This is a genomic window from Lysobacter sp. CC-YZS074, assembly GCF_056739745.1.
Genome location: NZ_CP200301.1, coordinates 2400568 through 2512524, shown reverse-complemented (window position 1 = coordinate 2512524; position 111957 = coordinate 2400568). Strand labels below are relative to the sequence as shown.

Genomic DNA, 111957 nt, shown 5'->3' with positions numbered 1-111957 from the left:
CAGCCGCTTCATGTGGGTGATGTAGCGCGGGCCCTTGACCGCGAACACGAAGCCGTCGGGCGTGGCGTCGTGCCAGGCCGAGTAGCTGTCGGGCGTCTGCAGCGAATAGAAGGACCCGTTGAGCTCGACCGTCGGAAAGCATCCGGCGGCGTATTCCAGCTCGCGCCGCTGAACGAGGTCCGGCGGATAGAACACGCCGCGCCACGGCGCATAACGCCAGCCGGAGATACCGATGCGGAGGGTCATGCTCCGAGCGTCGCCGCCGGCTCGTGCAAACCCCGTGTAGGAGCGACGTCAGTCGCGACCTGTACATGGCCACCCGAAGCCTGCATGGCGAACAACCGGAGTGCGCGATGACTACCCAACGCTCTTGGCGTGCCGATGGCTGCACGCTTCGGCCGGGTTCGGCCGGTCGCGACTTACGTCGCTCCTACGGGCACCGCTGAGGATTCCCGCGCCCACGGCGCCCCGGCCGCCATCGCCCGGGCGAACACCGGACAGTCCTCCCGGTGCGCACCGGGCAGGTAGCCCAAGCTCATCAGGAACTCGCCGGTGATCTCGCCGCCGGTGAACCGGAAAGTGCGTTTGAACAGCTTCACCCAGCCGGCCTTGTCGCGCCGCACCTCGCCGTCCATCACGTGCGCGTCCAGCCAGGCCGCGAAGCCGCCGTGCGAATCGCGCAGTCCCTGGATCACCTGCGCGTTGTGGATCGCCGCGTCCACCTTGAGCCGGTTGCGGATGATCCCGGCGTCGGCCAGCAGCCGCGCCCGGTCGGCCTCGCCGTATGCCGCCACCGTGTCGACATCGAAGCCGTCATAGGCGCGACGGAACCCCTCGCGCTTGCGCAGCATGGTCTCCCAACTCAGCCCGGCCTGGTTGATCTCCAACAGCAGCCGCTCGAACAACACCGGTTCGTCGCGCTGCAGGAAGCCGTACTCCCCGTCGTGGTACGGCCCGTGCAGTGGATGGCCGGGTGCGGAATCGCAGTACCCCGACATCCGCTACTTCCCGGCGTACTGCGACAGCCCGAGCACGTCGAGTCCCTGTTCGAAGCGCACGTCGATCGGAATGCCCGCGGCTTCCAGCTTCTCCAGGTCGGCCGCCAGCTCCGGCTTCACCACGCCCATGGTGTCGGTCATGCGCTTGGCCTCGGCGTAGTCGCCGTCGCCCTGCACCGTCAGCAGCTTGGCGCTGAGGTCGTTCATTGCCGCGCGCATCTTCTCGAAGTCGACCCGGTACTTGCCGGTCGATTCGTCACGGGCGAACGCGCCGGCGTCGGCGAAATAGTTGAAACGCAGCATGTTGGCCTTGCCGTGGGCGTCGCTCGCACCGAAGCGCACCGAGCGCAGGATGCCGGCCAGGAAGGTCACGTAGCTGTCCATCAGCCGGTCTTCGGAGGCCGAGGCCACGTCCGGCTCGCCCGGCACGCCGCCGTCCAGTTCGCCTTCCCGCGCGAGCGCGTCGACCATGTAGAGCCCGAGGATGTCGGCCTTGCCTTCCTCGAAGCTGGACGCGTACTCCTTCAGCGCCTCGTCGACGGTGCCCTCGCCATCGAGCGTGTTCTTGATGCCCAGGCCGTGGGCGACCTCGTGGAACATGGTGTTGCCGAAGAACGCATCGAAGGTGACGTGTTCGAGTTGGTCGTCGGCGATCAGGACCTTGGCGATCGGCACCAGGATGCGGTCGAACTTGGCCTGCATGACGTTTTCCAGCTGCAGCCGGCGGGTGCCCTTGGCCAGCTGCACCACCTCGTCATTGGGCAGGTTGATGGCGATGGTCTTGGCGCCGACGTTGGCGTTGCCGCCGTAGTACACCGCCTGGTACGCGCCGAGGTCGGCGTCCGAACCCGGCACCTCCGCCTTGTACTCGGCGTCCACCGGCAGGCCCTGCTGCAGCGTCGGGAGGAACTGCGCGAACCGGGCCAGCCGCTCGCTCCACGCCCGGTCCTTGATCAGCACCAGCCCTTCGTAGGCCGCCTTGTAGCCGAACAACTGGTCCTCGTAGGTCTCGATGGGACCGATGACGATGTCGACCGGGTTGGTCTTCATCTCCATCCACGCCATGTCGCTGGCGCGGAAGTCGTCGTCGAGCAGGGCGTCGGCGCGCATGGCCAGGTACTCGGCGAAGGCGTCGTCGTCGCTCAGTGCGGATGCCTCGCGCAGCAGCGTTGCCGCGCGCTCCAGGTCGGCGCGGTAGGCCTCGTGGTAGGGCACCGTCACCAGCTGGCCGTCCTGGCGGCGCAGCAGGGTGTAGTTGGAGGTCTTGTCCGGCAGATCGGCGGACTCGAACGCCGCCTTGCTCATGTCCACCGGATAGAACGTGCCGCCTGGCGGCCGCGGCTCCACGCCCTCGATGAACGGCGTGTCCTCGTTGAGGCGGTCCCACGGCCCGTAGTTGATCCGCACCAGCTCGCGGGTGGCCTCGTCGGGGGCGCGGGCGAGCAGGGCGTCGCGGTCGCCGGACCACGACTGCTGCCACCACAGGTCATCCATCACCTGCGAGGCTTCGACGAGTCTGGCGATCATTTGCCGGCCACGGGCATCGAACGCCGAGAGGTCCGCCTGCAGCGGTACCACCGCGTAGTCGTTGGCATGGACGCGCGCGTACTCGCCCGGATCAGTGGCGGGCTCCGCGGGCGCGGCGGCGGCGGGGGCGGCCGGGGGCGCGGGCTGGGGCTGGCAGGCGGCCAGCATCGCGGCGGCGCAGGCGAGCAGAAGGGCGCGAACGCGCGGACGGGCGTGCAGGCGGATCAGAGACATCGGGATTCCTGGCTGGCGATGTGGGGCGGAGGCCATCGTACGCCAGCCGGGAAGCTCAGGCCGGGCAGGGCGGAGCGGCCGGCTGCAGGCATTCGCGCACCGCCTGCGGCATCCGCGCGAGCTCGTCCTTGCACACGTAACCGTCCGCACCGGCACCGAGCGCGGCCTCGGCGGCCAGCGACCCCACCGGCGCCCCGGAGCAGAACACGAACGGCACACCGGGCAGCGCCGCGCGCACCAGGCGCAGCGCCTCGACCCCGTCGAAACCCGGCAGGCTCAGGTCGGACACCACAAGGTCGTGGCCGCCCGCCGCGAGTGCGCTGCGCAGCGTGCTCTCGCGGTCCACCCGCACCCAGGTCGTGTCGATGCCGGCCTCGGCCAGTTCGATCGCGAGCAGCTCGGCGTCGTCGGCCGAGTCCTCGATGAGCAGGATGTTCAGCGCGGGCATGCCGGGCTCCCGGTCACTCCGACGGGACTTCGTTGAACACCGCCCAGAACTGGCCCAGCGTCTTCACCGCCGCGAAGAACTGGTCGACGTCCACCGGCTTGACCACGTAGGCATTGACGCCCAGGTCCCAGCTGCGGGCGAGGTCGCTTTCCTCGTTGGAGGAGGTGAGCATCACCACCGGGACGCGCTTGAGCGACTCGTCCTCGCGCATGCGCTGCAGCACTTCCAGGCCGTCCATGCGCGGCATCTTGATGTCCAGCAGCAGCACCGCCGGGTTGCCTTCCGGGCGATCGGCCCAGCTGCCGCGGCGCATCAGGTAGTCGATCGCCTCGACGCCGTCCTCGACGTGGACCACGGGGTTGACCAGGTGCGCCTCGCGCAGCGCGTCCAGCGCCATCTCGGCGTCGGCGGGGCTGTCTTCGGCCAGGAGGATGGTACGGATGCCGGTGTTCATGCAGAGGGGCCTTGTGTCGGGTGATGGTGGTCGAGATCGGGAGGCAGGGTGAAGTGGAACGTCGCGCCGGCATCGGGCTCGGCGTCCGCCCGGATGCGGCCGCCATGGCGGAGCAGCACGCGGCGGACGCTGGCCAGTCCGATGCCGGTGCCCGGGTATTCCGACGCCTTGTGCATGCGCTGGAACACACCGAACAGCTTGCCGGCGTATTGCATGTCGAAGCCCGCGCCGTTGTCGCGGACGCTGAACTCGTGGCTGCCGTCGTCGAGGCGCCGGTGGCCGATTTCGATGACCGCCGGTTCGCGTCGCGCGCTGTACTTGACCGCGTTGCCGAGCAGGTTGAGCCAGACCTGGCGCAGCATGTTCTCGTCGCCGACCACGATCGGCAGCGGCGCGATTCGCCACTCGACCCGGTGCCCGGGGTGCTCGGCTTCGCTGTTGGCATCCAGGATGGCACGGGTCTCGGCCACCAGCGACTGCATGTCGGTCGCCTGCAGGCGCATGGCGCTGCGGCCCAGGCGCGAGTACACCAGCAGGTCGTCGATCAGGGTGGACATCCGCCGCGCCGAGCTTCCGATCACCTCCAGGTAGTGGCGCGTAGTGCCGTCGACGCCGTCGCCGAGGTGGCGGCCGAGCTTGTCGGCGAACCCGGCGACGTGGCGCAGCGGCGCGCGCAGGTCGTGCGACACCGAGTAGCTGAACGCCTCGAGCTCGCGGTTGACCTCCGACACCTGCTCGACCTTGCCTTCCAGCTGCTGGTTGAGTTCGCGGATGCGGGTTTCGGTCGCCTTCTGGGTGGTGACGTCGCTGACCGTGACCAGAACGACGCGGTCGTCGCTGTCGGGCAGCGGCATGCGGCGCGCGTTGATCAGCATCACCCGGTCGCTGCCGTCGCGGGTGGTCTGGTGGTGCTCGTAGTCCCACAGTTCGCGGCCGCGGGTCAGCACGTCGTTGAGCCGCTGCAACACCGCGGGGTCGCGCCAGGCGCCGTCGCCGACCTCCTGCAGCGGCCGGTCCTCGAGGACGTCGGCTTCGGCCGCGACGTCCTCGCCCGCGTACAGCTCGGCAAACGCCGGGTTGTGCATGACCACGCACTGGCGATCGTCGACCAGCGCGATCGGCTCGCGCACCGTCTGCATCACCGAGCGTGCGCGGGCGCTGGCGCGGCGGGTCTCGCGTTCGCTTTCCAGCCGTTGCCGCAGGTGGCGCTGGGACAGCCAGGTGACCAGGCCGAACAGCAGCAGCTGCGCGGCCATCGTCACCCATACCAGCAGCTCGGCCTGGCGGCGCAGGCGGTCCGCACGCTCGCTGCGGGCGGCCAGCAGGGCGGCTTCCTCGGCGAGGATCTGATCGGCCACGCCGCGCACGGGATAGCGCACCACGATTTCGCCGGCGCCTTCCGGCGCCGCGCCGCGCGGACTGGCGAGGATCTCCCGGGTGAACGCGGCCCGGCGATCCAGCAAGGCCTTGAGCTCGCCGATCCGGCGCTGCTGGTTGGGGTTGTCGCGGGTCAGTTCGGCGAGCGCTTCGAACTCCTGCGGGATCCGTGCGTCGCTCTCGGTCAAGCGGGAGCGGACCACCGGGTTGTCCAGCCCGGCGACGGTCGCCAGCACGGCCGCTTCGTTGTCACGGATGGCGTAGAGCAGGGCGTGGGTGGCGCGTTCCACCAGGCGGGTGTGCTCGACCAGTTGCGCGGCGTCGCGGCTCTCGCGCATCTCGTCGGCGAGGTAGACAAACGGCAGCACCACGATGACCAGGATCGCGACGCCGAGCGCCGGCAGGTGCCACCGGCGCCACTTGTCGACCTCGTTTGCCTGCATCTGCCAGCCCCCTCCGGACCAGGGCCGCCAGCACGGTGCCCGACCGTGGATGATCGCCGGTCGACCGGTACCCCGCAACTTGGCGGCTCACGGCCCGCTCGCGGGGCGCCGGGCTAGAATTGACGCATGACCCAGAACGCCACGCTCCTGACCAACCAGCTGCTGATCGCGCTGCCGTCACTGGCCGAGACCAATTTCTCCCGCAGCGTCGCCCTGGTCTGCCAGCACGACGAGGACGGCGCGATGGGCATCGTCGTCAACCAGCGCTCGGAGTACACGCTGGGCGAGGTGCTCGGCCAGATGGGTGTGGACGGCGGCAGCGACACGATGAAGGCGCAGGCGGTGCTCGCCGGCGGCCCGGTGCATCCCGAGCGCGGCTTTGTCCTGCACGACGGCGGGATGCAGTGGGACTCGACCCTGGCGATCACCGATTCGCTGTTCCTGACCACCTCGCGCGAGATCCTCGAAGCGATGGTGGCCGGCGAAGGCCCCGCCCACGCCATTGTCGCGCTGGGTTGCGCCGGCTGGGGCTCGGGCCAGCTGGAGCAGGAGCTGACCGAAAACGACTGGTTGACCGCGCCGGCCGACCCGGAGCTGCTGTTCGACCTGCCGCTGGAAGCGCGTTGGCAGGCGGCGGCCGGGCGCATCGGCGTCGACTTCGCTTACCTGGCCGACTACTCCGGCCACGCATGAGCCGCGACGAAGCCAGCGGCGGAGCCGGCGCGACCGCCACGGGCGGGAGCATCCGCCGCGACGGCACCGTGCTCGGTTTCGACGTCGGTTCGCGCCGCATCGGGGTGGCGGTCGGCAGCGCCTTCGGCCACGGCGCACGCGCGCTGGCGGTGGTCGACGTGCATGGCCACGGCCCCGACTGGACCGCGCTGGACCGCCTGCACCGGGAGTGGCGCCCGGACGGCCTGATCGTCGGCGACCCGCTCACCCTCGATGACGGCAGCCAGCCCGCGCGCGAGCGTGCCCACGCCTTTGCCCGCACCCTGCACGAGCGCTACCGCCTGCCGGTGGTCCTGGTCGACGAGCGCTCCAGCTCGATCGAGGCGGCGCAGCGTTTCGCGGTCGACCGTGCCGAAGGCCGCAAGCGCCGCCGCGACGCCGATGCGCTCGACGCCGTTGCCGCCGCCGTCATCGTGGAGCGCTGGCTTGCCGCCCCCGAACAGGCGGTCGACCTTCACCTGCTTGCCCCGGCCGCGCCGGCCCCCTGACCCGAACCGCCGCCCCGCATGACCGACTCCGCTGCTGCCCGCCCGCTGCAACACCTGCTCACCCTCGAGAACCTGCCGCGAGCCTCGCTCGTCGCCCTGCTGGAGCGCGCCGAGCGCTATGCCGATGGCCGCGACCACCGCGAAGCGCTGGCCGGCATCGCCATCTGCACCCTGTTCTTCGAACCCTCGACCCGGACCCGCCTGAGCTTCCAGCTGGCCGCGCAGCGGCTCGGCGCCGACGTGCTCAACTTCGACGTGTCCACCTCCTCCACCAGCAAGGGCGAGACCGCGCGCGATACCCTGAAGACCATCGAGGCGATGGGCGTGCGTGGCTTCGTCATCCGCCACCGGCAGGACGGCGCGGTGGCCGCCCTGGCCGAGGCCGCCGAGGCGGGCACCGCGCTGGTCAACGCCGGCGATGGCCGCAGCGCCCACCCGACCCAGGGCCTGCTCGACATGCTGACCCTGCGCCAGGCCAAGGGCGCCGACTTCAGTGCGCTCAAGGTGTTGATCGTCGGGGACGTGAAGCACTCGCGCGTCGCCCGCTCCGACTTGCACGCCCTGCGGACCCTCGGTGCCGGCGAGATCCGCGTCTGCGGCCCCCAGGCGTTGCTGCCGGAAGACGCGACCCTCGACGGCTGCACCGTCGGCAACGACCTCGACGCGGCGCTCGAAGGGGTCGACGCCATCATGATGCTGCGGCTGCAACGCGAACGCATGGAGGAGGGGCTGGTCGCGTCGCTGGACGACTACCATCGCCGCTACGGCCTCGACGCCACCCGGCTGCGGCGTGCCGCACCCGATGCGGTGGTGATGCACCCCGGGCCGATCAACCGCGGCATCGAAATCACCGACGAGGTGGCGGACGGCCCGCAGTCGCTGGTGCTGCGCCAGGTGCGCAACGGCGTGGCGGCGCGCATGGCGGTGCTCGAAACGCTGTTGGGCACCCGCTGAGCAGCCAGCCGGACAGTCATTCCGGATCGGGCGGCGGCAGCTCGTGCCGCACCCGCAGGAACCGCGCGAACCGCGGCACCCCGTTCGACGTCAGGCCGTTGTAGCGGTAGGTCACCCAGGCGCCCAGCGGTGGCGGATCGGCCCGTTCGGCATCGGTGAAGCCGCTGCCCAGCCGGAACCGCAAGCCGTCCGCACGTTCCACCACCAGCGCGCCGAGCATGCCCTCGTACTTTCCGGTGCCGGCGGTGTGGCCGACCACCCGCGCCTCCGCGTCGTCGTAGGGCTTGTACTTGAGCAGTGACTCGCTGCGCCCGACGCCATAGAAGGCATCGCGATGGTGCAGCATCAGCCCCTCGCCGCCGCCGGCCACCACCGCCTCCAGCCGCGCGTCGAGCGATGCGGCGTCCCCGCCGCGTGACTGCGTCACCGGTCGCAGCCAAGGCACGTCGGACGCATCGAGCAGCGACCGCATCGCCCCGACCCGTGCCTCGAACCGTCCCCCGTGCCGCGGCAGGTCGAACACCATGAACGCCGCCTCGCGCCATAGCGGGTCGTCCGGCGCCGCGGTGCGTACCAGCACGCTGGCCTCGTCGAACCGGCCGCGGCCCAGCCACAGCTCTCCGTCCATGGGTACCGGCGGCCAATGCTCGGTGAACCACGCCGGCGCATCGATCCGATGCCCGCCGCGCGTCCACAATCCGCGCCCGTCCCAGCGGCCGCGCACGCCGTCGAGCTTCTCGCTCACCCAGTACTCGCTGACATCCAGCCCCGCTTCGTAGGTCGTGGCGAGCATCAGTTGCGGTGGCGCCGGCTCCCGCGCCGGCAGTGCGGGGCATCCCAGGCAGAAAAGCAGCAGCAAACATGCGCGAAGCGTCATCGTCTCGTCCTTGAGTCTGGAGGTGCAGCACCGTGGCTGCGCGCGGCCTTCCTGGCGGCGCGGAAACTAGGCTAGCAGAACGCCCCGCCGGGTTCGGCTGCGCTCGGCTCACCCGCCCGCATCACAGCGAGCCCGCACCGAGGGCGGCCAGGCACGCAAGCCCGGCAAGAAACGAAAGGATGCGCCGCGGTGTCCTTGCGGCCTGGTTCGTGGCGAGCACATATCCGGACACAAGTACGAGCACCAGCAGAAGGGCCAACGCCGCCACCAGTGTCCATGAGGCGATGTTCCAGACGAGCGGGTCCGTCGGGAACGTGAGGAGGACTCCGACGGCGGCAGCGGAGATGGCAATTGCGACTACGATCAGGGAGCTCGTGGACACCGCCCATTCCTGTTTGGGTGATTGCGGCTCATCGCCGCTCATGTGAGGCCCACTGCCAGAAGATGCATCTCCAATCACTTCTTGTTCCGCATGGCGCGAGTGTGTGCGATGGATGGCTCGCTGACCAGCTTCTGATACTCGGGTGTGCCGACCGATACCAATGCCACATGTCCTGCTTCGTTGAAATGCAGGCCCCAGCCATATGTCTTCGCGAGCGGCGAGGTGCGCATGCACGCCATGGCTCTTTCAAAGAACGTTCTGCGCAGGTGCGCACCGTTTGATTGCAAATGTTGGGACGACAGGCCCTTACGCATCGCGTGGACGTGAAACTGCACATCCTCCTGGGTATGCGAGTAGGGCCGTTTCGAAACGAACTCGAACTCAAGTTCCGCAACGGTCGGATTGCCCAGGCGCGACTTTGGCGTTGTGCCTTCTGTGGCCCTGCAATCTTCGGCGACCTCAATGAAGGTATTGATGTAGTTCACAGGAATGTCCGTCTAAAGCACCTAACGCCAGAGTTAACGAATTGTTAGGCGCGCGCGCCCGACCGTTGGGGACACATTGTAAAGGCCATGGATCCGCTCCCAGTCCGCTTGCTCGTCGAGGATGGAGTGGAAATTCTTTCATAGCGATAGCCCAAGGCTGCATGTCCAGCTCTACATGCCAAGCAGTCTTTCCTTGCTTTCCGTGCAGGTGATAGCTTCCACTCCAGTACCCTATTTTCTTCTTGGCTTTCCTAAGGTTCGCGGTGGCCCAGCCAAGCTCAACCTTTGTGGCATGAACGATCCTGTTGCAGCTCTCACGAACAGTAAGGTTGAAGGAGCCGCTATGTACGGCGCCAATCTCGAACCCATCTCTAGCTTCAGAGTCGGCGTTAGCCATGTCTATTTCGGTGCTGCTAGCGGCGCACTCAGTAGCCTAGGAACTGATTAGCTCTTGCAGCTGATACGAGTAGTCGCTCCGCTCGCCCTCACCATGCCGGCCGACGGTGCGCTCTATGTCTCTTTCCTCGCAGTAAGCACGCCTGCCAAGGACGACTTTCTGGATCAGGAACAGCCGCTCTTCGATTCCCTTGAAGTCGATGCTATGGGTCATAGCGCACCTAACGCCCGAATTTAGCGGCGCGCGTGGCGCGTCCGCTGGAATGAGTAGTTAGGCGACGGTGCCCACACGTTGCACACGCCGTTGAACGAAGCGGTGCCGCCCACGCCGTAAATGTAGCAAACGCGACGCGCCTGGCGCTGGCCGTGGGAGTGGAGGCAGGCGGTCGGCTGGAGTGCCGTGTCAGGACATCAACTCATTCCCCTTTTACGTAACCCATCGCCTCGACAATGCGCCCGCCACGGACCCGCATCAAATTGATGCCACGGATCGAGCTGGCGTCATCCGTGCCCCAGCAGTAACGCCACCTGACGACCGCCCGTTCGTCGATGACGAATACCTCTTCGCGCACGAACCGGGCGCTCGTCGAACCGGCGATGCCTTGCCAATTCGCCAGGCACGCAGCCTTTCCGACGAGGCGGGCACCGTTGGGGGCGGGGTTGGTATTCTCGATGACGCAATTATCGGCCACGAGATCTTCCATGGCTTGTGGATCGTGACGCTCGAACGCCTCGTGAAATTTGCGGATGACGTCCCTTGTCTCGCTCGCGGCGTTATCCGCGGGCCCCAGGATCGTGATCTGATCCGGGGCGAGAGATGGATGCTTCATGATCTTCTCCTTAGAACGGGAATGGCGATACCTGCCCCTGAATCCAGCCGCCATGCGAAACGGGCCCGGCCCGAGTTGCCAGACATCGTCCCGCACCATTGGCTCATGTTGAACCTGCCCGGTTATCCGGCCTTCAACGGCCCGACGACCTTGTAAGTACTGAGGATGACGCCGGAAGGCAGTGCTTTCGTGCCGAGGAGCTCGAACGAGCATGCCGGTGTTCCTTCCGCAAAGAGGCGCTTCCCCGTGCCCAGCAGAACCGGATAGACGATCAGCAGGGCCTCGTCCGCAAGCCCGTGTTCGAGCACCGGCGACGTGAGCGTGGAGCTGCCCCAAAGGATCAGGTCCGGGCCGTCCTGCAGCTTGATGCGGCGGACACTTTCGACAGGGTCCGGTCCCAGACTCTCGAACGGACCCCAGGCAAGGCTCTCCGGACGATGGGTGACGACATATTTTGTTGCCGCATTGAGGCCGTCGGCCATCGGGCTGGCCGGTGCCTTTGGCCAATAGTCCGACCAGATATCGTAGGTGCGGCGACCCAGCAGCAGATCGAAGCGCTCGCCCAGCGCGGACGTGAGCATGTCCAGGCCGGCGGGAGTTCGATAGGGCGTGGTCCAGTTGCTGTAAGGAAACCCGCCCTCATCGGCGGAGTGCTGGATCACGCCGTCCAGCGAGATGTGTTCGATGATTCTGAGCTTTCTCATATGGCCCTCCGGGTTCACGGTTCTGCGGCGCCGACGTAAGTAAAGACGCGGCTTGCTGCCATACGACGAACAATGGTCGTGGCTTTCGACAGTTCGAGGTGCTGGCCAGCCCGGATAGCCGGGAGCAGGGGGCGGACGGCCTGTGCGACGCCTAACGCCTTATGTCTTCCTTTTCCCCTAGCCTGAGCGTCGAGAGCCCGGGGTGCGCGCCCGATAACGCCTCGGTGTCAGCACCACCGTAGCTCAGCAGGGGCCGCACGCCGGATCTCGCGCCCTGCCGCCCGAACAGTTGATCGAGGTCTCCCTCGAACCGATAAGCGTGGGCCTCGGGCGCGATGCTCTCGACGGACCAACTCTAGCGGAGCTCGGTCATGACGGCAGCGGGAATCGACGTGGGCAAGTCCAGCCTGGACTTGGCCGTAGAAGGGCAGGCGGGCGTCGTTCGGTTCGCCAACAATCGCGCAGGGATCGTCAAGCTGGTCAAGCATCTGCGGATGCTTGGTACGCAGCGGATCGTCGTGGAGGCCACCGGCGGCTATGAGGAGCCGCTGCTTGAAGCCTGCTGCGATGCCGGCCTGTGGATCGCCCGGGTCAATCCGCGGCAGGCACGGGACTTTGCGCGCGCCACCGGTGAGCTGGCCAAGACCGATGCCATCGATGCGGGGTTGTTGGCGCTCATGGCCCGGATATTCGACGGCCGGCTGCGCCCGCACGTCGCGCCGCTCCCATGGCAGCGCGAACTGCGGGACTGGCTGCGTCGACGCAGCCAGGTGATGGTGGCGCTGCAGGCGCGAAAACAGCAAGCCGCGATGGCGCCGCCGGCGGTCCGCAAGCTCTCGGCCCACACCATCGCGGCCCTGCGCCGTGAGCTGGTGGCGATAGAGCGCACCATGAAAACGCTCATCGCGCAGCACGCTACACCCGCGTTGAGCTCGGGCAAGGGGCTGGGGCCGGTGTTCCAGGCGACCGTGCTGGCGCAGTTGCCTGAGCTGGGACACCTTGATCGCCGGCAGATCGCCAAGCTTATCGGCGTGGCACCGATGAACCGCGACAGCGGACAAGGGCACGGTAAGCGCCGCATCCGCGGCGGGCGCGCACCGGTCCGCGTCGCGCTGTACATGGCCACACTCTCGGCCGTGCGCTGGGATCCGCTGATGAAAGCCCACTACCAGCAGCTGCGAGCACGCGGGAAGCTGGGGAAAGTGGCGCTCGTCGCCTGCATGCGAAAGCTGCTGGGAATTGTCAATGCGCGGCGTCGGGACGAGCTTCGCGCCGAGGGCTTGGCACTGGCTTGAGCGGTACGTTTCAAGACAGTTGCTGAGTTAAGCCGAACCGCGTAGTGGAGGCAAAGGCATGGCAAGCTTTTCCTGCCATGCCTTTGCCGTAACGAAGCGGTTTCGGCTTGAACGAATTGTTAGGCGGCACTTGCGCACTACTTGAGCTTTGATTGCAGGCGCTCGGCCCGCTTATCCAATGATTCCACCACGGACTTGCTTGGCTGAACTGGGTCGAACGTTGTCCGCCAATCTTGAATCAGAGAAAGCGCGTCTGCATAAGCTTTCCGGCACTCAAGCAAAAGACTCAAGCGATCTACAGGGGCGTGCAGCCGGCGGTGTGCTGATGCGTATGGATTCGTCGTTGTGAAAGAACGAATTTCTGCAATGGCTTGAGTCAAAGCTGGAATTGCGGCGTCAGTGTCTCCGTCCTGCTCAAGTTTAAGCGCAGCAGCTACCTGCTCATCTACTTTTTTGGCGCAATCTTCAAGTTGCGCGCGTCTGCCCCAATCAGGGTCGCCCTTGGTAATGCGGAGAACGACACCAACAGATTTTTTACCAAGAAGCCGCTTGAGCCAGCTTGTACCGCCGCGCACCGCATGAACTGCGGCCTCGATGGGCTCGCCCTTGAGCAATGCATCTGCATCCCGAGCATCCGAAGGAAGCCAGCCTATTTGCTCCCCAGATTGCGTAAGGACTTTGACTGCCCATCTGTCGTGTTGATTTGTCGGGTCAGCTTTGAGTTGAACCGGCTCGTTGGCTCGCATGCGACGAATGATGTCTTGGCGCGATGCACCGTCATCGTTGTTGTGGCTCTCGCCGCGCACGCTAACAAGAAAGGTTCGGCTCATGGTTCGGTTCCCAAGATTGCTCGGTTGTGCCGCCTAACACTTGAGTTAAGCCGCGCCGCGAAGCGGCGTCGGCTTGGACGAATTGTTAGGCGGCACCGAGGAGCTGTTGGCCCGCCACAGCGCCCAGCCCACCAGCGCAACCCACAGGAAGAAGCACAAGAAGGTGATGCGCTGACCGATGCTGGCCATGCCAGCGAAGCGCAGAAACCCAGTAGCGATTGACGCGATTACGAGGGCGAGCGACGGCGTTGCTGCCCAATGCCATGAGTTGACCTTCCGGAACAGTGAAGGCAGCCAGAAGCCTGCTACTAAGAACGCGATGTAGCAGCCAAAGCTGCCTACCGAGTGCAGGAGCGTCGTAGTGGATTTGAAGTCCGTCATGTTGGCGGGAAACGCGCCGGACAGTGCCATCAGGAGGCCTGCGGCCACCAATGCCATTGCTGGAGCAGTGGCCGGAAGCCCGCGGCCTACGAACTCGCGCCGGAGCCCGATGCCCAAGAGTGCTATAGCGAGGCCGGGCAGGATGTAACCGAGAACGTTCCAAGCCCAGAGGTTGGGTGCATCCAAGCTGCCCAGCTCACTAATAGCCTGGTCGGTGTGTACGTAGTCCGGCCGCATAGCCGACATTACTAAATAGACGGTCAAGAACCATGCCGGAGTGGCTATTGCGACAAGGCCAATCTTCTTTTGAGACATCATGTGTGGTGCGGTCCCTGTGCCGCCTAACGCCTTATGTCTTTCGTTTCCCCTAGCCTAAGCGTCGAGAGCCCGGCGTGCGCGCCCGATAACGCCTCGGTGTCAGCACCACCGTAATTCAGCAGGGGCCGCACGCCGGATCTCGGCGCCCTGCGCCCGAACAGTTGATCGAGGGTTCCCTCGAACTGATAAGCGTGGGCCTCGGGCGCGATGCTCTCGACTAACCGACTGTAACGGAGAACGGGCATGCGGGTAGCGGGTATCGACGTGGGCAAGGCCAATCTGGACCTGGCCATCGATGGGCAGTCGGGCGGGGCGCGGTTTCCCAACAACCATGCCGGGATCTGCAAGCTGATCAAACGCTTGCGGGCAGAGGGCGTGGAGCGGATCGTGGTGGAGGCCACGGGTGGTTATGAAGAGCCGCTGCTGGACGCGTGTTGCGATGCCGGGCTCTGGATTGCCCGCGTCAATCCGCGCCAGGCCCGGGACTTTGCCCGGGCGACCGGCGAGCTGGCCAAGACCGACGCCATCGATGCTCGCCTGCTGGCGCTCATGGCCGGCATGTTCGGCGATCGCCTGCGGCGTCACGTCGCGCCACTCCCGTGGCAGCGCGAGCTTCGTGATTGGCTCAGACGGCGCGGCCAGGTGGTCGTTCTGCTGCAGGCGCAGAAGCAACAGGCGGCGATGGCCCCGCCTTCAGTACGCAAGCTGGTTGACCGCACCATCGCGGCCCTGCGCCGTGAACTGGTGGCGATAGAGCGCACCATGAGAGCGCTCATCGCGCAGCACGCTACACCCGCGTTGAGCTCGGGCAAGGGGCTGGGGCCGGTGTTCCAGGCGACCGTGCTGGCGCAGTTGCCTGAGCTGGGACACCTTGATCGCCGGCAGATCGCCAAGCTTATCGGCGTGGCACCGATGAACCGCGACAGCGGACAAGGGCACGGTAAGCGCCGCATCCGCGGCGGGCGCGCACCGGTTCGCGTCGCGCTGTACATGGCCACACTCTCGGCCGTGCGCTGGGATCCGCTGATGAAAGCCCACTACCAGCAGCTGCGAGCACGAGGGAAGCTGGGGAAAGTGGCGCTCGTCGCCTGCATGCGAAAGCTGCTGGGAATTGTCAATGCGCGGCGTCGGGACGAGCTTCGCGCCGAGGGCTTGGCACTGGCTTGAGCGGTACGTTTCAAGACAGTTGCTGAGTTAAGCCGACTTGCGTAGTGGAGCCAAAGCCATGGCAAGCTTTTCCTGCCATGGCTTTGGTGTAACGAAGCAAGTTCGGCTTGAACGAATTGTTAGGCGGCAACTCACTTGACGTCCCATGCGATCAGGATGATTGCGGTGACGATGCTGCCCAAGATGGTGAAAATCATTGCTGATGTGTGATTGACGAGCCATTGCCGGAAGGCACTTGGTTCTTTGCCAGGCGGTGAAGCGAGCCAAGAGACGCCTTTGATGGTGAGGCCGCCATCAATTGCTACCGAGACAATGCTGTTGTAGGTCTCACGACGCTTACTGACCATGAAATGCGCTTGCTCGATGAGCCCTTGATCTAGTGCGGTCTTGAGGTGGCGGGCAGTCGGTTGAAAATGAGCAACTGCCTCTGGTGATGGCAGGGCTGGCGCAAAGTTGCGGTCGCCAGCCTGAACTCGCAGAAGGATATCTTTCAATTCGCCGTGATCTGCCATTGCCGCCTAACACCCGAATTAAGCCGTGCCGCGAAGCGGCATCGGCTTGAATGACTTGTTAGGGCTCATTTTCGCGAGGCCCTCCCCGGTTGCATGAACTCGCGCCCGGTCATCTCTGCGGAGATCTCGTCAATGAATTGAAGCGGGGCGGAGTCAATGAACTCAGAAAGCAGCCAGTTGTGTTGCGCCTCGAAATGCTTGGCTAGCCGGTCTGGTGTATAGCGGGATAGTTCACTCAGCTTATGCATCGCGGCGAACGTCAGCGTTAGCGATGATCGAGAGATGGCGCAAGGGATGTTGCCGCCGCGTTTGAGGTACCAAAGCCGCTGGGGGCCACAAATGTAGAAGAGGTGCTTTCGCAGACTCTGGTGGTACGTTCTGTACCGCCCCATGCTGGAAGTCAGGCGTCGTGGCTGCCAGGTGAATCGTGCTTTGCGTCGGATAATGACTTTCTTTTGGTCAGGGCCACCAATCTCGCGCTCGAACTCATTTGGCAGCTTGGCAAGCGTGTTCCCGTCTGCGTACTTTCCTGTCAGTTCTGCAATGAACCACGCCTCATGCGTGCGATCTGAACGCACTATGGTGGGCGAGCTGATCGGGATATAAAGCTCTTTAGAGCTCTTATAGGTCAGGTCGTAAGCCCGATGGATGAAGGGAAGGTTGTAGAGAACGTCGGATAATGGATAGTTCGTGGGTCCTGACGGCTCTCCGAGATGCGTACAGAGTGCTGCAAGGATGCCCCCACTCTTAAACTTGACGATCTCTTTAGAAAGAGAGGTCTTTCCGGGGAGAGTCTGGCCCGAAACTCCATGCTGATCCCCGAATGCTGCGCCCTTTGCGAGAAGCAGGGCCTTAGTCGCGTTCAGAAAGCAATAGTATGCGGGTAATGGCGAAGCAGTCTTTGGAAGCAGTTTTGTTGCTTCATAAAAGCTATGTGCTTGTTGCCAGTAAAATCTTGCCTTGTCCTTCTTTGACCTTCTGAGCCACAAATCCACGTAGTCCCACGTATCCGTGACGAGGACGGTCTTTTCTTCGAAATGGGGATGAGTTACCGCTTTATGAATCGTCAGCGGCTTTCCCTTGTAGCTAACGTCGACGAATCCCATGTGAGCCCTAACGCCTTATGTCTTTCGTTTCCCCTAGCCTAAGCGTCGAGAGCCCGGCGTGCGCGCCCGATAACGCCTCGGTGTCAGCACCACCGTAATTCAGCAGGGGCCGCACGCCGGATCTCGCGCCCTGCGCCCGAACAGTTGATCGAGGGTTCCCTCGAACTGATAAGCGTGGGCCTCGGGCGCGATGCTCTCGACTAACCGACTGTAACGGAGAACGGGCATGCGGGTAGCGGGTATCGACGTGGGCAAGGCCAATCTGGACCTGGCCATCGATGGGCAGTCGGGCGGGGCGCGGTTTCCCAACAACCATGCCGGGATCTGCAAGCTGATCAAACGCTTGCGGGCAGAGGGCGTGGAGCGGATCGTGGTGGAGGCCACGGGTGGTTATGAAGAGCCGCTGCTGGACGCGTGTTGCGATGCCGGGCTCTGGATTGCCCGCGTCAATCCGCGCCAGGCCCGGGACTTTGCCCGGGCGACCGGCGAGCTGGCCAAGACCGACGCCATCGATGCTCGCCTGCTGGCGCTCATGGCCGGCATGTTCGGCGATCGCCTGCGGCGTCACGTCGCGCCACTCCCGTGGCAGCGCGAGCTTCGTGATTGGCTCAGACGGCGCGGCCAGGTGGTCGTTCTGCTGCAGGCGCAGAAGCAACAGGCGGCGATGGCCCCGCCTTCAGTACGCAAGCTGGTTGACCGCACCATCGCGGCCCTGCGCCGTGAACTGGTGGCGATAGAGCGCACCATGAGAGCGCTCATCGCGCAGCACGCTACACCCGCGTTGAGCTCGGGCAAGGGGCTGGGGCCGGTGTTCCAGGCGACCGTGCTGGCGCAGTTGCCTGAGCTGGGACACCTTGATCGCCGGCAGATCGCCAAGCTTATCGGCGTGGCACCGATGAACCGCGACAGCGGACAAGGGCACGGTAAGCGCCGCATCCGCGGCGGGCGCGCACCGGTTCGCGTCGCGCTGTACATGGCCACACCCTCGGCCGTGCGCTGGGATCCGCTGATGAAAGCCCACTACCAGCAGCTGCGAGCACGAGGGAAGCTGGGGAAAGTGGCGCTCGTCGCCTGCATGCGAAAGCTGCTGGGAATTGTCAATGCGCGGCGTCGGGACGAGCTTCGCGCCGAGGGCTTGGCACTGGCTTGAGCGGTACGTTTCAAGACAGTTGCTGAATTAAGCTGAGCCGCGAAGCGGCTTCGGCTTGAATGAATTGTTAGGCACCACTCTAGCGCAACCTGGGTGGGTGCTGCTGTGCTGATACTAGTGCTAGCGGGAACGCCACCAATGGCTTACCGCCGTGGCACTTGCAAGCATGATAAATACAGCGCCGCCGAGCATGAGGCCCTTGGCAAGGCCATAGCCAAACCAGAAGATGGCGAACGCCGCGAGCGCAATGAAGGCATTCGCCTTGAGGCCGTTTCTTAGCTGGATATCCATAGTGGTTGGGGTGGGGCCTAACACCTTATGTCTTTCGTTTCCCCTAGCCTAAGCGTCGAGAGCCCGGCGTGCGCGCCCGATAACGCCTCGGTGTCAGCACCACCGTAATTCAGCAGGGGCCGCACGCCGGATCTCGCGCCCTGCGCCCGAACAGTTGATCGAGGGTTCCCTCGAACTGATAAGCGTGGGCCTCGGGCGCGATGCTCTCGACCAACCGACTGTAACGGAGAACGGGCATGCGGGCAGCGGGTATCGACGTGGGCAAGGCCAATCTGGACCTGGCCATCGATGGGCAGTCGGGCGGGGCGCGATTTCCCAACAACCGTGCCGGAATCTGCAAGCTGATCAAACGCTTGCGGGCAGAGGGCGTGGAGCGGATCGTGGTGGAGGCCACGGGTGGTTATGAAGAGCCGCTGCTGGACGCGTGTTGCGATGCCGGGCTCTGGATTGCCCGCGTCAATCCGCGCCAGGCCCGGGACTTTGCCCGGGCGACCGGCGAGCTGGCCCAGACCGACGCCATCGATGCTCGCCTGCTGGCGCTCATGGCCGGCATGTTCGGCGATCGCCTGCGGCGTCACGTCGCGCCACTCCCGTGGCAGCGCGAGCTTCGTGATTGGCTCAGACGGCGCGGCCAGGTGGTCGTTCTGCTGCAGGCGCAGAAGCAACAGGCGGCGATGGCCCCGCCTTCAGTACGCAAGCTGGTTGACCGCACCATCGCGGCCCTGCGCCGTGAGCTGGTGGCGATAGAGCGCACCATGAGAGCGCTCATCGCGCAGCACGCTACACCCGCGTTGAGCTCGGGCAAGGGGCTGGGGCCGGTGTTCCAGGCGACCGTGCTGGCGCAGTTGCCTGAGCTGGGACACCTTGATCGCCGGCAGATCGCCAAGCTTATCGGCGTGGCACCGATGAACCGCGACAGCGGACAAGGGCACGGTAAGCGCCGCATCCGCGGCGGGCGCGCACCGGTTCGCGTCGCGCTGTACATGGCCACACTCTCGGCCGTGCGCTGGGATCCGCTGATGAAAGCCCACTACCAGCAGCTGCGAGCACGCGGGAAGCTGGGGAAAGTGGCGCTCGTCGCCTGCATGCGAAAGCTGCTGGGAATTGTCAATGCGCGGCGTCGGGACGAGCTTCGCGCCGAGGGCTTGGCACTGGCTTGAGCGGTACGTTTCAAGACAGTTGCTGAATTAAGCCGACCCGCGAAGCGGGTTCGGCTTGAATGAACTGTTAGGCCTCACTGCGATTAGAGGCATGCACAAGCTGCGCTGCTTCCAAGAAGAGCTCACGGGCAATGCCTTGCGCCTCAGCCAAGCTGTGAACAGACCGTCCATAGGTTTGATGAACATGGGACGCAATTCCTTGGGGCAGCCTCTTAGTGAGAGGCCAATTGTCACAGATGTACCTAGCTATGGCTTGTTTGTCAGGTGAGAGCAAATGGGCATGCTCTCTAAGCAATTCGATTGACCGATCTGCTGGCATGTGAGGCCTAACACCTGAGTTAAGCCGCGCCGCGAAGCGGCGTCGGCTTGAACGAATAGTTAGACCGCAGCCTATTGGAGTTGATGCTTAACTGCTAGAACTGTGGCCAGACACAGAGCCACGTAGCCAACATTTGCTGAGGCCCTCGCCCACCAAGAACGGCCCGTGAAGCTGATTGAGAATTCCCTGCCAAGGACTACGCATATCCCCATGAGCGTGAACCATGGAATGAACAAGAACGCGGCTCCCCCACGAGCCGCCATTGTCACAAGGTCATGGATCGCGCCACTCACAGTGAAGGTGAGCACCAGCGCCAGCCCCTTCGGCAGCACGCGACGTAAAGGACTGTAGACATAGCGCCCGAGCCCGTAGCCAAAGACAGGATTCCAGTGCTGCCAGAACCCTGCAAAGGTGGGCGACCCCAAAGACCTTTGCAGCATGTTGCGGAGACTCCCGCGCGCACCAGGTGGCAGACCATTTCGATGAACGATGTACTGCGACATAGACAACACGTGTTTCGCCATCTTTTGCTTCAACCACCTCACCGCTTCTGACGCGGTCTAACCCCTGAATTAAGCCGAGCCGGGAAGCGGCTTCGGCTTGAATGAATTGTTAGAGCGCATCCTTGTTGAAGGCCTTCTGTGAAATCAGGCTCAAATGATCTCGATCTAGGACCTTCTTTCTAGGCATGTTGTCGAGAAGCGAAAACTCGACAACCAAGGGTGTAAAGTTCCCGCCGTTATCTGAGATGCAGTTGTAGAAGAGAAGAAGAAGCTCTTGATCGGAGAGTTGTGCCCTGATTAGCCGAATGTAGGGACCGCTTTCTTGTCCTTCATCTTTGATGAAGCGGACGATGTTGTACAGATAGCGATAATAGTGTCCCAGCTCACTCTGGTGCACGTTCCAGAACTCCGAGTACGCCGCCGAGAGCGGCTCACTCGCAAGGCGATTCTTGTAGTAGCGCTCTTCCCGCGCACGAAAGATCTTGTTGAGCCTTGTGTAGAAGACACTAAAGCAGTCTCTCCCTTGAGTTCTGGCACCCTTGTCGTTGATCAGGTCGATGGAGTTGACGATTGAGTTATGGATAGAAAGCATCTGGAAGAACGTAGACTCGAAGTTTTGCTTCCTTCTACTTTCGTTCTGTGCAGAAAGGGCATCGGCCGATCGCTTTAGCTCCTTACGTGTTTCTCTCAACTCGGTTTGCTGCAGGATGATGGTGATAAGCAGCCCGGTGAACGTGAGAAACGTCAAAAGGGGATTGGCAACGCCCCCGAAGTAGTCTCCCCATTCGTTCGGCGTAAGGTCGCGAATTCTGAAAAGGCCGAATCCCAGGACGGCTAAAAGAACTGCAAGGGCTGAGCAGAACAAGTAGAACAGATGTCGATAAGAGCCTTGTCGTCGCGGTGAGAGTAGGGACACGAAGGACTTGTATGCGGTCGCGGCAATCTTCATATGCGCTCTAACACCTGAGTTAAGCCGACTTGCGTAGCGTAGCCGACAACGTGGCAAGCTTTACCTGCCACGTTGTTGGTGTAGCGAAGCAAGTTCGGCTTAAACGAATTGTTAGGCCTCATTCGGCCGAATGTACTGGCCAAAGTTCCTGATGTAGTCATCTAGGTTTTCTTCCAGCATGGCGCGATACTGCTTGACGAAGTAGCCAACCGTCTCTTCCTTTGCGGCGGCCATTTCTGCCGCGGACTCATAGCCCGTAGCGTTTACCCAAGCATTGAAACGTGCGGTGGCATACATGCATGAAGCGCTGACCTTGCCGCGCGTTACCTCACCGATCTGCTCGTTTGCAAGGTGGATGACCGCATCGGCACGATTGTAGAAGTCACTGTCTGTTTCAGCTGCCACGTGGTTTGTCCTTGAGGCTTAACACCTGAGTTAAGCCGACTTGCGTAGCGGAGCCAACAACGTGGCAAGCTCTTTCTGCCGCGTTGTTGGTGTAGCGAAGCAAGCTCGGCTTGAACGAATTGTTAGGGCGCTATAAGTTGAACCGCCCCGACCACCAGCAACAGAACTGCCCCAATTGCCAGGACCCACTTAGAAACCCGTTTGATGGTGCGATATGTGTCCTCGCCGCGTTTTACTCTGATCCATTCACCCTTGAGGATTCTCTGAATTGCCTTTGAGAAGGACTCAATCTCGGCCTTTCTTTGAGCGTGCGTTAGCCCGGTCAGCGATTCTCCTTGCGCGAGAAACCCGAGGCTCTCAATCACCTCGGCGTGCTCACCCGGGTTTAGGCGCAGCTCAATTCTGGCCTGAAGGATCTCTAGCTCCATGAATTGATCCTTCATGCTACGCCAGAAATCTCTTGTGGAAAATTCCTCCGAAGGGACGAGTTCCAGCTCCGCTGCGACGTAGTACCAAATGCCTATGAACCTAGCCGTATCTTCCCGGAGCCCTTCGATCCAGTTCTGCCGGAAGTCGGAAACCTTATTCTCCTTGGTAAAGACAGCGACAAGAAATGTAATGCCGCCGCCGACCAAGGCCGCGACAATGGTTGCAATGGCACCTGCGAGCGTCGAGAAATTTTCCATAGCGCCCTAACACCTGAGTTAAGCCGACCCGCGTAGCGTAGCCGACAACATGGCAAGCTTTACCTGCCATGTTGTTGGTGGAGCGAAGCGGGTTCGGCTTGAACGAATTGTTAGGGCCCACCCAGCGACCCTGTAGCTACAAGTATCTCGTGATAGCGATGATTGTCTATGCCCGCGGATTGCTCCGCAGCAAGGCAGTGGTGGCCAGCTTCCACTGCAACCGTAGGCCGGCTGGTGCTGCTTTGGAATTGCACCCTCACGGGTAGGCCAACGGTTGGAGGGTAGCCCGGAAAAACATTGGCGATGGTGCCCGATACCGGAGGCTCAGCACTCCCATCTTTGTCGTAGATCTCAACGTAGCGGTAGAAGTCAGTCTCCGCCACCTCAACCCATGTGCCCCAGCCGTAGTAGCCAGGCTGATCTTTGAACGGGAGCTTGAGAACACAGCGGATGAAATGGCGCTCACCGAACTGGCACAAGTCGCTGTTGAACTTGGCTTCGTTCGATCGCTTCGCCTCTGGAATAGCCCACACATCGTCAGGAAGTTTCCAGCCGTGATCCGTAGGCAAGCCCTCGTGTGTTTCGCCGCAAGTTGAACAAATGAACGATGAACTCACATGTGGGCCCTAACGCCGGAATTAAGCCGAGCCACGAAGTGGCTTCGGCTTGAATGACTTGTTAGGCCGCACTGTGCCCCGATGAAGGGCCGAGCGCGACGAAGCCTTTGCGCGAACCTGCGGTGACAACCGTGCTGCGCGCCGAGAACCTGCACCGCCAGGAACCGCACGATGCGATGAACTGTCCGAGCGAGAACCCGCCCGCGCAGGCCGCCGCGAACTGCCATGGCAACTTGCCGAAGGGCGAGAGCGCTGCAAAAGCGATACGCCAAAAGAACCGGCAGCGCGATGAACTGCAAGCCGCCGCTGCCCGAACAAAAGAACGCTACTGCTTGTGCGGCCTATTGTTAGGCCTCAGTGGTTGTGCTTTGACTGCTCTTGCTTGGAGTCAAATTCGCGGTCACTTATCCGGATGTGGCGCGCCCACAGAGCGCTGCCTACACCAGTGAGAAGTGGACCAAAAACCGCCCAAAGCTTTAAATAGTCATCCGCTTCCATGAGTCTCCTCTGAGGCCTAACGCTTGAGTTAAGCCGACTTGCGTAGTGGAGGCAAAGCCATGGCAAGCTTTTCTGCCATGGCTTTGGTGTAACGAAGCAAGTTCGGCTTGAACGAATTGTTAGGCCTTGGCTGCGCACACTATACCCCTGCAACAATAGCCATTGTGGCCAGCAACACCATGGCTGAGCCTAGCACTAGGCAGTGCCTGCACGAACTCCTCTCTCCGTACAGGACGCTCAAGCCCTTGCCCGCAAAAACGAGCGCAAGCACCGTCCAAGCGAGAACGACCGTGGCAGCGGCCGACCAGAGCCAGACCGCAACGCCACACAGGACCATTGCCGAGAGGGAGGCGTAAGCGTGAGCGACCCGAAGCGGCCCAAGCCACGGTGGCCCAGAGCCTAAGAACATGTCTCGGCGATTGTCGGGATAAGAAAGCACCAGCAGCCCGAACAGTCCGAAAAGGATGTACGTGACGGCAACTATACGGGCGAGGGTATTGAGTGATTCCAAGGCCTAACGCCGGAATTAAGCCGAGCCGCGAAGCGGCTTCGGCTTGAATGAATTGTTAGGCGCTAACCCGGGAAGAGGCGAACACCCAGCTTACATGGCAAAAGCAAGATGAGCTATTTGCTCCGCCCACTGTTTCGGCCAAATAGAACGGTCAGAAATGTGATAAGCCCGGCAACTGAAGCGAATAGGCCGTAGAGGATTGCGCCGGTAGCTGTGACACTTCCAAACGGGAGTGCTGGGCAGTCATATCCGCACCCAATCCAGACGTAGAAGCCACGGAAACCTAGGGCAATCCCGGCAATGAACAATGCCGTTGCTACGCATCTAGCCATTAGCGCCTAACACTTGAATTAAGCCGACCCGCGAAGCGGGTTCGGCTTGAATGAATTGTTAGGTGCTTACTCGGAAGAGTGAATCTCTTCCTCAAGCACCTGCCGGATTCCCTGTTCTGTGATTTCGGTGATGACTCGGCGATTGATGATGATGCGCTCTACCGGCCGATCCTTGACCTTGTCGTAGAGCCACGCGCTGAAAAGGCCGATCTCAACGTTTACGGAAGCGTCAACAATGAACTGAAGTATCTCCGGGATGCCGAAGGACTTGCGGACGATTGCACCTTGAAACACAACTTTTGCGCCGCCTGGAACATCCACTGCTGTGCCAGCGGAAAGACTGTTGCCTACTCCAGCAATGTCGAAGCCTAGGCGCCGATCATGGGTTTCAATGTCCAGCTGAACTCTCATAAGCACCTAACGCCTGAGTTAAGCCGACCCGCGTAGCGGAGCCAGCAACATGGCAAGCTTTACCTGCCATGTTGCTGGTGTAGCGAAGCGGGTTCGGCTTGAACGAATTGTTAGGCGGCTAGCCCGCCCGGCCTGATAGCGATGGTGTAGCGCCTGACGCAGTATGGACCCGCAACCACGAAGCCTACGCCAAGAGCGAGAACCGTGGACGGAAGATATGGTTGAAGCATGGGCAAGAACGGCTCCAACCAGAAGCCCTTGATGCGGTTGTACTCAGGAGGCGTGACCCATCCGTACTTGGAGTTGAAGTATGCAAAGAACGCTCCACACCCCATGATCAGAAAATAAGCTCCGCGGAGTGCCCACTTGCTTTTATCCGTCTGCAACGTCATTTCCCCTGCCGCCTAACACTTAGTCGACCCCAAAATTGAGGCGGTATCGGATCGTCGCTGCTGGACCGCTTATCGTCAATCGGAGAAATCCTACAACGGATCAAAGGCTTACCCGCTGTGCGCCGCAGCCTTGTTGGGAGATGGTTCCGGGATATGCGGCAACTTTGGGGCGGTATGTCATATCACGGCGACGACGCGGCGGTATCCGACAGGCAAGGCGGTGGCGAGCGGGCCGGGCGGCCACGCGAAGACGGTAAAACGGCTGCCGCTCGACCCCCGCGGCTGCTTGAGCAGGTCAGGGCACGCTGCCGGCTCAGGCATTACAGCATCCGCACCGAGCGCGCCTACGTGGGCTGGATACGGCGCTTCATCCTCGCCAATGGCAAGCGGCATCCCAGGGACATGGGCGCGGCGGAGGTCGAGGCATTCCTGTCGACGCTGGCCACGCGGGACGATGTCGCGGCGAGCACGCAGAACCAGGCGCTGTCGGCGTTGCTGTTCCTGTATCGGGAGGTGCTCGGGGTCGAACTCCTGTGGATGGAGTCGGTGGTCAGGGCCAAGCGCCCGCAGAAGATCCCGGCGGTGCTTTCGCGCGACGAGGTCGCGCGGATGCTGGCGATGCTGGACGGGCAGCTTTGGCTGATGGGCGCGCTGTTGTACGGCACCGGCATGCGCTTGATGGAATGCGTGCGGCTCCGGATACAGGATGTCGACTTCGGGCGTCGCGAGATCGTGGTGCGCAACGGGAAAGGCGGGAAGGATCGACGAGTCCCGCTGCCTCGGCGCTTGCACGAGCGGCTGAACGAGCACGTCGAGCGCGTGAGGGTGCAGCATCATGCGGACCTGCTGGCAGGCCATGGGGAGGTGTACCTGCCGCATGCGCTCGCGCGCAAGTATCCGAACGCCGGGCGCGAATTCGGGTGGCAGTACGTGTTTCCGTCGCCGCGCCACTCGCGCGACCCGCGAAGTGGCGTCGTGCGTCGGCACCACGTGGATGAAGGCACGTTGCAGCGGGCCGTCAAGGCCGCGCGCCAGGCGGCGGGGATCCGGAAAGCCGCCACCTGCCACACGCTCCGGCACTCCTTCGCCACCCATCTGCTGGAAGCCGGGCACGACATCCGCACCGTGCAGGAACTGCTCGGCCACAAGGACGTGGCCACCACCCAGATCTACACCCATGTGCTCGGCCGCGGCGCGGGCGGGGTGTTGAGCCCGCTGGATCGCGATTGATCCGCGGGCCCCCGCTCAGCCCAGCAGCACCAGCGTGGCCAGCCCGAGGAAGCTCAGGAAACCGATCACGTCGGTGACCGTGGTCAACACGACGCCGCCGGCGAGTGCCGGGTCGATGTTCATCCGGCGCAGGCTCAGCGGCACCAGGACGCCGGCCAGCGCGGCCACCACCAGGTTGATCATCATCGCGCCGCCGATCACCAGCCCGAGTGGCGCGTCCCGGAACCACGCCGCGGCGACGACGCCCACCACGATCGCCCAGGCAAGGCCGTTGAGCAGGCCGACCGAGGCCTCCTTGGCCAGCAGCGCACGCAGGTTGCCGCTGCCGACCTGCCCCATCGCCAGCCCACGCACCATCAGGGTCAACGTCTGCGTGCCGGCGACGCCGCCCATGCTGGCGACGATCGGCATCAGCACCGCCAGGGCGACGATCTGCTCCAGCGTGCCTTCGAAGCGGCCGATCACCCAGGACGCCAGGAACGCGGTGGCGAGGTTGATCCCGAGCCAGATCGCACGCCGGCGCGCGGCGCGGCGGACCGGGCTGAACAGGTCTTCGTCCTCGTCCAGGCCGGCGGCGCCGAGCGCCTGGTGCTCGGCGCGGTCGCGGATGATGTCGACCACGTCGTCGATGGTGATGCGGCCCAGCAGCACGTGGTTGTCGTCCACCACCGGCGCGCTCAGCCAGTCGTGGTCGGAGAATTGCCGCGCGACTTCGTTGGCGGATTCGTCCACGTCGAACGCGGGCTGCTCGCCGTCGATCAGCTGGTTGATCGGGGTGCCGGCCTCGTGGGTCAGCAATTGCGCCAGGCTGATCCGGCCCAGGTACTGGTGGCGCCGGCTGACCACGTACAGGTGGTCGGTGTGCTCGGGCAGTTCGCCGCGCAGGCGCAGGTAGCGCAGCACCACGTCGACGGTGGTGTCGGCGCGCACCGTCACCACGTCGGGGTTCATCAGGCGCCCGGCGGTGTCTTCCGGGTAGGACAGCACCTGCTCCAGCCGCTCGCGGTTGTCGCGGTCCATCGACTTGAGCACTTCGTCGATGACGGTGTCGGGCAGGTCCTCCACCAGGTCGGCGAGGTCGTCGATGTCGAGGTCTTCGACCGCGGCGACGATCTCGTCCGGGTCCATGTCGGCCAGCAGGCTTTCGCGCACTTCGTCGCCGACGTGGACCAGCACCTCGCCGTCGTCCTCCGGGTCGACCAGACCCCATACCACCACGCGCTTGCCCGGCGGCAGCGATTCGAGCAGGTTGCCGATCTCGGCTGGCGAGAGCGTGTTGACCAGCCGCTTGACCGGCCCGAGGCGGCCGCTGTCGAGCGCGTCGGAGAGCAGTCGCAGCTGGCGCGCGGTCTTGTCGTGGCGGACGGCCTCGGCCATGCGGACTCCGTGGGTCGGGCGGGGGAGCCGCAGCCGTTCCGGCGTGCCAGACGGATGCGACGGCATCAGGTGTTCATCGCCGCATTATCGCTGCTGCGCCCGGTGCTGCCCAGCCGTGGCGTGGCTTGAAGCCGCCGCGCGGCTTTTTTGTCGAGCGTGAAAAAAGGGGCGGCTCCTACAACAGCCCGTCGTTACGCGGTGGACGTTGGCTGTACCGCGACCGCCTAGTGCCCGCACTGCGCCTCGATCCAGCGCTCGATCTCGACCCGCTCGCGGGCGCGCATCAGCGCCGGGGCCTGCGCACGCAGGCGGTCGAGGTCGCAATTGCGGATGGTCCGGCGCACTTCCAGCAACGTGGTCGGGTGCAGGCTGAACTGCTCCAGCCCGAGCGCCAGCAGCATCGGCGCGAACCGGGCGTCGCCGGCGATCTCTCCGCACACCGCGATCGGCTTGTTGCGGGCCTTGGCCTGGCGGATCAGGTCGCGCAACAGGCGGATCACCGCCGGGTGCAGGGCGGTGTACAGCTCGCCGAGCGCCTCGTTGTTGCGGTCGGCGGCGAGCAGGTACTGGATGAGGTCGTTGGTGCCGATCGAAAGGAAGTCCACCCCGCCGATGAAGCTCGGCAGGGCGAGGGCGGCGGCCGGGATCTCGATCATCGCGCCGAGCGCGATGAAGTCGGCGATCTCGTGGCCCTCGCTGCGCAGGTCGCGGGCGAGGCGCATCATCTCCACGCGGACGGTGCGGACTTCCTCGCGGCTGCTGATCATCGGCAGCAGGATCCGCAGCGGCCCGTAACCCGACGCGCGCAGCAGGGCGCGCAACTGGGTCTGCAGCAGCCCGGGCCGGGCCAGCGACAGGCGCACGCCGCGCAGGCCGAGCGCCGGATTTGGCTCGTCGCGCAGGGCCAGGCCGGTGCGGTCGGCCTTGTCGGCGCCGAGGTCGAGCGTGCGGATCGTGACCGGGCGGCCGCTCATGCCGAGGATGACGTCGCGGTAGGCGCGGAACTGCTCTTCCTCGTCGGGCAGCTCCTGCCGCTGCAGGAACAGGAACTCGGTGCGGTACAGGCCGATACCGGTGGCGCCCAGCGCATGCGCCTCGGCCACGTCCTCGCGCGACTCGGCGTTGGCGTACAGCTGGATGTCGGTGCCGTCGCGGGTGCGGTTCGGCTCGCGCCGCAGGCGGTTGAGTTCGCGCAGCTCGCGCGCGTAGCCGCGCTCGCGCTCGCGGTGGCGGCGCAGGTCGTCGGGCGCCGGTTCCAGCACCACCTGGCCGGTGCCGCCGTCGACCACCAGCGCGTCGCCGTCGTTGACGCGTTGCAGGATCCCGGCCGCGCCGACCACCAGCGGCAGGTGCAGGCTGCGCGCCAGGATGGCGCTGTGCGAGAGCGCGCTGCCCGCGCTGGTGACGATCGCGACCACGCCCTGCGCCTGCAACTGGGCAAGCTCGGCGGGGGCGACGTTGTCGGTGACCAGGATCTCGCCGGCGGCGCCCGCGAGGTCGCACTCGCGCCGGTGCAGCGCGGCATGGACGCGGCCGATCACCTGGTCGACATCCTCGACCCGGCTCTGGAAGTAGGGGTCGTCCATCGCCGCGAACACCGAGGCGATCCGGTCGCGCTGCAGCCGCAGGGCGTAGTCGGCGCTGTAGCGGCCGACCCTGACCAGTTCATCCAGGCCCTGCAGCAGTTCGGGGTCGTCCAGCAGCAGCGCGTGCAGGTCGAGGAACTCGCCGACCTCCTGCATCAGCGCACCGTGCAGGCGCTCGCGAAGGGTGTGCATCTCGCTGCGGACCTTGGCGATGGCGTCGTGCAGGCGGGCGAGTTCGGTGTGGACGGCCTCGGCGGGGATGCGCTCCTCGACCACGTCGAGGACGTGCGGCAGGCGCACCCGGGCACGGCCCAGCGCGCTGCCGCGCGAGGCTCCGTGTCCGGTGAATTCCTGCCGCACCGCGCCGCGTCCTACTGGTCTTCGTCGAAGCGGCGTTCGAACAGGGCGGTCACCGCGTCGGCGGCCGCCGCTTCGTCCTCGCCCTCGACCCGCAGCTTGACCGGCGTGCCCTGGCCGGCGGCCAGCAGCATCACGCCCATGATGCTCTTGGCGTTGACCTCGCGGCCCTTGGCGGTGAGCGTGACGTTGCAGCGGTAGGCCGACAGCAGCTGCACCAGCTTGGCGGTGGCGCGTGCATGCAGGCCGAGGCGGTTGGAGACGGTCAGTTCGCGTTCGATCATGGCGTTGTTCCTTGTGGCCGCCAACGGCGGCTGTCGAAGACCGGATCCCGGACCCGGCCCGGCAAAACGCCGTGTGCGCAGGCGCGCCCTCTCAGGCGTCGTCCATCAGCACGCCGTTGCGTGCGCCGGCCGCGGCAACCGCCGAAAGCTCCTCCAGGGTGAGCTCGGCGTAGTTCATCACCCGCAGCAGCATCGGCAGACTCACCGCCGACACCCGCCGCACCGGCGTGCCCAGCCGGGCGACCTTTGCGGCCAGGTTGCTCGGGCTCGCGCCGTACAGGTCGGTCAGCACCAGCACGCCGTCGCCGCCGTCGACCCGCCGCAGCGCCGCACTGGCCTGTGGCAACAGCGTATCGGGGTCGTCATCGAAGCCGACTTCCAGCGCCTCGGCCTTCAGCGGCAGGGCGCGCAGCAGCCGGGTCGACACCGCCACGATCGAACTGCCGATGCCCGGGTGGGTGATGAGGAGGACGCCGACGGCCATCGCCCAACGTTAGCAGACCGGTACGCAACCCGGAAAGACAGTGGCGCGCGCTCAGTCCAGTTCGCGGTGGTGGACGGCGACCTCGTCCCAGCCCTGTTCGCGGGCGTGGGCGGCCATGCGTTCGGCCAGGTACACCGAGCGGTGCCGCCCACCGGTGCAGCCGAACGCGACGGTGATGTAGCTGCGGCTGGAATCGGCATGCATGCGCGGCAGCCAGGTATCCAGCAACTGCGCGATCTGGGTGGCGAACGCGCCGACGTCGGGCTGTGCGTCCAGGTGTTCGGCGACCGCCGCATCGCGCCCGGACAGCGGCCGCAGCACCGGGTCCCAGTGCGGGTTGGGCAGGCAGCGGGCGTCGAACACGAAGTCGGCGTCGGGCGGGACGCCGCGGCGGTAGGCGAACGATTCGAACAGCAGCGAGACCGAGCTGCTTTCGCTCAGCCCGAACTCGGTGATCACCCGCCGGCGCATCTGGTGGACGTTGAGGTCGCTGGTGTCGAGCACGATGTCCGCGAGCTGCCGCAGCGGCTTGAGCACCTGCCGCTCCAGCGCGATCGCATCGGCCAGCGACAGCCCGAGGTGGCTCAGCGGGTGGCGGCGCCGGGTGTCGGCGTAGCGCTTGAGCAGGACTTCGTCGCGGCTTTCGAAATAGATCAGCCTGGGGTCGAACCCGAGCCCGCCGACCGCCGACAGCCACGCCGGCAGGCTGCTGAGGTCGCTGTGGCTGTTGCGCACGTCGATGCCGACCGCGAGCTTGGCGCCGCCGGTGCGTTCCTCGCCGGTGGCGCTGCGCACGAACTGCGGCAGCAGTTCGGCCGGCAGGTTGTCGACGCAGTAATAGCCCAGGTCCTCGAAGGTCTTGAGCGCGACCGACTTGCCGGAGCCGGACATGCCGCTGACGATCACCACGCTGGCATCGGGAACGGTATTCATCTAGTGGTCGCCGCGTTCGAGGAAGTTGCTGTGGCGCGCGATGAACGCCGCCGCCGGATCCAGGCCCTTCACCCGCAGACTGTGCAGGCGCGTGGCGGCCTCGGCCAGCACCGCCAGGTTGCGGCCGGGCATCACCGGCAGGGTGGTCATCGGCACGTCGAGGTCGAGCACCCGGCGCGCGCTGTTCTCGCCGGTCAGGCGCTCCAGCCCGGTCGCCGTGGCGGATTCGGCGCGCTCGTCCTGCGGCCGGGTCAGGTGGATGATCAGGCGCAGGTACTTGTTGGCCTTCACCGCGGTGTCGCCGAACATCTCGCGGATGTTCAGCACGCCCAGGCCGCGGACTTCCAGCAGGTCCTGCAGCAGCTCGGGGCAGGTGCCGTCGAGCACGTCGGGTGCGATCTGGGTGAACTCGGGGGCGTCGTCGGCCACCAGCCGGTGGCCGCGGCTGATCAGCTCCAGTGCCAGCTCGCTCTTGCCGGCGCCGGAGTCACCGGTGATCAGTACGCCGATCGAGTAGATCTCCATGAACACGCCATGCAGGGTCACTCGCGGCGCCAGCGTGCGGGCGAGGTGGTACTGCAGGTAGTTGAGCAGTTCATGGCCGCGCCGGGTCGAGCCCCACAACGGCGTGCGCGATTCCTCGGCCGCCTCCACCAGGTCCGCCGGGGCGTCCTGCCCCTTGCTGATGACCAGCGCCAGCGGTCGGAACTGGATGATTTTCTCGATCGTCTCCCAGCGATGGCGCGAGTCGAGTGAATCGAGCCAGGCCAGCTCCTCGGTCCCGAGGATCTGCACCTTGTTCGGATAGATCGCGTTGAGGTAGCCGGCCAGCGAAGGCCGCCGGGCGACGGTTTCCACCGCCTCCAGGAAGCGGCCCGCGCCGTCCTGCCCCGCGTACCAGCGCAGGTCCAGGCGTTCGCGTTGTTGTTCGAACAGCTCGCCGGCACTGATGCGGGCGCTCGACATCGGCATATCAGCGTGACCTTGCCTGGGGTGTCTGGATGGCCGCCGGCGCGCCCAGCAGGCGGCGCCGCAGCGCTTCGGTGTTCTCGGCCTGGCGCAGCTCGCGGCGGAAGCCGGGATCGCCGAACCGCTCGGCCAGTTCGGCCAGTTGCTGGAGGTGCTCCTGCAGCGCGTGCTCGGGGACCGCCATCGCCAGCACCAGGTCGACCGGCTCGCCGTCGACCGCGCCGAAGTCGACCGGCTCCGCCAGCCGCAGGAATGCGCCGCGGGTGTGTTCCAGCGAGGCCACCCGCCCGTGCGGGAACGCCACGCCGTGGCCGATGCCGGTGCTGGCCAGCTGCTCGCGGGCGTGCAGGCTGTGGCCGATCGCCCCGTCGTCGCCGGCCGGGTCGGCCAGCAGCCGGGCCACGGCGTCGATCACCGCATCACGATCGCCCGGCGCGTCGAGGATCCCGATGCGTCCGGGATCGAGCCACTCGTGCAACGGCATCGTGTCAGCCGAACTCGCCGCTGCGGGCGAGGCTTTCACCCCGGTGGTGGTCGACCTGCTTCTCCTTGTGCTTCATCAGCAGGCGGTCGAGCTTGTCGGCGAGCAGGTCGATCGCGGCGTACATGTCGATCGCGGCGGCGTCGGCGTGCAGGGTGCGGCCGGCCACGTTGACGGTGGCCTCGGCGCGGTGGTCGGGCTTGTCCAGCGTCAGCAGGGTACGGACGTCGAAGGGCTGGTCGAAATGCCGCGCGAGCCGCGCCAGCCGGGTTTCGACATAGTCGCGCAGGGCGGCAGTGACTTCGATCTGCTGGCCGTGGGTTTCGATACGCATCGGAAAGCTCCTCCTACGTCGCGACTCGGGCCTACAGCATAGCCCAGCGCGCCGGACTGGACGGCCGGCGGCGACGCCATCTTTGGCCGCCGATCAGGTCCAGACGGTGCGCGGCAAAAGCCGCCTTCAGCCGATGCGCACGCGGTCCTGCGAGGAGGGGATGCTCATCGCCTCGCGGTACTTGGCGACGGTGCGGCGCGCGACCGGGACGCCGGTGGCCTTGAGGGTTTCGGCCAGACGCGCGTCGGACAGCGGCTTGCGCGGATTCTCGGCTTCGATCAGCCGGCGGATCATGGCCTGGATGGCGGTGCTGGACGCCTCGCCGCCGCCGCCAGTCTCGATGCCCGAAGCGAAGAACGCACGCAGCGGGATGGTGCCGCGTGGGGTGCGCGCGTACTTGCGGGCGATCGCGCGCGACACGGTCGACTCGTGCAGGCCGATCTCGGCGGCGACTTCGCGCAGGGTGAGTGGCCGCAGCGCGCTGTCGCCGAACTCGAGGAAGCCGGCCTGCTGGTGGAGCAGGCAGCGGGTCACCTTGAGCAGGGTCTCGCCGCGCGCCTCCAGGCTCTTGAGCAGCCAGCGCGCTTCCTGCAGGTGGCCCTTCAGGTAACTGGCATCGGCCGCGCTGGCGTGCTGGATCATGTTCTCGTAGCCGCGGTGGATGCTGACCCGCGGCCGCATGCTTTCCGACAGCGCGACCCGCCATACGCCGTGCTGGCGCCAGATCACCACGTCGGGGGTCACGTAGGTGTCGGTGGCGATCGCGCCGATCTGCGCGCCGGGGCGCGGGTCGAGCGAGCGCAACAGCTGCACGGCGGCTTCCACCTCGCCGACCGCGAGCTTCATTTCCGCCGCCAAGCCGGCCGCGCCCACCCTGGGCAGGCGTTCCAGCGCGCCGCGGGTGAGGTCCATCGCCAGTTGCCGCGCCGGCGTGTCTTCGGCGAGCGTCTGCAACTGCAGGCGCAGGCACTCGCCGAGGTCTCGTGCGCCGACGCCGACCGGGTCGAACCGCTGGATCTGGCACAGCGCGGTCTGGATCTCCTCGCAGCTGGCGTGCAGATCGTCGTCGAGCGTGGCGGCGATGGCGTCGAGCGGTTCACGCAGATAGCCGTCGTCGTCGATCGATTCAATCAACGCGACCGCGATCTGGCGGTCGCGCGGCGACAGGGGACTGAGGTGGAGCTGCCACAGCAGGTGGTCGTGCAGGCTTTCGGACTCGGCGACCTGTTCGGCCTGCAGGCCGTCGTCATCGGGATCGGCCGGGCCGCTGCGCTGGTACCAGGTGTCGCCGTCGCCGCCGCCGGTCCACTCCGCCTCGGCCGGGGCCGGCGTGTCGAGCGGGGGGGCCTCGGGTTCGCCTTGGCTGTCGCCATTGGACGGTGCGCCGGCCTCGGGCGCCGTGCCAGTGACCTCGGTCCAGTCGAGCAGCGGGTTGCTCTCCACCGCGGTCGCCAGCTCGGCGTCCAGTTCCACCGCCGACAGCTGCAACAGGCGGATCGCCTGCCGCAGTTGCGGCGTCATCACCAGGTGCTGTCCGAGGGAGGCTTGTAGGCGGGGCTTCATGATGGGGAACAAACGCGACCGAAAGGGAGCGACGGCCGCTGCGATGCATCATGCCGGTGCGGGCACCGGATCAGCCGTGAAGGCTACAGGCGGAAGGTTTCGCCCAGATAGACGCGACGGACGTCGGGGTTGGCCAGCAGCGCGTCCGGAGCCCCCTGCGCGAGCACGCCGCCTTCGTTGAGGATATACGCGCGGTCGCAGATCCCCAAGGTTTCGCGCACGTTGTGGTCGGTGATCAGCACGCCGATCCCACGATTCTTGAGGTGGCTCACGATCCGTTGGATCTCGCCGACCGAAATCGGGTCGACGCCGGCGAACGGCTCGTCGAGCAGCATCAGCCGTGGCTTGCCTGCCAGCGCCCGCGCGATTTCGACCCGGCGCCGTTCGCCGCCCGACAGGCTGGCGCCGAGCTGGTCGGCGACGTGGGTCACCTGCAGCTCGTCCATCAGCGAGGCGAGTTCGCGTTCGCGGCCGGCCTTGTCGAGGTCCTCGCGCAGCTCGAGCACCATCATGATGTTGTCGGCGACGCTGAGCTTGCGGAACACCGACGGCTCCTGCGGCAGGTAGCCGACGCCGTACTTGGAGCGCACGTACATCGGGTCGCCGGTGATGTCCTTGCCGTCGAGCAGGATCTGCCCGGCGTCGGCCGGGACCAGGCCGACGATCATGTAGAAGCAGGTGGTCTTGCCGGCGCCGTTGGGGCCGAGCAGGCCGACGACTTCGCCGGCGTCCAGGGTCAGGCCGAAATCGCGCACGACCTCGCGCGAGCGGTAGGCCTTGCGCAGGCCCTCGGCGACCAGCATCAGCCGCCCTCCGCCGGGTTGGCGGCAGGCTCGTCGGCGCCCGTTCCGGGCGGCGGGTCTTCGTTCCGGCTGCCCGACGGCGATGGCGTCGCGGAGCTGCCGCCACCGTTCTTGGGCAGGATCCGCATGCGCACGCGGCCGGCGCCTTCGCCGCCGCTGGTCACCTGGCCGGAGGCCATGTTGTAGACCACGCGTTCGCCGCTCAGGCTGCCGCGCGGCTGCTTGATGGTGACGTTGCCGGTGAACACCACCATCTCGGTGTTGGGGTTGTAGTCGACCTTGTCGGCGACCGCGCTCATCGGCGAGCCGTCATCCAGTTCCTGGTTGAGCCGTGCCGGACCGCCGCTGAGCACGACCCGGGCGATCTCGCCGCCGCGGGTGCTGATCTCGGCCCGCGAGGCTTCGGCGTGCAGGGTGCCCTGGTCGATGGTGACGCCGCCCGAAAGCACGGTCGGGGTGTCGTCACCCAGGCCGCCTTCCTGCTTGCCGGCGGTGACGTCCATCGCCTGGTTGCGGTCGGACTTCCTGGCCTCGGCCAGCGGGCTCGCGGCGATGGCGGCGGCGACGAGCAGCCACGTGAGGGCGTGCCTGGGGGCGGCGTTATGGGGCATAGCGGGAGCGGACCTCGGATTGGAGCGTGTACTGCTTGGTGGCCAGGTTCACCTCGAGGCCAATGCCGCGCAGTATAGAACCGGGCCTGTTAATGGTTACCGCCACCGGCGAGGCCACCCGGTCGGCTTCGGGGTAAACGTTCAGCCGTTCGGTGGTGATCGTCACCGGGGCGTCGTTGCGGCCGTCGCTCTCGGCCTTCACCTCGCCGCTCAGGCGCAGTTCGTCGCCTTCGGCACTGACCCAGCCGCGGTTGGCCCGCACTTCCCACGCATCGCCGCCGCCGTCGGCTGCTCGCGGCGGGATCAGGAACAGCGGCGTGGCGATCTCCATCGTCTTGGTGCCGGGGTCGCGTGCCAGTTCCGGCGCTCGAAGCGTGAACGATTCGCGGCCTTCGGCGTCCAGCGCCACCAGCTCGAAATCGTGCAGCAGGTAGTCGGGCCGGCCGCCCTCGGCCACCGCCGCTTCGGCCGGCGCCTCGCGTTTGGACCACAGGGACCAGCCGCTGACCGCGGCGACCACCAGCAGTACGAGGGTGACGCCGGTGCGCCAGTTGATGAGGGCGTTCATGCCGGCCCCTCCACCCGCGTGCCTTCGACGCGGGTGACCTCGTCGATCAACGCCGCCACCCGCCCGTGCGCATGCAGCAGCAGGTCGCAGAACTCGCGCGCCGCGCCGCGGCCGGCCAGTGCCGATGCGCGCCAGTCGACGCGTTCGGCCACCCACGGATGGGCATTGGCCGGGGCGGCGGAAAGGCCGATCTGCGACATCACCCGCAGGTCCGGCAGGTCGTCGCCCATGAAGGCGACTTCGTCCAGCGCCAGGCCGAGCCGCGCGGCGATCTCGCCGACACGGGCCAGTTTGTCCTTGACGGCCGTGTGCACCTCGGTGATGCCCAGCTCGGCCGCGCGCTGCTCGGCGATGGTGCTCACCCGTGCGGTGATGAAGGCCACCTCGATGCCGCTCTTGCGCAGCAGCACCAGGCCGAGCCCGTCGTGCACGTGGAACGCCTTGAGCTCGCGGCCTTCGCTATCGAACAGCAGCCGGCCGTCGGTGAGGGTGCCGTCGACGTCGAAGCACGCCAGACGGACGCGCGCGGCGCGTTCGCGCAGTGGCGCGGCAAGGTCGCTGTGACGGTCGGCGGGGCGATCGGCGGGCACGGGAATCCTGGAAAAGTGCTGCGGCGCGGACATGCGGAGGAGAGCGGCGCGAGGCCGCCGTTAAACCACCCGCGCGCGCAACAGGTCGTGAATGTTGAGGGCACCGACCACGCGCTGGTCGCCATCGACCACCAGCAGGCCGCTGATCTTGTGCGCTTCCATCAGCTGCGCCGCTTCCACCGCGAGCGCGTCCTGGCCGATCGTCCTGGGCGAGCGGGTCATGACCTCGGCAATGCGGGTGGCGCGCAGGTCCACGCTGCGGTCGTCCAGGCTGCGGCGCAGGTCGCCGTCGGTGTACAGGCCGAGCAGGCGGCCGGCGTCGTCGACGATGGCGGTCATGCCAAGCCGCTTGCGGCTCATCTCCACCAGCGCTTCGCTGACGGTGGCGTCGGCGCCGACCCGCGGCACGTCCTCGCCGCCGTGCATGATGTCGGCGATGTGCAACAGCAGCCGGCGCCCGAGCGCGCCCGCCGGGTGCGAGCGCGCGAAGTCGTCGGCGGTGAAGCCGCGGGCTTCCATCAGGGCCACCGCCAGCGCGTCACCCATCGCCAGCGAGGCCGTGGTGCTGGACGTCGGCGCCAGGTCGATCGGGCAAGCCTCGGCGGGCACGCTCACGTCCAGGTGGACATCCGCTTCCCGCGCGAGGCTGGAGCCGGGCCGGCCGGTCATGGTGATGAGCCTGTTGCCCTGGCGCTTGAGCACCGGCAGCAGCATCAGCACCTCGTCGCTCTCGCCGGAGTACGACAGGGCGAGCACCACGTCGGCGTCGGTGATCATGCCCAGGTCGCCGTGGCCCGCCTCGCCCGGATGGACGTAGAACGCGGGGGTGCCGGTCGAAGCGAAGGTCGCCGCGATCTTTCGCGCGACGTGGCCCGACTTGCCCATGCCGGTGCAGACCACGCGGCCGGAGGCTTCGAGCATGAGCCGGCAGGCCGCGCTGAAGTCGCCGTCGAGCCGGGCGCCGACGGCGGCGAGCGCCTCGGCCTCGAGCTGGAACACGCGCCGGCCGCTGACGGCGAAGCCCTGCGCGGAAGGATCGGAAGGAACGGGGGATGCCATTTCGGGATGGGCCATTTTCGGACCGGGGGCTTTCCGTTAGGCTGACTGCCTAGTGTAAGCGCAATCGCGCGCACCCCAGTCCCGGACAGCGAACCGACCGTGAATCCCCAGACCATCCAGTCCCTGATCGAACAAGGCCTGCCCGGCGCCAGCGCCGACGTGCGCGGTGATGACGGCGTCCATTTCGAGGCGACGGTGGTGTGCGAGGCGTTCGCCGGCAAGTTGCCGCTGGCGCGCCACCGGATGGTCTACGCCACCCTGGGCGAGCGCATGGGCGGCGAGATCCACGCGCTGGCGCTGAAGACATTGACCCCCGCCGAGGCCGGCCAGGGCTGAGCGCGTGCCTGCGCGGCCGCACCGCGTACGGCGTTTTCCTCCCGCATGACCGGCGTCCAGCCGGTGTTTCCGCAGCGTGGTGCCCATGCAGAAGATCGTGGTTGAAGGTGGTGTCGCCCTCGGTGGCGAGGTGCAGATTTCCGGTGCCAAGAACGCGGTGCTGCCGATCCTGTGCGCGACCCTGCTGGCCGACGGGCCGGTGGAGATCAGCAACGTGCCGCACCTGCACGACGTGGTCACCACCGCCAAGCTGCTGGCCGAGATCGGCGCCGGCATCAGCATCGACGAACCGGCTTTCGATGGGTACGGGGGCATCACCGTCGACCCGACCACGGTGCACAGCCAGGTTGCACCGTACGAACTGGTCCGGACCATGCGCGCGTCGGTGCTCGTGCTCGGTCCGCTGCTGGCCCGCTACGGCCACGCCGAGGTCTCGCTGCCGGGCGGTTGCGCGATCGGCTCGCGCCCGGTCGACCTGCACATCAAGGGCCTGCAGACGCTTGGCGCGCAGGTCACCGTCGAAAACGGATTCATCAAGGCGCGCGCCGAGCGCCTGCGTGGCGCACGGCATGTGTTCGAGATGGTCAGTGTCGGCGCGACCGAGAACGTGCTGATGGCCGCCACCCTCGCCGAAGGCACCACCGTGCTCGAGAACGCGGCGATGGAGCCCGAGATCGTCGACCTCGCCGACTGCCTGACCGCACTCGGCGCCCGCATCCAGGGCGCCGGTACCGGTCGGATCGTGGTCGAGGGCGTCGAGCGACTGCACGGCGGCGCCCACTCGGTGGTGCCCGACCGGATCGAAGCGGGGACGTTCCTGGTGGCCGCGGCGATGACCGGTGGGCGGATCACCGCACGGCGGACACGGCCGGAGACCATGAAGGCGGTGCTCGACAAACTCGCCGAGGCCGGCGCCTGGCTCGACTGCGACGGCGATCGCATCACCCTGGACATGCAGGGGCGGCGGCCAAAGGCGGTGAACATCACCACCGCCCCGCACCCGGCTTTCCCGACCGACATGCAGGCGCAGTTCATGGCAATGAACTGCATCGCCGAGGGCGTCGGCGTGATCAACGAGACGATCTTCGAAAACCGCTTCATGCACGTCAACGAGTTGCTGCGGCTGGGGGCCGACATCCGGGTCGACGGGCATACGGCGGTCGTTCGCGGCGTGACCCAGCTCAGCGGCGCGCCGGTGATGGCGACCGACCTGCGTGCGTCGGCCTCGCTGATCCTGGCGGGGCTGGTGGCGCAGGGGGAGACCACCATCGACCGCATCTACCACCTGGATCGCGGCTACGAGAACATCGAGGAGAAGCTCTCCGGGCTGGGGGCGAAGATCCGGCGCGTGGGTTGAATGCAACGAACGCGGGTGGATGTGGTGCCTTTGTAGGAGCGGCTTCAGCCGCGATCGGAAGTGGGTCGCCCGGCCATCATCCGAGCGCGGCTGAAGCCGCTCCTGCAGAAGCCCGGGACAAAGAAGCCGGTTGAAACAAAAAGCCCCGCAATCGCGGGGCTTTTTTGCTTCACCACCAAGCACGTGCTCAATGCACCGCCTGCACCCGCAGGTCGATCGTGTCCTCGCCGTCCTCGCGCTGGAGGATGCGCGCCGGGACGGGCATGTCGTCGACCACCCAGGCGATCGTCTGCTTGTCGCCATCGGTGCTGACCACCTTGGTGGCGTCCTTCTGTTCGCCGCCAACACTGATCTGCTCCTGCCCGGCGACGCGGTAGTTCATCTGCTTGACCCGGCCGTTGTCGACCATGCGGTAATTCAGCGGCCTGCCGGCTTCCACGTCGCGCACCAGCGCCAGGTTGATCAGCAGCGCATCCATGTCGCCCGGCTGCAGCTTGATCGGACCGGCGCGGTCCTCTTTCACGTCGCCGCTCCAGCTCGCCACACCGCGCGACCAGTCGTACTCGGCGTTCTTGTCGGACTTCTTGACCAGCACGTTGGAGGAATCCTTGCTGCTGATCGGGCGCCAGTGGCCGTCGTGCTCCTCGAACACGGTGGCCTGGCTGAGCGAGGCCAGCGAGTTGCTGATGTCCAGGCTGTAGCGCCAGCGGTCTTCGCCGGCCGGGGCGAGGCTCATCTTGCCGTTGGCCTTCATGCCCATGTAGGTGGCCTGGTAGTCGGCGGTGAACGGCTCGACCGCCAGTGCGGGCGCGCTCGCCGCCAGCAGCAGGGCGGCGCCGGCCAACGCGCCGGACAGGTGGCGGCGCAGGGCGGTGGCGGGCTGTTTCGTCATCGACATCTATTCGGCTCCTTTGTATTCGACCAGGCGCAGGTCGTAGGTGTCTTCACCATCTTCGCGCTGGAGGATGCGGATCGGGGTGGGTACGTTCCTGGCCACCCAGATCACCGTTTCCTCGTTTTCGTCCTTGGCCCGGGTGGCTTTCATCGCCTTGTAGCCCAGGCCGCCGACGTTGATGCTCTCAAGCTCCTCGGCGACGACGTACACGTGGCTGCGCGTGCGGCCGTCATCGACGAAGCGGTACTCCAGGGTTGTGCCCGGCTCGGCATCGCGGATCACCGCCAGGTTGATCAGCAGGCCGGTCATGTCGCCATCCTGCAGTGCGATCGGCCCGCGGCGGTGTTCCTTGGTTTCGCCGCTCCAGCGCGCTTCACGGGACGACCAATCGTAGACACCCACGGTTTGCTTGCGGGTGAACACGGTTTTATTGACGGTCGCCTGGCTCAGCGGGCGGTAAGTTTCGCCGGCTTCGTAGAACACGGTGCTCTGTTCGGCATTGATCCCGGCCAGGCCGAACAGGCCGCGGGTGCCCTGCATCACCAGGTCGACCCGCCAGCGCGGGGGCTGCTGCCGGACGAGTTGCATGGTGGCTTCACCGAGCTGCTTGCCGCCCTTGTAGACCAGGTAGCTGGCCAGGAAAGGCTGCAGGGCCGCGGCCTCCACCGGCGCTTCCTCCGTGGCGGGGGCGGGCGCGGGCTGCGCCTGCTGCGCGGGGGCGGCGAAGGAAATGAGGAACGACGCGAGGGCGAGGGCAGGCAGGTGAAGGCGCATGGGAGTCAGGGTGGGGTGGCGGAGGGGGGAGGTGTTGCGGGTTGCAGGGTGCGGTCGTCGTCGGCGAGGTACAGCGGCGCGGCCAGCGGCCGGTTGTCGAGCAGCACCCGTGCCTCGGATGCGCCGCCCAGCGCCACTCGCCCGGCGGCGAGCAGTTGCAGGGTCGCCAGCAGCAGCGGGTGTTCGCGGCCGAGGACGCGCTGCGCCAGCTGTGCGGCGTCGTCGCCGGCGTTCACCGGCACGCGCGCCTGGGCGATGACCGGGCCGCCGTCGAGTTCGGGCGACACGAAATGCACGCTTGCGCCGTGCTCGGCGACCCCGGCGTCCAGCGCCTGCTGGTGTGTATGCAGACCCTTGAACGCCGGCAGCAGTGACGGATGGATGTTGATCATCCGGCCCAGCCGCGCCGTGACCGCGAACTCGCTGACCAGGCGCATGTATCCGGCACAGACGATGAGATCGGGATGAACGGCGTCGACCTGGCTGAACAGGTGTTCATCGAACTCGAGCCGGGTGGCGAAGTCCCTGGGGCGGATGGCGGTCGCAGGCAGGCCGGCCCGTCGTGCCCGTTCCAGGGCGAACGCGGTTGGCCGGTCGGAAAACACACCGGCCACGCTCGCTGCGAGGTGCCCGGCGGCGATGGCGTCGAGGATCGCCTGCAGGTTGCTGCCGCCACCCGAAGCGAGCACGGCAATGCGGAGCGGTGCGGACACGGCGTCCCCCGGCACGGGCGGGCGTGGCGGGGCGGTCAACCGATCCGCACGCGCTCGTCGCCGGCGTGGGCGACCACCTCACCGATGCGGCGGTGCGACAGCGCCAGGCGATCGAGTTCGGACTCGATCGCCGCAACGCTGGCTTGCGGCACCACCAGCACGAAGCCGATGCCGCAGTTGAACGTGCGCCACATCTCGGCGTCGGCGACCCCGCCCTCGCGCTGCAGCCAGTCGAACACCGGCGGCAGGACGATCGCCGAAGCCTCCACGCGGAGTCCAAGCCCGTCCGGGACGACCCGGATGATGTTCTCCGACAGGCCGCCGCCGGTGATGTGCGCCATCGCGTGGATCGCGTCGCCGTGCGCGCCGCGCAGCAGCTCCAGCACCGGCTTCACGTACAGCGCGGTCGGCGCCATCAGCGCATCGATCAGGCGGACGCCGCCGACCTCGGTGTCGGCGGGGCGGCCGGCGCGGTCGAAGATCCGCCGGATCAGCGAATAACCGTTGGAATGCGGACCCGACGAGGCGAGGCCGATCAACACGTCGCCCGCCTGCACCCGTGCGCCGTCACGCAGTTGCGCCTTCTCCACCGCGCCGACGGTGAAGCCGGCCAGGTCGTACTCGCCGGGGCCGTACATGTCCGGCATCTCGGCGGTCTCGCCGCCGATCAGCGCGCAACCGGCTTCCTCGCAGCCGCGCGCGATGCCGCCGACGACGGCCACCGTGGTGTCCAGCTCGAGCTTGCCGGTGGCGAAGTAATCCAGGAAGAACAGCGGCTCGGCGCCCTGCACCAGCACGTCGTTGACGCACATCGCCACCAGGTCGATGCCGATGGTGTCGTGGCGGTTCAGCTGCTGGGCGAGCTTGAGCTTGGTCCCGACGCCATCCGTGCCGGACACCAGCACCGGCTCGCGGTACTTGCCCGAGAGGTCGAACAGCGCGCCGAAGCCGCCCAGCCCGCCCATCACTTCGGGACGGAAGCTGCGCTTGACCAGCGGCTTGATCCGCTCGACCAGCTCGTTGCCCGCGTCGATGTCGACGCCGGCATCGCGATAGGTCAGGGGCGTGGGGCTGGACGGGGTCGAAGTCACGGCGGGCTCGATGGTGCGGGGAGGGCGCGATTCTAGCAGTGGCACCTTGGCGCGGGCCGCCGCCGGACCACCGACCGTGCAGGCCGCGAGCCTGCATCCGGCCTTCAATGGACGCGCCGACGCCCGTGCGGCACCATTTCGCCATTCCCCCAGTGGCAGGACAGCGATGGCGCACGCGAACGGTGTGGCACTCCACCCGGCAGGCGAACGGGCGACCGGAACGGCGGCAACCGCCGCGTGGCGCGCAGTGTCGAGGCGTTTGCCGTGGCTGCTCGCGGTCGCATTGTTGCTGGCGAGCTCCGTCGCCTCCGCCCAGCGCGTGGAGGGCGACCGCGCCGCGGCGCAGGGCGTCTATTCGGCCGAGGTGGAGGTCAACGGGCAGGGTGGGGGCGAGCGCGACGCGGCCTTCGCCCGGGCGCTGGCGCAGGTGCTGGGCAAGCTGTCCGGCGACCGCGGTGCCGCCTCCACGCCGGGGATCGGCCGCGAGCTGCGCCGTGCCGGTGAATACGTCGACAGCTACGACTACCGGCAGGACGAGGGCGTGTCCGCCAGCGGCGCACCGAGCTTCAAGACGACCCTCGTGGTCCGCTTCGACCGCGAGCAAGTCGACTCGCTGGTGGCCGCGCTGGGCCTGCCGGTCTGGCCGCAGCCGCGACCCAAACCGGTGCTGTGGCTGGCGATCGACGACGGCAGCGGCCCGCGCCTGGTCGGTCTGCCGAAAGCCGCGGCGGCGCGCTCCACGCTGAACCGCGCCGAGCAGCGCGGTTTCCGCCTCGGCCTGCCCAACGGCAGCGCTGCCGAGCAGGCGCTGGTCGGCGCGATCTGGCGCGGCGACGCGGCCGCGGTGGCCCGGGCGTCGCGGCGCTACAGCCCGCCGATGCAGCTGATCGGCAAACTGTACCGGCACGACGGCGGCTGGAAGGCGGACTGGACCTTCGTCGACGACGGCCAGGTGCTCTCGCGCTGGTCGGAGACCGGCGGCAATGCCCTGCAGGTGATGGCGACCGGTGCCGACGGCGCCGCCGACGCACTGATGAAGCGCTACGCGAAGGCGCCCGAGACCGGCCCGGCCGGCACCTACCGCGTCGCGTTCACCGGGCTGGACAGCGCCGACGACTACGTGCGCCTGTCCGGTTACCTGCAGGGCCTGGCGGTGGTGCGCGGCCTCACCCCGCTGCGGGCGACCGCGCAGGGGATCGAGTTCGACCTCGAACTGGTTTCCGGACTGTCCGGTTTCGGTCGCCTGGTCGACGGCGGCGACGTGCTCGTCGACGGCACCATTGAAGGGGGAGAGCCGGTTTACCGGTTGCGCTGATGGACCACACCGACCCGCTCCACGACATCGCCCGGTTCCTGCGGCGGTTGCAATGGGCCGCGCTCGCGTTGTTCGCGTGCTGGCTGTTGTGGCTGCTCGCACCGATCCTGACCCCGTTCGTGCTGGCCGCGATGCTCGGCTGGCTGGGCGACCCGCTGGTGGACCGGCTCGAACGCGCCGGGCGGCGCCGCAACGTCGCGGTCACCCTCGTGTTCACGGCGATGGCACTGGCGGTACTGCTCGGCCTGGTGCTGCTGGTGCCGACGATCGAAAGCCAGATCGCGACGCTGGTGGCGTCGCTGCCGAGCTATCGGCTGTGGTTCATCGACACCGCGCTGCCCTGGCTGGAGATGCGGACCGGGTTCGACATCACCAGCTGGCTCGACTTCAACTACCTGATCGAGCTGGTGCGCAGCAACTGGGAGCGCGCCGGCGGTTTCGCGACCACGCTGCTGGGCTACATGTCGCGCTCGGGCTTCGCGCTGCTGGCGTTCGTCGCCAACGTCGCGCTGCTGCCGGTGATCACGTTCTTCTTCCTGCGCGACTGGGACGTCATGGTGGCGCGGGTCGCCGCGCTGGTGCCGCGCGACCACATCGGCACGGTCAGCCGGCTGGCGCGCGAGTCGAGCGACGTACTCGGCGGCTTCCTGCGCGGCCAGTTCATGGTGATGCTGATCCTCGGGGTGATGTACGGCATCGGCCTGTGGGCGGTCGGCCTCGACCTGGGCATCCTGATCGGGGTGATCGCCGGCCTGCTGACCTTCGTTCCCTACGTCGGGCCGGCCAGCGGCATCATCCTGGGCTGCATCGCCGCGCTGGTGCAGTACGGCGACTGGCAGCACGTCGCCGGTGTGCTGGTGGTGTTCGGCCTGGGCCAGGTGATCGAGAGCTACTGGTTGACCCCCAAGCTGGTCGGCGACCGCATCGGGCTGCATCCGGTGGCGGTGATCTTCGCCGTGCTCGCGGGCGGGCAGCTGTTCGGCTTCCTCGGCATGTTGCTTGCGCTGCCGGTGGCCGCAGTGGCCAACGTGCTGCTGCGGTATGCGCAGGAGCGCTACACCCACAGCCGCCTGTATGCCGGCGAACACCCGGCGATCGTGGTCGGCGACGGCCCTTCCGCCGTCGCGCACGTGTACCCGCGGGAGCCGGAGGCCGAGTGAAACCGCCCAGTGCGGGTGGCGGGCCAGCGGCCCCGTCGCCGGTGCCGCAGTTGCCGCTCGCCCTGCGGTATCCGCCGGACCAGCGGCTGGACACTTTCATCGGCGCGCCGGACGGTGCCCTGGAGCAACTGGCGGCACTGGCCCGAGGTGACAGCGCGGACTGGCTGGTGATCGCCGGGCCCGCCGGCGCCGGCAAGACCCACCTGCTGCTGGGCGCGTGCGCCGCGGCCGATGCCGCCGGGCGCCGCGCGGCCTATCTGCCGCTCGCGGCCGCCGCCGGTCGACTGGCCGATGCACTGGACGCGCTGGAAGGCAACGACCTCGTGGCGCTGGACGGCCTGGAGGCGATCGCCGGGAACCGCGATGACGAGGTGGCCCTGTTCCACGCCCACAACCGCGCGCGTGCGGCCGGAGCCTGCCTCGTCTACGCCGCGCGCGCCCACCCGGATGCATTGGCGATCGGCCTGCCGGACCTGCGTTCGCGACTTTCGCAGTGCAGCCGCATCGCCCTGCAGCCCCTTGACGAGGGCGGGCGTCGCGAAGTGTTGCGCCAGCGTGCCCACCGGCGTGGCTGGGTGTTCGAGGACGCGGCGCTGGACTGGCTGCTCAGGCGCGTCGACCGCGACCTGGCGGGGCTGACGGCCCTGCTGGACCGTCTCGACCGCGCGTCGCTGGCGGCGCAGCGGCGGATCACCGTGCCGTTCCTGCGGCAGGTGCTGGGCGGGTGACCGGTCAAGCCCGGGGCGCGTGATGCGCCGAGAACATGTGTAGGAGCGGCTTCAGCCGCGATCGGATGCACGGGCTTGCAACCGGTCCACGATCGCGGCTGAAGCCGCTCCTACAGAAGCCCGGATATTCCGGGTTTCCGATGCTGGAATGAGCGGAAAAGCCGTGCGCGAACCGTAGAGCCTGCGAGGCGTCGACTGGGCGCGATTGTCGTCGCGCCTACAGGACTTCGGGGCCGTCGCGCAGCGATCGGTCCAGTTCGGCCAGGCGCTGCGGGGTGCCGACATCGGTCCAGCGGCCGCGGTGCTGCTCGCCGGTGACCCGCTCGCGCTCCATCGCCGCGCGCAGCAGCGGTGCGAGCTTGAAGCGCGGCGGGTTCCGTTCGGCGCCTTCGGTCGTGCCGATCACGTCGCGCCAGTCATCGAACAGCGACGCCCGGTAGACCCCGATGCCGGAGAACGTGAGCCGGGCGGCGCCGCTCCAGGCCAGCCGCGCGTCGGCGCCGAGGGCGAAGTCGCCTTCCGGGTGGTGCGCCGGGTTGTCGACCAGCACCAGGTGCGCGTCGCCGGCGGGTTGGGTCGGCAGGCGGGCGTAGTCGACGTCGCTCCAGATATCACCATTGACCGCGATGAACGCGGCGTCCCGGCCGAGCAGGTCGAGCGCGTGCCACATGCCGCCGCCGGTCTCGAGCGGGTCCGGGCCCTCGTAGGAATACCGGATGTCCAGACCCCAGCGGGCGCCGTCGCCGAGTGCCTGCGGGAACTGGTCGGCGAGCCAGCTGGTGTTGATCACGACTTCGCGCACGCCGCACGCGCCGAGCTTTTCGAGATGCCAGGCAATCAGCGATCGACCGCCGGCCTTGAGCAGCGGCTTGGGCGTGCGCTCGGTCAGCGGCCGCATGCGCTCGCCCAGGCCGGCGGCGAGGATCAGTGCCTTCATTGCCGTGCCCTCATCGGCTGGCGGTGAGGGCCGGCCGCACGTACCGGTCGATGATCGCCACCAGCGGTGCGAACTCGGGATACCGCGGCAGCACTTCGTCGAGGTAGCCGAAAAAGCGCGGCACGTCGGCCAGGTATTTGGACTTGCCGTCGCGGTGGTGCAGGCGCGCGAAGATGCCGATGACCTTGAGGTGGCGCTGCACGCCGATCAGGTCGGCGTCGCGCCGGAAGCGCGCCAGCGGCGGCACCGGCAGGCCGACGGCACTGGCGCGGGCGTGGTACTGGGCCAGCCAGTCGCCGACCCGCGCCTCGGGCCAGCTCAGGAAGGCATCCTTGAACAGGCTCAGCGCGTCGTAGGCGATCGGCCCGCGGACCGCGTCCTGGAAGTCGAGGACGGCCGGTCCATCGCCGGCCGGCATCAGGTTGCGCGGCATGAAGTCGCGATGCACCAGCACCTGTGGCTGCGCGAGCGCGGCGTCGATCAGCAGGCGGTAGGCGGCGTCGAGCTGTTCCAGTTCGCCGCAATCCGGGGCGACGCCCAGGTGCCGGCCCAGGTACCACTCGTCGAACAGGCGCAGTTCGCGCGCGAGCAGGGCTTCGTCGTAGGCGGGCAGGTCGGGCGGGCACGCGATCGCCTGCAGCTTCAGCAACTGCTCGATCGCGGCGTCGAACAGCCCGTCGGCGTTCTCGGCGTGGATCACGTGCAGGTAGGTGTCGGCGCCGAGGTCCTCCAGCAGCAGGAAGCCGGCATCGACATCGCGGGCGAGCACCCGCGGCACTCTCACCCCGCCGCTATCGAGCAGTTCGCGCATGCGCAGCCAAGGCCGCACGTCCTCCTTGTCGGGCGGCGAGTCCATCACGATCACGCTCGACGCATCCCCGCCCGCGTGGGCGGTGGCGGCACGCCAGTAGCTGCGGAAGCCGGCGTCGGTCGAGGCGCGGGCGAGCTCGAGGTGGGCGTCGCCGATGGCGGCGCGCGCCCAGGCCAGGCGCGCGGCGGCGCGGTCGGGGCAGTCAGCGGCAGGCAGGGTCATGCAGGCTCCGGGCGGCGTCGGCCGCAGGTGCACAGGGTACTGACCCGCCGCGCGCCGCGAAACGCCGGCCGCACGTTATGTCGCGCCGCCGGCGGCGGTGTTCAGGCGGCGACCGCTTCGCGCTCCAGTTCCGCCAGCCACTCGTCGTCCGAACCCTCGGCAACACCTTCGAACAGGAACGTCGACAGGTAGCGCTCGCCGGTGTCCGGCAGCATCGCCAGCAGGGTGCTGCCGGCCGGTGCCTGCCGGGCGACCTGCAACGCGGCGGCGACGGTGGCTCCGGCCGAGAGGCCGACGAACAGGCCTTCGCGCGTCGCCAGCAGGCGTGCGGTGTCGCGGGCGACCACGTCGTCGATCGCCAGCACCTCGTCGGCCACCGAACGGTCGAGTACCGACGGCACGAAGTCCGGTGTCCAGCCCTGGATCCTGTGGGGCTGCCACGGATGGCCGGCCAGTATCGCCGCGGCGGCGGGTTCGGCGGCCGCGATGCGCAGGTCGGGCCGTGCCGACTTGAGCACCTGGCCGGTGCCGGTGAGCGTGCCGCCCGTTCCCCAGCCACTGACGAACCAGTCGAGACGCCGTCCGGCGAAGTCGCGCAGGATCTCCGGCGCGGTGGTCTGGCGGTGCCAGGCGGGGTTGGCCGGATTGTCGAACTGGCGCGCGAGGAACCAGCCGTGCCGTTCGGCCAGTTCCGCCGCCTTGCGCACCATGCCGGTGCCGCGCTCGGCCGCGGCGGTCAGGATCACCTTCGCACCGTACGCGCGCATGAGTTTGCGGCGCTCGACCGAGAACGTCTCGGTCATCACCGCCACGAACGGATAGCCGCGCGCCGCGCAGACCATCGCCAGCGCGACCCCGGTGTTGCCCGAGGTCGCCTCCACCACGGTCTGCCCAGGCTTGAGCGCGCCGCTGCGCTCGGCGTCGAGGATGATCGCCAGCGCCAGGCGGTCCTTCACCGAGCCGCCGGGATTGAACGATTCCACCTTGGCGTAGAGCGACACGTGGTCGGGCGCGATGCGGTTGAGGCGGACGATCGGGGTGGAGCCGATGGTGTCGAGGATGCTGTCGTGCAGGGGCATGGAGGGGTCCTTTTTCGAATGGCGTGGAATGCGGGTCAGGCGGCGTGCGGCAGGGCTTCGGGTCGACAGCCGCCGAGTGGCGGGTCACCGAACCAGTGCAGCTCGTCGGCCAGTGCCGCGACTTCACCGACCACCAGCAGCGCCGGCGACGCGACGCCGTGGACGCGGGCACGCTCCGCCAGTTCAACCAGCCGGCCGGTGACCACGCGCTGGCCGGCACGCGAGCCGTTCTCGACCAGCGCGAACGGCGTGGCCGGGTCGCGGCCGTGGGTGATCAGGCGCTCGCCGAAGCGCTCCAGCGCGCCAACGCCCATGTAGACCGCGAGCGTCTGCGACCCGGCGGCGAGCGAAGCCCAGTCGAGGTCGTCGGCCGAGTCCCTGCAATGGGCGGTGAGCAGTCGCACCGATTGCGCGTGGTCGCGATGGGTCAGCGGAATGCCGGCGTACGCGCCGCAGGCGAGGGCGGCGGTGATGCCGGGCACCACTTCGTAGTCGATGCCCCGGGCGCGCAGCACCTGCAGCTCCTCGCCGCCGCGGCCGAACACGAACGGGTCGCCGCCTTTCAGGCGCACCACGCGCTTGCCGGCGCGGGCGTGTTCGACCATCAACGCGTGGATCCGCGCCTGCGTGGTGTGGTGGTGGCCGGCCTGTTTGCCGACTTCGATGCGCTCGGCGTCGCGCCGGGCGAGGTCGAGTACCTCGGGGCTGACCAGGCGGTCGTGCAGGATCACGTCGGCCTCGTTGAGCAGGCGCAGGCCGCGCAGGGTCAGCAGGCCGGGGTCACCGGGGCCGGCGCCGACCAGCGCGACCGAGCCGGTCGACCGCGTGGGGGCATCGGCCAGCACCTGCTCGAACATGCGCTCGGCCGCGTCGCGGGCGCCGCGCCGCAGCAGCGCCGGCAACGCGCCGTCGAGCAGGCGATCGAAAAATCGCCGCCGCGCGCAGGTGTCCGTCAGGCGCGCGCGGATGCGGCCGCGCTGCCGGGTCAGCAGCTCGGCGAGCGCGCCCAGCGACTCGTCGAGATGGGTTTCCAACCGCTCCCGCATCGCCCGGGCCAGCATCGGTGCACCGCCGCCGCTGGAGATCGCCACCTGCAGCGGTCCGCGCCGGATACGCGAAGGCACGTGGAAGGTCGACAAGGCCGCGTCGTCGACCACGTTGACCCAGACCCGGTGCGCCACGGCGGCCGCGGCCACCGCGCGGTTGGTCCATTCCTCGTCGGTTGCAGCCACCACCAGCCAGGCACCGTCGAGCCAATCGGGCTGGAACGACCCGTCGATGTGGACGATGCGGTCCTGTCGGGCCCAGTCGGCCAGGGCGGGCTCGAGCGCAGGCGCGCCGACCGTGACACGGGCTCCGGCGTCCAGCAGCGCGGCCGCCTTGCGTCGCGCAACGGTCCCGCCGCCGACCACCAGCACCGGGCGGTCGCGCAGATCGGCGAACACGGGAAACAGCGAAGGCGCGGAGGAGGGCATGGCAGGGGAACGCGGCAGGGGTGTTGCGACGCTAGCCAGATCGCCCCATCCAATGAAATGACCGCCCTCTCTGCCCTTATGCCGCCAGGGCATAAGCCAAGCGCCAACGGGGACGCGGGATCATGTATAAATCGCTGCATCGCAATGAAGAGATGGACAGCATGAAACTGTTTACCCGGATGAGCACCTGCCGTGGCCCGGCGTTCCCGCGTCCCCGTCTCCGCCCGCCCGCATCCGGACCCCTGCGAACATGACCCTGACCCAGCTGCGCTACCTCGTCGCGATTGCCGATTCCGGCCTCAACATCACCCTGGCGGCCGAACGCGTGCACGCCACCCAGCCCGGCCTGTCCAAACAGCTCAAGCAACTGGAGGAGGAGCTCGGCTTCCAGCTGTTCCGGCGCAAGGGGCGCAGCCTCGATGCGGTCACCGAAGCGGGCGAGCGCGTGCTGACCCATGCCCGGCTGATCCTGGAGCAGGCCGGCAATATCCGCAGCCTGGCGGCCAACCAGCGCGGCGAGGATGCCGGCGAACTCGTCCTCACCACCACCCACACCCAGGCGCGGTTCGTGCTGCCGGCGGCGATCGCGCGGGTCAAGCACGCGTTCCCGCGGGTCAGCGTCCACCTGCAGGCCGCCGCCGACGGCGAGGTGCTCGGCCAGCTGGCGCGCGGCCAAGCCGATTTGGCGGTGATCAGCACCGCCGGGAGCGTGCCCGATGGAGGACTGGCCGTGCCGCTGTTCCGCTGGCGGCGCGTGGTGCTGGTGCCGCGCGAGCATCCGCTGGCGGCCCTGCAGCGCACGCCCACCCTGGCGGAGCTGGGGCGTTCGCCGCTGGTCAGCTACGAATCGTCCAACCGCGCGGATTCGTCACTGCGTCGCGCGTTCGCCGATGCCGGTGTGGAGCCGCAGGTGGCGATGACCGCCCGCGACGCCGACCTGATCAAGACCTACGTCCGCGCCGGCCTCGGCGTGGGCGTGCTTGCCGAAATGGCGCTGACCGGCGCCGCCGACGACGACCTGCGCGCGCTGCCGGCGCCGCCAAGCCTGCCCGAATGCGTGACGTGGGCGGTGATTCCGCGCGCGCGGGTGTTGCGCGAATACGCGCTGGACCTGGTCAACGCGCTCGCCCCGCAGATCGACCGCCGCGACCTGCGGCGGGTGGTGGAGGGGAACCAGGAGCCCGACTGGCCGGTGGCGCCGAGCTGGGTGGAGCTGGGGCAGGCGATTACGAGTTGAGGCGCGTGGTCGCGTCGTGCACCCGGCCGTCAGCAATGAAGGCGCGTCGGCTGGATTTCCCGGTCGCGATGCGCACGACCGGTTACGCGGCCTGCTCCCCGTCGCTGCCGAAATGCAGCCCGCATTCCCGCGTCAGTCCGAAGAAGCGGGTGTCTTCCTCGTGCATTCCGGGCGCCAGCCGGCGGGTGGAGTGCACGTCGCCGATCGAGACGTAGCCCTGGTGCCACAGCGGGTGGTACGGCAGGTCGTGGCGTTGCAGGTAGCGCCAGACGTCGCGGTCGCTCCAGTCGGCCAACGGGTGCAGTTTCCAGCGGCCGTCGCGGCGTTCGAGCAGGTCGATCGCCGCACGGGTGCGCGACTGGCTGCGGCGCAGTCCGGCGATCCAGGTGCCGGCGTTGAGCTCGGCCAGGGCGCGCTGCATCGGCTCGACCTTGTGCACCTGGTTGTAGCGGTGGATGGCGTCGACCCCGGCCGCCTGCAGCCCGGCGACCTCGGTCGCGCTCCACGCCCGTGCCGGGTCGGGACGGTAGACCCGCAGGTCGAGTGCGAGTCGGGCGCGCAGCTCGTCGATGAACCGGTAGGTCTCCGGGAACAGATAGCCGGTGTCGACCACGACCACCGGCGTGCCTGGCGCCTGCCGGCTGACCATGTGCAGCGACACCGCGGCCTGTGCGCCGAAGCTGGACGACAGCACGTGGGCACCGGCGGTGTTCTCCAGCGACCAGGCGACGCGCTGCTCGGCGGTGCGGCCGGCGAGCCAGTGGTTGATCTCGTGCAGCGCACGTGCCGAACCGCCGGCGAGGCCGGTGGCGACGCTCATGCCTCCTCCTCGGCGGCCAGCCGGAGCGGGATCCGACGCGGCGCCGCGACGACTCCCGCGCGCACGAGGAAGTCGCCGAAGCCTTCGCCGCTACCGCGCTCGGCGGCATAGCGCGCCAGCAGCGGGTCGAGTGCGGCGAGGATGTCGGCCTCGGTGATGTTTTCGCGGTACAGGGTGTTGAGCCGTTGGCCGCGGTGGTCGGCGCCGAGCATCAGGTTGTAACGGCCAGGCGCCTTGCCGACGAGCGCGATCTCGCCGAGATACGGCCGCGAGCAGCCGTTCGGGCAGCCGCTGATGCGCAGGTGGATCGGCGCGTCGAGCAATCCATGGCCGGACAGCAGCGCTTCGATGCGGTCGAGCAGGACGGGCAGGTAGCGCTCGGCCTCGGCCATGGCCAGGCCGCAGGTCGGCAGGGCGACGCAGGCGAGTGCATTGCGGCGCAGCGGGCTGGCGTGGCGGTGGCCGTCCAGCCCGAACCGGGCGAGCAGGTCCTCGATGGGGCCGCGCAGGTTGCGTGGCACGCCGGCGACCACCAGGTTCTGGTTCGGCGTCATCCGGAACTCGACGCCGTCGGCCTGCATCAGCAATGTCGCCAGTTCACGCAGGCCGCTCTGGTGAAGGGCGGCGTCTTCGTCCTCGATGCGCCCGGCGGGAATCCGCAGCGTCAGGTGCGCGCGGCCGTCCCCGCCGTCGACCCAGCCGAAGCGGTCGCCGTTGTGGATGAATTCGAACGGCCGCGCCGGCGCCAGCCCGAAGCCGGCGCGGCGCTCGACTTCGGCGACGAACCAGTCCAGCCCGCGGTCGTCGATGGTGTACTTCAGCCGCGCGTGCTTGCGGAGCAGGCGGTCGCCGTGGTCGCGCTGGGTGCCGATCACCGCCTCGGCCAACGCGGTGACCTGCCCAGGGGTGACGAAGCCGATCACGTCGCCCAGGCGCGGGTAGGTGGCCGGGTCGCCGTGGCTGGCGCCCATGCCGCCGCCGGCGCTGACGTTGTAGCCGGCCAGTTCGCCGGCCTCGTCGAGGATCGCGACAAGGCCGAGGTCGTTGGCGAACACGTCCACGTCGTTGTACGGCGGGATGGCGAAGCCAATCTTGAATTTGCGCGGCATGTAGGCCTCGCCATAGACCGGCTCCTCCACCGCAGGGGTGCCGGCGACCTGCGCCTCGTCGAGCCAGATTTCGTAATAGGCACGGGTGCGTGGCAGCAGGTGTTCCGACAGCGCCGCCGCCTGCGCGAAGACCCGCGCGTGGGCGTGCGACTGCTGCGGATTGGCCGCCACCATGACGTTGCGGTTGACGTCGCCGCAGGCGGCGATCGTGTCGATGACCGCGGCGTTGATCGCCTGCATCGTCGCCTTCAGTTCGTGCTTGACCACGCCGTGGAACTGGATCGTCTGCCGCGTGGTGATGCGCAGCCCGCGTTCGGCGTAGCGCGTGGCGATCGCGTCCAGTTGCAACCACTGCGATGGCGTGACCATGCCGCCGGGCGTGCGGATGCGGATCATGAAGGCGTGGGCGGGTTCGAGCCTGGCCAGCCGGCGTGCCTCGCGCAGGTCGCGGTCGTCCTGCTGGTAGCTGCCGTGGAACTTGACCAGCCGTTCGTCGGCCTCGCGCAGGCCGCCGGTGTGATGGTCGGCGAGCGATTCGACCAGGGTGCCGCGCAGTCCGCTGCTGGCGCGCTTGATGTCTTCGACGGAGTGGCTGCTCATCAGTAGACGTCCCGGGCGTAGCGGCCCTGTTGCTGCAAGGTGTGAAGGTGCGCCTCGGCGTCCTCGCGCGACACCGCGCCGTGGGTGGCGATGACTTCGACGAGGGCGGCGTGCACGTCCCTCGCCATGCGGCTGGCGTCGCCGCAGACATACAGGTGGGCGCCGCCGTCGAGCCAGGCGTAGAGCTCGCGGCCGTGTTCGAGCAGGCGGTGCTGCACGTAGACCTTTTCGGCCTGGTCGCGTGAGAAGGCGAGGTCGAGCCGGTGCAGCCGCCCGTCGCGAAGCGCCTGCTGCCATTCGGTCTGGTAGAGGAAATCGGTGCGCAGGTGAGGGTTGCCGAACAGCAGCCAGTCGCGCCCGCTCGCGCCCACCGCCGCGCGTTCCTGCACGAAGCCGCGGAACGGCGCGACGCCGGTGCCGGGGCCGATCATGACGACGTCGCGGGAGGCGTCGGCGGGCAGCCGGAAGCGTTCGTTGTGTTCGATGAACACCGGCACGGTGTCGTCGGAGTCGCTGCCGGCCAGCAGGTGCGAGGCGGCGCCCCAGCGGATGTCCCCGTCGCGCGCGTACTGCACATGGGCGACCGTGAGGTGGGCCTCGTCGCCAACGTGTTTGCGGCTGGACGCGATCGAGTACAGCCGCGGCGCGAGCGGGCGCAAGGCCGCCACCAGCGCCTCGGCATCCCACTGCGCGGGGTGCATGCGCAGCAGGTCGACCAGCTGGTCGCGGTCGAGCAGGGCGGTGATCGCCGCGGCGTCTCCGCCCGACAGCAGGGCGCCGAGCCGCTCGTCCCGCGCGCGTTCCGCATGGCGGGCGAGGAAGGGCCGGGTGAGCCGGGTCAGTTCGCGCTTTTCCGCCAGCCACTGGCGCAGCGGCCGCTCCTCGCCGGCGTGGGCCACCGGCGTATCCGCCTCCAGACCGAGCGTGGCCAGCACCGCATCGACCAGCGCCGGCGGATTGCGTGGCCACACACCCAATGCGTCGCCGGGTTCGTAGGGCAGGTTCGCGCCGTCCAGCGACAGTTCGATGTGGCGTATGTCGCGGTCGCTGCGGTGGCGGCGTCCGCCGCTCGCGGTCAGCGGCTGGTTGGCCAGCAACGCGGCCGCGAACGGGCGGTCGCGATCGAACGTCGCTGCCGCCGGCCGCAACGGGGTCACCGTGGCCCCGCTCGGGCGCGTCGACGGCGTGTCGGCGGCGGTTTCCCTGGCCGTCCGCACCGCGCGTTCGAGCCACGGGTTCGCCACGCTGTCGATGTCGAGGTCGGCCTCGCCGACGGGAAACAGACGGCTGCCGCCGAGTTCGGCCAGGCGCGCGTCGAGCTGGCGGCCGATCGCGCAGAACTGCGGGTAACTCGAGTCGCCCAGTGCAAGCACGCCGAACTGCAACTGCGGCAGTGCCGGCGCGCGCCGGCCGGCAATGAATTCGACCAGTCCGCGCGCGTCATCGGGCGGCTCGCCGTCGCCCTGGGTGCTGATCACCAGGTAGAGGCGGCGCTCGTCCTTCAGCTCGCGGGTGGGGTAGCGGTCCGCCCGCAGCAGGCGGACCGGCACGGCGCCGGCTTCCAGCTCCCGGGCCAGCTTCTCGGCGAGGCGCCTGGCGTTGCCGGTCTGGCTGCCATAGACCACCGTCAGCGGCCGGGTGGCGTTCGTCGGTGTGACATCCACCGTCGACGCGACCGGCGCCGCGCGGCCGCGCGCCAGCCCCGCGGCGTAGCCGGACAGCCACCACAGGCCAGTGGCGTCCAGTTCGCCGGTAAGCCGATCCAGCGACTGGGCCTGGTCCGGCGACAGGAGGTGCGGCGGAATCGTCGCGGGGGTGGCCGTGGCAGGCGCGGACATCGGCAAGCTCGCAGGAAGGCAATGCCGCCAGCCTAGGAACCGCCGCGCCACGGCGGAAAGGAGCACGGGTTATACGGTCATGCCGTTACCGCTTCGGCCACGCACAAAAAAACACCCCGGCGAACCGGGGTGTCGTTTGACGTTCAATCGCGGACGGCTCAGCAGCAGCCGTGCTCGCCGCGCTCCTGCGTGCTGGCCGCGGCCGCCACGCCGGTGGTCTCGCCGCGCGCGCTGGCGCGGTGGTGGTCGGCGATGACGTGGGCGACGCAGGCGGTGACGCGCTTGCCCATCGGGATGTGCAGGAACTCGTTGGGGCCGTGCGCGTTGGAATGCGGGCCGAGCACGCCGGTGATCATGAACTGCGCGCCCGGGAACTTCTCGCCGAGCATGCCCATGAACGGGATCGAGCCGCCTTCGCCCATGTACATTGCCGGCTTGCCGTAGAACGCCTGGCTGGCATCCTCGATCGCGCGGTTGAGCCACGGCGACTGCGCCGGGGCATTCCAGCCGCTGGAGGACTTCTCCAGCTCCAGCGCGACATGCGCGCCATTGGGCGGGTCGCGCAGCAGCACGTCCTTCAGCAGCTCACCGGCCTTCTTGCCGTCCAGCGTCGGCGGCAGGCGCAGCGACAGCTTCACCGCGGTGTGCGGGCGCAGCACGTTGCCGGCCGAGTCCAGCGGCGGCATGCCGTCGATACCGGTCACCGACAGCGCCGGGCGCCAGGTGCGGTTGAGCACCAGCTCGGCGAGGTCGTCGTTCATCGGGGTCATGCCGTCGAGCAGCGGGAATTTGTCGAACACCGCTTCGCCGAGCACGCCGGCCGCGCGCCGCGCCTGTTCCAGCCGCTCGGCCGGGACCTCGACGTGCAGGCCCTCGACCAGGATGCGGCCGCTGGTCTCGTCCTCCAGCCGCGACAGCAGCTGGCGCAGCAGGCGGAAGCTCGACGGCACCACGCCGGACGCATCGCCCGAGTGCACGCCCTCGTCGAGCACCTTGACGGTGAAATTGCCGCCGGCCAGCCCGCGCAGCGAGGTGGTGCACCACAACTGGTCGTAGTTGCCGCAGCCCGAATCGAGGCAGACCACCAGCGACGGCTTGCCGATGCGGTCGGCGAGGTGGTCGACGTAGGCCGGCAGGTCGTAGCTGCCGGATTCCTCGCAGGCCTCGATCAGGATCACGCAGCGCGAATGCGGCAGGCCCTGCTCCTGCAGCGCCATGATCGAGGTCAGCGAACCGTAGATCGCGTAGCCGTCGTCGGCGCCGCCGCGGCCGTACAGGCGGTCACCCTTGATCACCGGCTTCCACGGGCCGAGGTCGTCGTCCCAGCCGGTCATCTCCGGCTGCTTGTCGAGGTGGCCGTACAGCAGCACGCAGTCGTCATTGCTGCCACCGTTGGCGGCCGGGATGTCGAGGAAGATCAGGGGCGTGCGGCCTTCCAGCCGGACCACCTCGACCTGCATCCCTTCGATCCGCTGCGCCTTCGCCCAGCCTTCCATCAGCGCGACGGCCTGGTCCATGTAGCCGTGCTCGACCCACCTGGTGTCGAACATCGGCGACTTGTTGGGGATGCGGATGTATTCCGCGAGCTGCGGGACGATCTCGTCGTCCCACTTGGAGCCCACGAAGCGCTCGATTCGGGCGTGGTCGATCTTGTTGGCTTCCATGGTCCGGCCTCGTCTTGCAAAGAGGCCAATTGTAGCGCCGGCGGCCGTGTAGGACTTTTCCTACAGCGGCATGCGGCGGGTTCCGGGCGTCCGGCGGCCGGTAAGGCGATGGGGCCGCGCCGCGGCGGCGGGGAGACTGTCTCCACCGGCCAGGGACGCCGGCTGGACCGTCCTCGTCACGCCACTCACCGGAAGGAGCCCGTCATGAAGTCCATCAACACCGTAGCCATCCTCGCCAAGTCGCTGCTGCTGTCTCTGCTGCTCGCCGGCTCGGCGCTTGCCGCCGAGAAGGTCAACATCAACACCGCCGACGCGGCCACCCTCGACCAGGTGCTGCTCAACGTCGGGCCGGCCAAGGCCCGCGCGATCGTCGACTACCGCGAGGCCAACGGCGCGTTCCGCAGCGCCGAGCAGCTGGCGCTGGTCAAGGGCATCGGCCTGGCCACCATCGAGAAGAACCGCGATCGCATCGTGGTCGGCGCCGCCAAGGCGAGTGCCGCCAGCGCCAAGCGCTGACGCATGGGCAAGCGCGGGCAGGACGCCCGCAGGAGATCAGGGGGAGCCCTGGACACGGATGTGCGCCGCCCGCCGCGGAAGGAACCGCGGCGGGCGGCACTCTTTTGGGGCATGCGCGGTCCCGGCCGGAGCTCGTTGGCCCCGACCCTCGCCGTGCAGGGGCGGGTGCCCGGTCGCTAGACTGGCGCGCCCCGCCATGCCCGGTATCGCCATGTCCGGTTCCCGCGTCATTCCCGCCAACGAATACCGTCGCGAACGCTGGCGCAACCAGCTGGGCTGGACCCGCGAGATCTGTCGTACGGGCAGCGGCGATGACTGGGACTGGCGGCTGTCGATCGCGGAGATCGAGCAGGATGCCGCGTTCTCCAGCTTCCCCGGCGTGGACCGCGAGCTGGTACTGCTGTCGGGCAACGGCCTGCGCCTGCGATTCGACGACGGCGAGGCGGTGGAACTGCACCCGCCGCACGACCGTCACCGGTTCGCCGGCGAACGCGCGCTCACCGGTGAGCTGCTGGACGGCCCGACCCACGACTTCAACCTCATGTGGCGCCGCGACCGCGTCACCGCCGAGCTCTGGCACCGGCCGCTGGCCGGACCGATGGTGATCTTCGCCGAGCCGCATTCGGTCTGGGCGGTACACCTGATGGCCGGCCAGGCGCGGTTCGCCGACGCCTCCGGCCTGCCGGCGCTCGAATCGGGCGATACCGCGATCCTCGCCGCCGGGCCGGAGCGCCTGCGCCACGTGCTGGACGGCGGTGGCGAGGCGCTCCTGATCAGGCTGGCGGCGCGGTCGCCCTAGCGGCGCTCAATACACGTCGCGACGGTAGCGGCCCTCGGCCGCCATCGCTTCCAGTGCGTCGCGGCCGACGATGTCGGCCAGCACCGCGTCGACCCCCGGTGCCATCCCCTCCAGGCTGCCGCAGACGTACACCGCGGCGCCGGCGTCGAACCACCGCCGGACCTCCTCGGCGGCTTCGGCCAGCACGTGCTGGACGTAGCGGCGCCCGGGCTGGTCGCGCGAGAACACCAGGTCCAGCCGGCGCAGGTGGCCGTCGCGCTGCCAGGCCTGCAGTTCCGCGGTGTGGAACCCGTCGTGGGCCGCGCTGCGCTCGCCGAACAGCAGCCAGTTGCGGTCGTGGCCGGCGGCGATGCGGGCCTTCAGCACCGCCCGCAGGCCCGCCAGCCCGGTGCCGTTGCCGACCAGCAGCAGCGGCCGCGCGTCGGCGGGCGGATGGAACGACGGGTTGCTGCGGATGCGCACGTCGATGGCGTCGCCGACCGCCGCGGTCGAGGTGAGCCAGCCGCTGCCACTGCCGGGGCGGCCGTCCGGGTGGGTCATCCGCCGGATCAGCAACTGCAGGCTGCCGTCCGAGGGCAGCGAGGCGATGGAGTATTCGCGGTGCGGCAGCGGCTTGAGGACGTCGGCCACCGCCTGCGCCGATTGCCAGCGTGCCGGCATCGGGTCGGGCAACTGCGAACGCGCCAGCATGGCGTCGAGCGCCTGCTCGCTGTCGCCGGCGGACACGGTTTCGTTCCCGTCCAGACCGGCCGCCGCCAACCAGGCGTCGACGTCGGCCGGCGCATGGCGCGGACCGATCTCGGCGATGTCGCCCGCCTCCCAGTGGAGGTCGCCGGGATCCACCGGCACCAGGGCGAGGTGGAAGGCCGGCCCGCCCGCGCTGCCGGGATTGAGCAGGCGCCGCTCGGCCAGGCGCCACTCGCGGTATTCGGGGGCACGCCAGTCCGGTGCCCCGGTGTGCCCGGTGAGCTGGCCGAGGTGGTGCTGCCAGTGGCGCAGCGCGGCCGGGTCGCCGCCGTCGACGTCAACCCGGTCGAACAGCGGCTGCGCGCCGGCGTGGTGGAGCTGCTGGTCGAGTGCGCGCCCGAAGCCGCAGAAATGTTCGCCGTAGTCGCGGTCGCCCAGGGCGAGCACGCCATAGCGCAGCCCGCCCAGTCCCGGCGGGTGGTCGCGCAGCCGCCGCGCGAACGCCCGCGCCGGGTCGGGAGCTTCCCCGTCGCCGAAGGTCGACACCACGAACAGTGCCCGCGGGTACGCGGCCAGCCGCTCCGGGGCCAGCGTGCCCAGCGCGTGGACCTCGGCCGCGCAGCCGGCGTCGCGCAGCATCGCCGCGGTCTTCCAGGCGAGCCCTTCGGCGGTGCCGGTCTGGCTCGCGTGGGCGACCAGGACCGGGCCGGCACCATCCGCGCTGGCCACGGCCGGGCGTGCCTGCGCCTCGCGCGCCAGCTGGCGGGCGGCGCGCTGGCCGCGGCGGCGGTCGAGGTAGAGCATCCAGCCGGTGATCGCGAACAGCGGCATCAGCAGGCTGGTGAGCATGAAGATGACCACGCCGCCGAGGCCGAAGAAGCTGCCGCGGTGCAGGGCGAACATGCTGGCGCCGATCTTCTGCCGCCAGCTGCCGTCGTCGTAGCGCTCGTGCGCCGCCGGAGCGAGGGTCCAGCGGTCGAGGCTGAGCGTGTTGCGCGCGCGCTCGTGGGCGGGATCGGCGTCGAGGTAGCGGAACTCCAGTGGGCCGTCGCCCCTGGGCCAGCCGAGCGTGGCACTGCTCCACGCGGGCGCCGCCGCGGTGAAGGCGCGCCAGGCGGCGTCCACGTCCAGCGCCGGGGGCTCGCCGCGGTCGGCCGCTTCGACCCGCGCCGTCTTCTCCTGCGCGCCGCCCTCGGCCCAGCGGTTGACCGCGTCGCGGTACCAGTCGTAGGACCACCACAACCCGGTCAGCGACATCACCAGATAGGTGACGAGGACCCAGGTGCCGACGATCGAGTGCAGGTGCCAGAGGAAGTTGCGGCCCTTCTGCCGCCAGTCCAACGCGAACCACGTTCTCAGGCTGCCCCAGCGCCGCGGCCAGCGCAGGTACAGGCCGGAAAGGCAGAAGAACACCAGGATCACCGTCGAGGCCCCGACGATCTGCTTGCCGATGTCGTCGGCCACCAGCCAGCGGTGCAGCTGCATCGTGGTGCGGAAGAAACCCTGGTGGCGCGGTTCGGGCAGCACCTCGCCGGTATACGGGTCGACATGGCGCCGCTCGCCGCGACGGCCGCCGTCCTTCGGCGCGAAGCCGACCATGGCCGCGTCGCGCGGATCGGACGACAGTTCAAGCGAGGTGATCGCCTCGCCCGGCCGCTGCTCGCCCACGCGCTCGACCAGCGCCGAGGGCGCGAGGGCCGCGCCGCGCGGCTCCACCGTCATCACGCCCGGGTTGAGCGCCTTGAGGATCTCGTCCTCGAAACTGAGGATGCCGCCGGTCACCCCGACCAGCGCGAGCACGATGCCCGCGGTGATGCCGAAGAACCAGTGCAGCTGGAAGATCGCGTTGCGGAAGGTGGTGGTCATGGCTGTCGGGGATCCACTTCAACGATGTACGGGTTGCGGGTGCGCGTCGCTGCGGCGGCGGGGAAGGGTGGCGTGCCGCCAGCGCCGCTCAGGTCTCGGCCCAGCGCCGCAGCAGGTTGTGGTACACGCCGGTCAGCCGCAGCACGGCTTCGGCGTCCGCGCCGGTCCGGGTGAGCGCCTGGATGGCGCCGTCCAGCTCGTACAGCATCTGGCGCCGGCCATCATCGCGGACCAGGCTCTGCACCCAGAAAAACGCCGCCACCCGCGCGCCGCGGGTAACCGGCGCGACCCGGTGCAGGCTGCTGGAGGGATAGACGATGAGGTCGCCGGCCGCCAGCTTGACCTCGTGTTCGCCGTAGGTGTCATGGATGACGAGCTCGCCGCCGTCGTAGTCCTCGGGCGCGGAGAGGAAGAGCGTGCAGGACACGTCGGTGCGCAGGTGGGTCGCGGCGCCGTCTGCCGGCGGGGCCAGTGCCATCACCGAACCGTCGACGTGGAACCCGTATTCGCCGCCGCCCTCGTAACGGTTGAAGCGTGGCGGCAGCGTGCGCGCGGGCAGCACCGCCGAGAAGTACTGCGGGTTGCCGGCCAGCGCCGAGAGCACCTCCGCCCCCAGCTGCCGCCGCACCGGGGAATCCTCCGGCAGCTGCAGGTTGCGCTTGACCCTTGCGCCCTGCGGACCGACGGTCTGCCGGCCGTCGGTCCAGTCGGCGGCACCGAGCGCCTGGCCGAACCGGGCCAGTTGCGCGTCGTCCAGGATCCCGGGGATGTGCAGCAGCATGGTGCGTCCTCTCGATGCGCGGACGCCTTCCCGGGGGAAGGCGTCCTTGTTGCCTGGGTCTTCCGGAGGGTGCCGGCGATGCCGGTCAGAAGCGGAAACTGGCGGTCAGCATGGCCGAACGCGGTGCGCCGGGGGTGTAGCGGTAGCCGCTCTTGTTGATGGCCGCCACGTACTCCTCGTCGAGCAGGTTGTAGAGGTTCAACCGCAGCTCGAACTGTTCGCTGAACGCGTAGCTGGCGACCGCGTCGACCACCCAGTAATCCTCGGTGTAGGCCGGGGTGCCGACCGCACCGTCGTTGCCGCGCTTGAGCTCGCCGGAGTAGCGTGCGCCGCCGCCCACGGTCAGGCCGAAGGGGAACTGGTAGGTGGTCCAGGCGGTGAACGCGTGCTCGGGCGTGTAGGCCAGGTCGGTGGAGCCGTCGACCGAGACCGTCGGGCCCTCGACCACTTCGGTGTCCATCGTGGTGAACCCGGTCGAGATCATCCAGGCATCGGTGATCCGGCCTACCGCGCTCAGCTCCACCCCGCGCACGCGCTTGCGGCCGGTCTGGTAGTAGAGCTGGTCGATCGGGTCCTGCACGATCTCGTTGGTGATCTCGGTGTCGTAGGCGGCGGCGGTCAGCAGCAGGGCGTCGCCGGCGAGTTCCCACTTGGTGCCGATTTCGGCGGTCCTGGCCTTCTGCGGGTCGAACGCGGGGTTGTTGGCGCTGTTGGCGCTGTCGCTCAGCTCGAGGCTGGCGCCGCCCGGAGGCTGCTGGGAGATCGCGTAGTTGGCGTAGATGCTGCCGTTGCGGGCCGGCTTGAACAGCACGCCAAGCTTCCAGTTGAACAGGGTGTCGGAGGTGTCGTCATCGACGCCCGGCACGATCGAACCTTCCGGTTCGCCGCCGCAGTCCGGGCCGCGGCGTCCGCCGCACGGCACCAGGCTGCTGTACTCGGTGGTGTAGTGGTCGAGCCGGATGCCGCCGTTGAGCTGCCAGCGTTCATTGAAGGTGACCGTGTCGAACGCGTAGATCGCGGCGGTGTCGGTGCGGCCGTCGCCGCGTGCGCCGGTGTGTCCACGCACCAGGCCGGTCACCGCGGGGTCGGGCTGGTAGAGGTCGGCCGCCGGCCAGGCGGTGCCGTCCAGCGCGGCCACGCCGAGCGACTGCAGCTCCTCGCGGGTCAGCTCCAGTCCGGTGCTGAGGTCGTGCTGCACACCGCCGGCTTCGAACGAAGCGACCAGGCTGGTCTGGTTGGTGAGGATCTCGTTGCGCTGGTCCTTGAAGGTCGGCAGGTTGCGGGTGATCGTCCAGGTCGAGGGGTCGGCCAGGTCCGGAGTCACCAGGTTGCCGGCACCGCCCATGAACGCGGTCAGCATGTAGTCCTGCCGGGTGCGGCCCCAGCGGGTGGTGTTGGTCAGGCGCGCGTCGGCGCCGAAGTCGTGTTCGACGCGCACGGTCGCCATGTCAGCGGTCACATCGTCGAAGTCCGACAGCGTGCCGTAGAAGTTCTCCGGGTCGACCTGCGGAGCGGTGCCGATCTCCGGGCGCGCCGGGTCCGGCGAGGTGTAGCCCGGCAGGCCGATGGTGGGCACGCCGCCGTCGGGGAGGTTCTCCTGCTGCACGTGCAGGAAGTCGAGGTAGACCCGGGTCGCGGTGTCGAGCCCGAAGCCCAGGGACGGAGCGACGCCCCAGCGCTTGTTCTCGACCACGTCGCGCGCCGGCACGCCGCCGTCCTGGGCGAGCAGGTTGAGGCGGAACGCCGCGCCCTGGCCGAACGTCCGGTTCCAGTCGGCGGTAAGGCGGGCCTGGTCGGCGCTGCCATAGGACGCCATGGCCGACGTGCTGTCGCGCAGGAACGGACGCTTGGTCACCAGGTTGATCGCGCCGGTCGGCGCGGTGCGGCCGTTGTCGGTGCCGGCCGGGCCCTTGGCGACTTCGATCTGTTCGATGTTGAACACGTCGCGCGAGATCGAGCCGAGGTCGCGCACGCCGTCCACGAAGATGCTGCCGGAGGTGTCGAAGCCGCGCAGGTAGACCGCGTCGCCAGTGGTGGTGTTGCCGTTCTCGCCGACATAGAAGGTGCTCACGCCGGGGCTGTTGCGTAGCGCCTCGGTGAGAGTGGTGGCGCCCTGCTCGTTGAACAGGTCGCTGCCGATGACGTTGATGGTGCGGGTGGTGTCGACCAGCGGCTGGGTGAACTTGGGGGAAGTCAGCTCGCCGGAGTAGCGCTTGATCTTCTTGCCTTCGACGTTGATGCGATCCAGCGTGGTGGCCTGCGCCTCGGCGGCGGGACCGCCGGTGCTCTGCGCGGCGGCTGCCAGCGGCGCGCCGAGGGCGAGGCCGGTCAGCAGCGATGCGGTGGTGAGCGAGCGCGCCGACGATGCGCGGACAACAGGGTGCTTGCGGCTCTTGATCTGGGCCATTTCCTTGCCTTTCAGGGGAGTGGGGTTCGCCCGCTCGCGGGCGGGTGGCGTTGTCCACTGCGTGGCGTGCCGTCCCTGGCGGAACCGCACTGGCTACGTCACAACGTGGTGGCGAATGTTAAACGCAATTAAGAATGATTCGCAACAGTATTTGTTGCGCATCCGCGCAGGCGCTGCGAACAGACAGAAAAGGAGGATCGAAGACGCTTGCGGCGAAAAGAGGCCGCGGAGCGGGTCAGCGGTCGTCGCGGGTCCAGACCACGCCATCCTCGACCTTGACCGGGAATCGCACCGCCGGCTCGTAGGCCGGGGCGCACAGGGCGCGGCCATCACGCACGTCGAACTTCGCCCCGTGCAGCACGCATTCGATGGTGGCGTCCTCGCCATCGAAGTGGCCGGCCGACAGTTCGAAGTCCTCGTGCGAGCAGCGATCCTCGAGCGCGTAGAAATCGCCGTCGTAGTTGCAGACCAGGATTGGCGTGTCGCCATCCCAGGCGACGGTCGATTCGCCGGGCAGCAGTTCGGCGGTGGTGCAGACGCGGGTCCAGTCGGTCATGGGAGTGTCCGGCTCTTGCAGGAGCGGCTTCAGCCGCGATCAGTGCCTGGGGCGGGCAGATGACTCCAGGTCACGCTTCGGCCCACGCGCCCGGCAAAGCCTTCTCCAGCACCGCGAAACGCAGATCGTCACGCAGCGGCAGGCCGAAGCGCGGATCGGTGGCAGGGAAGGGTCTGGTCTCGCCGGTGCGCCGATAGCCGCGGCGCTCGTACCAGTCGATCAGTTCGGTGCGCAGGTCGATCACCGTCATCCGCATCAGTGGCAGGCGCCAGTCGGCGGCGGCGATGCGCTCGGCCTCGGCGAGGATCGTCCGGCCCAGTCCGCCGCCCTGCAGCTCGGGCCGCACCGCGAACATGCCGAAATAGCCGGCGCCGTCCTCCTCGGCGACGTGGGCGCAGCCCAGCAGCGCGCCGTCGCACTCGGCCAGCAGGATGCGGCTGCGCGGGCGGGCGATGTCGGCCAGCAGCACCTCGGGGACGATCCGGTTGCCGTCGAGCAGGTCGGCCTCGGTGGTCCAGCCGGCGCGGCTGGCCTCGCCGCGGTAGGCCGAGGTGACCAGCGTGACGAGGGCCGGGACGTCGGCGGCGGTGGCGTGGCGGAAGGTCGGGTCGGGCATGGGGTGTCGGGCGTGTCAGAGCAGCAGCTTGCGGACCTTGCCCAGCGCAGCGATGAAGGCGTCGACCTCCTCGAAGGTGTTGTAGAACGCGAACGAGGCGCGGCAGGTCGCGGGCACGCCGAAGTGCTGCATCAGCGGGTGCGCACAGTGGTGGCCGGAGCGCACCGCGACGCCTTCGAGGTCGAGCAGGGTGGCGAGGTCGTGCGCGTGCGCGCCTTCGATCAGGAAGCTGATCACCGCCGCCTTCTCGCGCGCGCGGCCGAAGATGCGCACGCCGTCGGTTTCGTCGAGTCGCCTGGTCGCGTACGCCAGCAGCTCCTGCTCGCGCGCCTCGATGTGGGCCATGCCGATCGCCGACAGGTAGTCGACCGCGGCACCAAGGCCGATGAAGCCGGCGATGTTGGGGGTGCCGGCCTCGAACTTGTGCGGGGCATCGTTAAAGATCGTGCCGTCGAAGCGCACCTGCTTGATCATCTCGCCGCCGCCGAGGAACGGCGGCATCGCATCGAGGTGCTCGCGCCGTGCCCACAGCGCACCGGTGCCGGTCGGGCCGGCCATCTTGTGGCCGGTGATCGCGTAGAAGTCGCAGCCGATGGCGGCCACGTCCAGCGGCCGGTGCGGCGCCGCCTGCGAGCCGTCGACCACGGTAACGATGCCGCGCCTGCGCGCCTGCCGGCAGATCTCGCGCACCGGGTTGACCGTGCCGAGTACGTTGGAGACGTGCGCGACCGCCAGCAGCTTCACCTCGGGCGTCAGCAGCGAATACAGCTGGTCGAGGTCGAGGTCGCCGCGTTCGTCGATGTCGGCGACCTTGATGGTCGCGCCGGTGCGCTCGGCGACGAGCTGCCACGGCACGATGTTGGCGTGGTGCTCCATCCGCGTGACCACGATCGCGTCGCCGGCCTTCAGCCGCGGCAGCGCCCAGCTGTAGGCGACCAGGTTGATCGCGAAGGTGGTGCCACTGCACAGCACCAGCTCGTCGCCGCGGACGTTGAGGAACCTGGCCAGCTTCGCGCGCGCGCCCTCGTAGGCTTCGGTCGCCTCGCTGCCGAGTGCGTGCACGGCGCGGCTGACGTTGGCGTTGTGGTGGCGGAAGAAGTCGTCGACCGCGTCGATCACCTGCGCCGGCTTCTGCCCGGTGTTGGCCGAATCCAGGTACACCAGCGGCTTGCCGTGCACCTGGCGCTTCAGCACCGGGAAATCCTCGCGGATGCGCGCCCAGTCGATGGCGTCGGCGGCGATCGCGGCTTCGTGGTTCATGCGTCCACCATCCCGGCGGCGACCGAGCGCGCCAGCGAAGCGTCGAGCCGGGCGCCGACCGCGTCGCGCACGACGTCGTCCTCGATCACCGACAGCGTCTCGCGGCAGAACGCGGCGGTCAGCAACGCGCGGGCGCGATCGGCCGGGATACCGCGCGAGCGCAGGTAGAACATCGCGGTCGGGTCGAGCTGGCCGACCGTCGCACCGTGCGCGGCCTGCACCTCGTCGGCGTGGATCACCAGCACCGGCTGGGTGTCGACCTCGGCGCCGGCACTGAGCAGCAGGTTCTTGTTGGACAGGTTGGCGTTGGTGCCGTCGGCGCCCTCGCGGATCAGGATGCCGCCGTGGAACACCGCCTTCGCACGGTCGGCGCCGATGCCGCGCCAGGTCAGCTCGCACGCGGTGTCGCGCGCGGCGTGGTCGACGCCGAGGCGGGTGTCGAGATGGCGCTTGCCATCGGCCAGCAGCACGCCATTGGCATGCAGGCGCGCATTGTCGCCCTGCAGGGTGACGTTGAGTTCGTGCCGTGACAGCGCGGCGCCGAGTTCGAGGTCGAGCCGGCGGTACTCGGCGTTGCGCGCCAGCACCGCGTCGGTGCGGTGGAGCAGGGTGGCGCCGGTCGACTCGTCCTGCACCCGGCCGTGCAGCAGGCGCGCGTCGCGGCCGAGGTGCACGTGCATCAGCGAGTTGCCGAGGTGGCGGTGGTCACCGGTCGAGAGCTGGTGCTCGACCACGCGCAGCTCGGCGCCGGCCTTGAGCTCTATCAGGTGGCGCAGGTGCCAGGCGAGGTCGCCATCCGCCGGCACGCCCACGAACACGAGATGGATGGGCTGCTGCGCGCGGACGCCGGCGTCCGCGCGCAGCACCACGCCCTCGTCGGCGAGCGCGGCGTTGACCCGGGCGAACACCTCGTCGGCGCGCTCGAAGCGGCGGGCGAGGAAGTTGGCGCCGCGCTCGTCGTCGTCGTGCAGCAACCGCGACAGCGGCTGCAGCGTGACGCCCTCGGGCAGGCCGCCGAGGTCGGAACGCGCGGCATCGAAGCGGCCGTTGGCGAACACGATCCGCGGTGCCGGGATAGCGTCCAGCGCGGCGGCGTCGAACGCCGGCGCGGCCTCGGCGCGGGCAAAGCTGCGGCGCTCCAGCGCCCGCAGCGGGGTGTACTTCCATGCCTCCACGCGCGCATGCGGCAGGCCGTCGCGCAGGGCGGCGTCGAGCGCCTCGCGGCGCGCGTTGCCGAGCCCGGCGGCGTCGCGCACCGCGATCGTGTCCAGGGTGGACGCCAGCGAGTCGAGCAGGGCGCTCATCAGGCGGCGGCCTCCGGCGTCATGCGGTCCTTGAGCCACTCGTAGCCGTGTTCTTCGAGCTGCAGGGCCAGTTCGGGCCCGCCGCTCTCGACGATGCGGCCATCGGCGAGCACGTGCACCACGTCCGGCTTGATGTAGTCGAGCAGGCGCTGGTAGTGGGTAATCACCAGGAACATGCGCTCGGATGAGCGCAGCGCGTTGACGCCTTCGGCGACCGTCTTGAGCGCGTCGATGTCGAGGCCGGAGTCGGTCTCGTCGAGGATCGCCAGCTTCGGTTCCAGCAGCGCCAGCTGGAAGATCTCGTTGCGTTTCTTCTCGCCGCCGCTGAAGCCCTCGTTGACACCGCGGTGCAGCAGCTCGTCCTTCAGGTGCAGCACGGCGAGCTTCTCGCGCACCAGCTTGAGGAACTGCATCGAATCGAGCTCGGCCTCGCCACGCGCCTTGCGCTGCGCGTTGAGCGCGGTGCGCAGGAAGTAGGTGTTGTTCACGCCCGGAATCTCGACCGGATACTGGAACGCGAGGAACACGCCGGTCGCGGCGCGCTCCTCCGGCTCCAGCGCCAGCAGGTCCCGGCCGTTGAAGGTGATCGAGCCTTCGGTGACTTCGTAGCCCTCGCGCCCGGCGATGATGTTGCCCAGCGTCGACTTGCCGGCGCCGTTGGGGCCCATGATCGCGTGCACCTGGCCGGGCTGCAGCTCGAGCGTGAGGCCCTTGAGGATCTGCTTGCCGGCGACGCTGGCGTGGAGGTTTTCGATCTTCAGCATGGTGGTGTTCCCGTGTCCCGCAAGCGGGTGGAATGTTGGGTTCTCTTGTAGGAGCGACGTGAGTCGCGACCCGCCGAACCTTGGTGTCGATGTACAGGTCGCGACTCACGTCGCTCCTGCATGGCCTGGCCCCGGTCTAGCCGACCGAGCCCTCGAGGCTCACTTCCAGCAGCTTCTTGGCTTCGACCGCGAACTCCATCGGCAGCTCGCGGAAGACCTGCTTGCAGAAGCCGTCGACGATCATCGACACCGCGTCCTCCTCGCCGATGCCGCGCGAGCGGCAGTAGAACAGCTGGTCATCGCTGATCTTGGAGGTGGTCGCCTCGTGCTCGACGGTCGCAGTCGGGTTCTTCACCTCGATGTAGGGGAAGGTGTGGGCGCCGCACTTCTTGCCGATCAACAGCGAGTCGCACTGGGTGTAGTTGCGCGCGCCCTCCGCGCCTGCGGCCACCTTGACCAGCCCGCGGTAGGTGTTCTGCCCGCGGCCGGCGCTGATGCCCTTGCTGATGATCTTGCTCTTGGTGCGCTTGCCGACGTGGATCATCTTGGTGCCGGTATCGGCCTGCTGGCGGTGGTGGGTCAGCGCGACGGAGTGGAACTCGCCGGTGGAGTCGTCGCCGATCAGCACGCAGCTCGGATACTTCCAGGTGATCGCCGAACCGGTCTCGACCTGGGTCCAGTGGATCCTGCTGCGCGCGCCGCGGCACTCGCCGCGCTTGGTCACGAAGTTGTAGATGCCGCCGACGCCGTTCTCATCGCCGGGGTACCAGTTCTGCACGGTCGAGTACTTGATGTCGGCGTCTTCCAGCGCGACCAGCTCGACCACCGCCGCGTGGAGCTGATTCTCGTCGCGCATCGGCGCGGTGCAGCCTTCCAGGTACGAGACCTGCGCGCGGTCCTCGCAGATGATCAGGGTGCGCTCGAACTGGCCGGTGTGGCCGGCGTTGATGCGGAAGTAGGTGCTCAGCTCCATCGGGCAACGCACGCCCTCGGGGATGAACACGAAACTACCGTCGGAGAACACCGCCGAGTTGAGCGCGGCGAAGTAGTTGTCGCCGACCGGGACCACGCTGCCGAGGTATTTCTTCACCAGCTCCGGATGGTCCTTGATGGCCTCCGACATCGAGCAGAAGATGATGCCTTTCTCGGCCAACTCCTTGCGGAAGGTGGTGCCGACGGACACCGAATCGAACACCGCGTCGACCGCGACGCCGGCGAGCTTGGCGCGCTCGTGCAGCGGGACGCCGAGCTTGTCGTAGGTGTCGAGCAGCTCCTGCGGCACCTCGTCGAGCGATTTGTACTTCGGGCCCTTCGGCGCGGAGTAGTAGCTCAGCGCCTGCAGGTCGATCGGGGCGATCTCGAGCTTGGCCCAGTCGGGCATCGGCATGGTCAGGAAGTGCCGGTACGCGGCCAACCGCCATTCGGTCATCCACTCGGGCTCGTCCTTCTTGGCCGAAAGCGCGCGGATGGTGTCTTCGTCCAACCCGGGCGGCAGGCTGTCGGACTCGATGTCGGTGACGAAGCCGGCGTCGTACTTGCGGCCGAGCTGGGCGTGGATTTCCCGGTTGGCGCCGTCTTCGGCGACGGCGGTGTCGGGTCGGGTATCGGTGAGCTGGGTGGCCATCTGGCTGCCTGTCATTCGTTAAGCGTTCGCCAGGCGCAGGTCGATGCGCCGGGAGGGAAGGGCGGGGGTGTCCGGCGGCGCGGGCGGCACGCCGTCGATCATCTGGGCGAGGCTGACGTTGCGCAGTGCATCGACCACGACGTCGTTGATCCGGCGCCAGTTGGCGCGCACGCCGCACTGGTCCTCGATGGTGCAGTTGCCTTCGTGGATGCTGCACTCGGTCATCGCGAGCGGGCCTTCCATCGCCTCGACCACCTCGACCAGGCTGATCGAGGCCGGCGCCCGGGCGAGCCGGTAGCCGCCATTGGCGCCGCGGAAACCGTCCACCAGACCGGCCTGGGCCAGCGGCTTGAGCAGCTTGCTGACCGTCGGGGCCTCCAGCCCGGCGCGCTCGGCCAGCTCGGACGCGCTCAGCACGGCCTCGGGATCGGCGGCGAGCACGGTCAGGACGACGGTCGCGTAGTCGGTGAGCTTGGTGACCCGGAGCATGGTCTCGGCCTCAATTCGTACCGGAATTGTACGGATTGTCGGCGCCCAGGCCAAGCGCCCGATTGGCCGGCGGTGATGCCGGCGCGGCGGCTTGCGGCACAATCGGGGTTTCGCCCGCTGGGACAACCGCATGCCGCGCAAGATCGTCGCCCGTCGCTCCGCCATCCACGGCAACGGCGTATTCGCCCTCGAACCCATCAGCAAGGGCGAGCGCATCATCGAGTACAAGGGCCGGCGCCGGACCCACGCCGACGTGGATGCCGGCGACACCGGCGATGCCGAGTCCGGCCACACCTTCCTGTTCACCCTGAACGACGAGTACGTGATCGACGCCAACTACGAAGGCGGCGTCGCGCGCTGGATCAACCACAGTTGCGCGCCCAACTGCGAGGCGGTGCTGGAGGAGCACGACGGCGACGACCGCCGCCGGGACCGGGTGTTTATCGAAGCGACCCGCAACATCAAGCCGGGCGAGGAGCTGGCCTACAACTACGGCATCACCCTCGCCGAGGCGCACACGCCGCGGATGAAGAAGATCTGGGAATGCCGCTGCGGGGCGAAGGACTGCACCGGCACGATGCTGCAGCCGAAGCGCAAGAAGAAGGACTGAGGCGTCCGGCCCGGGCATTTGTAGGAGCGGCTTCAGCCGCGATCGGATCGCCGTCCGCTCGCGCCGGCTTCCGATCGCGGCTGAAGCCGCTCTTATAGTGGGGCAGGCGCCCTGCCCATTGGACGAAAGCACCACGCCCGGCCGCGGGGCGCCGTCACCTCCGCTCGCTACCATGGGCGTCATCGCATCCACGGAGCCCGCGCATGTCCCCGATCAAAGGCAAGGTCGCCCTCGTCACCGGCGCGGCCAGCGGCATCGGCAGGGAAATCGCGTTCGAGCTGTCGCGCGCCGGCGCGGCGGTTGCGGTCGCCGACATCAATCTTGAAGGCGCCCGCGCCGTCGCCGCCGAGATCGGGCAGGCCGGTGGCCGCGCCATCGGCGTGGCCATGGACGTCACCGACGAGGCCGCGGTCATCGCCGGCACCGGACAGGTGGTCGAGGCGCTGGGGCCGGTCGACATCCTCGTCTCCAACGCCGGCATCCAGATCGTCAACCCGATCGAGAACTACAGCTACGCCGACTGGAAGAAGATGCTGGCGATCCACCTCGACGGCGCCTTCCTGACCACGAAGGTGGCGCTGCCGCACATGTACGCGGTGGGCGAGGACGGCAGGCCGCGCGGCGGTACGGTCATCTACATGGGCTCGGTGCACTCGCACCAGGCCAGCAAGCTCAAGTCCGCCTACGTCACCGCCAAGCACGGCCTGCTCGGCCTGTCACGCACGCTGGCGAAGGAGGGCGGCGAGCGCGGCGTGCGCAGCCACGTGGTCTGCCCGGGCTTCGTGCGCACGCCGCTGGTCGACAGGCAGATTCCGGAACAGTCGAAGGAGCTGGGGATCAGCGAGGACGCGGTGATCCGCAACGTGATGCTCGGGCAGACTGTCGATGGCATCTTCACCACGGTCGAGGATGTCGCGCAGACGGTGCGGTTCCTGTGCGAGTTCCCGAGCGCCGCGCTGACCGGGCAGAGCTTCATCGTCAGCCACGGGTGGCATATGCAGTAGCCCCCGGCGGCGGATCTTGGGCTGCGGCCGCCGCCCGGAGCGGCCGTAGGAGCGACGTGAGTCGCGACCCACTGACAATCATTCCGCTCGATCCACGCGTGGGTGCGTTCGCGCGACCGCCGCATGGCGATGACCGCCGCACGTTGGCCGGGTCGGCGGGTCGCGACTTACGTCGCTCCTACATTGGGGCGAACCCAACCGCTGCGATGCCGCGAGGCCCGGTCTGGTTGCCATGACTTGTGCCAGTCGGCCGGGCGGGCGATCGCGCCTACCCTGCGCGCCGTGCCGACTACCCCGATCCCCATGCGCCTGCTGCCCATCTCACTCCTCGCCTGCCTCGCCGTGCCGGCCCACGCCCATGCCCTTGCCACGTCCGGCTCCGTGCCAGCGTCCGCCGCGGCCGAGCCCCGCGTAATCGAGGTCGACGGCCGGATCGATCCGGCCGAGTGGGCCGGCGCGCGCCACATCACCGATTTCCGCCTGACCCAGCCGCTCTCGATGGAGGCCTCGCCGTACCCGACCGAAGCGTGGGTGAAGTCGACGCCGGACGGCCTCGCGGTTGCTTTCCGCAGCATCCAGCCGCCGGACGTGCCGCGCACCCGCACCCGGACCCGCCGCGACGAGGGCGGCCAGCTCGACCGGGTCAACGTGATCGTCGATTTCGACGGCGACGGCCGCACCGGCTACGACTTCATGATCACCCTGGCCGGCGGCATCGCCGACGAGGTCGTGACCAACGAGGGGCAGTTCAACAACGACTGGGACGGCAACTGGAAGCACGCCTCGATCGAGACCGAGGCCGGCTGGGATGCCGAGTTCCTGATCCCCTGGTACACCGCGCCGATGCGCAAGGCCGACGGCGGCGAGCGCACGATCGGCCTGTACCTGGACCGCGTGATCGGCTCCACCGGCGAGCGCGTGGCCTGGCCGGCCGCCAGCTGGGTGCGCCCGCGCTTCCTGTCGGATTTCAACCGGGTCGAGCTGCCGGCCTACAGCCAGTCGCTGCTGGCGGTCACCCCGTACGTCGTCGGCGTGCACGACAACATCCACGGGGAAAGCGAGTTCGACGTCGGTGCCGACATCCTGTGGAAGCCCAACGGCCAGACCCAGCTGACCGCGACGATCAACCCCGACTTCGGCCAGGTCGAGAGCGACGACCTGGTGGTCAACTTCGGCGCCGAGGAGACCTTCTTCAGCGACAAGCGTCCGTTCTTCACCGAGAACCAGGGCATCTTCAATTTCGGCCTGCTGATCGACAACAGCCAGCTGATCTATACCCGCCGCGTCGGTGGCGCGGCCGACGACGGCAGCGGCGCCAGCGACATCGAGGCGGCGGTCAAGCTCAACGGCAGCATCGGCGGCCTCAACTACGGCGTGATGGCGGCCGAGGAGGACGGCGAGGCCGGCCGCTCGTTCCGCGCGCTGCGGCTCAACCACGACTTCCAGCGCCAGAACGTCGGCCTGCTGGCGACCCAGGTGCTGCGCCCGTGGCTCGACCGCGAGGCGCGCGTGCTCGGCATCGACCATCGCTGGCAGCCGACCGGTGCGCTCACCATCACCAGCAACGCGGTCGGCAGCGACATCGAGCAGGAGGGCCGGACCACCCGCGGCAGCGGCGCCACCACCGTCGTCGACTACGAGATGGGCAACGGCTGGCGCCAGCAGTGGCTGGCGATGCACTTCGGCGACGACCTCGAGGTCAACGACTTCGGCTACCTCGGCCGCAACAACCTCAACTACGGCCACTGGCAGCTGAGCCGGCGCCTGTCCGACCTGCCGGCATCGTCGGGCTATTCGTCGCACGACTACCGCGGCCGCATCATCGGCATGGACAACGACCACGGCCTGCGCCTGCAGCGCCAGCTGCGCCTGATCCGCCAGAGCGACCGCCGCGACGGCGGCAGCGAGTACCTGCAGCTCAACGTCAACGCGCCGTCCTACGACGACCTGCTGACCCGCGGCGACAACCCGCTGTACCGGCCGGGCAACTTCTCCCTGTCGTTCGAGCGCGTCCGGCCGCGCAAGGGCGCCTGGGCATGGGAGTTCGACGCGTTCGTCGAAAGCGGCGGCCTGGCCGGCAACGACAAGGTCGGTTACGGCGCGGAGTTCGTGCCCACCTTCCATTTCAGCGATGCGCTGAGCGCATTCGCGGGTGCGTACTTCGAATACACCCCGGACTGGCTGGTCTGGCAGGAGGAAAACCTCGTGGGCCGGTTCGAGGAGCGCTCGCTGGAATTCAACGCCGGGCTCGACTGGAGCATCGGCCAGCGCCAGGAGTTGCGGGTGAAGCTGCAGGCGATCGGCCTCGATGCCGCGCTGGACGAGGCGGTGCGGGTGCAGCCCGACGGCCGTGCGGTCGCCACGGCCGACCCGGTCAACGATTTCAGCCTGCGCAATCTCGGTTTCCAGGTGCGCTACCGCTACATCCTTGCGCCGTTGTCGGACCTGTACGTGGTCTACGGCCGCGGCGGCTACATGCTCGACGAGTTCGCGACGGGGCCGCGCGAGCAGCTGTTCGACAGCTTCTCGCTGCGCGACAGCGAGCAGTTGCTGGTGAAGCTGTCGTACCGGTTCGAGCTGTAGGGGCCGGCGATCCGCGATGACTGGCGTCGCCTTTGTAGGAGCGGCTTCAGCCGCGATCGTGAGCCGTGCCCCTGCATCGATTTAAGATCGAGGCTGAAGCCGCTCCTACAGGGGAGCGGATGCGGCCCAGCCCTCCGGCGTGGTGATTTCGAACCGCCCCTCCCGGCGGCAGCGCCGGGCCAGCGACAGCAGGTGGCGGTCGCGGCTGAGCAGCCAGCGGGCGCCGGCGTCGTGCGTCAGCTGCAGGAATTTCTGGTCGTCCGGATCGCGGCAGCGCGGCAACGGCGCCGCCGCCGCGTGCGATACCGGCGGCAGCGGGTGTGCCAGAACGTCGAACGCCGCGGCCATGGCCTCGCGGTCCGCGTCGCCCAGCCGCAGCAGCGGATAGCCGAGCACGCGCAACCATTCGTCGCGGCAGTCGCCATCGGACACAGCGAGGACGCGGCCGTCTTCCAGCGCCGCCCGCAGCGCGGCGGCCCGCGGGTCACCGAATACCAGCAGGTCGAGCCAGACGTTGGTGTCCAGCACGATGCGTGGGGGTGGCATTCCGCCCGCGTCCCGGGCGTGCCCGGTCCCGGTTATTGCTGCACCTCGCGGATGTCGGCCGAGGCGATCCGCCATGACTGCTGTTCGGCGCTTGCGCCGTCGACCACCGCCCGGCGCAGGGTGTAATGGCCGACGTACTTGCGCACGCTGCCGTCGCTGCGGGTGGCGCTGACCGCCACCGGCACCTCGATGTAGCGCGAGCCGGCGGCCGCGCCGACGTTGCCGGGCGACATGATCTCGACCGACACACCGGCGGTGTCGGCAAAGCCGTCGGCGAACTGCTGCGGCGACTGGTTACTGGCGCTGCCGCCGCCGGACCACAGCGAATACGCGCGACCATAGCTGCCGGCGTTGATCGATTCGTAATAGGCCTTCAGTACCGCGACCGCCTCGGCGGGCCCGGGGCCTTCCGCCGGGGCGGTGGGCGCGGCCGGCGCGGAGGGCGGCGTGGCCGCTGACACCGGGAGGTCGCCGGGGTCCATGTCCGGCAACGGCAAACCCGCGGGGTCGAGCGGCAGGTCCGGCACCGGCAGCGGGTTGCCGTCGTCGTCGAAACGGGGTTCGGCGTCGGCCGCGATCGCAACTGGCGCCGGCGCCAAGGTGTCGCGCGGGTCGCGTGCGCCCGGCATGCCGGTCACGCTGCCGCCGGTGCGTTCCGGCGCCGGCAATGCTTCCTGGTCCGACACCTGCGTACCGTCGCGTGCCACCCTGCCGTCCTGTTCGTCGCAGCCGACGAGCAGCGTCAACGACGAGGCGACGGCGAGGGGAAGCAACGCGCGGGAAAGACGTGGATGCATGTCACTCGTCCAGGTTGACCACGACCACGCCGCGGTCGATCTGGGTGGAATCGATGCGGCGGGCGCCGATCCGCTCCAGCAGGCTGCTGTCGAGCCGGTAGACCGGTTCCTCGCGCGCGTAGTCGGCCAGCCACGCATTGAGCATCTCGCGCGAGGTGCCGCTCATGACGCCGCCGAGTGCCGGCACATCGACGGACTCGATCACCGGATCCTGCAGATGCAGGCCGCGCGTGGCCATGTCGAAGCGCAACCCGCTGCTGAGTGCGAAGTGTCCGGTGGTTGCCAGGCGGCTGCTGCCCAGGGCGGACAGGCCGACATCGAAGTCCAGGCGCAGGCGCGTGCTGTCGTAGGGGATGGACAGGGTGGGATTGGTCAGCCGCAGCGACACCAGGCCGCCGAGCTCCTCGTATTCCTTCGGGAAGTTGCGATCCAGCGCGTGCTGCAGCTGCGGCTGGGTGAAGGTGACCCGGCTGCCGAGCAGGGCGCCGAGCGTGTTGAGGGTGGAGCAGCCGGCCACCAGCAGCGCGAACAGAAGGAAAGCGGCAACGGCCACGGGTTTGCGCATGTTCGATCCTCGACTGACGACGGCCACCTTACGCAGCCGCGGTGAATGACGGGTTAGCGCGAAAGGTGCGCGCGCGATGGTCGATCCTAGCGCGAAGCGGTGTCCGGCGAAGCCGCTGCGGAGGTGGGATCCGCGACGGCGCGCAGGCGCGGCAGCGGGTCGAGCGCGGCGCCATCGGTATAGATGCCGTAGTGCAGGTGCGGCGGCGTGCCGCGCGCGTTGCCGGTGGTGCCCACGTAGCCCAGCACCCGTCCCGGCAGGACCACGTCGCCGGCGGCGAGCCCGTCGGCCCAGTCGTCGAGGTGGGCGTAGTAGTGGCGCTCCCTGCCGGGCCCGAGCACCCATACCTGGCGGCCGCCCAGTCCGGTCTCCCTGACCGCGCTGACCACGCCGCGGGTGGTGCTTGTAACTGGCGTGCCGCGGGCGGCGAAGATGTCGGCGCCTTCGTGGCCGCGGCCGCCGCTGCGCGCCGCGCCCCAAGTGTCGGGAATGTCGTCGGCGGCCACCCCAACCACCGGCACCGGCAGCGATGCCGGCGCCGGCATGCGGCTGATCTCCCACATCATTCGGGTGGAGGCCATGAAGGGTTGTTGCCACGCCCACCAGCCGGCCCCGGCGATCAGGACCAGCCCCAGCAGCGTGCCCAGCAGCCGGCGCGCGGCGGGAGCGTAATCGCGGCGGGGCGGAGGGATGGCCATGCGGCGACCCTATCCGGCGCGGCGACACCGCCGCGTCAATCGGTGGAAGACGTCGGGGTCGCCTTGGCGTCGCTCGCGGGGCCAGCGACGGGTCCGGCGGGCAACGGCGCCGGCGGCGGGACCCCGGCATCGGCGGCGTAGGCACGGTAGCTCTGGAACAGCCCGAGCAGCGTCGGCGTGTGGTCCAGGTCGTGCGCGGCCGGCGCGCCGGTGCGCGGCTTGAGCACGGCGAACCAGCGGTTCGCGCCCGGCAGCACGGCGTCGGGCAGCGGCCTGCCGGTCGCGTCGGTGGCGACCACGCTCAGTGTCACCGCCTGGGCGACGTTGCCGCCGATCGCATACAGCCGCCGCGCCGTCGGGTCGGTCTTGACCACCAGGTCGCAGTGCAGTGCGTTGGAGTCGCTGTTGCCATGGCGCACGTCGGCGATGCTGCCGAAGCTCGCCCCCGCGCGAGCGGTGCACAGCAGGTCGCCGGCGGCGGGCGCGGCCTCGGCGAGGTCGTGGGCCAGGTAGAAGTGCCGGTCGTCTTCGCCGTCGCGTGCACGCACGGCGGCAAGCACGTAGTCATGGTGCGAGGCGCTGCGCCGGAAGCGTCCGTCCAGCCCGGCTTCGCAGGCCAGCCACGAGATGAAGGCGGCCGACCACGGCGTCGCCCAACCGGCCGTGTGCGCGCCGAAGTCGACGATCGCCTGCGAGCGCAGCACGTCGGCCCCGCCCGGGGTGGCGGCCCAGTACCCGGCGATGGTGGCCTCCACCGGCGCATCGTCCTCCATCCAGCCCAGCCGCGGCGCGCTGCGGGCCACCCGCCGGCCGATCGAGAAGTTGCGTGCCGGCGCGATGATGTCGAAGCCGTCGCCGGCAACGCGGCCACGCGGCACCGCCTCGATGGACCCTGCGGAAAGGTCGACCACCGGCAGCCCGAACCACGCCCATTCGGCCGCCGCCAGGTCGATCATCCGCGTCCGCGGATCGCCCGCACCGGGCGCGGGGCAGGCGGTTCTAAGCGCCTGCCAGGCCGGTGCGGTGACCGCCACGTGGCTGCCGTCAGGCATGCGCCGGTACAGGGGTTCGACTCCGCCCGGCGGCGCAGTGAAGCGGACCCGCAGCGGGGGCGCTTCGGTGCCTTCCCGCAGGTGCACGCGCAGTGCCGGATCGGACGAGCCGATCGGACGTGGAAAGCTCGGGATCGCCCGGTCGGCGGCGAATTGCTGGGCGCCAAGCGGAGCGGCGAGGGTGCCGGCGATCAACAGTGCGCACACGCGGAGGGCACGGCGCGCACTCCCGGGGCGATGCCGGTGGGGCATCAGGACTGGACTCATGCGACTCCCCGCGGATGCGAAGCCGGCATCTTTGCAAGGGCGGCGGAAGGCGGGGTCAACGCCGCCGGCCTCCGCCTTCACACCGGATTGCCGCGGCGCGGGGAATAACTGGCTGCCAGTCATCCGCCGAGCCCGCAGGAGCCGCCGCCATGTCCCCCCGCATGTTTTCCATCCTGATTCTGGGTGCGCTCGTCGCCAGCGCCCCCGCCATGGCCGCCGACGTGACCGTCCGCGGCGTCTTCAGTGGCACCCAGGTGATCTCCGCGACCGACTCCGCCGGCACCGGGGAGGTGAGCGCGGTACTCGAGGACGACAACGACCTGATGGTCGACCTGGTCTATGCCGGCCTCGGCGACGGCCTGACCGGCGCCGCGTTGCACACCGGCCGGGCCAACGAGAACGGCACCCGGGTGGCAACGCTGGATGTCCCGCTCGACACCACCGAAGGCCAGGTGCGCCAGGTCAGCCTGGCCCTCTCCCCGGAAGTTGCCGAGCGGGTTCGCGCCGGCGAGGCCTATCTGGTGCTCACCACTTTGCCGAACCCCGACGGCGAGCTGCGGGCGCAACTGGTGCCGCAGCCGGTGCGCCTGGGCGACCTGGCCGGCGACTGACGCGTACCGTCAATCCTCCTCGTGCCGCGGCTGGTACGCCGCGACCAGCTTCTGCTGGACCTGCGGCGGCACCGGTTCATAGTGGCTGAAGTCCAGTGAATAGCGTCCGCGGCCGGCGGTGATCGACTTCAGTTCGGCCGCGTAGCCTTCCAGCTCCGACAGCGGCACCTGCGCCTTGACCACGATTTCGTCGCGCACGGTGTCGGTGCCGTTGATGCGCGCGCGCTTGCCGGCCAGGCCGCCGCTGATGTCGCCCATGTGCTGCTCGGGCGCGCTCACCTCCAGGTCGACGATCGGTTCGAGCACCTGCGGCCGCGCCCGGGTGACCGCATCGAGGAAGGCCTTCTTGCCGGCCGCGACGAACGCCACCTCCTTGCTGTCGACCGGGTGGTGCTTGCCGTCGTAGACCACCACACGCACGTCCTGGATCGGGTAGCCGGCCAGCGCGCCGCTGCGCAGCACCTGCTGCACGCCTTTCTCGACCGCCGGCAGGAACTGTCCGGGGATCGTGCCGCCCTTGACCTCGTCGACGAACTCGAAGCCGCGGCCGCGCGGCAGCGGCTCGACCCGCAGGAACACTTCGCCGAACTGGCCCGCGCCGCCGGTCTGCTTCTTGTGGCGGTGGTGGCCCTCGGCCCGATCGGCGACCGTTTCGCGATAGGCGATCCGCGGCGGGCGTGCATCGACCTCGACGCCGTACTTGTCCTTCAGCCGGTCCAGGTTGACCCGCAGGTGCAGGTCCGACAGGCCGCGCACGACGGTCTCGTTGGTTTCGGTCTCGTGCTCGACCACGAAGCACGGGTCTTCCTCGGACAGCTTGTGCAGCGCGGTCGCGAGCTTCTGTTCCTGGCCCTTGCTGGCGGCCTCGATCGCCAGTCCGAACATCGGTTTCGGGAAGTCCAGCGACGAGAGGTGGATCTGGTCCTCGTCGTGGCTGTCGTGCAGCACCGCGTCGAAGTGCAGGTCCTCGATCTTGGCCACCGCGGCGATGTCACCCGGTACCGCGCGTTCGATCTCGACGTGGTCCTTGCCCTTGAGCTTGAACAGATGCCCGACCTTGAACGGCTTCTTGCCATCGTCGATGTAGAGCTGGCTGTCCCGCCGCACCGTGCCCTGGTAGACGCGGAACACGCCGAGCTTGCCGACGAAGGGATCATTGACGATCTTGAATACGTCGGCGATGACGTGCGCGGACGGGTCCGGAACGGCCTGGATGCGCTCGCGCCCGGCGCCTTTTTCGAACGGCGGCGGATTGGCCTCGGCCGGGTTGGGGAACCACTTCTCGGCGATGCCGAGCAGCTCCTTCACGCCGACCCCGCTGCGTGCCGAGCAGAACAGCACCGGCACCAGGTGGCCTTCGCGCAGGCATTGTTCGAAGGCGTCGTGCAGCTGCTCGCCGGAGAGGCCGCCCTCGCCGACATCGAGGTAGCGCTCCATCACCGTTTCGTTCACCTCGACCACCTGGTCGATGATCTTCTGGTGCCAGTCGGCGACCGGACCGAGGTCGCTGTCGCCGTCGGGCCGGCCGAAGCAGTCCACCACCTTCGCGCCGCCGTCGGCCGGCAGGTTCAGCGGCAGGCACTCGGGCCCGAAGGTCCCGCGTATGTCGTCCAGCACGCGTCCCGGCTCGGCGCCATCCTGGTCGATCTTGTTGACCACGATCGCCCGGCAGAGCCCGCGCGATCGTGCCCGCGCCATCATCCGGCGCGCGCCGTAGTCGACCCCGCTGGCGGCGTCGAGCACGATCGCGACGGTCTCCACCGCCGACAGCGCGGACAGCGCCGGGCCGCGGAAGTCCGGATAGCCGGGCGTGTCGATCAGGTTGACGTGGACGCCGTCGTGGTCGATCCCGGCGACCGCGATGTCGAGCGAATGGCCGCGCTGCTTCTCGACGGGATCGAAGTCGGACACGGTGCTGCCGCGTTCGACCGTGCCTGCCGTCTGGACGGTGCCGCCGGCGTGCAGCAGGGCTTCGAACAGGGTGGTCTTGCCGGCGGCGGGGTGGCCTGCGAGGGCCACGTTCCGGATGTCTTGCGTGGTGTAGGACATGAGCGGACTTCTCCCTTGGTGCGGGATGGAAGGCCGTCATGGCTGTCCGCGCTGCGCGCCGGGCGTGGTGCGCTCGGCGGGCGGTCATGGCGGGAGGCCGGCGCGAACGCCGGAGCCCAAGCCTCGCGCCGTCGCGGGGTGGCGTCAAGCCGCGCTGCGGCGTGCATGCGCGGCTAACGCGGTGGTGGCGAGGATGGCGTTTTCCGGTCACAGAAGGAGCACGCCATGGGCATTTCGCGCCACGCCACCGCGCACTGGGAAGGGGACCTCAAGAGCGGCCGCGGCCGCCTCGCCACGCCGCAGAGCGGGCTGATGTCGGACACGCCGTACGCCTTCAACAGCCGCTTCGGCGACGGCGGTACCGGTGAAAGCCGGGGCACCAACCCGGAGGAGCTGATCGCGGCGGCGCACGCCGGCTGCTTCACCATGGCGCTGTCGGCCAAACTGACCGAGGCCGGGCACCCGCCGGCCCGGCTGGACACCCGGGCCGAGGTCGACCTGTCGATGGAAGGCGGGCCGGCGCTGTCGCAGATCCGGTTGAAGGTCGAGGCCGAGGTGCCGGGCATCGACGACACGACGTTCCAGAACATCGCCCGCGATGCCAAGGAGAACTGTCCGGTATCCAAGGCGCTGTCGGCGGTGCCGATCTCGCTGGAGGCGACGCTGAAAGGCTGACGCGGGTTACCAGTCGAGGGTGCCGCGCACGACCGGACAGACGCGCCCGCCGGACCACACCTCGCCTTCCGGATCGACCCGCAACTGCAGGCGTGCGTCGGCGCCGACCTCGCGGCCCTGGCTGGCGACATAGCGGCCATCTCGGCCGGGCAGGGCGTCGTTGCGCGCCAGCCAGGCCGCCAGCACCGCGTTGGCGGCACCGGAGGCGGCGTCCTCGAACGGACCGCTGGCGCCGACAAAGGCGCGGACGGCGAGGTCGTAGTCGCCGGCCGTCGCGGCGCGGGCGTAGGCGCAGATCCCCATGCTCGCGGTGTCGCGGGCCAGCGCCGCGATCGCCGGCCAGTCCGGCTGCGCGCTGCGCAGGGCGCCCTCGTCCGCCACTTCCACCAGCCACCAGCGCCGGCCCCCGTCGGCCAGGGCAGGCGGCAGCCGACCCGGCGACAGGGCGGCGACCGCAGCGGCGAGGCGCGGGTCGCCGCGGTCAGCCACTTCTACCACCTCGGTGCGCGGCGTCCGCACCGCGATCGTGCGCCGGGCGCCGTCGCCTTCGACCGACAGCGGCAGGACGCCGGCGATGCCTTCCTGCAGCAAGCGGCCGTTACGCGCGGTGGCCAGGCCGGCATCGAGCACCGCGAACGCGGTCCCGACGCTCGGATGGCCGGCGAACGGCACTTCACGCTGCGGGCTGAACATCCTGACGCGGTAACCGGCCCCGGCCACGGTGGGCGCGAACACGAAGGTCGTCTCCGGCAGGCGGGTCCAGCGGGCGATCGCCTGCATGGCGGCATCGTCCAGGCCGTCAGTGTCCAGCACCACCGCGAGCGGGTTGCCGGCTCCGGGCCGGTCGGCGAAGACGTCGAGTTGCAGGTAGCGGCGCAGGGGCATGGGGGGATGGTCGCTGGGAAGGGAGGCCGTGGCGGCGCCCCGTCGGGGGGCGGGTGGCTGGCGGGCGGAGCGCACCCTAGAATCGCGTGTTCGCGATCAGGCGGGCGTTGAGGGGCGGCCATTCTAGGCGCTTTGTCCACGCGAGCCGACCCGCATTCCGCAAACCAGGGGCAGACGTGGTGGCTCAAGCGCAACGCTGGGTAGTACTCAAGTTCGGTGGCACTTCGGTGTCCCGCCGCAACCGTTGGGACACCATCGGCCGGATCGCCGCCAAACGCCGGGCCGACGAGGGCGTGCGGGTGCTGGTGGTGGTGTCGGCGCTGTCGGGCGTCACCAACGAGCTGCTCGCGATCAGCCACGGCGACGACATCGGCGGCCGCGTCGCCGCGCTGGTGGAGCGCCACCGCGGCTTCTGCGGCGAGCTCGACCTCGACCCCGACACCGTGCTCGGCGAACGGCTCGCCGCGCTGCAGTCGCTCGCCGGCGACCCACGCGCCGCAGCGCGCCCGCTCGACTGGCAGGCCGAGGTGCTGGCGCAGGGCGAGCTGCTGTCGTCCACCATCGGCGCCGCCTACCTGCGCACGCAGGGCCACGACTTCGGCTGGTGCGACGCGCGCGAGTGGCTCGATGCGGTGGCGCTGCCGAACCAGAGCGACTGGGCCGCACGGCTGGCGGTCAACTGCCGGCGCGAGGCCGATGCCGCATACGGCGGGCGCTTCGCCGCGCAGCCGGCACCGATGCTGCTGAGCCAGGGCTTCATCGCCCGCCACGCCGACGGCGGTACCGCGGTGCTCGGCCGCGGCGGCTCGGATACTTCGGCGGCGTGCTTCGGGGCGTTGCTCAGGGCCGAGCGGGTGGAGATATGGACCGACGTGCCCGGCATGTTCAGCGCCAACCCGCGCGAGGTGCCCGACGCCCGCCTGCTGGCCCGGCTCGACTACGCCGAGGCGCAGGAAATCGCCACCACCGGCGCCAAGGTGCTGCACCCGCGCTCCATCGCGCCGTGCCGCGATGCCGGCGTGCCGATGGCGATCCTCGACACCGAGCGCCCGGACCTGCCCGGCACCCGCATCGATTCCAGTGCCGATACCGTGCCCGGGGTCAAGGCGATCAGCCGCCGCGACGGCGTGGTGCTGGTGTCGATGGAAAGCATCGGCATGTGGCAGCAGGTGGGCTTCCTCGCCGACATCTTCGAACGCTTCCGTCGCCACGGCCTGTCGGTCGACCTGATCGGCTCGTCGGAAACCAACGTCACCATCTCGCTTGACCCGAGCGAGAACCTCGTCACCAGCAACGTGCTGGAGGCGCTCGCCGCCGACCTTGCCGAGATATGCCGGGTCAAGGTCATCGTGCCGTGCAGCGCGATCACCCTGGTCGGCCGCGGCATGCGCTCGCTGCTGCACAAGCTGTCGGACATCTGGGCGACGTTCGGACGCGAGCGCGTGCACCTGATCTCGCAGTCGTCCAACGACCTCAACCTGACCTTCGTGGTCGACGAGGCCGACGCCGACGGCCTGCTGCCGCAACTGCACGCGGAGCTGATCCGCAGCGGCGCGATGCCGGTGCGCGCGGCCGGCGTGTTCGGCCCGAGCTGGCGCGAACTGGCGGTCGGCCGGCCGCAGCGGCCGCCGTCGTGGTGGGTCGGCAAGCGCGAACAGCTGCTGGCCCGCGCCGCCGAGGGCACGCCGCGCTACGTCTACGACCTGGCCACCGTGCGCGAGCACGCGCGGGTGCTGACCGGCACCGACGCGATCGACCGCTGCTTCTTCGCGATCAAGGCCAACCCGCACCCGGCGATCCTGCGCACCCTGGTGGCCGAGGGCTTCGGGCTGGAGTGCGTGTCGCTGGGCGAGATCGAGCACGTGTTCGCCAACGTTCCCGGATTGCCGCCGCAGCGCGTGCTGTTCACCCCGAGCTTCGCGCCGCGGCGCGAGTACGAGGCCGCGTTCGCGCACGGCGTCACCGTCACCATCGACAACGTCGAGGCCCTGCAGCGCTGGCCGGAGGTGTTCCGCGGCCGCTCGGTCTGGTTGCGGCTGGACCTCGGCCGCGGCGAGGGCCACCACGCCAAGGTCAAGACCGGCGGCGTCGCGGCCAAGTTCGGCCTGCCGCTGGCCCATGTCGACGCGTTCCTCGATGCCGCGCGCGCGATCGACCTGCGCATCGGTGGTCTGCACGCGCACCTGGGCAGCGGCATCGACGACGCCCGCCACTGGCACGGCGTGTACGCGCAGCTGGCCGGGCTGGCCGACCGGATCGGCACGGTCGAGAGCATCGACATCGGCGGCGGGCTGCCGGTGCCGTATGCGCCGGAGTCGCCGCTGTTCGATGTCGGTCTGTGGCGTGCCGGTCTCGAAGGCATCAAGGCCGACTACCCGCGCTACCGGCTGGTGGTCGAGCCGGGCCGCTTCCTGGTCGCCGAGGCCGGCGTGCTGCTGCTGTCGGTGACGCAGGTGGTCGCCAAGGACGGCGTGCGCCGCATCGGCGCCGACGCCGGCATGAACGCGCTGATGCGGCCGTCGGTGTACGACGCCTACCACGGCATCCACAACCTGAGCCGGTTCGGTGACGACGACACCCTGGAGTTCGACGTGGTCGGCCCGATCTGCGAAAGCGGCGACGTGCTCGGCCACGAGCGCCCGCTGCCGGCCGCGACCGCCGAGGACGACGTGCTGCTGGTCGCCGACGCCGGCGCCTACGGCATGGTCATGGCCAACACCTACAACCTGCGGGCGCTGCCGGCAGAGGACGTTTTTGAATGAGCGAGTGGAAATTCCGTCGTGACGCGATCGCCGCGTTCCGCTTCGTGCGCTGCGGGTTCGACCCGGCGACCGGTGTCGCGCAACTGGTGTACGCCTTCGACGATGGCCCGGAGCTGGTCGAGACGGTCACCGTGCCCGGCGCGCCGTTCGTGCTGGAGGGCGAGCGCGCCGCCGCGGTCGAACGCGCGCTGCGGCTGCTGCACCTGATCGCCGGCGTCAGCTACTACAAGGCCGCGGTGCCCGGCGAGATCCGCATCGACGGCTACACCATCGACGCCGACACCGCCGTGCTGCTGGAGACGATCTACCTCAACGGGTTGGGCGAGTTCGCCTACCGCAATGGGCTCGACCTGCACGGCCGCATCCGCTTCCCGCATGGCGACGAGGCTACGGCTTCGGCGCGGTCGGTCGGCCTGCGTGAGCACGCGCTGGTCGCGATCGGCGGTGGCAAGGATTCGCTGGTCAGCATCGAGGCGCTGCGCGCGATCGGCGTCGATCAGACGGTGGCCTGGGTCGGTGGCTCGCAGCTGATCCGCGCCTGCGCCGAACGCACCGGGCTGCCGACGCTCAACATCGGCCGCGCGCTGGCGCCGCAGCTGTTCGACTACAACCGCGAGGGCGCGTGGAACGGCCACATCCCGGTGACCGCGGTGAACTCGGCGATCCTGGTGCTGGCCGCGTTGCTGCACGGCATCGACCAGGTGGTGTTTTCCAACGAGCGCTCGGCCAGCTATGGCAGCCTGATCGAGGGCACCGGCGAGGTGAACCACCAGTGGTCGAAGGGCTGGGCGTTCGAGGCCGCGTTCGGCGCCCACGTCGCGCGCCACGTCGCCGCCGACCTGCACTACTACTCGCTGCTGCGGCCTCTGAGCGAGCTGGCGGTGGCGCGCCAGTTCACCCGCACCGACCGCTACGATGCGCACTTCTCCAGCTGCAACCGCAACTTCCACCTGCTCGGCGAGCGGCCGGTCAACCGCTGGTGCGGGGTCTGCCCGAAGTGCCACTTCGTGTTCCTGGCGCTGGCGCCGTTCATGAGCAAGCCGCGGCTGGTCGGCATCCTCGGCCGCAACCTGCTCGACGACACCGCCCAGACCGCCGGCTACGACGCGCTGCTGGAGTACCGGGACCACAAGCCGTTCGAATGCGTCGGCGAGGGGCGCGAATCGCGCGCGGCGATGGCGGCGCTGGCCGATCGTCCGGAGTGGCGCGAGGACGCGCTGGTCAAGCGCTTCATCCGCGAGATCCGCCCGCAGCTGGCCGACGAAGACCTGGGGATCGAGCCGCTGCTGGCGATCGACGACGAGCATCGCATCCCGCCGCAACTGTGGGAGCGCCTGCGTGCGCACCTCGCCGCTTAGGATCGCGCAGCTCGAAGGTCGCAGGGTCGCGCTGTGGGGCTGGGGCAGGGAAGGTCGTGCCGCCTACCGTGCGATCCGCTCGCGCCTGCCGGCGCTGCCGCTGACACTGTTCTGCAATGCAGGCGAGGCCGACGAGGCACGTGCGCTCGGGGATACCGCGCTGGAGGTCGCCACCGAAGCCGGCGGCGAGGCACTGGCCGCGTTCGAACTGGTGGTGAAGTCCCCGGGGATCAGTCCCTACGGTCCCGAGGCGAGCGTCGCGGCCGCACGCGGCACGCGTTTCATCGGCGGCACCGCGCTGTGGTTCGGCGAGAACGCCGGTGCCGACGGCGTGGTCGCCCACACCGTCTGCGTCACCGGCACCAAGGGCAAGAGCACCACCACCGCGCTGCTGGCGCACCTGCTGCGCGCGGCGGGCGAACGCACTGCGCTGGCCGGTAACATCGGCCTGCCGCTGCTGGAGCTGCTGGACCTGCCGCAGCCGCCGGACGCCTGGGCGATCGAGCTGTCGAGCTACCAGACCGGCGACGTCGCCGCCGGTGGGGGGCGCCCCGAGGTCGCGGTCGCGCTGAACGTGTTCCCGGAGCACCTTGACTGGCACGGCTCGCAGGCGCGTTACGTCGAGGACAAGCTGCGCCTGCTGACCGACGCGCAGCCACGGATCGCGGTGCTCAACGCCGCCGACCCGCAACTGGCCACGCTGGAACTGCCCGACAGCGAGGTGCGCTGGTTCGGGCGCCCGGACGGCTGGCACCTGCGCGGCGACGACCTGTACCGCAGCGACGCGTTCGTCATGGACACGCTGCCGCTGCCGCTACCGGGGCGGCACAACCGCGGCAACCTGTGCGCGGTGCTGACGGCGCTGGAGGCGCTGGGGTTCGACGCGACGGCGCTGGCCGGGCTTGCGATGTCGTTCCGGCCGCTGCCGCACCGGCTGCAGATGCTCGGCACCCGCGGGGCGCTGAGCTATGTCAACGATTCGATCAGCACCACGCCGCATGCCAGCTTCGCCGCGCTGGAGTGCTTCGGCGCGCGCCCGGTCGCGCTGCTGGCCGGTGGCTACGACCGCGGGGTGGACTGGTCGGGTTTCGCTACGGAGATGGCGCGGCATGCACCGGCCGCGATCGTCACGATGGGTGCCAACGGGCCGCGCATCCACGCGTTGCTGGCGCCGCTCGCGGCGGAAGGGCGGTTCCTGCTCGGCGCGGCCGATGACCTCGCCGACGCGGTCCGGCAGGCCGAGGCTGCGCTGGACGGCGAGGGCGTGGTGCTGCTGTCGCCGGGCGCGCCGAGTTTCGGGCCGTACCGCGACTACGTCGAGCGCGGCCGCCACTTCGCCGCGCTGGCGGGGTTCGACCCCGACGCGATCAGCGCCATTCCAGGGCTCGGCGTGGCCTGAGCGCGCCGATGGCGGGTCGCCCCGCGCCTGACGCCCCCGTCCGAACAGCGCTACCCTCCGGTCAACCCACCGGAGGAGTCCCGCCATGCGCCTGCCTCGCCTTGCCTTCGCGCTCCCGCTTGTCCTGCTGGCCAGCCCCGCCTTCGCCGCGATGCAGGCCGAACCGGTCGAATGGTCGATCGGCGACACCACTTTCAGCGGCGTGCTGGTCCACGACGACGCCAACGCGATCACGCGGCCGGGCGTGGTGATGGTGCCGAACTGGATGGGCGTGACCCCGTCCGCGATCGAGAAGGCCAAACAGCTCGCCGGCGACGACTACGTGGTGCTGGTGGCCGACGTCTACGGCAAGGACGTGCGGCCGGCCGACCGCGAGGCCGCGGGCGAGGTGTCGGGCGCGTTGCGCGATGACCGCGGGTTGCTGCGCACGCGCGTCGGGAAGGCGGTCGAGGTGCTGCAGGCGCAGGCGGGCAAGGTGCCGGTCGACGCCGACCGCATTGCCGCGCTGGGTTTCTGCTTCGGCGGCACCGCAGTGCTGGAACTGGCGCGCGCGGGCAGCGACGTCGCCGGCGTGGTCAGCCTGCACGGCGGTCTGTCGACGCCGGTGCCGGCGAAGGACGACGCGGTGCGGACCTCGATCCTGGTGCTCAACGGTGCCGACGACCGCGGCGTGACCGACGAGGACATCGCCGGTTTCGAACGCGAGATGGATGCCGCCGGCGCGGACTGGCAGTTCGTCAACTTCAGCGGCGCGGTGCACTGCTTCGCCGAGGCGGACGCGAACAACCCGCCGGGCTGCGTCTACAACGAACGGGCGGCGACCCGGGCGTTCGAGATGACCCACGACTTTCTGCGCGAGCGCCTCGCCGCGGAATAGCGCCGCGGACCTGCAGGAGCGGCTTCAGCCGCGATCGGATGATCGTTCGCCCCGAGCCGGTTCCACGATCGCGGCTGAAGCCGCTCCTACGACAAAACGTGGCACTCAGTGATCCCGGCTGACCGCGTACGCCGCCAGCCCGCGCAGCGCCGCCACGTAGTCGTTGTCCGGCAACCCGTCCAAAGCATCCACGGCCAGTTCGGCGTAGTCACGCGCACGCTGGCGGCTGTACTCGAGCCCACCGGTGGCGTGGATCGCGTCCACCACCGCCGGCAGTGCACCGGTGTCGCCATCCTCGATCGCCTTGCGCAGCCGCGCCGCGGTGGCATCGTCGGCATGGCGGATCGCGTGGATCAGCGGCAGGGTCGCCTTGCCTTCGGCGAGGTCGTCGCCGAGGTTCTTGCCCAGCGTCTGCGCGTCGGAGGCGTAGTCCAGCACGTCGTCGGCGATCTGGAACGCGTAGCCGAGGTTGAGGCCGTAGTCGTGCAGGCGCTGCTGCACCGCCTCGTCGGCGCCGGCCAGCAGCGCGCCCAGCCGCGTCGCGGCGGCGAACAGCACCGCGGTCTTGCGCTCGATCACCCGCAGGTAGGCGACCTCGTCGGTGTCGGGGTTGCGCACGTGCAGCAGCTGCAGCACCTCACCCTCCGCGATCCGGTTGGTGGTGTCGGCGAGGATGCGCTGCACCTGCATCGAATCCAGCTCGACCATCAGCTGGAAGCTGCGCGAGTACAGGAAGTCGCCGACCAGCACGCTGGCCGCGTTGCCCCACACCGCGTTGGCGGTGCGGCGGCCGCGGCGCAGGTCGGACTCGTCGACCACGTCGTCGTGCAGCAGGGTGGAGGTGTGGATGAACTCGACCACCGCGGCCAGCTGGTGCGCGTCGGCGCCGCGATGGCCGAGCGCGCCGGCCGCCAGCAGCAGCAGCATCGGCCGCAGTCGCTTGCCGCCGGCGCCGACTATGTACTCCGCGACCTGGTTGATCAGCACCACGTCGGATGCGAGCCGGTGCCGGATCAGCGCGTCGACGGCCTGCATGTCCTCACGGGCGAGCGCCTGGACGTCGGGCAGGCCAAGGGCGGACGGGGGCTGGGTGCGAGCGTGCATGGATGGACCGGGGGCGGGGGTGCCCGATTATAGGCCGGCGCCCACTCGTGCCCGTCACCGCGAGCATCTCGGACGCAGTCCGCAACGGCCGGTCGCCCGACCCTGAAAACCGGTGTTTTCCGGCGGGGCGTGGGCAGGCCGGCGGGTATACTGGCCTGCCGCTCGCCCCCTGCGGCGACCCATTCGACCGAACAGGACCGAATTCATGGCACGTGGCGTAAACAAGGTGATCCTCGTCGGCAACCTCGGCAACGATCCCGAAACCAAGTACACCCAGGGCGGCATGGCCGTGACCACCCTCAGCCTCGCCACCACCAGCGTGCGCAAGGACCGCGACGGCAACACCCAGGAGCGTACCGAGTGGCACCGGGTCAAGCTGTTCGGCAAGCTCGGTGAGATCGCCGGCGAGTACCTGCGCAAGGGCCGGCAGGTCTACATCGAAGGCTCGATCCGCTACGACAAATTCACCGGCCAGGACGGCGTGGAGAAGTACTTCACCGACATCGTCGCCGATGAAATGCAGATGCTCGGCGGTGGTGGCGAGGGCGGTGCGGGTGGTGGTGGCGGTGGTGGTGGCTTCCGCGGCAGTGACCGTGGCGACCGCCCGTCGCGCGCGCAGGCCCGCCAGGAAGCCCCGCGTCGCGAGGCCCCGCCGGCCAAGTCCAACGACTTCGGCAGCGACTTCGCGGATGACGATATTCCGTTCTGACCAGTCGATTCCGGAGCGATCCGGCCACCTGCCTATTTTTTCTGGAGCACCTGATTGTCTACATGGCTCGTGACCGGCGGTGCCGGCTTCATCGGCGGCAACTTCGTTCTTGATACCGTCAACCGCGGTGTGAAGGTCGTCAATCTCGACCTGCTCACCTACGCCGGTAATCCGCATACGCTGTCCTCGCTGGACGGGAATCCGGATCATGTTTTCGTTCAAGGCGACATCGGCAACGCTGCGCTCGTTGGTGAATTGCTTGAGCAGTACCGCCCCGATGCGGTAATCAACTTCGCCGCGGAAAGCCACGTCGATCGATCAATCGATGGTCCGGCCGCTTTCGTGCAGACCAACGTCGTGGGTACGCTCAACCTGCTGGAGAAGGTGCGTGATCACTGGCGGTCTCTTGATGCGGCGGCGAGCGACGCGTTCCGTTTCCTGCATGTGTCCACCGACGAGGTCTACGGCTCGCTTGGCGAAACGGGCAGGTTTTCGGAAACCACGCCGTACGCTCCCAATTCCCCGTATTCGGCATCGAAGGCCGCGTCCGACCATCTGGTCCGCGCGTTTCACCACACGTACGGCTTGCCCGTTCTGACGACCAACTGCTCGAACAACTACGGCCCTTACCAGTTTCCCGAAAAGCTCATTCCGCTGGTGATTGCCAAGGCGCTCGCGGGTGAACCGCTGCCCGTCTACGGGGATGGCCTCAACGTTCGCGACTGGCTGTACGTTGGCGATCATTGCGCCGCGGTCCGGCGCGTGCTCGAGGATGGGCGCCCGGGCGAAACCTACAACGTCGGCGGCGATGCCGAGCGCACCAACATCGCCGTGGTACGCGCCATTTGCGAACTGCTGGATGCCCGTCGTCCGCTGCCCGACGGGCGTAGCCGGGCATCACTCATCACCTACGTCAAGGATCGCCCCGGACACGACCGTCGCTATGCAATCGATGCGACCAAGTTGAAGGACGAGCTGGGCTGGGCACCGGCAGTGACCTTCGATGAAGGCATGGCAAGAACGGTCGACTGGTATCTGGACAATGGTGCCTGGGTGCAGCACGTGCTCGACGGAAGCTACCGTCTCGAGCGGATCGGGCAAGCCTGAGCAGGAGAAGGCATGAACCGGAAGGGCATCATTCTCGCCGGAGGCTCCGGCACGCGGCTGTATCCGATCACCCAGGCCATCAGCAAGCAGCTGCTGCCGGTCTACGACAAGCCGATGATCTATTACCCGCTGAGCGTGCTGATGCTGGCGGGCATCCGTGAGGTGCTGATCATCAACACCCCGCATGAGCAGGCGCTGTTCCGGAATCTGCTTGGCGACGGTTCGCAGTGGGGGATGAAGATCGATTACGCCGTCCAGCCAAGCCCCGATGGACTAGCGCAGGCTTTCCTGATCGGGCGCGAATTCCTCGATGGAAAGCCCAGCTGCCTCGTACTTGGCGACAACATATTCCATGGCCCGGGGCTCACCGGAATGCTCAGGCGCGCGCATCAAAGAGAACGCGGTGCCACGGTCTTCGGATACTGGGTCCGCGATCCACAGCGCTATGGTGTTGCGGAATTCGACGGTCATGGAAGGGTGGTTGGCATTGAGGAGAAACCTGCGCAGCCGCGCTCCAATTACGCGGTCACAGGACTGTACTTCTACGACGGACGTGCGAGCGATTTCGCCGCCAGCCTTGCGCCGTCGGCGCGGGGCGAGCTCGAGATCACCGATCTCAACCGGTGCTACCTGGATGAGCAGTCACTCCACCTCGAACAGCTGGGGCGCGGCTACGCATGGTTGGATACGGGGACGCACCAGTCGTTGATCGAAGCTTCTACGTATATCCAGACAATAGAGGCCAGGCAGGGGCTGAGGGTCTGCTGCCCGGAAGAAATCGCCTTCAACAACGGGTGGATTGACGCCGCGCAATTGCTGCAACTGGCCCGGCCATTAAGTAAGAACGGCTATGGTGAGTATCTGCGTTCTCTCATCGAGCGGGGAACACCGCATTGAAGGTGATCGAGACAGAGGTGCCAGGTTGCCTGGTATTCGAGCCGCGTGTCTTCACGGATGCGCGGGGATTTTTTTTCGAATCCTTCAACCATGCCAAGCTCGCGCCTTATGGTCTGCAGCCCGCCTTCGTGCAGGGGAATATCTCGCAGTCAGAGCATGGTGTGCTGCGCGGGCTGCACTATCAATGGCCCAATCCTCAAGCGAAGTTTATTTCCGTTCACGAGGGCGAGATATGGGACGTTGCTGTGGACGTGCGACGTGGATCACCCACTTTCTCGCGATGGACGGCGGTTCTGTTGAGTGGCAGCAACAAGCGACAGATGTGGATTCCCGAGGGTTTTGCCCATGGGTACGTGGTGCTTAGTCAACGGGCGGTGGTGTCGTACCTGTGTACAGCCAGCTACGACGCCGATGCGGATTCGAACATCCGATGGGACGATCCGCAACTGGCGATCGATTGGCCGGTGAGTGCGCCGGTGCTTTCGGAGAAGGATACGCGTGCCCCCCTGCTGGGTAACGTCCCGGAGCATCGTCTGCCTGTATATCCGGCTTGAGGGGTTCCGATGAGGACCCTGCTGATCGGTGGCAATGGCCAGGTAGGCGATGCAGTACGACGCCGCCTCGTCGCTGAGGAGCGTGCACCTGTAACCACCACGCGTAACGGGATGCTGCCCGACGGCACTACCTGCGAGTCGCTGGACCTCACCGACCTGGATGCCGTCGAGCCGCTGATCAAGCGGATCGCCCCGGAAGTCGTCATCAATGCGGCGGCATATACGGCCGTGGATCAAGCGGAGGACAACCCCGCGGCGGCACTGCTCCTCAATCGCGATGCGCCGCGGCGAATCGCCGAAGCGTGTGCAGCGCGGCGAATCTCGCTGATCCATTACTCCACCGACTACGTGTTCGACGGAGCCGGCGATCGTCCGTATCGGGAGCAGGATGCGCCCGCCCCGCTGGGGGTGTACGGCAGAACCAAATGGGCAGGTGAGCAGGCTATCGCCGCCACCGGCGTGCGTCACCTCATCCTGCGCACCGCCTGGGTTTACGGTCTGTACGGTGCCAACTTCCTTCGCACCATGCTCCGGCTGGGCGCGGAGCGGGACGAACTGTGCGTGGTCGCCGACCAGGTGGGGTCGCCAACGCCGGCGTGGCTGATTGCCGATGCGACCGCGTCCATCCTGCGGCAAGGCATCGAGGCCTCCGGGGTGCGGCATCTCGTCAGTACCGGGCAGACCAGCTGGCATGGGTTCGCCGAAGCGATCTTCGAAGACGCGTACGCACTCCACCTGCTGCCACGCAGACCGTGCGTGGTGCCGATCTCCACCGCCGGGTTTCCCACGCGGGCCGAGCGTCCCAGGTACTCCGTGCTGGACAGCGCACAGCTCTCTGCCGAGTACGGGCTGGACCTGCCGGGGTGGCGTAGTGCCTTGCAAACGACGCTGCAGACCGCGCGACCCTGAGCCGACCGGGTTAGGCTTGGTGGCGGGGAAACACTGTTCCGGCTCGAAGTGCGATGTGGCGACGTGTCGATTGTTGGCTTCGCGTCGAGGTCGCGCCAGGCAGCCGGAGCCGACGCATCAGCGAGGGGATAATGAAGGGATTGTTTTTTGGCGCTGCGCTGGTCGCGGCGTTGTGGGGTGCACCGTCGGCAGAGGCGGTCGAACTGGACGCCTTCATCAAGAGCGACAAGTTCGGTGAGATCAAGATCTCGCCGACGGGTGAGTACTTCGCGGCCAGCGTGCCATTGGACGAAGGCAGCCGCACCGCACTGGTCATCATGCGCCGCGAGGACAACAAGGTGACCGGCACCTTCATGCGCGGAAAGAACACACACGTGGAGAGCTTTACGTGGGTGAACGACGAGCGCCTGGTGATCGGCATGTCCGAAAAATTCGGCGCGCTGGAGGAGCCCGGTCTGACAGGCGAGCTGTACGCGGTGAATGCCGACGGCACCCAGGCGGACATACTGGTCGGGCAGCGGGTGCAGGGCGCGGGTCTCGGAACCAGGATCCAGCCCAAGAAGGTGGAGCGGGTGGCGGCATTTCTGGTCGACGACCTGCCGCGGGACGACGATCACATCATCATTTCCGTCAGGCCGTTCCATGCGGATCCCTACACGGATGCCGAACGCCTGGACGTCTATAGTGGTCGCCGCGTTCCGGTGGCCTCGGCCCCGGTCCGCAATGCGTCCTTCGTGACGGACAACCAGGGCGTCGTGCGTTTTGCCGTCGGCGCCGGCACCGATAACCGGCAGAAGCTGTACTACCGGGTTGGCGACCGGGCCGAGTGGCAGCTGATCAACGATGAGTCGGCGACAGGGCTGAAGCAGTGGCCGATTGGTTTTTCGGGGGATGACCGGACGGCGTACTTCGAAGCCGAGCAGGCCGAGGGTCCCAACGCGGTGCTGGCCTATGACATCGCATCCGGGGCACAGAGGGAGATACTCAGGGACGACAGCGTCGACCCCGCGACCTTCCTTTATCGCAACGGGAGCGGGGCGCCGGTGGGTGTCCTCTTGACGGACCGTAAGGCCCGGACGGTGTTCTTCGACGATTCAAGTGACGAAGCGCGCCTGTACCGGAGCCTGGAGGCTGCGTTTGCCGATGCCTCCGTGCTGATCACCTCGCGCACGGCCGATGGCCGAACGGCGCTGGTGCGGACGTGGAGCGATCGCAATCCCGGTGACTTCTATTTGTTCGATACGGTCACGAGGAAGGCCGACCATCTGTTGAGCCGACGCGCATGGTTCGATCCCGCACGCATGGCAGGCAAGCGCCCGGTTCGGCTCACGCCGCGCGATGGTATCGATCTCCATGGTTATCTCACGGTCCCGCACGGGTCCGCAGGCATCCGGCTGCCCGCCGTGGTCATGCCCCATGGCGGACCCTTTGGTATCCGTGACACCGCCGACTTCGATGGTGAGGTCCAGATGCTTGCGCAGGCGGGCTACGCCGTCCTGCAGATCAATTTCCGCGGGTCCGGTGGCTACGGCAGGGATTTCATGGCGGCAGGTGCACGCCAATGGGGCCGAGCCATGCAGGACGACCTCACCGATGCCACCCGGTGGCTGATAGAGGAGGGTGTTGCCGCGCGCGACCGAATTTGCATCTATGGCGCCAGCTATGGTGCCTATGCCGCGCTGATGGGCGTCGTGCGGGAGCCGGATATGTACCGGTGTGCAGTAGGGTACGTCGGAGTGTACGACCTGCCGACCATGCATACGCATGGAGATATCCAGCGTTGGAGTTCGGGCGAGAACTACATCGAGGAGTGGATCGGCGACCGTGCCTCTGTCGCCGATTTCTCACCCAACCGCATGGCGGAGACAATCAAGGTGCCTGTTTTCCTTGCCGCCGGCGGGGAAGACCAACGGGCTCCCATCCAGCACAGCAGGATGATGGAGCGGTCACTCCGCGAAGCCGGGGCGTCCGTCGAGACGCTCTACTACGACAACGAAGGCCATGGCTTCTATCTTCCGGAGCATCGTCGCGAGTACTACACCCGATTGCTCTCGTTCCTGGCGCGTAACCTGGGTGGCAGAACCGTTACGGCGGAAGCCGGGGCAGGGGGCCTGGCCGATTAACTCCCGTACGGCCAGGCACGGCGGCGCTTCCGGGCACGTTTCCCGCTAGGCGAGCCCCGCCGCGCGTGCCAATATCGCGCGATTCGACGACAGGAACCGCCATGAGCACCACGCCCGTTCCGCAACTCACTTTCCGTGCCGTGTTGCTGGCCATCGTGCTGGCGATGATCCTGGCGGCGGCCAACGCCTACCTGGGACTGTTCGCCGGACTCACCATCGCCACGGCGATCCCCGCGGCGGTGGTGTCGATGGGGGTGCTGCGGCTGCTGGGCGGCGGCACCATCCTGGAAAACAACATCGTGCAGACGGGCGCGTCGGCCGGCTCCTCGATCGCGGCGGGCGTGATCTTCACGATCCCGGCGCTGGTGATCCTCGGGTACTGGGACGACTTCCGGTACTCGTGGGTGCTGGCGATCGCCGGCCTGGGCGGCTTGCTCGGCGTGCTGTTCTCGGTGCCGCTGCGGCGCTCGATGATCGTCGAGGAGCCGCTGCCGTTCCCCGAAGGCAAGGCTGCGGCCGAGGTGCTGAAGGCAGGCGAGAACCCGGGCCCGGGGCTGAAGATCCTCGCGCTGGCGGGCGCCATCGGCGGCTTGGTGAAGGCGGCCGCGGCAAGTGGGCTGCGCCTGATCCCCGACACCGCGGCATCGGCCGGTTACGTCGGCAACTACCTGGGTTATCTCGGTACCGGGCTGTCGCCAGCGCTGCTGGGCGTGGGCTACATCGTGGGGCTGAACGTCGGCATCGTGGTGGTGTCGGGCAGCATTCTGTCCTGGCACCTTGCGATCCCGATCTACGACGCGTTTTTCCTCGGCAGCGATCCCGCGCTGGCAACCGCGGTGGCCGGCCAGGACGCGGCGACCACCGCATTCGCGATCTGGGACGCCAAGATCCGCTACCTCGGCGTCGGCGCGATGCTGATCGGCGGCGTGTGGACGCTGTTCTCGCTGCGCAAGTCGCTGGTGTCGGGCATCCGCAGTGGCATCGCGGCGACCCGCAAGGGCGTCGGGGAGGTTGTCGCGGACACCGAACGCGACCTCCCGATGAAGTGGATGCTGGTGGCGCTGGTGCTGTTCGTGCTGCCGTTGGCGGCGCTGTACCAGGCGATCGTCGGGCAGTGGACGGTCAGCATCCCGATGACGCTGATCATGATCGTCGCCGGCTTCCTGTTCGTGTCGGTGTCGGCCTACCTGGCCGGCCTGGTGGGCTCGTCCAATAATCCGGTGTCGGGCATCACCATCGCGACCATCCTGTTCGCCTCGCTGGTGCTGGTGCTGCTGCTGGGCAGCGACTCGCCGATCGGTGCGGTGGCCGCGATCATGATCGGCGCGGTGGTGTGCTGCGCCGCGGCGGTCGGCGGTGACAACCTGCAGGACCTCAAGGCCGGCTACATCGTCGGCGCGACGCCGTGGAAGCAGCAGTTGATGCTGGCGATCGGTGCGTTCTCCTGCGCCCTGATCATGGCGCCGGTCCTGAACCTGCTGGCACTGGCCTATGGCATCGGTGCGCCGACCGCGGAGCACCCCAACGCATTGGCCGCGCCGCAGGCGACGCTGATGGCGTCGGTGGCCAAGGGCATGTTCGGTGGCGAGCTGCCGTGGGGAATGATCGCGCTGGGCGCGGCGATCGGCGCGGGCATCATCGGTCTGGACGAGTGGCTGAAGGCGCGTGGCTCGGCGTTCCGGGTGCCGGTGCTGGCGGCGGCGATCGGTATCTACCTGCCGCTGGAGCTGATGGTGCCGATCTTCCTCGGCGGCCTGCTGTCGCACCTGGTCGAACGCCGGCACAAGCTTCGTGCCGGTGACGAAGAGATGCGCGACCGCATCCACCGGCCCGGCACGCTGTTCGCCGCCGGGCTGATCACCGGCGAGGCGCTGATGGGCATTGCGATCGCGATCCCGATCGTGGTGTCCGGTCGTGCGGACGTGCTCGCGTTGCCGCCGACGCTGCAGTTCGGCCAGTGGCTGGGGCTGGCGGTGCTGGTGGTGGTTGGCTGGCTGCTGTACCGCAGCGGTACGAAGGCGCCGGCAACGCCGTGACCCGGCCCGGCGCCGCCGGTCGCCCGCCCGGAACGACCGTGCGGGTTTTGCGGCAACCGGGTGCCAGCGCCTAACATCGAAGATCGTCGACTTGGGGAACCCGCCATGAACCTGCGTCAAGCCGTCCTGCCGGCGCTGATCGCGCTCGTCCTGCCTGCCGTGAGCCTGCCGGCCGAAGCCGCGACCCGCGGGTTGCAGCCAAAGGACCTCGCCACCCTCGACCGCTGGTCCTCGCCGACGTTGTCGCCCGATGGACGTCTGCTGGTGGTGGCCAAGCGGGTGGTGGACTTCGACCAGGGCAAGGCGTCGACCTCGCTGTGGATCGAGAACCTCGTCGCCCGCGACGCGGCGCCGCCGGTGCGATTGACCCCGGCCGGGTGGAACGTCAACTCCCCGCGGTTCTCGCCCGACGGCCGGACCGTCTACTTCCTCAGCGCCAAGTCCGGCAGTTCGCAGCTCTATGCCATTCCCGCCGAAGGCGGCACCCCGCGCCAGCTGACGGATTTCGCCCTGGATGTCGGCGGCTACCAGCTCTCGCCCGACGGCGGGCGGGTGGCGTTCAACGTCGAGGCCTTCATCGACTGCGGCAGTGACCTGGCCTGCAGCAGCAAGCGGCTGCAGGCGGAAGCGGAAAGCCCGGCGACCGGCGTGGTCCACGACCGGATGTTCGTCCGTCACTGGGACGCCTGGAACGACGGGCGCCTGAACCGCGTCTTCGTGGCGGAACTGCCTACGGGCGACGCACCGGTGAGCACGGCGACCGCGATCGCCACCGACGTCGTGGCCGACGTGCCGTCGCGCCCGTTCGGCGACAGCAGCGAATACACCTGGGCACCGGACGGCAAGTCGCTGGTGCTGAGCGCACGCAAGGCCGATCGGGCCGAACCGTGGTCGACCAACTTCGACCTCTACCGCGTCAGCGCCGATGGCAGCGGCGCGGCCGAGAACCTTACCGCCGACAATCCCGCGTGGGACACCGGCGCGGTGTTCGGCGACGACAACACGCTTTACTACCGCGCGATGAAGCGTCCCGGGTTCGAAGCCGACCGCTTCGGCCTGATCAAGCTCGACCTGGCCACCGGCGAGCGTCGCGAGATCGCTCCGCAATGGGACCGCTCCGCCGGCAGCATCGCCGTGTCCGAGGACGGCGAAACGCTCTACGTGACCGCGCAGGACATGGGGGAGCACCCGCTGTTCGCGGTCCATGTCGACAGCGGCGGCGCCACCGAGATCGTCGGTGACGGCAGCATCGGCTCGGTGGAGCTGCAGGGCGGCACGCTTGCATTCACCCGCGACACCCTGGCCAGCGGCGCCCAGGTGTTCGTTGGCGGCATCAACGGTGCCCCGCAGCGCGCCATCACCCCCAGCGCCGGCGAGATGCTGCCGGACGTCGGCTTCGGCGAATACGAGCAGTTCACCTTCAAGGGCTGGAACAACGACACCGTGCACGGCTACGTGGTCAAGCCGTGGAACTATGAGGAAGGCCGCCGGTACCCGGTCGCGTTCCTGATCCATGGCGGTCCGCAGGGCAGTTTCGGCAACGGCTGGAGCTACCGCTGGAACCCGCAGACCTACGCCGGGCAGGGCTACGCAGTGGTCATGGTCGATTTCCACGGTTCGACCGGCTACGGCCAGGCCTTCACCGACGCGATCAGCCAGCACTGGGGCGACCGCCCGCTGGAGGACCTGCAGAAGGGCTGGAAGGCCGCGCTGCGTCAGTACCCGTTCCTCGACGGCGACGACGCCTGCGCGCTCGGTGCCAGCTACGGCGGCTACATGGTCAACTGGATTGCCGGCAACTGGAACGAACCGTGGAAGTGCCTGGTCAACCACGACGGCGTGTTCGACACCCGCATGATGGGCTTCGTGACCGAGGAGCTGTGGTTCACCGAGTGGGAGAACGGCGGCACGCCGTGGCAGGTCCCGCAGAACTACGACAAGTTCAACCCGAGCCGGCACGTCGACAAGTGGCGCGTGCCGATGCTGGTGGTGCACGGCCAGCAGGACTTCCGCATCCCGGTCAGCCAGGGGCTGGCGGCGTTCACCGCGTTGCAGCGGCAGGGCATCGAGTCGAAGTTCCTGTACTTCCCCGACGAGAACCACTGGGTGCTCAAGCCGCACAACAGCGTGCTCTGGCATGACACGGTGAATGGCTGGCTCGAGCAGCACCTGGGTCAATAGCTTCGCAGACGAACCCGTGCCCGGCCGCGCCGATCCCGCATTGAACCCTGCCCGGGTCAATGCGTCGGCTGCGTGGCCGGTCCGCGCGGGCATGCCGCTGTCGGGACGGAATCCGGCGGATCGCGGCTGCGGTATGCAGCCCAGTCACTCCATCGGAGCTACACATGGCGCCAAACAGCACTGCCCTGATCACCAACGACGCCGTCGTCCTCGGCCTGCTCGCCGCCACGCTCGGCGCGGTGTTCTGGACCGCCTCGCGGCCGTCCGGCTTCTGGCACCGGTTCTACACCTACGTGCCGGCGCTGCTGATGTGCTACCTGCTGCCAGCGGTCTACAACACCTTCGGGCTGATCGACGGCGGCGCCTCGGGTCTGTACCCGATGGCACGCGACTACCTTCTGCCCAGTGCACTGATCCTGTTCTGCGTGGCGATGGATATCGGCGCGGTGCTGAGGCTCGGACCGAAGGCGATCATCATGTTCCTGACCGGGACTGCAGGCGTGATGCTCGGTGCAGTGGTCTCGCTGCTGGTGATGCAGGTGCTGTTCCCGTCGGTGGTGGCCGGCGACACCTGGCGCGGCATGACCACGATTGCCGGCAGTTGGATCGGTGGCGGCGCCAACCAGGCGGCGATGAAGGAAGTGTTCGAGGTCGATGCCAACCTGTTCGGCCAGTTCGTCGCCGTGGACGTGATCGTGGCCTATTTCTGGATGGCGATCCTGCTGTTTCTGGCCGGACGTGCGAAGCAGTTCGACCGCTGGACCGGTGCCGACACGTCGGCGATCGAAGACCTCAAACAACGCATCGCCAGTTACCAGGCCGAGCACGCGCGCGTGCCGTCGATGAGTGACCTGATGATGATCTTCGCGGTCGGTATCGGCCTGACCGGCCTGTCCCACCTGCTGGCCGAGCCGCTGGTGGGCTGGATCCGTTCGCTGCCGGCCGAATGGCGCCTGCAGGACTACAGCCTCGATTCGACCTTCTTCTGGCTGGTGGTGCTGGCCACCACCTTCGGAGTGATCCTGAGCTTCACCCGCGCAAGGCGGCTGGAAGGCGCGGGTGCGTCGAACGTGGGCTCGGTGCTGCTGTACGTGCTCATCGCGACCATCGGCATGCAGATGGACCTGAAGGCCTTGGCCGAGCGGCCCCTGCTGTTGCTCATGGGCGTGATCTGGATCAGCGTGCATGCGGCGCTGATGCTGGGCGTGGCCAAGGTCATCCGGGCGCCATTGTTCTTCCTGGCGGTCGGTTCGCAGGCCAACGTGGGCGGCGCCGCGTCGGCGCCGGTCGTGGCGACCGCATTCCACCCGGCGCTGGCGCCAGTGGGTGTACTGCTGGCGGTGTTCGGGTACGCGCTGGGGACGTACTGTGCGTACCTGACCGGCATCATGCTGCAGGCGATCGCCGGCTGATTGCGGTCTGGCGCGTGGCTGGCCCTCCGTGGTCAGGGTCGCGGGCGGTCGCCGCTACAGCCAACGCGCCCGCTTGAACATCCTGTACAGCACCGCGCAGACCACGGTGACCACGCCGACCAGTACCGCATAGCTCCAGCGCCCGGCCAGCTCCGGCATGTGGGTGAAGTTCATCCCGTACCAGCTGGCGATCAGGGTGGGCGCCGCCAGCAGCGCCGCCCACGCGCCCAGCCGCTTGACGATCTCGCCCTGGCGCACGGTCACCAGCGACAGGTTCACGCTGACCGCCGCGGTGAGCATTTCGCGCAGGGTGTCGGTGGTTTCGTTGATGCGGACCGCGTGGTCGTGGACGTCGCGGATGTAGAGCTGGATCTCCTCGTCGAGCAGGCCACCCCGGGCGCGGGTGAGCTGGCCGAGGATGTCCTGCAGCGGCGCCACGGCCATCCGCAACCGGGTCAGTTCGCGCTTGAGGTCATAGAGTTTCTGCACCGTGCCCTTGCGGAAATCCTCGGCGAAGATGTCCTGCTCGAGCGCGTTGAGGGCGTTGCTGAACTCGTCGACGATCGGCAGGAAGTTGTCGACGACCATGTCGAACACGGCATACAGCGCGGCCCCGGGCCCGTGGCGCAGCAGGTCGGGTTCGCGCTCCATACGGGCACGCGCCGCGCTGTAGCTGGACGAGGCGCCATGGCGCACGGTGACCAGGTAGCGTGGGCCGACGAACACATGGGTCTCGCCGAAGCGGATGTGGCTGTCGACGGTCTGCGCGGTGTGCAGGGCGATGAACAGCGACTGCCCGTAGGTCTCGATCTTGGGCCGCTGGTGCGCGTGGTGGGCGTCCTCGACCGCCAGGTCGTGCAGGCCGAATTCCTCCTGCAGCTTTTCCAGCAGGCCCTCGCCGGGCTCGTACAGCCCGACCCAGACGAAGCTGCCGTCGTCGACTGCCAGTACGTCGCTGATCGCGTCCAGGCTGATGTCGCGGCGCTCGCCCCGCCGGTCGTACGCGGCGCAGTTGACCACGCTTCGCGGGCACAACGGCGCGACGGAGTGGGCGGAGTCTGCGGTCTGGTCGCTCATGTCCGCATCGTGCCCATCCGACCCGGGCGTCACAAGCGCCGGGGCGGGTCTCCCGCGCCGCGTTGGCCAAAGACCCACGCCAGCGCGAGATGCACCGGCCACAGCAGCGCGATCCAGTGGAGGTGGCGCTGCGGCAGTACGCTCAGCCAGTAGGCGAACAGCGCCGCCAGCGGCAACGCCGCCACCAGCCAGAGCAGCCCGCGGAACCACGCCCGCGGCACTCGACCGCGCAACAGCGACCAGCCCCCCGGCAGCAGCAGCCAGCACAACGGATTGAACAGCAGCAGGCCGCGATTGGCCCAGCCGAACCGGTGCACCGTGCCGAGCCAGATGAACAGCAGCAGCGCGCCGACCACGGCCGTGATGAACCAGAACACCATTGCGACGCCCGCGACCGGCCGTGGTGCCCTTCGGCCGGTCCAGACCAGCGCGCCTGCGAGCGCGATCCCACCGAGTGCCCACCAGCCCCAGCGGACCGGAGAAGCCAACGGCTCCGGCGGCAACCGGTGCGGAAGGATCTGCTGCTCCTCCACAACGAGTGGGCGACCGTCGGGCAGCGTCGTGTCACGCAGGGCGGCGGCGAGCCTCATGGGCACGAACGCTTCCGCCCAGCGCGACAACGGCCGGTCGGCGGCCGGGCCCAGGCCGATGTCGAAACCCAGCCACATCCCGGGTTCCGGTGACGCCAGCCGCACGGCCTCGCTGCGGTAGGTGCTGCCCTGCGACCGCCCGGCCATCTGCCGGTGCAGCGCGCCGCCCAAGGCACTGTCGATCGCATCGCGCACGCGGGTGGAGCAGTTGTCGAGGAAGTAGTCGTAGCGGTAGTACGCGTTTTCCGGTCGGGCGTTTTCGGCCAGCGCGTCCGCCAAGGCCCGGGCGCTCGCCGGGTCGAGATCCAGCCACTGGATGCTGACGCCGCGGCCTTCGTCGCGGTAGATCGCCATGTCCTGCTCGAACGGCAGCGCGGCGAGCCGGTAGCGCATCTCGCCGCGGACGAAACGGCCGATGAAGTCCGGTTCGGTCGGGTCGAAGAAGCCGTAGTTGTACGAGATCGCCTCGCCGGTACCGGTGTCCATCACCACCAGGGCGTTGTGGCCGAAGCGCTCCCAGAAGATTTCCCCCGGCTGCATCGTGGCCACGCCGATGCGGGGGGCGGCCAGCGCGCTGCCCGCCAGCAGAAGCCACAGCGTCGCTGTCGACAGCAGTCGTCCCCAAGCCGCGTCCGCGTGGCGCGCGAACCGGGCACCCAGAAGGTCACGCATCCCCGAGGACGCTCACGTGAAAGGCGTGCACGCGCCGTGCGTCGGCCCCCGAAACGCGGAACACGAACCGGTCCAGCGCCAGCTCCTCGCCGGCTTCCGGCAGGTGGCCGATCGCGGCGGTGACCAGGCCACCGATGGTGTCGTACTCGTCGTCGTCGAAATCGGCGCCGAAGCGCTCGTTGAAATCCTCGATCGGGGTCAGCGCGTCGACCACGAACTGGCCGTCGGCCTGGGCGGCGATGAGGGCGTTCGGATCCTCGGCGTCGTCGTGCTCGTCGTCGATGTCGCCGACGATCTGCTCCAGCACGTCCTCGATGGTCAACAGGCCGGCGACGCCGCCGTGCTCGTCGATCACGATGGCCATGTGGTTGCGCGACTGGCGGAACTCGCGCAGCAGGATGTCGAGCCGCTTGGATTCGGGGATCAGCACCGCCGGACGCAACAGGGCGTGGATGCTGGCCGGGCCGTGGTCGGCGACCACGCCGCGCAGCAGGTCCTTGGCCAGCAGGATGCCGAGGATCTCGTCCTTGTCGTCGCCGTGCACGGGGAACCGCGAGTGGCCGGACTCGACCACCAGCTTCATCAGCTCGAGGAACGGCGCGTCGGCGGGCAGCGCGACCATCTGCGAGCGCGGGATCATCACGTCGCCGACGGTCAGGTCGGAGACGGCGATCGCGCCTTCCATCATGGTCAGGGTGTCGGCCGCGATCAGGCCGTCGGCCTGCGCATCGCGCAGCAGCTCGACCAGGTCCTCGCGGGTGGTGGGTTCGCCGGACAGCGCGGAGCTGATCCGGTCCAGCCAGGAACGACGCTTGTCGTGGGGCCGGTCGGCCGCGTCGGTCGGATGGGTGTGGGTGGGGGTACTACTGTCGTCCTCGGACATTGAATGCAATCATGAATACGCCCGGGGGATGGGCGCCGGCCCGAGTCTAGCGCATCGGCATGGCGCAGGTCGGAGCGGCCGGAGGCCTACTCGGCGACCAGGTACGGATCGTCGATGCCCAGGCCGGCCAGGATCTCCCGTTCGAGCTGCTCCATGCACTCGGCCTCGCGTTCGTCCTCGTGGTCCCAGCCGAGCAGGTGAAGGGCGCCGTGGACGGTCAGGTGGGCGTAGTGGTCGGACAGCCGCTTGCCCTGCTCACGCGCCTCGCGGGCGACCACCGGGGCGCAGATGACGAGGTCGCCCAGCACCGGCAGCTCGACGCCCTCGGGCAGGTCCGCCGGGAAGCTCAGCACGTTGGTGGCGTAGTCCTTGCCCCGGTAGTGACGGTTGAAGGCGCGGCCTTCCTTCGCGTCGACCAGCCGGATCGCCAGGTCGGCGCGGCGGATCCGCCCGTCCAGCGCGGCCGCCACCCAGCGGCGGAAGCTCACCGCCGACGGAATGCCCGCACGTGGCAGGCCGTAGCTGATGGACACGTCGATGAGGGTGGGCGCCCGGCTCATGCAGGGATCCTCAGGCCGCGGGCCCGGTCTGGGCCTCCTGGGCATCGCGGGCGTCGTAGGCGTTGACGATGCGGGCGACCAGCGGGTGGCGCACCACGTCGCGCGATTCGAAGAAGGTGAAGCTGACCCCGTCCACGTTGCGCAGCACGTCGAGCGCGTCCCGCAGGCCCGACTTCTGGTGGCGCGGCAGATCGACCTGGGTGAGGTCGCCGGTCACCACCGCGGTGCTCCCGTAGCCGATGCGGGTCAGGAACATCTTCATCTGCTCGATCGTGGTGTTCTGCGCTTCGTCGAGGATCACATAGGCATCGTTAAGCGTGCGTCCGCGCATGTAGGCCAGCGGGGCGATCTCGATGACGTTCTTCTCCAGCAGCTTGACCACCTTCTCGACGCCGAGCATCTCGTACAGCGCGTCGTACAGCGGGCGCAGGTACGGGTCGACCTTCTGGGTGAGGTCGCCGGGCAGGAAGCCGAGCTTCTCGCCGGCCTCCACCGCCGGGCGCACCAGCACCAGCCGCTGCACGCGCGACTCGTTCAGTGCCTCGACCGCGCTGGCGACCGCGAGGAAGGTCTTGCCGGTGCCGGCCGGGCCGATCCCGAAGTTGATGTCGTGGGTGGCGATCGCGTGCAGGTACTTCGCCTGGTTCGCGCCGCGGCCGCGGATGGTGCCGCGCTTGACCCGGATGGCGACTTCCTGCGGCTCGATGTCGTCGTTGACCATCCGGTCGGCGTCGATGCCGGTCAGGGCGAGATGGATCGCCGGCTCGTCCAGCACCTGTCCGGCGGTGTCCTCCCAGAGCCTTCGCAGGAGCTTTTCCGCCTTGCCGACCATCGGTTCCGGACCGGTCAGGCGATAGACGTTGCCGCGACTGGCGAGTTCGACGCCGGTGCGCAGTTCGATCATGCGCAGGTGGGCGTCGAAGGGACCGTTGAGGTTGGCGAGCCGCTCGGCATCGGGCGGGTCCAGGGTGAACTCCGAAGTGGTGCGTGGGGGCATCGGCAACGCGGTTTTCAGGGGGCATGCCAGCTTGCGCCTGCACGGCCTTTTTCGCAAAGTGCGGTGACTTTCACGCGGGGAACGGGCATGCGGACGATGCGGAACACGACGCGATGGATGGTGCTGGCCGCAATGCTGACCGCCGCCCCTCTGGCAGTGGAGGCGGCCGGGGTGACGGTACTGACGGCGGCGAGGATCCACACCATGGATGCCGCGCAACCCCGGGTGGAGGCGATGGCGTTCGACGACGGCGGACGCATCCTTGCGCTGGGTACACGCGCGGCGCTGCTGGAGTCGTATCCGGACGCCGGGCGAGTGGATGCGGGTGCGGCCACGGTCATCCCGGGGCTCATCGACGCACATGGGCACGTCGCCGGGCTGGGCTTCGACCAGATGCGCGCCAATCTGGTCGGCGCCACCGACAAGCACGACGTGCTGCAGCGCCTTGTTGATTTCGCCGCGGACCTGCCGGAAGGAGCCTGGCTGCTCGGGAGCGGCTGGGACCAGAACGACTGGCCGGAAAAGGCGTTTCCCACTGCTGCCGACCTCGATGCCGCGTTCCCCGACCGGCCCGTGTGGCTGAGCCGTGTCGACGGCCACGCCGGTTGGGCCAACAGCGCGGCGATGGCGGCGGTGGATCGCGACCTGTCTGGCGACTGGCAACCCGATGGCGGACGGATCATCCGCGACGGGCAGGGCGCGGCGACCGGCGTATTCGTCGACGCCGCGATGGCTCTGGTCGAATCGAAGGTGCCGTCGCCGGACGAGGCGACGGTCGAGCGCGCGCTGGTCCTCGGCATGCAATCCGCGGTGGCCCATGGCCTGACCGGCGTGCACGACGCCGGCGTGTCGCTGCAGCAGTTGCGCATCTACCAGTCGCTGGCCGACCGGAACGCGATGCCGTTGCGCATCCATGCGATGGCCGACGGAGATGACGAGGCCCTGGCGTGGCTGTGCGATGATGGCCTCTACGCGCATCCGGGCGGCCGCCTCCAGATGCGCGCGGTCAAGCTCTACATCGACGGCGCGCTCGGCAGCCGTGGCGCCGCACTGATCGACGACTACAGCGATGACGCCGGCAACCACGGACTGTTGCTGATGACACCGGAGCAACTGCTCGGTGTGGCCGCCCGCGCCAAGGGCTGTGGCGTGCAGGTCGCGACCCATGCGATCGGTGACCGTGGCAACCGGGTCGTGCTTGACGCCTTCGAGCAGGTCCTCGGCGCCGATGCCGCGGGCGACCACCGCTGGCGCATCGAGCACGCGCAGATCCTCACCCGGACCGATATCCCGCGATTCGCGGAGCTTGGCGTGATTGCATCAATGCAACCGACCCATGCGACCTCCGACATGCCTTGGGCGGCTGACCGGCTGGGCGACGAGCGCGTGCAATGGGCCTACGCGTGGCGCAAGTTGCGCGATGCCGACGCGCGGCTCGCGCTGGGGTCGGACTTCCCGGTCGAGTCGGTCGACCCGCGTCTGGGACTCTACGCGGCCGCCACCCGCACCGACGCCGCGGGCGCACCGGCCGGCGGCTGGCAACCGCAGGAGAAACTCACCGCGTGGGAGGCCCTGCGCGGCTTCACCACCGATGCCGCCTATGCTGGTTTCGCCGAGGACCGCATCGGCAGCCTGGAAGTCGGCAAGCGCGCCGATTTCGTGCTGCTGGCACAGGACCCGCTGGCGATCGATCCGGCAGGCCTGGACGAACTCGACGTGCTGGCCACCTACGTCGACGGCGAGGCGGTGTACCGCCGCCCGTGAGCGGATGATGCGCCCGCACCCTGCAACGGGGTGCGGGCGCAGCGCGACGGCTGTCACGCTTGCGGGGGGGTGCCGACTTGATTCCGGTTGCACCGTTCCGGAATGCGCGACGTCGGCCCGTGCCGGCGTCGTCGTCGCATCCGGGCTTAGTCTGGGGTCAGTGCCGCAGTGCGCGGACCAGCACCGCCACGGCGACCGTCGCGACCACCACGCTGCCGCCCAGCCACAACCAGGCGATCGCGGTCGGCGCAAACACCCCGCCGTCGAAGGCGCGCATGCCGAACTGCAACAGCCCGAGCGCCGCGACCGCGCACAGCCACAGGCCGATCGCGCAGCGGCGGAGCAGGGTGTCGGGCGGGTTCACGGGGGGCGCGCCTAGACGGTTTCGACGCGGCCGCGCAGCGAGTTGCTCAGCGCCTCGGTGATCACCACGTCGACGAACTGGCCGACCAGCCGCGCCGGCCCGGCGAAGTTGACCGAGCGCATGTTCTCGGTCTTGCCGGTCAGCTCGGCCGGGTTCTTCTTCGACGGCCCCTCGACCAGCACCTTCTGCACGCTGCCGACCATCGCCCCGGAAATCCGCCGCGCGTTGTCGTTGATCGTCGCCTGCAGCCGCGACAGCCGCGCGTGCTTCTCGTCCGGCGTGGTGGCGTCGTCGAGGTCCGCGGCCGGGGTGCCGGGACGGCGGGAGTAGATGAAGGAGAACGACTGGTCGAAACGGACGTCCTCGATTAGCTTCATGGTCTTCTCGAAGTCCGCGTCGGTCTCGCCGGGGAAGCCGACGATGAAGTCCGACGAGATGGAGATGTCCGGCCGCACCGCGCGCAGCTTGCGCACCTTCTGCTTGAACTCCAGCGCCGTGTAGCCGCGCTTCATCGCGCTGAGCACGCGGTCGCTGCCCGATTGCACCGGCAGGTGCAGGTAGTTGGCCAGCTCCGGCACGTCGCGATAGGCCTCCACCAGCGAGTCGGAGAACTCCAGCGGGTGCGAGGTGGTGAAGCGGATCCGGTCGACGCCGTCGATCTGCGCGATCGTGCGGATCAGCAGGCCGAGGTCGGCGATGCCGCCGTCCGCGCCCGCGTCCCGGTCCATCGGCCCGCGGTAGGCATTGACGTTCTGGCCGAGCAGGTTGACCTCGCGCACGCCCTGGGCGGCCAGCTGCGCCACCTCGACCAGCACGTCCTCGAACGGCCGGCTGACCTCCTCGCCGCGGGTGTAGGGCACCACGCAGAAACTGCAGTACTTGCTGCAGCCCTCCATGATCGACACGAACGCGCTCGGCCCCTCGGCGCGCGGCTCGGGCAGGCGGTCGAACTTCTCGATCTCCGGGAAGCTGATGTCGACCTGCGGGCGGCCGGACTCGCGCCGGGCGCGGACCAGCTCCGGCAGCCGGTGCAGGGTCTGCGGGCCGAACACCAGGTCG

General features: G+C 68.4%; 108 protein-coding genes (2 of these 108 cut by a window edge). 35 read left to right on the top strand and 73 right to left on the bottom strand.

What is annotated here, in order from left to right; translation table 11 throughout:
* The 6 genes from U8331_RS11385 to U8331_RS11360 all read right to left on the bottom strand — a co-directional run.
* A protein-coding gene (locus tag U8331_RS11385) for a DUF72 domain-containing protein (RefSeq protein WP_481131146.1) crosses the window boundary here: on the bottom strand, window positions 1-246 show its 5' portion. 681 nt of this gene lie to the left of the window's left edge; only the first 246 of its 927 coding nucleotides appear in the window; its start codon is at window positions 244-246; its stop codon lies beyond the left edge, outside the window.
* 173 nt (window positions 247-419) lie between these two features.
* Window positions 420-998, bottom strand: a complete 579-nt coding sequence (locus U8331_RS11380; RefSeq protein ID WP_481131145.1) for a DNA-3-methyladenine glycosylase I — start codon at window positions 996-998, stop codon at window positions 420-422.
* Window positions 999-1001: 3 nt separating this feature from the next.
* Entirely contained in the window at window positions 1002-2759 is a 1758-nt protein-coding gene (locus U8331_RS11375) for a dipeptidyl-peptidase 3 family protein (protein WP_481131144.1), read from the bottom strand.
* A 55-nt stretch (window positions 2760-2814) separates the two neighbouring features.
* On the bottom strand, window positions 2815-3207 hold the full coding sequence (locus U8331_RS11370; protein WP_481131143.1) for a response regulator: 393 nt from the start codon (window positions 3205-3207) through the stop codon (window positions 2815-2817).
* A gap of 13 nt (window positions 3208-3220) precedes the next feature.
* Complete coding sequence (locus tag U8331_RS11365; protein ID WP_481131142.1) at window positions 3221-3661, bottom strand: response regulator; 441 nt, start codon at window positions 3659-3661, stop codon at window positions 3221-3223.
* A complete protein-coding gene (locus U8331_RS11360) occupies window positions 3658-5481 on the bottom strand; it encodes a sensor histidine kinase (RefSeq protein WP_481131141.1) in 1824 nt (607 codons plus the stop codon). Before U8331_RS11360 ends, U8331_RS11365 begins: the two co-directional genes overlap by 4 nt.
* A gap of 126 nt (window positions 5482-5607) precedes the next feature.
* Here U8331_RS11360 and U8331_RS11355 point away from each other — a divergent pair, with 126 nt between their 5' ends.
* The 3 genes from U8331_RS11355 to U8331_RS11345 are packed head-to-tail and all read left to right on the top strand — an operon-like array spanning window position 5608 to window position 7655.
* Window positions 5608-6174: a YqgE/AlgH family protein gene (locus U8331_RS11355; protein WP_481131140.1), complete on the top strand. Its 567-nt coding sequence runs from the start codon at window positions 5608-5610 to the stop codon at window positions 6172-6174.
* Window positions 6171-6701 (top strand): Holliday junction resolvase RuvX, encoded by a 531-nt coding sequence (ruvX, locus tag U8331_RS11350; protein WP_481131139.1) that lies wholly within the window; start codon window positions 6171-6173, stop codon window positions 6699-6701. The genes U8331_RS11355 and ruvX overlap by 4 nt, the downstream gene beginning before the upstream one ends.
* A gap of 18 nt (window positions 6702-6719) precedes the next feature.
* Window positions 6720-7655 carry an aspartate carbamoyltransferase catalytic subunit gene (locus tag U8331_RS11345; RefSeq protein WP_481131138.1) on the top strand — a complete coding sequence of 312 codons (936 nt, stop codon included), beginning with the start codon at window positions 6720-6722 and terminating at the stop codon, window positions 7653-7655.
* A 16-nt stretch (window positions 7656-7671) separates the two neighbouring features.
* On the opposite strand, the gene U8331_RS11340 is transcribed toward U8331_RS11345, so the two are convergent.
* The 5 genes from U8331_RS11340 to U8331_RS11320 all read right to left on the bottom strand — a co-directional run bounded on the left by U8331_RS11340 (window position 7672) and on the right by U8331_RS11320 (window position 11329).
* Entirely contained in the window at window positions 7672-8532 is an 861-nt protein-coding gene (locus U8331_RS11340; RefSeq protein ID WP_481131137.1) for a DNA ligase, read from the bottom strand.
* 121 nt (window positions 8533-8653) lie between these two features.
* The gene (locus tag U8331_RS11335; protein WP_481131136.1) at window positions 8654-8956 is read right to left on the bottom strand and encodes a hypothetical protein; all 303 of its coding nucleotides are present in this window, start codon (window positions 8954-8956) and stop codon (window positions 8654-8656) included.
* Between the two features lie 32 nt (window positions 8957-8988).
* Window positions 8989-9399 carry a DUF6157 family protein gene (locus U8331_RS11330; protein ID WP_481131135.1) on the bottom strand — a complete coding sequence of 137 codons (411 nt, stop codon included), beginning with the start codon at window positions 9397-9399 and terminating at the stop codon, window positions 8989-8991.
* Window positions 9400-10211: 812 nt separating this feature from the next.
* Complete coding sequence (locus tag U8331_RS11325) at window positions 10212-10625, bottom strand: nuclear transport factor 2 family protein (protein ID WP_481131134.1); 414 nt, start codon at window positions 10623-10625, stop codon at window positions 10212-10214.
* A 122-nt stretch (window positions 10626-10747) separates the two neighbouring features.
* On the bottom strand, window positions 10748-11329 hold the full coding sequence (locus tag U8331_RS11320) for a dihydrofolate reductase family protein (protein WP_481131133.1): 582 nt from the start codon (window positions 11327-11329) through the stop codon (window positions 10748-10750).
* A gap of 371 nt (window positions 11330-11700) precedes the next feature.
* Between U8331_RS11320 and U8331_RS11315 the strand changes: the two genes are divergently transcribed.
* Complete coding sequence (locus U8331_RS11315) at window positions 11701-12624, top strand: IS110 family RNA-guided transposase (protein ID WP_481131132.1); 924 nt, start codon at window positions 11701-11703, stop codon at window positions 12622-12624.
* A 137-nt stretch (window positions 12625-12761) separates the two neighbouring features.
* Here the strand turns inward: U8331_RS11315 and U8331_RS11310 are convergent, their stop codons facing one another.
* Together U8331_RS11310 and U8331_RS11305 are read right to left on the bottom strand one after the other, a co-directional pair.
* Window positions 12762-13454 (bottom strand): HIRAN domain-containing protein, encoded by a 693-nt coding sequence (locus U8331_RS11310; RefSeq protein WP_481131131.1) that lies wholly within the window; start codon window positions 13452-13454, stop codon window positions 12762-12764.
* Between the two features lie 45 nt (window positions 13455-13499).
* Entirely contained in the window at window positions 13500-14150 is a 651-nt protein-coding gene (locus tag U8331_RS11305; protein WP_225218060.1) for a DUF998 domain-containing protein, read from the bottom strand.
* Window positions 14151-14396: 246 nt separating this feature from the next.
* On the opposite strand from U8331_RS11305, the gene U8331_RS11300 reads away from it, so the two are divergent.
* The gene (locus U8331_RS11300; RefSeq protein WP_481131130.1) at window positions 14397-15320 is read left to right on the top strand and encodes an IS110 family RNA-guided transposase; all 924 of its coding nucleotides are present in this window, start codon (window positions 14397-14399) and stop codon (window positions 15318-15320) included.
* A gap of 131 nt (window positions 15321-15451) precedes the next feature.
* Here U8331_RS11300 and U8331_RS11295 read toward each other — a convergent pair whose 3' ends face one another.
* Both U8331_RS11295 and U8331_RS11290 read right to left on the bottom strand, forming a co-directional pair.
* Window positions 15452-15832 (bottom strand): hypothetical protein, encoded by a 381-nt coding sequence (locus U8331_RS11295; RefSeq protein ID WP_481131129.1) that lies wholly within the window; start codon window positions 15830-15832, stop codon window positions 15452-15454.
* 65 nt (window positions 15833-15897) lie between these two features.
* On the bottom strand, window positions 15898-16938 hold the full coding sequence (locus U8331_RS11290) for a YaaC family protein (RefSeq protein ID WP_481131128.1): 1041 nt from the start codon (window positions 16936-16938) through the stop codon (window positions 15898-15900).
* 226 nt (window positions 16939-17164) lie between these two features.
* On the opposite strand from U8331_RS11290, the gene U8331_RS11285 reads away from it, so the two are divergent.
* Window positions 17165-18088 (top strand): IS110 family RNA-guided transposase, encoded by a 924-nt coding sequence (locus U8331_RS11285; protein ID WP_481131127.1) that lies wholly within the window; start codon window positions 17165-17167, stop codon window positions 18086-18088.
* A 120-nt stretch (window positions 18089-18208) separates the two neighbouring features.
* Here U8331_RS11285 and U8331_RS11280 read toward each other — a convergent pair whose 3' ends face one another.
* Complete coding sequence (locus U8331_RS11280; RefSeq protein WP_481131126.1) at window positions 18209-18379, bottom strand: hypothetical protein; 171 nt, start codon at window positions 18377-18379, stop codon at window positions 18209-18211.
* Between the two features lie 236 nt (window positions 18380-18615).
* Between U8331_RS11280 and U8331_RS11275 the strand changes: the two genes are divergently transcribed.
* The gene (locus U8331_RS11275; protein WP_481131125.1) at window positions 18616-19539 is read left to right on the top strand and encodes an IS110 family RNA-guided transposase; all 924 of its coding nucleotides are present in this window, start codon (window positions 18616-18618) and stop codon (window positions 19537-19539) included.
* 390 nt (window positions 19540-19929) lie between these two features.
* Here the strand turns inward: U8331_RS11275 and U8331_RS11270 are convergent, their stop codons facing one another.
* From U8331_RS11270 to U8331_RS11245, 6 genes are all read right to left on the bottom strand, one after another.
* On the bottom strand, window positions 19930-20298 hold the full coding sequence (locus U8331_RS11270; protein WP_481132964.1) for an MBOAT family O-acyltransferase: 369 nt from the start codon (window positions 20296-20298) through the stop codon (window positions 19930-19932).
* A 172-nt stretch (window positions 20299-20470) separates the two neighbouring features.
* Window positions 20471-21310 carry a putative phage abortive infection protein gene (locus tag U8331_RS11265; RefSeq protein ID WP_481131124.1) on the bottom strand — a complete coding sequence of 280 codons (840 nt, stop codon included), beginning with the start codon at window positions 21308-21310 and terminating at the stop codon, window positions 20471-20473.
* Between the two features lie 111 nt (window positions 21311-21421).
* Window positions 21422-21715: a DUF3144 domain-containing protein gene (locus U8331_RS11260; protein ID WP_481131123.1), complete on the bottom strand. Its 294-nt coding sequence runs from the start codon at window positions 21713-21715 to the stop codon at window positions 21422-21424.
* A 122-nt stretch (window positions 21716-21837) separates the two neighbouring features.
* Window positions 21838-22401, bottom strand: a complete 564-nt coding sequence (locus U8331_RS11255; RefSeq protein WP_481131122.1) for a hypothetical protein — start codon at window positions 22399-22401, stop codon at window positions 21838-21840.
* Between the two features lie 110 nt (window positions 22402-22511).
* Window positions 22512-23018, bottom strand: a complete 507-nt coding sequence (locus tag U8331_RS11250; RefSeq protein WP_481131121.1) for a DUF2199 domain-containing protein — start codon at window positions 23016-23018, stop codon at window positions 22512-22514.
* A 1407-nt stretch (window positions 23019-24425) separates the two neighbouring features.
* On the bottom strand, window positions 24426-24770 hold the full coding sequence (locus U8331_RS11245) for a hypothetical protein (protein ID WP_481131120.1): 345 nt from the start codon (window positions 24768-24770) through the stop codon (window positions 24426-24428).
* Window positions 24771-25336: 566 nt separating this feature from the next.
* Here U8331_RS11245 and U8331_RS11240 point away from each other — a divergent pair.
* Window positions 25337-26392, top strand: coding sequence for an integron integrase (locus U8331_RS11240; RefSeq protein WP_481131119.1), 1056 nt, complete (start codon window positions 25337-25339; stop codon window positions 26390-26392).
* 15 nt (window positions 26393-26407) lie between these two features.
* Here U8331_RS11240 and mgtE read toward each other — a convergent pair whose 3' ends face one another.
* The 14 genes from mgtE to U8331_RS11170 form a co-directional block, all read right to left on the bottom strand.
* Entirely contained in the window at window positions 26408-27769 is a 1362-nt protein-coding gene (gene mgtE / locus U8331_RS11235; RefSeq protein ID WP_481131118.1) for a magnesium transporter, read from the bottom strand.
* Window positions 27770-27993: 224 nt separating this feature from the next.
* Complete coding sequence (ptsP, locus tag U8331_RS11230; protein ID WP_481131117.1) at window positions 27994-29715, bottom strand: phosphoenolpyruvate--protein phosphotransferase; 1722 nt, start codon at window positions 29713-29715, stop codon at window positions 27994-27996.
* Between the two features lie 11 nt (window positions 29716-29726).
* On the bottom strand, window positions 29727-29996 hold the full coding sequence (locus tag U8331_RS11225; RefSeq protein ID WP_481131116.1) for an HPr family phosphocarrier protein: 270 nt from the start codon (window positions 29994-29996) through the stop codon (window positions 29727-29729).
* Window positions 29997-30087: 91 nt separating this feature from the next.
* The gene (locus U8331_RS11220; RefSeq protein WP_481131115.1) at window positions 30088-30480 is read right to left on the bottom strand and encodes a PTS sugar transporter subunit IIA; all 393 of its coding nucleotides are present in this window, start codon (window positions 30478-30480) and stop codon (window positions 30088-30090) included.
* A 51-nt stretch (window positions 30481-30531) separates the two neighbouring features.
* Window positions 30532-31413: an RNase adapter RapZ gene (gene rapZ / locus U8331_RS11215; protein ID WP_481131114.1), complete on the bottom strand. Its 882-nt coding sequence runs from the start codon at window positions 31411-31413 to the stop codon at window positions 30532-30534.
* Complete coding sequence (hprK, locus tag U8331_RS11210) at window positions 31414-32379, bottom strand: HPr(Ser) kinase/phosphatase (RefSeq protein ID WP_481131113.1); 966 nt, start codon at window positions 32377-32379, stop codon at window positions 31414-31416.
* A 7-nt stretch (window positions 32380-32386) separates the two neighbouring features.
* On the bottom strand, window positions 32387-32866 hold the full coding sequence (locus tag U8331_RS11205; protein ID WP_481131112.1) for a PTS sugar transporter subunit IIA: 480 nt from the start codon (window positions 32864-32866) through the stop codon (window positions 32387-32389).
* 4 nt (window positions 32867-32870) lie between these two features.
* Window positions 32871-33197, bottom strand: coding sequence for a ribosome hibernation-promoting factor, HPF/YfiA family (hpf, locus tag U8331_RS11200; protein WP_481131111.1), 327 nt, complete (start codon window positions 33195-33197; stop codon window positions 32871-32873).
* A 126-nt stretch (window positions 33198-33323) separates the two neighbouring features.
* On the bottom strand, window positions 33324-34760 hold the full coding sequence (locus U8331_RS11195) for an RNA polymerase factor sigma-54 (protein WP_481131110.1): 1437 nt from the start codon (window positions 34758-34760) through the stop codon (window positions 33324-33326).
* 83 nt (window positions 34761-34843) lie between these two features.
* The gene (gene lptB, locus U8331_RS11190) at window positions 34844-35563 is read right to left on the bottom strand and encodes an LPS export ABC transporter ATP-binding protein (RefSeq protein ID WP_481131109.1); all 720 of its coding nucleotides are present in this window, start codon (window positions 35561-35563) and stop codon (window positions 34844-34846) included.
* Window positions 35563-36174, bottom strand: coding sequence for a lipopolysaccharide transport periplasmic protein LptA (gene lptA, locus U8331_RS11185; protein ID WP_481131108.1), 612 nt, complete (start codon window positions 36172-36174; stop codon window positions 35563-35565). The genes lptB and lptA overlap by 1 nt, the downstream gene beginning before the upstream one ends.
* Complete coding sequence (lptC, locus tag U8331_RS11180) at window positions 36164-36742, bottom strand: LPS export ABC transporter periplasmic protein LptC (protein ID WP_481131107.1); 579 nt, start codon at window positions 36740-36742, stop codon at window positions 36164-36166. The genes lptA and lptC overlap by 11 nt, the downstream gene beginning before the upstream one ends.
* Window positions 36739-37332: a KdsC family phosphatase gene (locus U8331_RS11175; protein ID WP_481131106.1), complete on the bottom strand. Its 594-nt coding sequence runs from the start codon at window positions 37330-37332 to the stop codon at window positions 36739-36741. The genes lptC and U8331_RS11175 overlap by 4 nt, the downstream gene beginning before the upstream one ends.
* A 60-nt stretch (window positions 37333-37392) precedes the next feature.
* Window positions 37393-38391, bottom strand: coding sequence for a KpsF/GutQ family sugar-phosphate isomerase (locus U8331_RS11170; RefSeq protein ID WP_481131105.1), 999 nt, complete (start codon window positions 38389-38391; stop codon window positions 37393-37395).
* A 99-nt stretch (window positions 38392-38490) separates the two neighbouring features.
* Here U8331_RS11170 and U8331_RS11165 point away from each other — a divergent pair, with 99 nt between their 5' ends.
* Both U8331_RS11165 and murA read left to right on the top strand, forming a co-directional pair.
* Complete coding sequence (locus U8331_RS11165) at window positions 38491-38727, top strand: BolA family protein (protein WP_481131104.1); 237 nt, start codon at window positions 38491-38493, stop codon at window positions 38725-38727.
* Window positions 38728-38812: 85 nt separating this feature from the next.
* Window positions 38813-40084 (top strand): UDP-N-acetylglucosamine 1-carboxyvinyltransferase, encoded by a 1272-nt coding sequence (gene murA, locus U8331_RS11160; protein WP_481131103.1) that lies wholly within the window; start codon window positions 38813-38815, stop codon window positions 40082-40084.
* A 187-nt stretch (window positions 40085-40271) separates the two neighbouring features.
* Here the strand turns inward: murA and U8331_RS11155 are convergent, their stop codons facing one another.
* From U8331_RS11155 to purM, 4 genes are read right to left on the bottom strand one after another with little or no spacing between them, the layout of a single operon-like run.
* Window positions 40272-40982: a DUF3108 domain-containing protein gene (locus U8331_RS11155; protein WP_481131102.1), complete on the bottom strand. Its 711-nt coding sequence runs from the start codon at window positions 40980-40982 to the stop codon at window positions 40272-40274.
* A complete protein-coding gene (locus U8331_RS11150) occupies window positions 40983-41753 on the bottom strand; it encodes a DUF3108 domain-containing protein (protein ID WP_481131101.1) in 771 nt (256 codons plus the stop codon).
* Window positions 41754-41758: 5 nt separating this feature from the next.
* Window positions 41759-42481, bottom strand: a complete 723-nt coding sequence (gene purN / locus U8331_RS11145) for a phosphoribosylglycinamide formyltransferase (protein WP_481131100.1) — start codon at window positions 42479-42481, stop codon at window positions 41759-41761.
* A gap of 20 nt (window positions 42482-42501) precedes the next feature.
* A complete protein-coding gene (purM, locus tag U8331_RS11140) occupies window positions 42502-43569 on the bottom strand; it encodes a phosphoribosylformylglycinamidine cyclo-ligase (RefSeq protein WP_481132963.1) in 1068 nt (355 codons plus the stop codon).
* A 235-nt stretch (window positions 43570-43804) separates the two neighbouring features.
* Here purM and U8331_RS11135 point away from each other — a divergent pair, with 235 nt between their 5' ends.
* Genes U8331_RS11135 through hda form a run of 3 tightly spaced genes read left to right on the top strand, consistent with a single transcriptional unit; the run spans window position 43805 to window position 46760 of the window.
* Window positions 43805-44872: a DUF2066 domain-containing protein gene (locus U8331_RS11135; protein ID WP_481131099.1), complete on the top strand. Its 1068-nt coding sequence runs from the start codon at window positions 43805-43807 to the stop codon at window positions 44870-44872.
* Window positions 44872-46032, top strand: a complete 1161-nt coding sequence (locus tag U8331_RS11130) for an AI-2E family transporter (RefSeq protein WP_481131098.1) — start codon at window positions 44872-44874, stop codon at window positions 46030-46032. The genes U8331_RS11135 and U8331_RS11130 overlap by 1 nt, the downstream gene beginning before the upstream one ends.
* 41 nt (window positions 46033-46073) lie before the next feature.
* Window positions 46074-46760 carry a DnaA regulatory inactivator Hda gene (gene hda / locus U8331_RS11125; protein ID WP_481132962.1) on the top strand — a complete coding sequence of 229 codons (687 nt, stop codon included), beginning with the start codon at window positions 46074-46076 and terminating at the stop codon, window positions 46758-46760.
* A gap of 217 nt (window positions 46761-46977) precedes the next feature.
* Here the strand turns inward: hda and murU are convergent, their stop codons facing one another.
* From murU to cysG, 4 genes are all read right to left on the bottom strand, one after another.
* Window positions 46978-47697, bottom strand: coding sequence for an N-acetylmuramate alpha-1-phosphate uridylyltransferase MurU (gene murU, locus U8331_RS11120; RefSeq protein ID WP_481131097.1), 720 nt, complete (start codon window positions 47695-47697; stop codon window positions 46978-46980).
* 10 nt (window positions 47698-47707) lie between these two features.
* Window positions 47708-48730, bottom strand: a complete 1023-nt coding sequence (locus U8331_RS11115; RefSeq protein ID WP_481131096.1) for an aminoglycoside phosphotransferase family protein — start codon at window positions 48728-48730, stop codon at window positions 47708-47710.
* A gap of 101 nt (window positions 48731-48831) precedes the next feature.
* On the bottom strand, window positions 48832-49809 hold the full coding sequence (cysK, locus tag U8331_RS11110; protein WP_481131095.1) for a cysteine synthase A: 978 nt from the start codon (window positions 49807-49809) through the stop codon (window positions 48832-48834).
* 35 nt (window positions 49810-49844) lie between these two features.
* The gene (gene cysG, locus U8331_RS11105) at window positions 49845-51284 is read right to left on the bottom strand and encodes a siroheme synthase CysG (RefSeq protein ID WP_481131094.1); all 1440 of its coding nucleotides are present in this window, start codon (window positions 51282-51284) and stop codon (window positions 49845-49847) included.
* 250 nt (window positions 51285-51534) lie between these two features.
* Between cysG and U8331_RS11100 the strand changes: the two genes are divergently transcribed.
* Complete coding sequence (locus U8331_RS11100) at window positions 51535-52521, top strand: LysR family transcriptional regulator (RefSeq protein WP_481131093.1); 987 nt, start codon at window positions 51535-51537, stop codon at window positions 52519-52521.
* 82 nt (window positions 52522-52603) lie between these two features.
* Here U8331_RS11100 and U8331_RS11095 read toward each other — a convergent pair whose 3' ends face one another.
* The 4 genes from U8331_RS11095 to U8331_RS11080 form a co-directional block, all read right to left on the bottom strand.
* Complete coding sequence (locus U8331_RS11095) at window positions 52604-53341, bottom strand: phosphoadenylyl-sulfate reductase (protein WP_481131092.1); 738 nt, start codon at window positions 53339-53341, stop codon at window positions 52604-52606.
* Window positions 53338-55050 (bottom strand): assimilatory sulfite reductase (NADPH) hemoprotein subunit, encoded by a 1713-nt coding sequence (gene cysI / locus U8331_RS11090; protein ID WP_481131091.1) that lies wholly within the window; start codon window positions 55048-55050, stop codon window positions 53338-53340. The genes U8331_RS11095 and cysI overlap by 4 nt, the downstream gene beginning before the upstream one ends.
* Window positions 55050-56888 carry an assimilatory sulfite reductase (NADPH) flavoprotein subunit gene (locus U8331_RS11085; RefSeq protein WP_481131090.1) on the bottom strand — a complete coding sequence of 613 codons (1839 nt, stop codon included), beginning with the start codon at window positions 56886-56888 and terminating at the stop codon, window positions 55050-55052. Before U8331_RS11085 ends, cysI begins: the two co-directional genes overlap by 1 nt.
* Before the next feature lie 158 nt (window positions 56889-57046).
* Complete coding sequence (locus U8331_RS11080; RefSeq protein WP_481132961.1) at window positions 57047-58537, bottom strand: M20 family metallopeptidase; 1491 nt, start codon at window positions 58535-58537, stop codon at window positions 57047-57049.
* A 219-nt stretch (window positions 58538-58756) separates the two neighbouring features.
* Here U8331_RS11080 and U8331_RS11075 point away from each other — a divergent pair, with 219 nt between their 5' ends.
* Together U8331_RS11075 and U8331_RS11070 are read left to right on the top strand one after the other, a co-directional pair.
* Window positions 58757-59068 (top strand): ComEA family DNA-binding protein, encoded by a 312-nt coding sequence (locus U8331_RS11075; RefSeq protein WP_481131089.1) that lies wholly within the window; start codon window positions 58757-58759, stop codon window positions 59066-59068.
* A 211-nt stretch (window positions 59069-59279) separates the two neighbouring features.
* The gene (locus U8331_RS11070) at window positions 59280-59867 is read left to right on the top strand and encodes a HutD/Ves family protein (protein ID WP_481131088.1); all 588 of its coding nucleotides are present in this window, start codon (window positions 59280-59282) and stop codon (window positions 59865-59867) included.
* A gap of 6 nt (window positions 59868-59873) precedes the next feature.
* Here U8331_RS11070 and U8331_RS11065 read toward each other — a convergent pair whose 3' ends face one another.
* The 10 genes from U8331_RS11065 to U8331_RS11020 form a co-directional block, all read right to left on the bottom strand.
* A complete protein-coding gene (locus U8331_RS11065; RefSeq protein ID WP_481131087.1) occupies window positions 59874-62420 on the bottom strand; it encodes a PepSY domain-containing protein in 2547 nt (848 codons plus the stop codon).
* A gap of 88 nt (window positions 62421-62508) precedes the next feature.
* Window positions 62509-63201, bottom strand: coding sequence for a Fe2+-dependent dioxygenase (locus U8331_RS11060; protein WP_481131086.1), 693 nt, complete (start codon window positions 63199-63201; stop codon window positions 62509-62511).
* Window positions 63202-63286: 85 nt separating this feature from the next.
* On the bottom strand, window positions 63287-65608 hold the full coding sequence (locus tag U8331_RS11055) for a catecholate siderophore receptor Fiu (RefSeq protein WP_481131085.1): 2322 nt from the start codon (window positions 65606-65608) through the stop codon (window positions 63287-63289).
* A gap of 235 nt (window positions 65609-65843) precedes the next feature.
* The gene (locus U8331_RS11050) at window positions 65844-66164 is read right to left on the bottom strand and encodes a non-heme iron oxygenase ferredoxin subunit (protein ID WP_481131084.1); all 321 of its coding nucleotides are present in this window, start codon (window positions 66162-66164) and stop codon (window positions 65844-65846) included.
* Window positions 66165-66234: 70 nt separating this feature from the next.
* Window positions 66235-66780, bottom strand: a complete 546-nt coding sequence (locus U8331_RS11045; RefSeq protein ID WP_481131083.1) for a GNAT family N-acetyltransferase — start codon at window positions 66778-66780, stop codon at window positions 66235-66237.
* Between the two features lie 15 nt (window positions 66781-66795).
* Window positions 66796-68040, bottom strand: coding sequence for a cysteine desulfurase (locus U8331_RS11040; RefSeq protein WP_481131082.1), 1245 nt, complete (start codon window positions 68038-68040; stop codon window positions 66796-66798).
* Window positions 68037-69344: a Fe-S cluster assembly protein SufD gene (gene sufD / locus U8331_RS11035; RefSeq protein ID WP_481131081.1), complete on the bottom strand. Its 1308-nt coding sequence runs from the start codon at window positions 69342-69344 to the stop codon at window positions 68037-68039. The genes U8331_RS11040 and sufD overlap by 4 nt, the downstream gene beginning before the upstream one ends.
* A complete protein-coding gene (gene sufC, locus U8331_RS11030) occupies window positions 69344-70108 on the bottom strand; it encodes a Fe-S cluster assembly ATPase SufC (RefSeq protein ID WP_481131080.1) in 765 nt (254 codons plus the stop codon). The genes sufD and sufC overlap by 1 nt, the downstream gene beginning before the upstream one ends.
* A 136-nt stretch (window positions 70109-70244) precedes the next feature.
* Window positions 70245-71732, bottom strand: a complete 1488-nt coding sequence (gene sufB / locus U8331_RS11025; protein WP_481131079.1) for a Fe-S cluster assembly protein SufB — start codon at window positions 71730-71732, stop codon at window positions 70245-70247.
* 18 nt (window positions 71733-71750) lie between these two features.
* Window positions 71751-72221, bottom strand: a complete 471-nt coding sequence (locus tag U8331_RS11020; protein WP_481131078.1) for an SUF system Fe-S cluster assembly regulator — start codon at window positions 72219-72221, stop codon at window positions 71751-71753.
* Between the two features lie 130 nt (window positions 72222-72351).
* Between U8331_RS11020 and U8331_RS11015 the strand changes: the two genes are divergently transcribed.
* From U8331_RS11015 to U8331_RS11005, 3 genes are all read left to right on the top strand, one after another.
* Window positions 72352-72831: an SET domain-containing protein gene (locus U8331_RS11015; RefSeq protein WP_481131077.1), complete on the top strand. Its 480-nt coding sequence runs from the start codon at window positions 72352-72354 to the stop codon at window positions 72829-72831.
* Between the two features lie 203 nt (window positions 72832-73034).
* Window positions 73035-73835 (top strand): 3-hydroxybutyrate dehydrogenase, encoded by an 801-nt coding sequence (locus tag U8331_RS11010; RefSeq protein WP_481131076.1) that lies wholly within the window; start codon window positions 73035-73037, stop codon window positions 73833-73835.
* A 303-nt stretch (window positions 73836-74138) separates the two neighbouring features.
* Window positions 74139-76418: a DUF5916 domain-containing protein gene (locus U8331_RS11005; protein ID WP_481131075.1), complete on the top strand. Its 2280-nt coding sequence runs from the start codon at window positions 74139-74141 to the stop codon at window positions 76416-76418.
* Between the two features lie 105 nt (window positions 76419-76523).
* On the opposite strand, the gene U8331_RS11000 is transcribed toward U8331_RS11005, so the two are convergent.
* The 5 genes from U8331_RS11000 to U8331_RS10980 form a co-directional block, all read right to left on the bottom strand.
* The gene (locus U8331_RS11000) at window positions 76524-76964 is read right to left on the bottom strand and encodes a putative toxin-antitoxin system toxin component, PIN family (protein ID WP_481131074.1); all 441 of its coding nucleotides are present in this window, start codon (window positions 76962-76964) and stop codon (window positions 76524-76526) included.
* Window positions 76965-76996: 32 nt separating this feature from the next.
* Window positions 76997-77761 carry a hypothetical protein gene (locus tag U8331_RS10995; protein ID WP_481131073.1) on the bottom strand — a complete coding sequence of 255 codons (765 nt, stop codon included), beginning with the start codon at window positions 77759-77761 and terminating at the stop codon, window positions 76997-76999.
* Between the two features lies 1 nt (window position 77762).
* Entirely contained in the window at window positions 77763-78326 is a 564-nt protein-coding gene (locus U8331_RS10990; RefSeq protein WP_481131072.1) for a DUF1439 domain-containing protein, read from the bottom strand.
* A gap of 86 nt (window positions 78327-78412) precedes the next feature.
* Complete coding sequence (locus tag U8331_RS10985) at window positions 78413-79024, bottom strand: M23 family metallopeptidase (RefSeq protein ID WP_481131071.1); 612 nt, start codon at window positions 79022-79024, stop codon at window positions 78413-78415.
* Between the two features lie 35 nt (window positions 79025-79059).
* Window positions 79060-80283, bottom strand: a complete 1224-nt coding sequence (locus U8331_RS10980) for a DUF2272 domain-containing protein (RefSeq protein WP_481131070.1) — start codon at window positions 80281-80283, stop codon at window positions 79060-79062.
* Window positions 80284-80492: 209 nt separating this feature from the next.
* On the opposite strand from U8331_RS10980, the gene U8331_RS10975 reads away from it, so the two are divergent.
* Window positions 80493-80954 carry a CHRD domain-containing protein gene (locus U8331_RS10975; protein WP_481131069.1) on the top strand — a complete coding sequence of 154 codons (462 nt, stop codon included), beginning with the start codon at window positions 80493-80495 and terminating at the stop codon, window positions 80952-80954.
* A 9-nt stretch (window positions 80955-80963) separates the two neighbouring features.
* Here the strand turns inward: U8331_RS10975 and fusA are convergent, their stop codons facing one another.
* A complete protein-coding gene (gene fusA, locus U8331_RS10970; protein ID WP_481131068.1) occupies window positions 80964-83003 on the bottom strand; it encodes an elongation factor G in 2040 nt (679 codons plus the stop codon).
* Window positions 83004-83228: 225 nt separating this feature from the next.
* Here fusA and U8331_RS10965 point away from each other — a divergent pair, with 225 nt between their 5' ends.
* Window positions 83229-83678, top strand: a complete 450-nt coding sequence (locus U8331_RS10965; protein ID WP_481131067.1) for an OsmC family protein — start codon at window positions 83229-83231, stop codon at window positions 83676-83678.
* A gap of 6 nt (window positions 83679-83684) precedes the next feature.
* Here U8331_RS10965 and U8331_RS10960 read toward each other — a convergent pair whose 3' ends face one another.
* Window positions 83685-84563 (bottom strand): PhzF family phenazine biosynthesis protein, encoded by an 879-nt coding sequence (locus U8331_RS10960; protein ID WP_481131066.1) that lies wholly within the window; start codon window positions 84561-84563, stop codon window positions 83685-83687.
* Between the two features lie 176 nt (window positions 84564-84739).
* Here U8331_RS10960 and U8331_RS10955 point away from each other — a divergent pair, with 176 nt between their 5' ends.
* From U8331_RS10955 to U8331_RS10940, 4 genes are all read left to right on the top strand, one after another.
* Window positions 84740-87325, top strand: a complete 2586-nt coding sequence (locus U8331_RS10955) for a bifunctional aspartate kinase/diaminopimelate decarboxylase (RefSeq protein ID WP_481131065.1) — start codon at window positions 84740-84742, stop codon at window positions 87323-87325.
* Window positions 87322-88683, top strand: a complete 1362-nt coding sequence (murL, locus tag U8331_RS10950) for a UDP-N-acetyl-alpha-D-muramoyl-L-alanyl-L-glutamate epimerase (RefSeq protein WP_481131064.1) — start codon at window positions 87322-87324, stop codon at window positions 88681-88683. Before U8331_RS10955 ends, murL begins: the two co-directional genes overlap by 4 nt.
* Entirely contained in the window at window positions 88664-90082 is a 1419-nt protein-coding gene (murD, locus tag U8331_RS10945; protein WP_481131063.1) for a UDP-N-acetylmuramoyl-L-alanine--D-glutamate ligase, read from the top strand. The genes murL and murD overlap by 20 nt, the downstream gene beginning before the upstream one ends.
* 85 nt (window positions 90083-90167) lie before the next feature.
* Window positions 90168-90959 carry a dienelactone hydrolase family protein gene (locus U8331_RS10940; RefSeq protein WP_481131062.1) on the top strand — a complete coding sequence of 264 codons (792 nt, stop codon included), beginning with the start codon at window positions 90168-90170 and terminating at the stop codon, window positions 90957-90959.
* Between the two features lie 105 nt (window positions 90960-91064).
* On the opposite strand, the gene U8331_RS10935 is transcribed toward U8331_RS10940, so the two are convergent.
* Window positions 91065-92063, bottom strand: coding sequence for a polyprenyl synthetase family protein (locus U8331_RS10935; RefSeq protein ID WP_481131061.1), 999 nt, complete (start codon window positions 92061-92063; stop codon window positions 91065-91067).
* A gap of 205 nt (window positions 92064-92268) precedes the next feature.
* On the opposite strand from U8331_RS10935, the gene ssb reads away from it, so the two are divergent.
* The 9 genes from ssb to U8331_RS10890 all read left to right on the top strand — a co-directional run bounded on the left by ssb (window position 92269) and on the right by U8331_RS10890 (window position 103991).
* Entirely contained in the window at window positions 92269-92772 is a 504-nt protein-coding gene (gene ssb, locus U8331_RS10930; protein ID WP_481131060.1) for a single-stranded DNA-binding protein, read from the top strand.
* Window positions 92773-92826: 54 nt separating this feature from the next.
* Window positions 92827-93879 carry a dTDP-glucose 4,6-dehydratase gene (rfbB, locus tag U8331_RS10925; protein WP_481131059.1) on the top strand — a complete coding sequence of 351 codons (1053 nt, stop codon included), beginning with the start codon at window positions 92827-92829 and terminating at the stop codon, window positions 93877-93879.
* A gap of 12 nt (window positions 93880-93891) precedes the next feature.
* Window positions 93892-94776, top strand: coding sequence for a glucose-1-phosphate thymidylyltransferase RfbA (rfbA, locus tag U8331_RS10920; protein WP_481131058.1), 885 nt, complete (start codon window positions 93892-93894; stop codon window positions 94774-94776).
* Window positions 94773-95330, top strand: a complete 558-nt coding sequence (gene rfbC, locus U8331_RS10915) for a dTDP-4-dehydrorhamnose 3,5-epimerase (RefSeq protein ID WP_481131057.1) — start codon at window positions 94773-94775, stop codon at window positions 95328-95330. The genes rfbA and rfbC overlap by 4 nt, the downstream gene beginning before the upstream one ends.
* Window positions 95331-95339: 9 nt before the next feature.
* The gene (rfbD, locus tag U8331_RS10910) at window positions 95340-96239 is read left to right on the top strand and encodes a dTDP-4-dehydrorhamnose reductase (protein WP_481131056.1); all 900 of its coding nucleotides are present in this window, start codon (window positions 95340-95342) and stop codon (window positions 96237-96239) included.
* Window positions 96240-96370: 131 nt separating this feature from the next.
* Window positions 96371-98362 carry an alpha/beta hydrolase family protein gene (locus U8331_RS10905; protein ID WP_481131055.1) on the top strand — a complete coding sequence of 664 codons (1992 nt, stop codon included), beginning with the start codon at window positions 96371-96373 and terminating at the stop codon, window positions 98360-98362.
* Window positions 98363-98463: 101 nt separating this feature from the next.
* Window positions 98464-100398 carry an OPT family oligopeptide transporter gene (locus tag U8331_RS10900; RefSeq protein WP_481131054.1) on the top strand — a complete coding sequence of 645 codons (1935 nt, stop codon included), beginning with the start codon at window positions 98464-98466 and terminating at the stop codon, window positions 100396-100398.
* Window positions 100399-100503: 105 nt separating this feature from the next.
* The gene (locus U8331_RS10895) at window positions 100504-102579 is read left to right on the top strand and encodes a dipeptidyl-peptidase 5 (RefSeq protein ID WP_481131053.1); all 2076 of its coding nucleotides are present in this window, start codon (window positions 100504-100506) and stop codon (window positions 102577-102579) included.
* Between the two features lie 164 nt (window positions 102580-102743).
* Complete coding sequence (locus tag U8331_RS10890) at window positions 102744-103991, top strand: DUF819 family protein (RefSeq protein ID WP_481131052.1); 1248 nt, start codon at window positions 102744-102746, stop codon at window positions 103989-103991.
* 54 nt (window positions 103992-104045) lie between these two features.
* Here U8331_RS10890 and U8331_RS10885 read toward each other — a convergent pair whose 3' ends face one another.
* The 5 genes from U8331_RS10885 to U8331_RS10865 form a co-directional block, all read right to left on the bottom strand.
* Complete coding sequence (locus U8331_RS10885; protein WP_481131051.1) at window positions 104046-105068, bottom strand: magnesium and cobalt transport protein CorA; 1023 nt, start codon at window positions 105066-105068, stop codon at window positions 104046-104048.
* A gap of 29 nt (window positions 105069-105097) precedes the next feature.
* Complete coding sequence (locus U8331_RS10880) at window positions 105098-106330, bottom strand: lipoprotein N-acyltransferase Lnb domain-containing protein (protein ID WP_481131050.1); 1233 nt, start codon at window positions 106328-106330, stop codon at window positions 105098-105100.
* The gene (locus U8331_RS10875) at window positions 106323-107213 is read right to left on the bottom strand and encodes an HlyC/CorC family transporter (RefSeq protein WP_481131049.1); all 891 of its coding nucleotides are present in this window, start codon (window positions 107211-107213) and stop codon (window positions 106323-106325) included. The genes U8331_RS10880 and U8331_RS10875 overlap by 8 nt, the downstream gene beginning before the upstream one ends.
* An 86-nt stretch (window positions 107214-107299) precedes the next feature.
* Window positions 107300-107773 (bottom strand): rRNA maturation RNase YbeY, encoded by a 474-nt coding sequence (ybeY, locus tag U8331_RS10870; protein ID WP_481131048.1) that lies wholly within the window; start codon window positions 107771-107773, stop codon window positions 107300-107302.
* 10 nt (window positions 107774-107783) lie between these two features.
* Window positions 107784-108770: a PhoH family protein gene (locus U8331_RS10865; protein ID WP_481131047.1), complete on the bottom strand. Its 987-nt coding sequence runs from the start codon at window positions 108768-108770 to the stop codon at window positions 107784-107786.
* A gap of 117 nt (window positions 108771-108887) precedes the next feature.
* Between U8331_RS10865 and U8331_RS10860 the strand changes: the two genes are divergently transcribed.
* Window positions 108888-110534, top strand: a complete 1647-nt coding sequence (locus U8331_RS10860) for an amidohydrolase (protein ID WP_481131046.1) — start codon at window positions 108888-108890, stop codon at window positions 110532-110534.
* A 157-nt stretch (window positions 110535-110691) separates the two neighbouring features.
* Here U8331_RS10860 and U8331_RS10855 read toward each other — a convergent pair whose 3' ends face one another.
* Window positions 110692-110898 carry a hypothetical protein gene (locus U8331_RS10855; protein ID WP_481131045.1) on the bottom strand — a complete coding sequence of 69 codons (207 nt, stop codon included), beginning with the start codon at window positions 110896-110898 and terminating at the stop codon, window positions 110692-110694.
* A gap of 11 nt (window positions 110899-110909) precedes the next feature.
* Window positions 110910-111957, bottom strand: partial view of a tRNA (N6-isopentenyl adenosine(37)-C2)-methylthiotransferase MiaB gene (gene miaB / locus U8331_RS10850; RefSeq protein ID WP_481131044.1) — the 3' portion only. 353 nt of this gene lie beyond the right edge of the window; 1048 of the gene's 1401 nt are visible here — the last part of the coding sequence; its start codon lies off the right edge, out of view — the gene reads right to left on this strand; the stop codon is at window positions 110910-110912.

Excerpts from the sequence above, each read along its gene's own strand:
- U8331_RS11380 (WP_481131145.1), bottom strand. The coding sequence starts at position 998 with ATGTCGGGGTACTGCGATTCCGCACCCGGCCATCCACTGCACGGGCCG.
- U8331_RS11375 (WP_481131144.1), bottom strand. The coding sequence starts at position 2,759 with ATGTCTCTGATCCGCCTGCACGCCCGTCCGCGCGTTCGCGCCCTTCTG.
- U8331_RS11370 (WP_481131143.1), bottom strand. The coding sequence starts at position 3,207 with ATGCCCGCGCTGAACATCCTGCTCATCGAGGACTCGGCCGACGACGCC.
- U8331_RS11365 (WP_481131142.1), bottom strand. The coding sequence starts at position 3,661 with ATGAACACCGGCATCCGTACCATCCTCCTGGCCGAAGACAGCCCCGCC.
- U8331_RS11360 (WP_481131141.1), bottom strand. The coding sequence starts at position 5,481 with ATGCAGGCAAACGAGGTCGACAAGTGGCGCCGGTGGCACCTGCCGGCG.
- U8331_RS11355 (WP_481131140.1), top strand. The coding sequence starts at position 5,608 with ATGACCCAGAACGCCACGCTCCTGACCAACCAGCTGCTGATCGCGCTG.
- ruvX (WP_481131139.1), top strand. The coding sequence starts at position 6,171 with ATGAGCCGCGACGAAGCCAGCGGCGGAGCCGGCGCGACCGCCACGGGC.
- U8331_RS11345 (WP_481131138.1), top strand. The coding sequence starts at position 6,720 with ATGACCGACTCCGCTGCTGCCCGCCCGCTGCAACACCTGCTCACCCTC.
- U8331_RS11340 (WP_481131137.1), bottom strand. The coding sequence starts at position 8,532 with ATGACGCTTCGCGCATGTTTGCTGCTGCTTTTCTGCCTGGGATGCCCC.
- U8331_RS11335 (WP_481131136.1), bottom strand. The coding sequence starts at position 8,956 with ATGAGCGGCGATGAGCCGCAATCACCCAAACAGGAATGGGCGGTGTCC.
- U8331_RS11325 (WP_481131134.1), bottom strand. The coding sequence starts at position 10,625 with ATGAAGCATCCATCTCTCGCCCCGGATCAGATCACGATCCTGGGGCCC.
- U8331_RS11320 (WP_481131133.1), bottom strand. The coding sequence starts at position 11,329 with ATGAGAAAGCTCAGAATCATCGAACACATCTCGCTGGACGGCGTGATC.
- U8331_RS11315 (WP_481131132.1), top strand. The coding sequence starts at position 11,701 with ATGACGGCAGCGGGAATCGACGTGGGCAAGTCCAGCCTGGACTTGGCC.
- U8331_RS11310 (WP_481131131.1), bottom strand. The coding sequence starts at position 13,454 with ATGAGCCGAACCTTTCTTGTTAGCGTGCGCGGCGAGAGCCACAACAAC.
- U8331_RS11305 (WP_225218060.1), bottom strand. The coding sequence starts at position 14,150 with ATGTCTCAAAAGAAGATTGGCCTTGTCGCAATAGCCACTCCGGCATGG.
- U8331_RS11300 (WP_481131130.1), top strand. The coding sequence starts at position 14,397 with ATGCGGGTAGCGGGTATCGACGTGGGCAAGGCCAATCTGGACCTGGCC.
- U8331_RS11295 (WP_481131129.1), bottom strand. The coding sequence starts at position 15,832 with ATGGCAGATCACGGCGAATTGAAAGATATCCTTCTGCGAGTTCAGGCT.
- U8331_RS11290 (WP_481131128.1), bottom strand. The coding sequence starts at position 16,938 with ATGGGATTCGTCGACGTTAGCTACAAGGGAAAGCCGCTGACGATTCAT.
- U8331_RS11285 (WP_481131127.1), top strand. The coding sequence starts at position 17,165 with ATGCGGGTAGCGGGTATCGACGTGGGCAAGGCCAATCTGGACCTGGCC.
- U8331_RS11280 (WP_481131126.1), bottom strand. The coding sequence starts at position 18,379 with ATGGATATCCAGCTAAGAAACGGCCTCAAGGCGAATGCCTTCATTGCG.
- U8331_RS11275 (WP_481131125.1), top strand. The coding sequence starts at position 18,616 with ATGCGGGCAGCGGGTATCGACGTGGGCAAGGCCAATCTGGACCTGGCC.
- U8331_RS11270 (WP_481132964.1), bottom strand. The coding sequence starts at position 20,298 with ATGCTGCAAAGGTCTTTGGGGTCGCCCACCTTTGCAGGGTTCTGGCAG.
- U8331_RS11265 (WP_481131124.1), bottom strand. The coding sequence starts at position 21,310 with ATGAAGATTGCCGCGACCGCATACAAGTCCTTCGTGTCCCTACTCTCA.
- U8331_RS11255 (WP_481131122.1), bottom strand. The coding sequence starts at position 22,401 with ATGGAAAATTTCTCGACGCTCGCAGGTGCCATTGCAACCATTGTCGCG.
- U8331_RS11245 (WP_481131120.1), bottom strand. The coding sequence starts at position 24,770 with ATGAGAGTTCAGCTGGACATTGAAACCCATGATCGGCGCCTAGGCTTC.
- U8331_RS11240 (WP_481131119.1), top strand. The coding sequence starts at position 25,337 with ATGTCATATCACGGCGACGACGCGGCGGTATCCGACAGGCAAGGCGGT.
- mgtE (WP_481131118.1), bottom strand. The coding sequence starts at position 27,769 with ATGGCCGAGGCCGTCCGCCACGACAAGACCGCGCGCCAGCTGCGACTG.
- U8331_RS11225 (WP_481131116.1), bottom strand. The coding sequence starts at position 29,996 with ATGATCGAACGCGAACTGACCGTCTCCAACCGCCTCGGCCTGCATGCA.
- U8331_RS11220 (WP_481131115.1), bottom strand. The coding sequence starts at position 30,480 with ATGGCCGTCGGCGTCCTCCTCATCACCCACCCGGGCATCGGCAGTTCG.
- rapZ (WP_481131114.1), bottom strand. The coding sequence starts at position 31,413 with ATGAATACCGTTCCCGATGCCAGCGTGGTGATCGTCAGCGGCATGTCC.
- hprK (WP_481131113.1), bottom strand. The coding sequence starts at position 32,379 with ATGTCGAGCGCCCGCATCAGTGCCGGCGAGCTGTTCGAACAACAACGC.
- U8331_RS11205 (WP_481131112.1), bottom strand. The coding sequence starts at position 32,866 with ATGCCGTTGCACGAGTGGCTCGATCCCGGACGCATCGGGATCCTCGAC.
- hpf (WP_481131111.1), bottom strand. The coding sequence starts at position 33,197 with ATGCGTATCGAAACCCACGGCCAGCAGATCGAAGTCACTGCCGCCCTG.
- U8331_RS11195 (WP_481131110.1), bottom strand. The coding sequence starts at position 34,760 with ATGAAGCCCCGCCTACAAGCCTCCCTCGGACAGCACCTGGTGATGACG.
- lptB (WP_481131109.1), bottom strand. The coding sequence starts at position 35,563 with ATGCTGGTCGCCGAGGGCCTGCGCAAGGCCTACCGCTCGCGCGAGGTC.
- lptA (WP_481131108.1), bottom strand. The coding sequence starts at position 36,174 with ATGCCCCATAACGCCGCCCCCAGGCACGCCCTCACGTGGCTGCTCGTC.
- lptC (WP_481131107.1), bottom strand. The coding sequence starts at position 36,742 with ATGAACGCCCTCATCAACTGGCGCACCGGCGTCACCCTCGTACTGCTG.
- U8331_RS11170 (WP_481131105.1), bottom strand. The coding sequence starts at position 38,391 with ATGGCATCCCCCGTTCCTTCCGATCCTTCCGCGCAGGGCTTCGCCGTC.
- murA (WP_481131103.1), top strand. The coding sequence starts at position 38,813 with ATGCAGAAGATCGTGGTTGAAGGTGGTGTCGCCCTCGGTGGCGAGGTG.
- U8331_RS11155 (WP_481131102.1), bottom strand. The coding sequence starts at position 40,982 with ATGTCGATGACGAAACAGCCCGCCACCGCCCTGCGCCGCCACCTGTCC.
- U8331_RS11150 (WP_481131101.1), bottom strand. The coding sequence starts at position 41,753 with ATGCGCCTTCACCTGCCTGCCCTCGCCCTCGCGTCGTTCCTCATTTCC.
- U8331_RS11130 (WP_481131098.1), top strand. The coding sequence starts at position 44,872 with ATGGACCACACCGACCCGCTCCACGACATCGCCCGGTTCCTGCGGCGG.
- murU (WP_481131097.1), bottom strand. The coding sequence starts at position 47,697 with ATGAAGGCACTGATCCTCGCCGCCGGCCTGGGCGAGCGCATGCGGCCG.
- U8331_RS11115 (WP_481131096.1), bottom strand. The coding sequence starts at position 48,730 with ATGACCCTGCCTGCCGCTGACTGCCCCGACCGCGCCGCCGCGCGCCTG.
- cysK (WP_481131095.1), bottom strand. The coding sequence starts at position 49,809 with ATGCCCCTGCACGACAGCATCCTCGACACCATCGGCTCCACCCCGATC.
- cysG (WP_481131094.1), bottom strand. The coding sequence starts at position 51,284 with ATGCCCTCCTCCGCGCCTTCGCTGTTTCCCGTGTTCGCCGATCTGCGC.
- U8331_RS11100 (WP_481131093.1), top strand. The coding sequence starts at position 51,535 with ATGACCCTGACCCAGCTGCGCTACCTCGTCGCGATTGCCGATTCCGGC.
- U8331_RS11095 (WP_481131092.1), bottom strand. The coding sequence starts at position 53,341 with ATGAGCGTCGCCACCGGCCTCGCCGGCGGTTCGGCACGTGCGCTGCAC.
- cysI (WP_481131091.1), bottom strand. The coding sequence starts at position 55,050 with ATGAGCAGCCACTCCGTCGAAGACATCAAGCGCGCCAGCAGCGGACTG.
- U8331_RS11085 (WP_481131090.1), bottom strand. The coding sequence starts at position 56,888 with ATGTCCGCGCCTGCCACGGCCACCCCCGCGACGATTCCGCCGCACCTC.
- U8331_RS11075 (WP_481131089.1), top strand. The coding sequence starts at position 58,757 with ATGAAGTCCATCAACACCGTAGCCATCCTCGCCAAGTCGCTGCTGCTG.
- U8331_RS11070 (WP_481131088.1), top strand. The coding sequence starts at position 59,280 with ATGTCCGGTTCCCGCGTCATTCCCGCCAACGAATACCGTCGCGAACGC.
- U8331_RS11065 (WP_481131087.1), bottom strand. The coding sequence starts at position 62,420 with ATGACCACCACCTTCCGCAACGCGATCTTCCAGCTGCACTGGTTCTTC.
- U8331_RS11060 (WP_481131086.1), bottom strand. The coding sequence starts at position 63,201 with ATGCTGCTGCACATCCCCGGGATCCTGGACGACGCGCAACTGGCCCGG.
- U8331_RS11055 (WP_481131085.1), bottom strand. The coding sequence starts at position 65,608 with ATGGCCCAGATCAAGAGCCGCAAGCACCCTGTTGTCCGCGCATCGTCG.
- U8331_RS11050 (WP_481131084.1), bottom strand. The coding sequence starts at position 66,164 with ATGACCGACTGGACCCGCGTCTGCACCACCGCCGAACTGCTGCCCGGC.
- U8331_RS11045 (WP_481131083.1), bottom strand. The coding sequence starts at position 66,780 with ATGCCCGACCCGACCTTCCGCCACGCCACCGCCGCCGACGTCCCGGCC.
- U8331_RS11040 (WP_481131082.1), bottom strand. The coding sequence starts at position 68,040 with ATGAACCACGAAGCCGCGATCGCCGCCGACGCCATCGACTGGGCGCGC.
- sufD (WP_481131081.1), bottom strand. The coding sequence starts at position 69,344 with ATGAGCGCCCTGCTCGACTCGCTGGCGTCCACCCTGGACACGATCGCG.
- sufC (WP_481131080.1), bottom strand. The coding sequence starts at position 70,108 with ATGCTGAAGATCGAAAACCTCCACGCCAGCGTCGCCGGCAAGCAGATC.
- sufB (WP_481131079.1), bottom strand. The coding sequence starts at position 71,732 with ATGGCCACCCAGCTCACCGATACCCGACCCGACACCGCCGTCGCCGAA.
- U8331_RS11020 (WP_481131078.1), bottom strand. The coding sequence starts at position 72,221 with ATGCTCCGGGTCACCAAGCTCACCGACTACGCGACCGTCGTCCTGACC.
- U8331_RS11015 (WP_481131077.1), top strand. The coding sequence starts at position 72,352 with ATGCCGCGCAAGATCGTCGCCCGTCGCTCCGCCATCCACGGCAACGGC.
- U8331_RS11010 (WP_481131076.1), top strand. The coding sequence starts at position 73,035 with ATGTCCCCGATCAAAGGCAAGGTCGCCCTCGTCACCGGCGCGGCCAGC.
- U8331_RS11005 (WP_481131075.1), top strand. The coding sequence starts at position 74,139 with ATGCGCCTGCTGCCCATCTCACTCCTCGCCTGCCTCGCCGTGCCGGCC.
- U8331_RS11000 (WP_481131074.1), bottom strand. The coding sequence starts at position 76,964 with ATGCCACCCCCACGCATCGTGCTGGACACCAACGTCTGGCTCGACCTG.
- U8331_RS10995 (WP_481131073.1), bottom strand. The coding sequence starts at position 77,761 with ATGCATCCACGTCTTTCCCGCGCGTTGCTTCCCCTCGCCGTCGCCTCG.
- U8331_RS10990 (WP_481131072.1), bottom strand. The coding sequence starts at position 78,326 with ATGCGCAAACCCGTGGCCGTTGCCGCTTTCCTTCTGTTCGCGCTGCTG.
- U8331_RS10985 (WP_481131071.1), bottom strand. The coding sequence starts at position 79,024 with ATGGCCATCCCTCCGCCCCGCCGCGATTACGCTCCCGCCGCGCGCCGG.
- U8331_RS10975 (WP_481131069.1), top strand. The coding sequence starts at position 80,493 with ATGTCCCCCCGCATGTTTTCCATCCTGATTCTGGGTGCGCTCGTCGCC.
- fusA (WP_481131068.1), bottom strand. The coding sequence starts at position 83,003 with ATGTCCTACACCACGCAAGACATCCGGAACGTGGCCCTCGCAGGCCAC.
- U8331_RS10965 (WP_481131067.1), top strand. The coding sequence starts at position 83,229 with ATGGGCATTTCGCGCCACGCCACCGCGCACTGGGAAGGGGACCTCAAG.
- U8331_RS10960 (WP_481131066.1), bottom strand. The coding sequence starts at position 84,563 with ATGCCCCTGCGCCGCTACCTGCAACTCGACGTCTTCGCCGACCGGCCC.
- murL (WP_481131064.1), top strand. The coding sequence starts at position 87,322 with ATGAGCGAGTGGAAATTCCGTCGTGACGCGATCGCCGCGTTCCGCTTC.
- U8331_RS10940 (WP_481131062.1), top strand. The coding sequence starts at position 90,168 with ATGCGCCTGCCTCGCCTTGCCTTCGCGCTCCCGCTTGTCCTGCTGGCC.
- U8331_RS10935 (WP_481131061.1), bottom strand. The coding sequence starts at position 92,063 with ATGCACGCTCGCACCCAGCCCCCGTCCGCCCTTGGCCTGCCCGACGTC.
- ssb (WP_481131060.1), top strand. The coding sequence starts at position 92,269 with ATGGCACGTGGCGTAAACAAGGTGATCCTCGTCGGCAACCTCGGCAAC.
- rfbA (WP_481131058.1), top strand. The coding sequence starts at position 93,892 with ATGAACCGGAAGGGCATCATTCTCGCCGGAGGCTCCGGCACGCGGCTG.
- rfbD (WP_481131056.1), top strand. The coding sequence starts at position 95,340 with ATGAGGACCCTGCTGATCGGTGGCAATGGCCAGGTAGGCGATGCAGTA.
- U8331_RS10905 (WP_481131055.1), top strand. The coding sequence starts at position 96,371 with ATGAAGGGATTGTTTTTTGGCGCTGCGCTGGTCGCGGCGTTGTGGGGT.
- U8331_RS10900 (WP_481131054.1), top strand. The coding sequence starts at position 98,464 with ATGAGCACCACGCCCGTTCCGCAACTCACTTTCCGTGCCGTGTTGCTG.
- U8331_RS10895 (WP_481131053.1), top strand. The coding sequence starts at position 100,504 with ATGAACCTGCGTCAAGCCGTCCTGCCGGCGCTGATCGCGCTCGTCCTG.
- U8331_RS10890 (WP_481131052.1), top strand. The coding sequence starts at position 102,744 with ATGGCGCCAAACAGCACTGCCCTGATCACCAACGACGCCGTCGTCCTC.
- U8331_RS10885 (WP_481131051.1), bottom strand. The coding sequence starts at position 105,068 with ATGAGCGACCAGACCGCAGACTCCGCCCACTCCGTCGCGCCGTTGTGC.
- U8331_RS10880 (WP_481131050.1), bottom strand. The coding sequence starts at position 106,330 with ATGCGTGACCTTCTGGGTGCCCGGTTCGCGCGCCACGCGGACGCGGCT.
- U8331_RS10875 (WP_481131049.1), bottom strand. The coding sequence starts at position 107,213 with ATGTCCGAGGACGACAGTAGTACCCCCACCCACACCCATCCGACCGAC.
- ybeY (WP_481131048.1), bottom strand. The coding sequence starts at position 107,773 with ATGAGCCGGGCGCCCACCCTCATCGACGTGTCCATCAGCTACGGCCTG.
- U8331_RS10865 (WP_481131047.1), bottom strand. The coding sequence starts at position 108,770 with ATGCCCCCACGCACCACTTCGGAGTTCACCCTGGACCCGCCCGATGCC.
- U8331_RS10860 (WP_481131046.1), top strand. The coding sequence starts at position 108,888 with ATGGTGCTGGCCGCAATGCTGACCGCCGCCCCTCTGGCAGTGGAGGCG.